At 52.2% G+C, this 108,562-nt stretch carries 100 protein-coding genes, 10 tRNA genes and 1 pseudogene; 73 read left to right on the top strand and 38 right to left on the bottom strand.

Going from position 1 to position 108,562, the window contains the following annotated elements:
* Positions 1-89 precede the first annotated feature (89 nt).
* Genes sdhB through sdhC form a run of 4 tightly spaced genes read right to left on the bottom strand, consistent with a single transcriptional unit; the run spans position 90 to position 3,333 of the window.
* Positions 90-806 carry a succinate dehydrogenase iron-sulfur subunit SdhB gene (sdhB, locus tag FDX11_RS18670; RefSeq protein WP_038638888.1) on the bottom strand — a complete coding sequence of 239 codons (717 nt, stop codon included), beginning with the start codon at positions 804-806 and terminating at the stop codon, positions 90-92.
* A 15-nt stretch (positions 807-821) separates the two neighbouring features.
* Entirely contained in the window at positions 822-2,588 is a 1,767-nt protein-coding gene (sdhA, locus tag FDX11_RS18665) for a succinate dehydrogenase flavoprotein subunit (RefSeq protein WP_038638885.1), read from the bottom strand.
* Positions 2,588-2,935, bottom strand: coding sequence for a succinate dehydrogenase membrane anchor subunit (gene sdhD / locus FDX11_RS18660; RefSeq protein ID WP_005122550.1), 348 nt, complete (start codon positions 2,933-2,935; stop codon positions 2,588-2,590). The genes sdhA and sdhD overlap by 1 nt, the downstream gene beginning before the upstream one ends.
* Complete coding sequence (sdhC, locus tag FDX11_RS18655) at positions 2,929-3,333, bottom strand: succinate dehydrogenase cytochrome b556 subunit (RefSeq protein ID WP_042309715.1); 405 nt, start codon at positions 3,331-3,333, stop codon at positions 2,929-2,931. The genes sdhD and sdhC overlap by 7 nt, the downstream gene beginning before the upstream one ends.
* A gap of 383 nt (positions 3,334-3,716) precedes the next feature.
* Here sdhC and FDX11_RS25280 point away from each other — a divergent pair.
* The 3 genes and pseudogenes from FDX11_RS25280 to FDX11_RS18645 all read left to right on the top strand — a co-directional run bounded on the left by FDX11_RS25280 (position 3,717) and on the right by FDX11_RS18645 (position 6,538).
* Positions 3,717-3,827, top strand: a pseudogene (locus FDX11_RS25280) (hypothetical protein).
* 203 nt (positions 3,828-4,030) lie between these two features.
* Positions 4,031-5,314, top strand: a complete 1,284-nt coding sequence (locus tag FDX11_RS18650; protein WP_006685463.1) for a citrate synthase — start codon at positions 4,031-4,033, stop codon at positions 5,312-5,314.
* Between the two features lie 174 nt (positions 5,315-5,488).
* On the top strand, positions 5,489-6,538 hold the full coding sequence (locus tag FDX11_RS18645) for an AbrB family transcriptional regulator (RefSeq protein WP_061381684.1): 1,050 nt from the start codon (positions 5,489-5,491) through the stop codon (positions 6,536-6,538).
* A gap of 7 nt (positions 6,539-6,545) precedes the next feature.
* Here FDX11_RS18645 and FDX11_RS18640 read toward each other — a convergent pair whose 3' ends face one another.
* The 4 genes from FDX11_RS18640 to FDX11_RS18625 form a co-directional block, all read right to left on the bottom strand.
* Positions 6,546-7,334, bottom strand: coding sequence for an oligogalacturonate-specific porin KdgM family protein (locus tag FDX11_RS18640; protein ID WP_042309719.1), 789 nt, complete (start codon positions 7,332-7,334; stop codon positions 6,546-6,548).
* 80 nt (positions 7,335-7,414) lie between these two features.
* The gene (locus FDX11_RS18635; RefSeq protein ID WP_061381682.1) at positions 7,415-8,605 is read right to left on the bottom strand and encodes a glycoside hydrolase family 88 protein; all 1,191 of its coding nucleotides are present in this window, start codon (positions 8,603-8,605) and stop codon (positions 7,415-7,417) included.
* Positions 8,606-8,626: 21 nt separating this feature from the next.
* Positions 8,627-9,892 (bottom strand): oligosaccharide MFS transporter, encoded by a 1,266-nt coding sequence (locus FDX11_RS18630; protein WP_137398358.1) that lies wholly within the window; start codon positions 9,890-9,892, stop codon positions 8,627-8,629.
* A gap of 24 nt (positions 9,893-9,916) precedes the next feature.
* Complete coding sequence (locus FDX11_RS18625; RefSeq protein ID WP_170975618.1) at positions 9,917-11,698, bottom strand: DUF2264 domain-containing protein; 1,782 nt, start codon at positions 11,696-11,698, stop codon at positions 9,917-9,919.
* Between the two features lie 191 nt (positions 11,699-11,889).
* Between FDX11_RS18625 and FDX11_RS18620 the strand changes: the two genes are divergently transcribed.
* Positions 11,890-12,738, top strand: coding sequence for an AraC family transcriptional regulator (locus FDX11_RS18620; RefSeq protein WP_137398356.1), 849 nt, complete (start codon positions 11,890-11,892; stop codon positions 12,736-12,738).
* 2 nt (positions 12,739-12,740) lie between these two features.
* On the opposite strand, the gene nei is transcribed toward FDX11_RS18620, so the two are convergent.
* From nei to ybgI, 8 genes are read right to left on the bottom strand one after another with little or no spacing between them, the layout of a single operon-like run.
* On the bottom strand, positions 12,741-13,532 hold the full coding sequence (gene nei, locus FDX11_RS18615) for an endonuclease VIII (protein ID WP_079224986.1): 792 nt from the start codon (positions 13,530-13,532) through the stop codon (positions 12,741-12,743).
* Positions 13,533-13,546: 14 nt separating this feature from the next.
* Positions 13,547-14,191 (bottom strand): pyroglutamyl-peptidase I, encoded by a 645-nt coding sequence (pcp, locus tag FDX11_RS18610; RefSeq protein WP_042309730.1) that lies wholly within the window; start codon positions 14,189-14,191, stop codon positions 13,547-13,549.
* A 9-nt stretch (positions 14,192-14,200) separates the two neighbouring features.
* Positions 14,201-15,196 (bottom strand): DUF979 domain-containing protein, encoded by a 996-nt coding sequence (locus FDX11_RS18605; RefSeq protein WP_137398355.1) that lies wholly within the window; start codon positions 15,194-15,196, stop codon positions 14,201-14,203.
* Positions 15,193-15,915 carry a DUF969 domain-containing protein gene (locus tag FDX11_RS18600; protein ID WP_061381677.1) on the bottom strand — a complete coding sequence of 241 codons (723 nt, stop codon included), beginning with the start codon at positions 15,913-15,915 and terminating at the stop codon, positions 15,193-15,195. The genes FDX11_RS18605 and FDX11_RS18600 overlap by 4 nt, the downstream gene beginning before the upstream one ends.
* 53 nt (positions 15,916-15,968) lie before the next feature.
* Positions 15,969-16,703: a 5-oxoprolinase subunit PxpA gene (gene pxpA / locus FDX11_RS18595; protein ID WP_079224988.1), complete on the bottom strand. Its 735-nt coding sequence runs from the start codon at positions 16,701-16,703 to the stop codon at positions 15,969-15,971.
* Positions 16,693-17,625: a 5-oxoprolinase subunit PxpC gene (gene pxpC / locus FDX11_RS18590; RefSeq protein ID WP_038638865.1), complete on the bottom strand. Its 933-nt coding sequence runs from the start codon at positions 17,623-17,625 to the stop codon at positions 16,693-16,695. Before pxpC ends, pxpA begins: the two co-directional genes overlap by 11 nt.
* Positions 17,619-18,275, bottom strand: coding sequence for a 5-oxoprolinase subunit PxpB (gene pxpB, locus FDX11_RS18585; RefSeq protein ID WP_061381675.1), 657 nt, complete (start codon positions 18,273-18,275; stop codon positions 17,619-17,621). Before pxpB ends, pxpC begins: the two co-directional genes overlap by 7 nt.
* Positions 18,276-18,294: 19 nt before the next feature.
* Positions 18,295-19,038, bottom strand: coding sequence for a radiation resistance protein YbgI (gene ybgI / locus FDX11_RS18580; RefSeq protein WP_016152273.1), 744 nt, complete (start codon positions 19,036-19,038; stop codon positions 18,295-18,297).
* 289 nt (positions 19,039-19,327) lie between these two features.
* Between ybgI and dtpD the strand changes: the two genes are divergently transcribed.
* Positions 19,328-20,809, top strand: a complete 1,482-nt coding sequence (gene dtpD, locus FDX11_RS18575; RefSeq protein WP_137398354.1) for a dipeptide permease DtpD — start codon at positions 19,328-19,330, stop codon at positions 20,807-20,809.
* A gap of 50 nt (positions 20,810-20,859) precedes the next feature.
* On the opposite strand, the gene FDX11_RS18570 is transcribed toward dtpD, so the two are convergent.
* The 4 genes from FDX11_RS18570 to FDX11_RS18555 form a co-directional block, all read right to left on the bottom strand.
* Complete coding sequence (locus tag FDX11_RS18570; RefSeq protein ID WP_137398353.1) at positions 20,860-21,762, bottom strand: Rpn family recombination-promoting nuclease/putative transposase; 903 nt, start codon at positions 21,760-21,762, stop codon at positions 20,860-20,862.
* Positions 21,763-21,922: 160 nt separating this feature from the next.
* Positions 21,923-23,341 (bottom strand): deoxyribodipyrimidine photo-lyase, encoded by a 1,419-nt coding sequence (gene phrB / locus FDX11_RS18565; RefSeq protein ID WP_137398352.1) that lies wholly within the window; start codon positions 23,339-23,341, stop codon positions 21,923-21,925.
* A 20-nt stretch (positions 23,342-23,361) separates the two neighbouring features.
* Entirely contained in the window at positions 23,362-24,315 is a 954-nt protein-coding gene (locus FDX11_RS18560; RefSeq protein WP_137398351.1) for a 2-thiouracil desulfurase family protein, read from the bottom strand.
* An 89-nt stretch (positions 24,316-24,404) separates the two neighbouring features.
* The gene (locus FDX11_RS18555; RefSeq protein ID WP_003022870.1) at positions 24,405-24,611 is read right to left on the bottom strand and encodes a YbfA family protein; all 207 of its coding nucleotides are present in this window, start codon (positions 24,609-24,611) and stop codon (positions 24,405-24,407) included.
* A gap of 308 nt (positions 24,612-24,919) precedes the next feature.
* On the opposite strand from FDX11_RS18555, the gene kdpF reads away from it, so the two are divergent.
* The 6 genes from kdpF to kdpE are packed head-to-tail and all read left to right on the top strand — an operon-like array spanning position 24,920 to position 32,701.
* Positions 24,920-25,009 carry a K(+)-transporting ATPase subunit F gene (kdpF, locus tag FDX11_RS18550; protein WP_077949339.1) on the top strand — a complete coding sequence of 30 codons (90 nt, stop codon included), beginning with the start codon at positions 24,920-24,922 and terminating at the stop codon, positions 25,007-25,009.
* Positions 25,009-26,688: a potassium-transporting ATPase subunit KdpA gene (gene kdpA / locus FDX11_RS18545; protein ID WP_079224993.1), complete on the top strand. Its 1,680-nt coding sequence runs from the start codon at positions 25,009-25,011 to the stop codon at positions 26,686-26,688. Before kdpF ends, kdpA begins: the two co-directional genes overlap by 1 nt.
* A gap of 20 nt (positions 26,689-26,708) precedes the next feature.
* A complete protein-coding gene (gene kdpB / locus FDX11_RS18540; RefSeq protein ID WP_042309752.1) occupies positions 26,709-28,757 on the top strand; it encodes a potassium-transporting ATPase subunit KdpB in 2,049 nt (682 codons plus the stop codon).
* An 8-nt stretch (positions 28,758-28,765) separates the two neighbouring features.
* Entirely contained in the window at positions 28,766-29,332 is a 567-nt protein-coding gene (gene kdpC / locus FDX11_RS18535) for a potassium-transporting ATPase subunit KdpC (RefSeq protein WP_137398350.1), read from the top strand.
* 10 nt (positions 29,333-29,342) lie between these two features.
* Positions 29,343-32,027 carry a two-component system sensor histidine kinase KdpD gene (kdpD, locus tag FDX11_RS18530; RefSeq protein ID WP_137398349.1) on the top strand — a complete coding sequence of 895 codons (2,685 nt, stop codon included), beginning with the start codon at positions 29,343-29,345 and terminating at the stop codon, positions 32,025-32,027.
* Entirely contained in the window at positions 32,024-32,701 is a 678-nt protein-coding gene (gene kdpE / locus FDX11_RS18525; RefSeq protein ID WP_042309758.1) for a two-component system response regulator KdpE, read from the top strand. The genes kdpD and kdpE overlap by 4 nt, the downstream gene beginning before the upstream one ends.
* A 179-nt stretch (positions 32,702-32,880) precedes the next feature.
* Here kdpE and tssF read toward each other — a convergent pair whose 3' ends face one another.
* Positions 32,881-34,713, bottom strand: a complete 1,833-nt coding sequence (tssF, locus tag FDX11_RS18520) for a type VI secretion system baseplate subunit TssF (protein WP_137398348.1) — start codon at positions 34,711-34,713, stop codon at positions 32,881-32,883.
* 631 nt (positions 34,714-35,344) lie between these two features.
* Between tssF and FDX11_RS18510 the strand changes: the two genes are divergently transcribed.
* The 4 genes from FDX11_RS18510 to FDX11_RS18495 all read left to right on the top strand — a co-directional run bounded on the left by FDX11_RS18510 (position 35,345) and on the right by FDX11_RS18495 (position 39,731).
* Entirely contained in the window at positions 35,345-37,651 is a 2,307-nt protein-coding gene (locus FDX11_RS18510) for a type VI secretion system Vgr family protein (RefSeq protein ID WP_079226183.1), read from the top strand.
* Positions 37,648-38,385, top strand: a complete 738-nt coding sequence (locus FDX11_RS18505; RefSeq protein ID WP_079225005.1) for a hypothetical protein — start codon at positions 37,648-37,650, stop codon at positions 38,383-38,385. Before FDX11_RS18510 ends, FDX11_RS18505 begins: the two co-directional genes overlap by 4 nt.
* Before the next feature lie 66 nt (positions 38,386-38,451).
* Entirely contained in the window at positions 38,452-39,330 is an 879-nt protein-coding gene (locus FDX11_RS18500) for a hypothetical protein (RefSeq protein WP_137398346.1), read from the top strand.
* Positions 39,331-39,446: 116 nt separating this feature from the next.
* A complete protein-coding gene (locus FDX11_RS18495) occupies positions 39,447-39,731 on the top strand; it encodes a type VI secretion system PAAR protein (protein WP_137348934.1) in 285 nt (94 codons plus the stop codon).
* A 458-nt stretch (positions 39,732-40,189) separates the two neighbouring features.
* On the opposite strand, the gene pgm is transcribed toward FDX11_RS18495, so the two are convergent.
* Together pgm and seqA are read right to left on the bottom strand one after the other, a co-directional pair.
* Complete coding sequence (gene pgm / locus FDX11_RS18490) at positions 40,190-41,830, bottom strand: phosphoglucomutase (alpha-D-glucose-1,6-bisphosphate-dependent) (protein ID WP_016152262.1); 1,641 nt, start codon at positions 41,828-41,830, stop codon at positions 40,190-40,192.
* Between the two features lie 24 nt (positions 41,831-41,854).
* The gene (gene seqA / locus FDX11_RS18485; protein WP_137398345.1) at positions 41,855-42,397 is read right to left on the bottom strand and encodes a replication initiation negative regulator SeqA; all 543 of its coding nucleotides are present in this window, start codon (positions 42,395-42,397) and stop codon (positions 41,855-41,857) included.
* 193 nt (positions 42,398-42,590) lie between these two features.
* Between seqA and ybfF the strand changes: the two genes are divergently transcribed.
* From ybfF to FDX11_RS18440, 9 genes are all read left to right on the top strand, one after another.
* Positions 42,591-43,364 carry an esterase gene (ybfF, locus tag FDX11_RS18480; RefSeq protein ID WP_061381665.1) on the top strand — a complete coding sequence of 258 codons (774 nt, stop codon included), beginning with the start codon at positions 42,591-42,593 and terminating at the stop codon, positions 43,362-43,364.
* Positions 43,365-43,492: 128 nt separating this feature from the next.
* Entirely contained in the window at positions 43,493-43,780 is a 288-nt protein-coding gene (gene ybfE / locus FDX11_RS18475) for a LexA regulated protein (RefSeq protein WP_137398344.1), read from the top strand.
* A gap of 155 nt (positions 43,781-43,935) precedes the next feature.
* A complete protein-coding gene (gene fldA / locus FDX11_RS18470; protein ID WP_003022839.1) occupies positions 43,936-44,466 on the top strand; it encodes a flavodoxin FldA in 531 nt (176 codons plus the stop codon).
* Positions 44,467-44,676: 210 nt separating this feature from the next.
* Complete coding sequence (locus FDX11_RS25775) at positions 44,677-44,763, top strand: ryhB-regulated fur leader peptide (RefSeq protein ID WP_137349021.1); 87 nt, start codon at positions 44,677-44,679, stop codon at positions 44,761-44,763.
* Positions 44,756-45,202: a ferric iron uptake transcriptional regulator gene (fur, locus tag FDX11_RS18460; protein WP_003022836.1), complete on the top strand. Its 447-nt coding sequence runs from the start codon at positions 44,756-44,758 to the stop codon at positions 45,200-45,202. The genes FDX11_RS25775 and fur overlap by 8 nt, the downstream gene beginning before the upstream one ends.
* Before the next feature lie 128 nt (positions 45,203-45,330).
* Positions 45,331-46,257: a tricarballylate utilization LysR family transcriptional regulator TcuR gene (tcuR, locus tag FDX11_RS18455; RefSeq protein ID WP_137398343.1), complete on the top strand. Its 927-nt coding sequence runs from the start codon at positions 45,331-45,333 to the stop codon at positions 46,255-46,257.
* 97 nt (positions 46,258-46,354) lie between these two features.
* Positions 46,355-47,758, top strand: a complete 1,404-nt coding sequence (gene tcuA / locus FDX11_RS18450; protein ID WP_042309774.1) for an FAD-dependent tricarballylate dehydrogenase TcuA — start codon at positions 46,355-46,357, stop codon at positions 47,756-47,758.
* Entirely contained in the window at positions 47,745-48,884 is a 1,140-nt protein-coding gene (tcuB, locus tag FDX11_RS18445) for a tricarballylate utilization 4Fe-4S protein TcuB (RefSeq protein ID WP_137398342.1), read from the top strand. Before tcuA ends, tcuB begins: the two co-directional genes overlap by 14 nt.
* 53 nt (positions 48,885-48,937) lie before the next feature.
* A complete protein-coding gene (locus FDX11_RS18440) occupies positions 48,938-50,233 on the top strand; it encodes an MFS transporter (RefSeq protein ID WP_137398341.1) in 1,296 nt (431 codons plus the stop codon).
* Between the two features lie 51 nt (positions 50,234-50,284).
* Here the strand turns inward: FDX11_RS18440 and chiQ are convergent, their stop codons facing one another.
* From chiQ to nagE, 4 genes are all read right to left on the bottom strand, one after another.
* Positions 50,285-50,617, bottom strand: coding sequence for a ChiQ/YbfN family lipoprotein (chiQ, locus tag FDX11_RS18435; protein WP_038638809.1), 333 nt, complete (start codon positions 50,615-50,617; stop codon positions 50,285-50,287).
* 49 nt (positions 50,618-50,666) lie between these two features.
* Entirely contained in the window at positions 50,667-52,073 is a 1,407-nt protein-coding gene (gene chiP / locus FDX11_RS18430; protein WP_038638807.1) for a chitoporin, read from the bottom strand.
* A 434-nt stretch (positions 52,074-52,507) separates the two neighbouring features.
* Positions 52,508-54,175: a glutamine--tRNA ligase gene (glnS, locus tag FDX11_RS18420; RefSeq protein WP_061381662.1), complete on the bottom strand. Its 1,668-nt coding sequence runs from the start codon at positions 54,173-54,175 to the stop codon at positions 52,508-52,510.
* Positions 54,176-54,362: 187 nt separating this feature from the next.
* Positions 54,363-56,312 (bottom strand): PTS N-acetyl glucosamine transporter subunit IIABC, encoded by a 1,950-nt coding sequence (nagE, locus tag FDX11_RS18415; protein WP_137398340.1) that lies wholly within the window; start codon positions 56,310-56,312, stop codon positions 54,363-54,365.
* Positions 56,313-56,654: 342 nt separating this feature from the next.
* Between nagE and nagB the strand changes: the two genes are divergently transcribed.
* The 15 genes from nagB to FDX11_RS18340 all read left to right on the top strand — a co-directional run bounded on the left by nagB (position 56,655) and on the right by FDX11_RS18340 (position 63,876).
* A complete protein-coding gene (gene nagB, locus FDX11_RS18410) occupies positions 56,655-57,455 on the top strand; it encodes a glucosamine-6-phosphate deaminase (RefSeq protein WP_003022803.1) in 801 nt (266 codons plus the stop codon).
* A 60-nt stretch (positions 57,456-57,515) separates the two neighbouring features.
* A complete protein-coding gene (gene nagA, locus FDX11_RS18405; RefSeq protein ID WP_137398339.1) occupies positions 57,516-58,664 on the top strand; it encodes an N-acetylglucosamine-6-phosphate deacetylase in 1,149 nt (382 codons plus the stop codon).
* An 8-nt stretch (positions 58,665-58,672) separates the two neighbouring features.
* On the top strand, positions 58,673-59,893 hold the full coding sequence (locus FDX11_RS18400; protein ID WP_042309787.1) for an N-acetylglucosamine repressor: 1,221 nt from the start codon (positions 58,673-58,675) through the stop codon (positions 59,891-59,893).
* A 57-nt stretch (positions 59,894-59,950) separates the two neighbouring features.
* Positions 59,951-60,703, top strand: coding sequence for a ribonucleotide monophosphatase NagD (gene nagD / locus FDX11_RS18395; protein ID WP_038638796.1), 753 nt, complete (start codon positions 59,951-59,953; stop codon positions 60,701-60,703).
* A gap of 251 nt (positions 60,704-60,954) precedes the next feature.
* Positions 60,955-62,619 (top strand): asparagine synthase B, encoded by a 1,665-nt coding sequence (gene asnB / locus FDX11_RS18390; RefSeq protein WP_003835552.1) that lies wholly within the window; start codon positions 60,955-60,957, stop codon positions 62,617-62,619.
* A gap of 223 nt (positions 62,620-62,842) precedes the next feature.
* A tRNA-Met gene (locus tag FDX11_RS18385) sits at positions 62,843-62,919 on the top strand.
* An 8-nt stretch (positions 62,920-62,927) separates the two neighbouring features.
* Positions 62,928-63,012: transfer RNA gene (locus FDX11_RS18380), tRNA-Leu, on the top strand.
* A gap of 23 nt (positions 63,013-63,035) precedes the next feature.
* A tRNA-Gln gene (locus tag FDX11_RS18375) sits at positions 63,036-63,110 on the top strand.
* 38 nt (positions 63,111-63,148) lie between these two features.
* Positions 63,149-63,223, top strand: a tRNA-Gln gene (locus tag FDX11_RS18370).
* Positions 63,224-63,243: 20 nt separating this feature from the next.
* Positions 63,244-63,320 (top strand) — tRNA-Met (locus FDX11_RS18365).
* 43 nt (positions 63,321-63,363) lie between these two features.
* Positions 63,364-63,438, top strand: a tRNA-Gln gene (locus FDX11_RS18360).
* Between the two features lie 38 nt (positions 63,439-63,476).
* A tRNA-Gln gene (locus tag FDX11_RS18355) sits at positions 63,477-63,551 on the top strand.
* A gap of 20 nt (positions 63,552-63,571) precedes the next feature.
* Positions 63,572-63,648: transfer RNA gene (locus FDX11_RS18350), tRNA-Met, on the top strand.
* A 43-nt stretch (positions 63,649-63,691) separates the two neighbouring features.
* A tRNA-Gln gene (locus FDX11_RS18345) sits at positions 63,692-63,766 on the top strand.
* A 35-nt stretch (positions 63,767-63,801) separates the two neighbouring features.
* Positions 63,802-63,876 (top strand) — tRNA-Gln (locus tag FDX11_RS18340).
* 104 nt (positions 63,877-63,980) lie between these two features.
* Here FDX11_RS18340 and ubiF read toward each other — a convergent pair.
* Positions 63,981-65,156, bottom strand: coding sequence for a 3-demethoxyubiquinol 3-hydroxylase (gene ubiF, locus FDX11_RS18335; protein ID WP_137398338.1), 1,176 nt, complete (start codon positions 65,154-65,156; stop codon positions 63,981-63,983).
* Between the two features lie 147 nt (positions 65,157-65,303).
* Here ubiF and miaB point away from each other — a divergent pair, with 147 nt between their 5' ends.
* From miaB to rihA, 10 genes are all read left to right on the top strand, one after another.
* On the top strand, positions 65,304-66,734 hold the full coding sequence (miaB, locus tag FDX11_RS18330) for a tRNA (N6-isopentenyl adenosine(37)-C2)-methylthiotransferase MiaB (protein WP_042309792.1): 1,431 nt from the start codon (positions 65,304-65,306) through the stop codon (positions 66,732-66,734).
* A gap of 153 nt (positions 66,735-66,887) precedes the next feature.
* Positions 66,888-67,934 carry a PhoH family protein gene (locus FDX11_RS18325; protein WP_042309794.1) on the top strand — a complete coding sequence of 349 codons (1,047 nt, stop codon included), beginning with the start codon at positions 66,888-66,890 and terminating at the stop codon, positions 67,932-67,934.
* Positions 67,931-68,398, top strand: a complete 468-nt coding sequence (gene ybeY / locus FDX11_RS18320) for an rRNA maturation RNase YbeY (RefSeq protein ID WP_042309797.1) — start codon at positions 67,931-67,933, stop codon at positions 68,396-68,398. Before FDX11_RS18325 ends, ybeY begins: the two co-directional genes overlap by 4 nt.
* Before the next feature lie 96 nt (positions 68,399-68,494).
* Positions 68,495-69,373, top strand: coding sequence for a CNNM family magnesium/cobalt transport protein CorC (gene corC, locus FDX11_RS18315; RefSeq protein ID WP_038638785.1), 879 nt, complete (start codon positions 68,495-68,497; stop codon positions 69,371-69,373).
* Between the two features lie 24 nt (positions 69,374-69,397).
* On the top strand, positions 69,398-70,936 hold the full coding sequence (lnt, locus tag FDX11_RS18310; protein ID WP_061381657.1) for an apolipoprotein N-acyltransferase: 1,539 nt from the start codon (positions 69,398-69,400) through the stop codon (positions 70,934-70,936).
* Between the two features lie 357 nt (positions 70,937-71,293).
* Complete coding sequence (gene gltI / locus FDX11_RS18305; protein ID WP_003022762.1) at positions 71,294-72,202, top strand: glutamate/aspartate ABC transporter substrate-binding protein GltI; 909 nt, start codon at positions 71,294-71,296, stop codon at positions 72,200-72,202.
* A gap of 159 nt (positions 72,203-72,361) precedes the next feature.
* Positions 72,362-73,102: a glutamate/aspartate ABC transporter permease GltJ gene (gltJ, locus tag FDX11_RS18300; RefSeq protein ID WP_038638776.1), complete on the top strand. Its 741-nt coding sequence runs from the start codon at positions 72,362-72,364 to the stop codon at positions 73,100-73,102.
* Positions 73,102-73,776: a glutamate/aspartate ABC transporter permease GltK gene (gene gltK / locus FDX11_RS18295; protein WP_003022757.1), complete on the top strand. Its 675-nt coding sequence runs from the start codon at positions 73,102-73,104 to the stop codon at positions 73,774-73,776. The genes gltJ and gltK overlap by 1 nt, the downstream gene beginning before the upstream one ends.
* A complete protein-coding gene (gene gltL / locus FDX11_RS18290; RefSeq protein WP_042309800.1) occupies positions 73,776-74,501 on the top strand; it encodes a glutamate/aspartate ABC transporter ATP-binding protein GltL in 726 nt (241 codons plus the stop codon). Before gltK ends, gltL begins: the two co-directional genes overlap by 1 nt.
* Positions 74,502-74,617: 116 nt before the next feature.
* Positions 74,618-75,553: a pyrimidine-specific ribonucleoside hydrolase RihA gene (rihA, locus tag FDX11_RS18285; protein WP_137398337.1), complete on the top strand. Its 936-nt coding sequence runs from the start codon at positions 74,618-74,620 to the stop codon at positions 75,551-75,553.
* 106 nt (positions 75,554-75,659) lie between these two features.
* Here rihA and FDX11_RS18280 read toward each other — a convergent pair whose 3' ends face one another.
* Positions 75,660-76,142, bottom strand: a complete 483-nt coding sequence (locus FDX11_RS18280) for a zinc ribbon-containing protein (protein ID WP_006685521.1) — start codon at positions 76,140-76,142, stop codon at positions 75,660-75,662.
* Between the two features lie 235 nt (positions 76,143-76,377).
* Here FDX11_RS18280 and leuS point away from each other — a divergent pair, with 235 nt between their 5' ends.
* From leuS to nadD, 4 genes are read left to right on the top strand one after another with little or no spacing between them, the layout of a single operon-like run.
* The gene (gene leuS / locus FDX11_RS18275; RefSeq protein WP_094301018.1) at positions 76,378-78,960 is read left to right on the top strand and encodes a leucine--tRNA ligase; all 2,583 of its coding nucleotides are present in this window, start codon (positions 76,378-76,380) and stop codon (positions 78,958-78,960) included.
* A gap of 14 nt (positions 78,961-78,974) precedes the next feature.
* Positions 78,975-79,568 carry an LPS assembly lipoprotein LptE gene (gene lptE / locus FDX11_RS18270; protein WP_042309805.1) on the top strand — a complete coding sequence of 198 codons (594 nt, stop codon included), beginning with the start codon at positions 78,975-78,977 and terminating at the stop codon, positions 79,566-79,568.
* The gene (gene holA, locus FDX11_RS18265; protein ID WP_038638754.1) at positions 79,568-80,599 is read left to right on the top strand and encodes a DNA polymerase III subunit delta; all 1,032 of its coding nucleotides are present in this window, start codon (positions 79,568-79,570) and stop codon (positions 80,597-80,599) included. The genes lptE and holA overlap by 1 nt, the downstream gene beginning before the upstream one ends.
* A gap of 1 nt (position 80,600) precedes the next feature.
* Positions 80,601-81,242 (top strand): nicotinate-nucleotide adenylyltransferase, encoded by a 642-nt coding sequence (gene nadD, locus FDX11_RS18260; RefSeq protein WP_137366175.1) that lies wholly within the window; start codon positions 80,601-80,603, stop codon positions 81,240-81,242.
* On the opposite strand, the gene cobD is transcribed toward nadD, so the two are convergent.
* Positions 81,217-82,311, bottom strand: coding sequence for a threonine-phosphate decarboxylase CobD (cobD, locus tag FDX11_RS18255; RefSeq protein ID WP_137398336.1), 1,095 nt, complete (start codon positions 82,309-82,311; stop codon positions 81,217-81,219). The genes nadD and cobD overlap by 26 nt on opposite strands.
* A 96-nt stretch (positions 82,312-82,407) precedes the next feature.
* Here cobD and FDX11_RS18250 point away from each other — a divergent pair, with 96 nt between their 5' ends.
* The 10 genes from FDX11_RS18250 to lipA all read left to right on the top strand — a co-directional run bounded on the left by FDX11_RS18250 (position 82,408) and on the right by lipA (position 91,846).
* On the top strand, positions 82,408-83,019 hold the full coding sequence (locus FDX11_RS18250) for an adenosylcobalamin/alpha-ribazole phosphatase (protein WP_042309809.1): 612 nt from the start codon (positions 82,408-82,410) through the stop codon (positions 83,017-83,019).
* Between the two features lie 254 nt (positions 83,020-83,273).
* Positions 83,274-83,591, top strand: coding sequence for a ribosome silencing factor (gene rsfS / locus FDX11_RS18245; RefSeq protein WP_003022728.1), 318 nt, complete (start codon positions 83,274-83,276; stop codon positions 83,589-83,591).
* Between the two features lie 3 nt (positions 83,592-83,594).
* Complete coding sequence (gene rlmH / locus FDX11_RS18240) at positions 83,595-84,062, top strand: 23S rRNA (pseudouridine(1915)-N(3))-methyltransferase RlmH (protein WP_003022725.1); 468 nt, start codon at positions 83,595-83,597, stop codon at positions 84,060-84,062.
* A 30-nt stretch (positions 84,063-84,092) separates the two neighbouring features.
* Entirely contained in the window at positions 84,093-85,994 is a 1,902-nt protein-coding gene (gene mrdA / locus FDX11_RS18235) for a peptidoglycan DD-transpeptidase MrdA (protein ID WP_042309811.1), read from the top strand.
* A gap of 2 nt (positions 85,995-85,996) precedes the next feature.
* On the top strand, positions 85,997-87,109 hold the full coding sequence (mrdB, locus tag FDX11_RS18230) for a peptidoglycan glycosyltransferase MrdB (RefSeq protein ID WP_006685529.1): 1,113 nt from the start codon (positions 85,997-85,999) through the stop codon (positions 87,107-87,109).
* A 10-nt stretch (positions 87,110-87,119) separates the two neighbouring features.
* On the top strand, positions 87,120-88,196 hold the full coding sequence (gene rlpA, locus FDX11_RS18225) for an endolytic peptidoglycan transglycosylase RlpA (protein WP_137398335.1): 1,077 nt from the start codon (positions 87,120-87,122) through the stop codon (positions 88,194-88,196).
* Between the two features lie 142 nt (positions 88,197-88,338).
* Positions 88,339-89,550, top strand: a complete 1,212-nt coding sequence (gene dacA, locus FDX11_RS18220; protein WP_038638745.1) for a D-alanyl-D-alanine carboxypeptidase DacA — start codon at positions 88,339-88,341, stop codon at positions 89,548-89,550.
* 106 nt (positions 89,551-89,656) lie between these two features.
* Positions 89,657-89,920: a DUF493 family protein YbeD gene (gene ybeD / locus FDX11_RS18215; RefSeq protein ID WP_003022706.1), complete on the top strand. Its 264-nt coding sequence runs from the start codon at positions 89,657-89,659 to the stop codon at positions 89,918-89,920.
* 112 nt (positions 89,921-90,032) lie between these two features.
* Complete coding sequence (lipB, locus tag FDX11_RS18210) at positions 90,033-90,674, top strand: lipoyl(octanoyl) transferase LipB (RefSeq protein WP_042309816.1); 642 nt, start codon at positions 90,033-90,035, stop codon at positions 90,672-90,674.
* 206 nt (positions 90,675-90,880) lie between these two features.
* A complete protein-coding gene (gene lipA / locus FDX11_RS18205; protein WP_042309819.1) occupies positions 90,881-91,846 on the top strand; it encodes a lipoyl synthase in 966 nt (321 codons plus the stop codon).
* A gap of 97 nt (positions 91,847-91,943) precedes the next feature.
* Here the strand turns inward: lipA and tatE are convergent, their stop codons facing one another.
* Positions 91,944-92,147 carry a twin-arginine translocase subunit TatE gene (tatE, locus tag FDX11_RS18200; RefSeq protein ID WP_042309820.1) on the bottom strand — a complete coding sequence of 68 codons (204 nt, stop codon included), beginning with the start codon at positions 92,145-92,147 and terminating at the stop codon, positions 91,944-91,946.
* A gap of 128 nt (positions 92,148-92,275) precedes the next feature.
* On the bottom strand, positions 92,276-93,064 hold the full coding sequence (locus FDX11_RS18195; protein WP_061381654.1) for a deaminated glutathione amidase: 789 nt from the start codon (positions 93,062-93,064) through the stop codon (positions 92,276-92,278).
* 90 nt (positions 93,065-93,154) lie between these two features.
* On the opposite strand from FDX11_RS18195, the gene crcB reads away from it, so the two are divergent.
* A complete protein-coding gene (gene crcB, locus FDX11_RS18190; protein ID WP_003831281.1) occupies positions 93,155-93,538 on the top strand; it encodes a fluoride efflux transporter CrcB in 384 nt (127 codons plus the stop codon).
* A gap of 51 nt (positions 93,539-93,589) precedes the next feature.
* Here the strand turns inward: crcB and cspE are convergent, their stop codons facing one another.
* Complete coding sequence (cspE, locus tag FDX11_RS18185; RefSeq protein WP_000034825.1) at positions 93,590-93,799, bottom strand: transcription antiterminator/RNA stability regulator CspE; 210 nt, start codon at positions 93,797-93,799, stop codon at positions 93,590-93,592.
* A gap of 187 nt (positions 93,800-93,986) precedes the next feature.
* Positions 93,987-94,550 carry a lipid IV(A) palmitoyltransferase PagP gene (pagP, locus tag FDX11_RS18180; RefSeq protein ID WP_038638726.1) on the bottom strand — a complete coding sequence of 188 codons (564 nt, stop codon included), beginning with the start codon at positions 94,548-94,550 and terminating at the stop codon, positions 93,987-93,989.
* Between the two features lie 449 nt (positions 94,551-94,999).
* Between pagP and dcuC the strand changes: the two genes are divergently transcribed.
* Positions 95,000-96,385, top strand: coding sequence for an anaerobic C4-dicarboxylate transporter DcuC (gene dcuC / locus FDX11_RS18175; protein ID WP_137348942.1), 1,386 nt, complete (start codon positions 95,000-95,002; stop codon positions 96,383-96,385).
* A 113-nt stretch (positions 96,386-96,498) separates the two neighbouring features.
* Here the strand turns inward: dcuC and dpiA are convergent, their stop codons facing one another.
* Together dpiA and dpiB are read right to left on the bottom strand one after the other, a co-directional pair.
* Positions 96,499-97,179 (bottom strand): two-component response regulator DpiA, encoded by a 681-nt coding sequence (dpiA, locus tag FDX11_RS18170; protein ID WP_003831279.1) that lies wholly within the window; start codon positions 97,177-97,179, stop codon positions 96,499-96,501.
* Positions 97,148-98,809: a sensor histidine kinase DpiB gene (dpiB, locus tag FDX11_RS18165; RefSeq protein ID WP_042309825.1), complete on the bottom strand. Its 1,662-nt coding sequence runs from the start codon at positions 98,807-98,809 to the stop codon at positions 97,148-97,150. Before dpiB ends, dpiA begins: the two co-directional genes overlap by 32 nt.
* Positions 98,810-99,198: 389 nt before the next feature.
* Between dpiB and citC the strand changes: the two genes are divergently transcribed.
* The 8 genes from citC (at position 99,199) to rna (ending at position 106,853) form a co-directional block, all read left to right on the top strand.
* Positions 99,199-100,275: a [citrate (pro-3S)-lyase] ligase gene (gene citC, locus FDX11_RS18160; RefSeq protein WP_038638718.1), complete on the top strand. Its 1,077-nt coding sequence runs from the start codon at positions 99,199-99,201 to the stop codon at positions 100,273-100,275.
* Positions 100,272-100,568 carry a citrate lyase acyl carrier protein gene (gene citD / locus FDX11_RS18155; RefSeq protein ID WP_003831276.1) on the top strand — a complete coding sequence of 99 codons (297 nt, stop codon included), beginning with the start codon at positions 100,272-100,274 and terminating at the stop codon, positions 100,566-100,568. The genes citC and citD overlap by 4 nt, the downstream gene beginning before the upstream one ends.
* Positions 100,565-101,473: an aldolase/citrate lyase family protein gene (locus FDX11_RS18150; RefSeq protein ID WP_042309827.1), complete on the top strand. Its 909-nt coding sequence runs from the start codon at positions 100,565-100,567 to the stop codon at positions 101,471-101,473. The genes citD and FDX11_RS18150 overlap by 4 nt, the downstream gene beginning before the upstream one ends.
* A 9-nt stretch (positions 101,474-101,482) precedes the next feature.
* Positions 101,483-103,015, top strand: a complete 1,533-nt coding sequence (gene citF, locus FDX11_RS18145) for a citrate lyase subunit alpha (protein ID WP_042309829.1) — start codon at positions 101,483-101,485, stop codon at positions 103,013-103,015.
* Positions 103,016-103,018: 3 nt separating this feature from the next.
* Positions 103,019-103,573, top strand: coding sequence for a citrate lyase holo-[acyl-carrier protein] synthase (gene citX, locus FDX11_RS18140; RefSeq protein ID WP_137398334.1), 555 nt, complete (start codon positions 103,019-103,021; stop codon positions 103,571-103,573).
* On the top strand, positions 103,542-104,447 hold the full coding sequence (citG, locus tag FDX11_RS18135) for a triphosphoribosyl-dephospho-CoA synthase CitG (RefSeq protein ID WP_042309834.1): 906 nt from the start codon (positions 103,542-103,544) through the stop codon (positions 104,445-104,447). The genes citX and citG overlap by 32 nt, the downstream gene beginning before the upstream one ends.
* 25 nt (positions 104,448-104,472) lie before the next feature.
* Positions 104,473-105,936 carry a citrate/succinate antiporter CitT gene (gene citT / locus FDX11_RS18130; protein WP_038638704.1) on the top strand — a complete coding sequence of 488 codons (1,464 nt, stop codon included), beginning with the start codon at positions 104,473-104,475 and terminating at the stop codon, positions 105,934-105,936.
* A gap of 110 nt (positions 105,937-106,046) precedes the next feature.
* Positions 106,047-106,853: a ribonuclease I gene (rna, locus tag FDX11_RS18125; RefSeq protein ID WP_137398333.1), complete on the top strand. Its 807-nt coding sequence runs from the start codon at positions 106,047-106,049 to the stop codon at positions 106,851-106,853.
* A gap of 41 nt (positions 106,854-106,894) precedes the next feature.
* Here the strand turns inward: rna and FDX11_RS18120 are convergent, their stop codons facing one another.
* Together FDX11_RS18120 and FDX11_RS18115 are read right to left on the bottom strand one after the other, a co-directional pair.
* Positions 106,895-107,518 (bottom strand): flavin reductase family protein, encoded by a 624-nt coding sequence (locus FDX11_RS18120; RefSeq protein WP_042309838.1) that lies wholly within the window; start codon positions 107,516-107,518, stop codon positions 106,895-106,897.
* Between the two features lie 96 nt (positions 107,519-107,614).
* Positions 107,615-108,445, bottom strand: coding sequence for an alpha/beta fold hydrolase (locus FDX11_RS18115; RefSeq protein WP_038638697.1), 831 nt, complete (start codon positions 108,443-108,445; stop codon positions 107,615-107,617).
* Positions 108,446-108,562 lie beyond the last annotated feature (117 nt).

The raw sequence follows: 108,562 nt of genomic DNA, 5'->3' as shown, positions 1-108,562 counted from the left end.
TGATGGCGCTTCACTTATCAGGCCTACGGGATTGTACCTGTAGGCCGGATAAGACGTTTACGTCGCCATCCGGCAACCACTACAACAACTTACGCACTACGCTTGAGCAGCATCGACTTAATATGGCCGATCGCACGCGTCGGGTTCAGCCCCTTAGGACATACGCTGACGCAGTTCATGATGCTGTGACAGCGGAATACGCTGAAAGCGTCACTTAAACCTTCCAGGCGGCTGTCGGTCTCGGTATCGCGGCTGTCGATCAGGAAGCGATACGCGGCCAGCAGACCAGCCGGACCGATGAACTTGTCCGGGTTCCACCAGAATGATGGGCAGGACGTTGAGCAGCATGCACACAAAATACATTCATACAGCCCATCGAGCTTCTCACGCTGCTCTGGCATTTGTAAATGCTCGCGAGCCGGTGGATTTTTCCCATTATTCAATAAGTAAGGCTTAATCTTCTCATACTGTGCGTAGAATTGTCCCATGTCTACCACCAAATCGCGCACAACCGGTAAACCCGGCAGCGGGCGAATGACAATTTTCTTGCCCGGCTGATTCAGCGCAGAAACAGGTGTGATACAGGCCAATCCATTTTTGCCGTTCATGTTCAGACCGTCAGAGCCGCAGACCCCTTCACGGCAGGAGCGACGAAACGATAGCGACGGATCTTTTTCTTTCAGCTGCATCAATGCATCCAGCAGCATCATGTCGCGCCCTTCTTCCGCTTCCAGGGTGTAATCCTGCATGCGCGGAGCATCGTCAACGTCCGGGTTATAGCGATAAACTGAAAACTCGAGTTTCATTGTCCTGTCTCCGCATTAATAAGTACGAATCTTCGGCGGGAATGCCGGGCGCAGCTTCGGTTCCATATTGACTTGACGTCGCGTCATGGTTTCCGACTCTGGCAGGTACAGGGAATGGCACAGCCAGTTTTCATCATCACGTTCCGGGAAGTCGAAGCGGCTATGCGCGCCACGGCTTTCGGTACGGAAGTTTGCAGAGACTGCGGTGGCGTAAGCGGTTTCCATCAGGTTATCCAGCTCCAGACACTCAACGCGCTGGGTGTTAAATTCACTGGAGGTATCATCCAGACGGGCGTTTTTCAGACGCTCGCGAATCGCTTTCAGCTCTTCCAGTCCTTTCGCCATCGCATCGCCTTCGCGGAATACCGAGAAGTTATGCTGCATACATTCCTGCAGCGCTTTGCGAATGGCTACCGGATCTTCGCCGTTACGGTTGCCGTTCCAGCGATTCAGACGAGCCAGAGAAGCATCGATCTCGTCTTCCGTCGCATCCAGCAGGTCGCCCTGTTCCGCGATAGATTCCTGCAGATGCAGACCCACCGCACGACCAAAGACCACCAGATCCAGCAGCGAGTTGCCGCCCAGACGGTTGGCGCCGTGAACCGATACGCAGGCGATTTCGCCTACCGCAAACAGCCCCGGAATCACCACATCTTCGCCCTGCTCGTTCACGGTCAACGCCTGGCCGGTTACTTTGGTCGGGATACCGCCCATCATATAGTGACAGGTAGGAATTACCGGGATCGGCTCTTTCACCGGGTCAACGTGGGCAAAGGTACGAGACAGTTCGAGAATACCCGGCAGCCGGGACTCCAGCACTTCTTTACCCAGATGATCGAGTTTCAGCTTGGCGTGCGGACCCCATGGGCCGTCGCAGCCGCGGCCTTCACGGATTTCGATCATGATGGAACGCGCCACCACGTCACGACCCGCCAGGTCTTTCGCATTCGGGGCATAACGCTCCATGAAGCGCTCGCCGTGTTTGTTCAGCAGGTAGCCGCCTTCACCACGACAACCTTCTGTGACCAGCACGCCCGCGCCAGCGATACCGGTCGGGTGGAACTGCCACATTTCCATATCCTGCACCGGCACGCCAGCGCGGATAGCCATACCTACACCGTCACCGGTGTTGATGTGGGCGTTAGTGGTTGATTGATAAATACGACCTGCGCCACCCGTCGCCAGTACGGTGGCACGAGCTTTAAAGTAAACGACTTCACCGGTTTCAATACACAGTGCGGTACAACCGACAATCGCGCCATCAGCATTCTTCACCAGGTCCAGTGCATACCACTCAGAGAAGATGGTGGTGTGGTTTTTCAGGTTCTGCTGATACAGGGTGTGCAGTAGCGCGTGGCCGGTACGGTCTGCCGCTGCTGCGGTACGTGCCGCCTGCTCGCCGCCGAAGTTTTTCGACTGACCGCCAAACGGACGTTGATAAATGGTGCCATTATCTAGACGAGAGAACGGCAGGCCCATATGGTCCAGCTCCAGAATCGCTTCCGGGCCAGTTTTACACATATATTCAATTGCGTCCTGGTCACCAATGTAGTCCGACCCTTTGACGGTGTCGTACATGTGCCATTCCCAGTTATCTTCATGGGTATTACCGAGCGCCACGGTGATGCCACCCTGCGCAGATACGGTATGGGAACGGGTTGGAAACACTTTGGAGAGCAGCGCACAGGTCTGTCCGCTCTGGGAAATTTGCAGCGCCGCGCGCATACCTGCGCCACCGGCACCAATCACAACAGCATCAAATTCTCTGACTGGCAGTTTCATTACACACCCCACACCACAACAAATCCATAAATGACGTAAACCACCAGCGCAACGACGATAGCCAGTTGCAGAATCAGGCGTACAGCCAGAGGTTTAACGTAGTCGGTCAACACCTGCCACATGCCAATCCAGGCATGAATCAAGATGGAAAAAAGTGCCAGCAGAGTGAAGACTTTGGTGAATGCCGATGAGAAAAAACCGGTCCAGACTTCAAAGGTCAACTCGCCGCTGGTGGCGAAGAAGCCGACCATATAGATGATGTATAACGTCAGAACGATAGCGGTAGCACGGACCAGAATGAAGTCATGTACGCCGTTGCGTCCTAATGCGGAGGCGTTGCTTACCATACGAGGACTCCTGCGAGAAGTGAAAGCACGACAATGATAACGAAACAAATTTTGGCGGAGCGTGTCCCTGCTTCGAGGGTTTCTTCGATATAGCCAAAATCCATCAACAGATGGCGAATGCCCATTACGGCGTGATAGGCCAGCGCAATCAGGATCCCCCACATGATTAACTCCACGAAGAAGTTATTCATAATGGATGACGCCGTGAGGAAACCTTCAGGGGAGGAAAGGCTGGTACCCAATAACCACAACAGAATCCCGACCGCCACGAAGGTGATCACTCCGGATACGCGATGGAGAATGGACGCTATCGCCGTGATTGGGAACCGGATCGTTTGCAGATCCAGATTGACAGGTCTTTGTTTTTTCACATTTCTTATCATGAATAACGCCCACATGCTGTTCTTATTATTCCCTTTGGACTTCGGGCACAGAAGATGCAGACTTCTGTAGTCTGAAAGACGCCGGGATTTCCTTCCTCCGGTCTGCTTGCGGGTCAGACAGCGTCCTTACTATAACTACGCGTCATATAAAACACTGCTTCCAGTTGCTAAAACGACACGTTACAACGCTGGTTGGCTCGGGATTGCAGGGTATTCCGGAGACCTGGCGGCAGTATAGGACGTTCACAAAATCATTACAATTAACCTACATATAGTTTGTCGGGTTTTATCCCGAACAGTGACATAGGTCACGATAACAACATTATTTTAATTTTTAATCATCTGATTTGACAATCATTAAACAAAGTTGTTACAAACGACACCAGAAAAAGCATATAATGCGTAAAAGTTATGGGGTCACTCTTTCACCGGAGATTTAGTTATGTAACAGTGTGGAAGTATTGACCAATACCTTCAGGACAGTTATTAGTGATAGACAGGTTAAATAATTCGGATTGCTAAGTTGTTGATTTGTTAATATTTCACCATGAGTTAACTGATTTACCTGCAAGCGCCCATTGCTCTGTACCCTGGTTTTCGCCTCTATCGCAGAGCGGCGAGCCGAATAAAAAACTGGTAACGGTTGATTGATGTATCGAAAACAAGTCTGACTTCCGCAGTCTTAAGTAATAAGGCGCTAAGGAGACCGTAAATGGCTGATACTAAAGCAAAAATCACTCTAAATGGTGACGCTGCTATTGAACTGGATGTGCTGAAAGGTACGCTCGGTCAAGATGTTATTGATATTCGTAGCCTTGGCTCAAAGGGGATGTTTACTTTTGACCCAGGTTTCACCTCTACCGCATCCTGCGAATCCAAAATTACGTTCATCGATGGTGATGAAGGCATTTTGCTGCATCGCGGCTTCCCGATTGACCAGTTGGCGACCGAGTCCAACTATCTGGAAGTGTGTTATATCCTGCTGTACGGCGAAAAACCGACGCAGGAGGAGTACGACGAGTTCAAAACCACGGTCACTCGCCATACCATGATTCACGAGCAGATCACGCGTCTGTTCCATGGTTTCCGCCGCGACTCTCACCCGATGGCCGTTATGTGCGGTGTCACCGGGGCGCTGGCTGCGTTCTATCACGATTCTCTGGACGTAAATAATGCGCGTCACCGTGAAATCGCCGCCTTCCGTCTGCTGTCCAAAATGCCGACCATGGCTGCGATGTGCTACAAATACTCCATCGGCCAGCCGTTCGTTTACCCGCGCAATGATCTCTCCTACGCCGGTAACTTCCTGAACATGATGTTCTCCACGCCGTGCGAAAAATACGAAGTCAATCCAATCCTGGAACGCGCCATGGACCGTATCCTGATCCTGCACGCTGACCACGAACAGAACGCCTCAACCTCTACCGTGCGTACCGCAGGCTCTTCAGGTGCTAACCCGTTTGCCTGCATCGCGGCTGGTATTGCTTCCCTGTGGGGACCGGCACACGGCGGCGCCAACGAAGCTGCGCTGAAAATGCTGGAAGAAATCAGCTCGGTTAAACACATTCCGGAATTTGTTCGCCGCGCGAAAGACAAGAATGATTCTTTCCGCCTGATGGGCTTTGGTCACCGTGTTTACAAAAACTATGACCCGCGCGCCACCGTGATGCGTGAAACCTGCCATGAAGTGCTGAAAGAGCTGGGCACCAAAGATGATCTGCTGGAAGTGGCAATGGAGCTTGAGCACATTGCGCTCAACGACCCGTACTTCATCGAGAAGAAACTCTACCCGAACGTAGACTTCTACTCTGGCATCATTCTGAAAGCGATGGGCATTCCGTCCTCCATGTTCACCGTGATCTTCGCCATGGCGCGTACCGTTGGCTGGATTGCACACTGGAATGAAATGCACACTGACGGCATGAAAATCGCCCGTCCTCGTCAGCTGTATACCGGCTACGACAAGCGCGATTTTAAGTCTGATATTAAGCGTTAATTGTCTGCCGGATAGCGCTCTCGCCTGTCCGGCCTACTCCCTTGAATCTTCCAGGCCGGACAGGGTGTTAATGCCTCTGTCCGGCCTGTTTATTCTTGACCCACATTATTTTATTCTCATCACGTTTTCTCTATGATTTACTGAGATCTTCCTCATTTCACTCAGGAGCATGGGATGCCTGTTTTGCAGTGGAGCCTGCTATTTCTGCTATCACTCCTTCTTTCCCTGTTCTTTCTGTTGATCCATCTTCCAGGCGCATTGCTGCTCGGCTCGATGATTGTCGGTATCATTTTCAGTATGCGCGGGATCTCTCTGCACCCTCCCCGCTGCACATTTCTTGCCGCTCAGGCCATTCTCGGCTGCATGATTGCACAAAACCTCACAGGATCCATTTTAACGACACTTGCGGCACACTGGCCGATGGTGATTGTCATCCTGCTGACAACCCTTATTAGCAGCGCGGTAATCGGCTGGTTGCTGGTTCGCTACAGCAATCTACCGGGTAACACAGGCGCGTGGGGCTCATCACCGGGAGGGGCAGCCGCGATGGTTGCTATGGCGCAGGATTATGGCGCTGATATCCGCCTGGTAGCGTTTATGCAGTACTTGCGCGTACTGCTGGTAGTTGGCGCTGCCGCGTTAGTGACCCGACTTGTAATGGGCGATCAGGCGCAAACGGTCAATCAGCAAATCGTCTGGTTTCCGCCGCTGAGTGTTAATCTGTTGAGCACCATACTGCTGGCCGCTGTTGCCGGTACAGCCGGACGCTTACTGCGTATCCCCTCTGGCGTGATGTTGCTGCCCATGCTGGCGGGTGCATTGCTGAACGCGGGCGGCATGATGGTCATTGAACTACCGGAATGGTTACTGGCGATAGCGTATATGGCGATTGGCTGGCAAATCGGTCTTGGCTTTGACAAACAGATCTTTTTTATGGCGCTGCGCCCCCTGCCGCAAATATTGTTGTCCATTTTTTCACTGATGGCGATTTGTGCCGCTATGGCCTGGGGTCTGGCGCATTACATGCAAATCGACTTTCTCACCGCCTATCTGGCGACCAGCCCTGGCGGAGTGGATTCCGTCGCGGTAATTGCCGCAGGCAGCCACGCCGATATGGCGCTGATCATGGCGATGCAAACCCTGCGGCTGTTCAGTATTTTATTGACCGGTCCGGCGGTGGCGCGTTTTATTTCAGCGCATGCGCCAAAAAACTCATCATCGTAAGCCGGGATTAGTTTAAATTATATTTAAACCCTACCCTTATTTGATATTCATTTTTTGTATCATCGCCATCTTGATATTTATCAAGATAACCTAATTCAAAAAATGGATAAAACCGCGGCGTAGTATGAAAGTTAAAGACAAAGTTATGCTGCAGGGTATGATTCTTGCCATTGGCATATTCAAACTTGTCGCCATGCGTTTTGCTATAATACGTTGGATTATATTGAACCCAGAAGTTTGGCGTAAAATACTTGGTTAAATAAATATCGACGCGGTGTTCTGAAGAGTCATCCCAGTCACCTTGCAGTGTTTCGCTGTCATGATTTTGATGGTTATAACGGTAGCGTAATACGGCGCCCAGCGTTGGGTCAAAATGATAGCCAATGCCTATATAAGGATCGACGCGTGAGCCCGCGGACTCCCAGTGAAAGACTACGCCGGGTTCAAGCCAGAAGTCACTATCGCCCAATACAAAAGGCTTGTTAAATTCAGCTTCCTGATAGCTACTTTTCCACTGATCCATATTTTTACCAAGATCGGCATCAGTTTCAAAACTCCAGTACATACTTTTAAAAATACTGTCTGAATCCTGTACTACACCGGTTAACATCAATCGCTGTAAAAAGCCTTTGCTGGCAGTTCGATACTGCGTACGTGGCGCAAAATATACAGTAGTAAATGGCGTTGATTTTACCAGAGAGACAGGAGTTGCATTATTTTCCGCGGCCATAACGCCAGTTGCAGGCATGACCAGTGTAGCCATTAATATGGCTGTATTAATATTATTACTTTTCATTATATTTTCCTCGCCGTACAGAGATAAAATCCCCCCCTGCTAAATCAATAGCCTGATTATTTAACTGGGGGAGCAGAATATTACCAGTAACTATTCCAGCAGGATATTGCGCGGGTCATCGCCTCCATCAGGAAATAATCCCCCCACGTGCAGCACTCATCCACACCGACGTTACCTTTAAAATAATAAACAGAGTGTTTTAATAATCCTTCGCCGGCTTTATGCGACGTATTCAGATAATCATCAAGCATTCGCGCAATCATCCGTAATGCCAGCACTTCATAGCTTTCACGATCCGGGTGGGTTGCCGGTAACTGTTTTACCAGCTCCAGCAACGCGCAGGCGAGAATCGCGCTGGCGGAACTATCCCTTTTACTATTGGGATCGGTAAGCGCAAGATCCCAATAGCAGACAAGATCTTCCGGCAGACGATTAATAAAGTAGTTTGCCAGCGTCTGGCTCAGTTCCAGTAGTCGCTCATCTCCGGTATAGAGATAATTCAGCAAAAAGCCATAAACACCCCATGCCTGCCCTCGCGACCAGCAGGAGTCATCGGAAAAACCCTGATGCGTATTGCCAAACCGCGGTTCACCGGTGTGAACATCCATATAATATGTATGGAACGTCGAACCGTCCTCGCGCACAATATAACGTCGCGCCTGCTCAATATGATTTTTCGCCGCCTCTGCATAACGAGGATCGCCAGTGCTGGCGCTTGCCTGATACAACAACGGCAAATTCATATTGCAGTCTATAATCATCCTGCCCTGCTGCTCCGGATTATCCAGTTCGCCCCACGCCTGAATAATGCCGCATTTCTCGTGATAGCGCTCCATCAGCACTTCTGCCGCCTGCTGCGCGATATAAATCGCCTCGCGATTGCCGGTCAGTTTATTAGCCGCTATACAGGATAGGCTGTACAGAAAACCCAGATCGTGGTGATTGGTATGGTCCCGTCGGGCAATACGTTCACCAAAAGAACGGACATGTTGTTCAGCCAACGTGCGATACGCATCATTACGCGTCCATTCCCATGCCAGCCACAGCTGACCAGTCCAGAAACTGGTAGTCCATTCCTGATTATCAATAATTGGGTAGCGACCGTTTTCACATGCCGCATCGGGATAACGCAGGTCAAAATAATCGCGGTTACGATCGACAGCAGATAAAATTACCGGTAAAGCGCGGCGAATCTTCTGCGCAATAGCAGCGCGTTCGCCGCTTCGCAGTACAACAGGAACGATCGGTTCTTTACGGATAGTTACAGACATAATTCTCTCGTTTTCTTCATTTTAATGGGTGGCTTCTTGCCCATGGACAGGGGCTGTAATGGTTTTTTTGTGTTGATAGCAAGTAGAAAGCGTGATGGCGGAGATCCCGGTAAATACCAGAGCTATCACGCCCATAATCAGATAGGTATGCTCAAAACCAATTTTTTGGTAGGCGTAGCCGGCAGGTGGTGCCACGACAATAGAACCGACATAAATCATGGCCTGATAGCCCAGCAGGTACATCGTGGCGTTAACGCGTTTGTCGAAATGCTCGGCAATGTATTTGAAGACCGACACCAGAATCAGGGCGATTTCAATCCCATACAACGGCTTCACCAGACAGATAATCAACGGATCGTTAGTTAATCCGGAGATAATCAAACGCAGGCTAATCACAAGACCGGTCAGGATCATCCCCTGCTTAGCGCCAATGCGGTTAATAATGGCGGGTACCAGCATCATGCCGAAAAACTCTGCGGCTGACTGCGCGGTACTCATGTAGCCAAACATGGCGTTGCCTTCTTCTTTCGTGCTAAAGAAGGTGACGAAATAGCGAGAGAACTGCTGTTCGGCAATAAACATCATCCATGCCACTCCGGCGATATACAGCGCAAAGGTCCAGAATTTTTTATTGCGCAGCAGCTCGAAAACATCGCCAATGACAATCTTCTCTTTCGACAGAACGTCATTCTCTTCCAGGCCAAAGTGATCAACTTTCAGCGTCAGCAGAACCGCAAACATGCACAGCGCGGAAACGCTACTGATAACAAAGTTGATTTTGGGCGAGATATTGTAGAGATACCCAGAGAATGAAGACGCCGTTGCCCACCCCAGCGCCGCCCACATGCGGATCCGGCCAAATTCCATCGCGTACAGACGACTGAAACGGTCAACATAGGACTCTTCCGCCGCCACGCCCGCATACCAGCCAAGGCTGAAAAATAGCACACCGACGATCATCCCGCTGATAAAATGCGTTTGTAATAGCGGCAAATAACACCAGATAAAAAATGGCGCCATCAGGGCCGAAACAAGACAGACAAAATAGAGCAAATGTTTTTTCATGCCCATTTTATCCATGATGTAACCGTAAACAGGTTTGATAACTACCGCAAAAACACCGTTTACGGCAAACACCGTGCCGATCTCCACACCATCCAACCCGGCTTTATCTCCCAGCCAGATAGCGTACAGGCCAAAACTGGCCGCCCAGGTAAAGGTAAACAGGAATACGAACAGGCTCAGTTTGATGTAAGCCGAGCGCGTCGACTGAACAGGGTTAGTCATTATTTTTCTCCGCACATGCGTCAGTTATATGATTTCCAGCGTTTTCACACCCAGCGTCAGCACCTGATTTTCACGGTCGAACGCCATTGCCGCCGCAAACGGCAGCGATAAAAGCGATGTGGCGTTGACAGCGCAGGCCAGCCAGTGTGTACCCGGCGTAAGCGTGCTACGAAGACAGGGGATCTCCCCCGGTGAGGCATACAGAATGTTGCTGTTGGGTGGCGTTGTGACGACCTCCGGTTGACGCTCAGCCAACAGATCGGTTATCTGGCATATGCCGGAGCTGGCACGAAGCGTGACCCCATGCGATGCAGTTTGGGTATCGATGAGTTGATGGCGGTTAAGCGCGAATCCCCCCTCGACACAGTCAAGCAGGCGCGTGGTTTCAACGCGATGGATGCGAATATGTCCCTGTTGAAACGGGACGAGCCAGGTCGTGACGACGACGTTTGACCACGGGAGCCATCGGCTTCGGATCAACGCATCCGTCATTTCAACAGAATCGCACTCACGGCGTCCACGCCAGTAGTTATCCTGTTCGCTGAACATCAGCATCGAATCACAGGCAGCATGGTTCAGACCATAATGACCGCGCTCCAGGGTAAAACCAAAGTGGCTGGAGTAAGCAAATTTGCCGTATTTGGCATCGAAATTGACAAAGTTATTGCGGTCATACTGGCCCGACATCAGCATCCAGGCGTGTCGGTTTTCATCATCATGAACGATAAATTGTCCCGCTTCCTTTATCGGATGAATCGGCTCAAGTTCAGGCAACGGGGCCGACTCGGCCTGCCAGAACGCGCTCTGTTCCGGCAGTGCTAAAATCAGCAACGCCTTACATGCCCACCAGGGCGAACATGGACTGTTGTAATCTTCGGTCATCACCAGGTTCGGGTAGGTATATCCCAGCGTAAATAAACCATCCGGGCCAATGAAAGGCTGCGCGAACCACCAGTCGAGGTGGCGCAAAATCACGCCTTTGACGATAGGGATCGTAAAAACATCCAGTTCCGTCCAGACGACGGCGCTCCAGAACGCAACCTGAACAAAGCGATAGGTCAGACTGCGGCCAAACGGAATCGCATCGCCCTCACAGGTAAAGTAGTAGATGTAATCTTTGGCAAACTGACGCGCCCGCTGACGGTAGCGCAGGCACCGTTCAGGGTCGGCGTCCTGCATAAGATGGCTATACAGCAAACTATAAAAATGAAACCCGCTGGAGAGATAGTAATCGCGCGGTTTGCCTGCACCATCTGAGTACCAGCCATTACCCAACCAGAAAGGTTCAATCGCATTCAGATGCTTATCAATAACCATCATGTCGTAGTGGCGTCCGACACATTTAAGACCGACCTGCACCAATACCGGGAAGAAGTGCCAGTTATTGTCCGGGATTTGGATATCAGCACTTTGCCGTAACCAGCGCTCCAGATTGTCCTGCTCATCGGTTGTTAAGGCGTCCCATAACCCGGTATTCGGCAGAGCCAATGCAACGCCGAAGGCGGCCATTTCCACGCAGCGCTGATCGTTATCAACCAGATTGCCCCAATAATTTGGATGTTCGGGGTCACAGCCATGACGAATACCGCAAATAAAAGCCTCACGATACTCACTCGCATCTCCCCCACTTAACAACGGTGAAAGGATCCACAATAGACGCGCAAACCCCTCCATGCCGGCAATATCCATTGGATATTGTGCAGACGTTTCGCCCACGTCCAAACGCGTGTTATCACGGTAGAGATGAGGAATGGCTGATGCCAACCATTGCCGCGCCTTTTCTGCATACTCTTGCCTTGCTCGCATAATGAAACCTCGTTTCATTTGATGAAGTATTGGGCGCATAATAAGGATTTGGGCTGACATACAAATGTGATAATTGTCGTATTTCCACACAACGCTAGTGATGAAGAACAACATTCACCTGCATTTTGCGGAGAAAATTCGATTGCAGTGATAAAAACTTAAGTTTATTCACATTACCAGGCGAGACATAAATGCAGCGGACTGAAGACAGTAGCTATCTTGAGCACATAAGTCTCAACGACAAGTCGATTTACTTTAATCGGATGAAGGATATGCCAGCGAACTACTATCACTGGCACCAGTGCGTGGAGATATTATCGGTTTCTCAGGGAGTAGGCATCGCGCTTATGGAGCACCAACAATACACCGTCAAACCCGGGCGTATTTTTATTTTCCCGCCGGGTAAGCTGCATAAAGTGTTTGTCGAACAGGATGATCGTAATATTTATCATCGTACTACGCTGCACTTTAACGGCCCACAGATTGAGCAGTACCTGCGGGATTTTCCTCGCCAGCAGATGCTGCTGCGCCAACTGTGCGGCAGGGGAGAGAAAGCGCGAGTATTTGACGTAGGCGATGTTCAGCCAGTCATTGAAACCTTGCTGAGCCGTTTTGAAGAGCAAAGCAAAGACCAGACTTTTAGCATCAGTGACAGCGCATTTCTGGTGATGCAGCTCATTAGCCTGCTGCCACATCAGGCGCAGGCCACGGGACAAAATACATTTTCGGTCAGCATTATCCGCTGGATCGAAACTCACTTTCCCCAGCGCTGCTCGCTGGAAGATATCGCCAGCGAGATGGGATGCTCGCGGGGTCACGCCTCCCGCCGTTTTCACGAAGAGACCGGCGGTACCATTCAGGAATACCTGATGATGCGCCGTATCCGTCAGGCCTGCGAACTGCTGTTACATACCAACGGCTCGGTACGCGATATTGCCGCACAGGTTGGTTTCTCCGAATATGCCTGGTTTATTACCTGCTTTCGCAAAAACATGGGCAAAACGCCGCTGCAATATCGTAAAACATATGCTTCGGTATAGATCTACGTCTGACATCCGGGACACCAGTAAAAGGGTCTCGAGGAAAGTGTCGTTTTCTCGATGATGCCGCCACAGCGCTCACAGGCTTCGCCGTCCCGGTGAAAGACCTTAAAGCGAAACAGCGCGCCGTGGTGCTTATTGTCATCGACCTGGCCGCGAGTGTTATACGACAGGCGAGGAATATCAAGCAGCGCTTGCGCCAGCGCATCCAACTGTTCATCGCTAAGCTGCGACGCTTTATGCTGACCGGTCAACCCCACCTGCCAGAGAATTTCTACCCGCAGATAGTTACCTAATCCCGCCAAAAACGCTTGATCTAACAACAGACCGGAAAACTGGCGATTGCGAAAACGGGGTGACAGCAGACGCGTTTTTACCTCTGCGGGCGTTAAACGCAAATCCAGCACGTCCGGTCCAACCCGTTGCAGAAATGGATGGGTGGTGAGCTGCTCTGGTGTCAGCATTTCGATGTCAGACGCGCTATACAGCAGGATAGTTTTATCCTCGGTTTGCAGCCTGACGCGCAGCACCCGCGTGGTTTGCGGCATGTTGCCGGTATCGACCACTCGCCACACGCCGTAAAGCTGATTGTGGCTATACAGCGTCAGACCATTGGAAAAATGGGTCAGCAAGGCTTTACCCCGCGTTTCAAGCTGGGTAACACTCTGCCCGATGAGTTGGGATTGATACGGTTTTAACTGCTCAAAGGCAAACCAGACATCCGTCAGGGGTTTACCTTTGACTGCCGCCTCCAGGGTATCCGCCGCACGGCGGATCTCCGGGCCTTCAGGCATAATACTGTCCTTTGTTAATGTGTTGCACCGCCCGTCATGGCGATATCGCTATCCACCTGCAATGCGGTGGCAATCGCGACCTCCAGCGCCCGACGAACGGTTTCAGCCGCCATACTTGGCGCTCCGGGGTGCTGCGCGGCCTGTTGTGGCAGATAAGGAATATGAATAAAACCGCCCTTCACTGCCGGCACGTCGCGTAATTTATGCAGCAGGCCATACATCACGTGGTTACACACGAAGGTGCCCGCCGTCTGAGAAACCGAGGCCGGAATTCCCGCGTTGCGCATGGAGACAACCATCGCTTTGATCGGCAATGTGCTAAACCACGCCGCAGGGCCATCGGCCACAATCGGTACATCAATCGGCTGTTGCCCCTGATTATCCGCAATACGCGCATCGTCAACGTTGATCGCCACGCGTTCCACGGTGATATCCGATCGACCACCCGCTTGCCCTACTGCCAGCACCAGCGATGGCGACAATGCGTCAATTGCAGCATTGAGTACGGCGAGAGACTCGCCAAAGACGCACGGCAACTGGCGGGCAACGACGCGGCATCCATCGATGATAGCATTGTCGAGGCCCGAGACCACTTCCCAGGAAGGGTTAACTGACTCGCCGCCAAAGGGTTCAAATCCCGTGATGAGTACTGTTTTCATCCTTCCTCCTTACAGGAACATCAGGAAATACATCAGAAAAACGTTAACCAACAGCAGCAGTATGCCGGTTGGCACCTGTGCTTTAATCACCGCGTTTTTGTCTGGTAGCTCCAGCAGCGCCGCAGGCACAATATTGAAGTTCGCCGCCATTGGCGTCATCAACGTTCCGCAATACCCCGAGAACATACCAATCGCCGCCATCACCGCTGGGTTACCACCGTGTTGCAATACGAGGATCGGAATACCAATCCCAGCGGTCACAATCGGGAAAGCGGCAAACGCATTGCCCATCACCATCGTCAACAAGGCCATACCAATGGTGTACACCGCCACCGCGATAAAACGGCTATCCACCGCCAGGTATTCTTGCGTCAGCCAGGATATACCGCTGCCGACACCCGCCGCAGTGAACAACAGTCCAAGAGTAGCCAGAATCTGCGGCAGGATGAATGCCCACCCGATGGAGTCCAGCAGTCGGCGTGCTTCCTGAATCGGCTGATGCACCCGCTCATGGGTCATTTTTATCGCCATCGCCAGACCAATCAACGAGCCTGCGGTCATAGAGAAAAGCGTCACCAACGTGGCGTGATTACCCGGTCCAAACAGCGCATCCTGTAAGCCCGGAATATGGTTGAACATGAGAACACCGATAACTGTCACCACCGGGATCGCCAGCGCCGGGAAAAACAAGCGGTTACCCAACCTACTGGCGCTTTGTTCACGCTGTTGCGGCGTTCGCTGATGGTAGCTTCCCAGCTTTACGCCGCCGAAACCGGCGATCAGGGCCAGTATGACCACCGCGACGCCGACGGCAATATGCACCGCGCGTTTATCGCCAAACAGCGAGTATGTCCAGTCGCCAAGCAGAAAGAGAACGCCGTACAGGCCCCAAAACAGACCGGTGGTTAAGCGACGCGGGTTAGCTTTATCCCGCCAGGACATCAGCGCCACAATCAGTAAAACCGCACCTGCCAGCCAGTAGAGATAGCTTTGCTGAAAATTCATTTTGCTTCTCCCTGTGCTGCGGCATTCGCTTTCGCCACTTCACGCTGCAAATAGCTGTCCAGCCGCCACAGACGCGTGCCGTGGATCAGGAAGGCGCATATTGCCGTCGGGATCCCCCACAGGGCAATATGCAGCGGTTCGGTCTGGATCCCGCCAGACTCCAGCATAAAGTTGTGCATGAATATGATCGCACCGAAGGCAACAAAGATATCTTCACCGAAAAACAGCCCAACGTTATCGGTCGCGGCAGACATGGCGCGCAGACGATAACGAACCGCCCCCGGTATCTCACCGTGGTTTTTCTCGGCGGCCCCTTCTGCCATTGGCGCCAGCAGCGGACGCACCATCTGCGGATGTCCCCCCAGGCTGGTCAGCCCTAAAGCCGCGGTAGCCTCACGAATAAACAGATAGACAATAAGCAGACGGCCGCTGGTGGCACTGCGGATTTTGGCAATCCACGCCTGAGCGCGCTCTTTGAGTCCGTGACGCTCCAACAGGCCAATAACCGCCAGTGGGATCAGCAGGATAAACGGCAGGTTGCGGGTGTTGAGAAATCCCTCACCCAGCTTTTCCAGAATGGTAGCGATTGGCATATGCGCCGCCAGTCCGGTGACGATCCCGGCAATAATGACCACCAATACCGGGTTAAAACGTAAAAGAAATCCGACCACAATGACGGCGATCCCCGTCAATGGCCAGAGAGAAACAGCCTCTCCCATAATTCAGTCCCTTATGTTGTTGTGTGATATATTATTGTTTTTTATGAAAAAATTTATGCGCTAATTTGAATATTGCATGCATCGAATGCGCTGCGCAAGCGACGGGCAAAAGCGAGTGCGTGCTCGCCATCCCCATGAATGCATACCGTCTGGGCCGTCACGTTCGCCCATGTTCCGCTCTGACTTTTTACTCTACCGGATTGCACCATTTCTAGCGTTTGCGCCAGCGCCTGCTCTTCATCCTCTATCAATGCGCCAGGCTGGCTACGCGGAACCAGACTGCCGTCAGCCTGATAACCCCGATCGGCAAAAACCTCCTGACGCGTCACCAGGCCATAATGTTCCCCGGCGCGAATCAGTTCGCTTCCCGCCAGCCCCACCAGAACCAGCGAGGGATCGCAGGCATGCACCGCTTTCGCAATCGCATCCGCCAACTGTGGATCTTTTGCCGCCTGGTTATAAAGCATGCCGTGGGGTTTCACATGGCGCATCACGCCACCCTGCGCATGCGTAATGGCTGCCAGCGCGCCAATTTGATACAGCGTTTGCGCATACACCGTTTCCACTGGCAGAGTCATGGCGCTACGGCCAAAATTCTCCCGATCCGGAAAGCTCGGATGTGCACCTACCGCCACACCATTTTTTAGCGCTTCACGCACGCTTGAAAGCATGGTTTGCGCATCACCAGCATGAAACCCACAGGCGATATTAGCTGACGAAACCAGTTGCAGCAGCGCTGCATCGTTAGCACAGCCCTCGCCGAGGTCTGCGTTGAGATCAATTTTCATTGTTAAGTCGCCATGTTAACTGTTGCAGATAACGCTGCTGATCATGGCGCGCCTTAAGCGCTTCCTCCAGCGAACACTGCACAAAATGAATCGGCTGGCCGAGCGGGATCTGCGCCAGATGATACATATCCGCCTCGATGATGCAGGCGATGCGCGGATAGCCGCCCGTCGTCTGGGCATCATTCATCAGCACGATCGGTTGACCATTATGCGGAACCTGCACCACGCCGGGGAGTAAGCCATGCGACAGCAACTCGCGATCGGTCATACGCGTCAACGGCTGCCCCTGCAGGCGATACCCCATCCGGTTACTTTGCGGACTAAGTTGCCACGGCGAACGCCAGAAAGACGCCTGCGAGACCTCGTCAAATTCCTGATACTCAGGCCCGGGCAGCGCACGAATGTGGTTTCCCCACATCAGCTGTTTTACCCCCTGCGGCCCACTAAATTGCCGGGTAGATGCTCCAATCGCCAGCCGATCGCCATCGCGCAGCAGACGCCCTTCCAGCCCGCCAATGCCAACTTTAAGATCGGTGCTACGCGACCCCATCACTTCAGGCACATCAAATCCGCCCGCTACAGCCAGATAACTACGCATACCATGATGTGGACGTTTTAGCGTCAAGCGCTGTCCCGCTTTCACCGGCAGCCGCCACCCGCTCCACACAGGAGCACGATCCAGATGCGCTTCGCATCCAGCGCCGGTCAGCGCAAACCAACCATCGGCTTCAAATTCCACGACCAGTTGCCCCAGCGTGATTTCCAGCGCAGCGGCATTCGCATCATTTCCCACCAGCAGGTTAGCAACGTTCAGCGCTGGTTTATCCAGCGCACCGCAGTGGCTGATGCCGGATTGACGAAAATTGTGGCGTCCGCCGTCCTGGACCGAGGTATACATGCCCGCGCGAATGATGTTTAACATACCCCCTCCTTCTGCGGAACAAAACGCACGGTATCCCCAGCGCGTAACAGGATCGGCTCTTCTCGTTTTGGATCAAATAGCGACACCGAGGTACGCCCAATCAATTGCCATCCGCCGGGCGTGGCAAGCGGATAGACCCCCGTTTGCGATCCACCGATACCTACAGAACCTGCCGGAACAAGCAGACGCGGCTCTGCCCGTCTTGGGGTATGCAGTTGTTCAGGTAAGCTCCCGAGATAGGGGAACCCTGGCTGAAAACCAATAAACCACACCACATAGTCGACTGACGCATGAAGTTCGACGACCTGCTTGTCGCTTAATCCACTGTGCCGGGCGACCGCTGCCAGATCCGGACCAAACTCACCGCCATAAGTGACGGGGATTTCAATAAAACGCGAATCCGGTTCCAGCGCTTCGCTCTCTTCCCACCAGCGCTGCAGGCGTTCAATCGCATCCAGCGCCAGCGTTTGCGGGTCGCGCAAGATCACCGTGATATTGTTCATTCCCGGAATAGCTTCACGCACATTCGGGGCATCAGCCAAACGCTGGGCCAGACGCCAGATACGTTTCTGAGACGCCAGCGTAATGGGCGGCTCCAGTTCAAGCACTACCGCAGTCTCACCTAACAGATAACAACGCGCTCGCTGCACTTTCGTCCCTCTTTATTAATTACGCTGGGTTAGGAATATCGATAAACGTGACATCCAGATCGGTGTTTTCATTCAGCCATTCACTTAATGCGCGAATCCCGCCGCGTTCGGTTGCATGGTGACCGGCAGCATAAAAATGCAGCCCTTGTTCGCGGGCTGAGTGAATGGTTTGCTCTGAGACTTCCCCGGTAATAAAGGCATCGACGCCAAACCGGGCTGCGCTATCAATGAAGCTTTGACCGCCCCCCGTACACCACGCGACGCGTTGCACCTTTTCCGGCCCGGTATCACCGCACCATAAAGGTTTACGGCCCAGACGCGCCTCAATCCACGACGCCAGCTCCAGCCCCGGAACCGGCATAGAGAGTTCACCCCACGGCACCAGCGGCTCAATTTCCCCCATCACGGTAATACCCAACAGCGCGGCAAGCTGCGCGTTATTACCTAGTTCCGGGTGGGCATCCAGCGGCAGATGCCAGCCATACAGGTTGATATCATTTTCCAACAGCGTTTTCAGACGATGGCGCTTCATGCCGCGAATTACCGGAGATTCGCCTTTCCAGAAATAACCGTGATGAACGATGACCGCATCCGCCTGCAGGCGCACCGCCTCGTCCAGCAGCGCCTGGCTTGCGGTCACGCCAGTCACGATTTTATGCACCGTCTCTTTGCCCTCAACCTGCAAACCGTTCGGCGCATAGTCGCTAATGGCGGCGCTGTTCAGTTTGTCATTGATCAGTTGTTCCAGTTCGGTGTTTTTCATCATCGTCCTCGTTGTCATAAATTCTGCCTGCCCAATCAGCAACACAGCTTAGGTTAAAATAGCGTCCTCGCCTGCGTTCGTCGATAGTCATTTCACTGACACATTAAGAAACAATCACACCGCTGAAGAACGTAATTTGCATACCACCACGCGATCTAATTCATGTATATTTATGCAACCAGACAGCATATTGCAAAAATAATCAGATCTGTATCAAAGTTACAACTTTAAGGAAACACGCTCGCACAGCACATTCAGCCTGTTGTGAGACATTTACTTCGAGAAAACAATGAATAAACAAGCATCTCAACCGCGGGCGATTTATTACGTTGTCGCGCTACAAATTTGGGAATATTTCAGTTTTTACGGTATGCGTGCGCTGCTGATTCTGTATCTCACTAACCAGCTTAAGTACGACGATAATCACGCCTATGAACTGTTCAGCGCCTACTGCTCGCTGGTCTATGTCACCCCCATTCTCGGTGGGTATCTGGCGGATAAAGTGCTCGGCAACCGGATGGCGGTGATGATCGGCGCATTTTTGATGGCGGTGGGGCATCTGGTGTTGGGCGCCAGCGAAATGGCCCCGGCATTCCTTTATTTATCGCTGGCGATTATCGTCTGTGGCTACGGTCTGTTTAAATCCAACGTCAGTTGTCTGCTGGGTGAGCTGTATCAGCCTGAAGATCCGCGTCGCGACGGTGGGTTCTCTCTGCTCTACGCTGCCGGAAATATTGGTTCAATCATTGCCCCGATAGCCTGCGGCTACGTGCAAGAAGAGTACAGCTGGGCGATGGGCTTTGCGCTGGCCTCTATCGGCATGCTGGCGGGGCTGGTGATTTTCTTATGTGGCAATCGCCATTTCGCCCATACCACCGGCGTCAACAAGGCCGTCCTGTGTGCGAAAAAATATATGCTGCCAAACTGGGCCTGGCTGTTAGTCCTGCTGGTTGCCGCCCCACTGCTGATTACTGTCTTGTTCTGGAAAGAGTGGTCCGTGTACGCCCTGATCGTTGCCACTGTCATTGGTCTGGCGGTTCTGGCGAAGATTTATCGCCAGGCGCAAACGCAGAAACAGCGCAAAGAACTGGGGCTTATCGTCACGCTGACCTTCTTTAGCATGCTGTTCTGGGCCTTTGCTCAACAGGGCGGCAGCTCAATCAGCCTGTATATCGACCGCTTTGTTAATCGCGACATTCTGGGGTATTCCGTACCCACCGCGATGTTCCAGTCGGTTAACGCCTTTGCGGTTATGCTGTGCGGTATCGTGCTGGCCTGGGTGGTCAAAGAGAGCGTAAGCGGTAATCGCACTGTACGCATCTGGGGTAAATTCGCCCTTGGTCTCGGTTTAATGAGCGCCGGTTTTTGTATTCTGACCTTAAGCGCCCGCTGGTCCGCCGCTTACGGTCACTCTTCCATGCCGCTGATGGTATTGGGGCTGGCGGTCATGGGTTTTGCCGAACTGTTTATCGACCCGGTGGCAATGTCACAAATTACGCGCATCGAGATCCCCGGTGTAACCGGTGTATTAACCGGCATTTATATGCTGCTTTCCGGCGCAATCGCCAACTACCTGGCTGGGGTGATCGCCGACCAGACGTCGCAAGGGTCGTTTGACGCTGCCGGAGCCATCAACTATTCCATCAATGCCTACATCGACGTCTTTAGCGAAATTACCTGGGGCGCACTGGCCTGTGTGGTACTGGTGCTGCTGATTTGGCTGTACCAGTCGCTGAAATTCAGAAACCGTGCGTTAGCGGTAGAGTCCTGAGTGTACAGGCCCGATGATGTAATATGATTCGGGCCTGTTTTTTCAGGTAATTATGCATGAATTGTTGCGAGTTCCTCTTCAGTAAGACCTGTAACCAGTAGCACCATTGTGCGATCTATACCTTGTTCCAGCATGGTTTGCGCTATACGTAATGCGGCTTCTTGTTTACCCTGCTGTAACCCTTCCTGTAATCCATCTAACCGTAACCGCTCTGCAATAGTCATCAGCCTCTCCTTATGTTGGGGGATCCGTTGCGCTATCTCCTGCATAAATTCATTAAAACGAGATTCGTCGCCAGATTGTAGGATGTAATTAAACATCGCCTGTAATTGCGTGTCATTAGCGCATCCAGTAAGTAGCAGCGTGGCCAGTTGCTCTACCAGCCCCAGCAAATCCCGCTGACGGATATGTTTTTGCATTAATTCCAGCAGCGCCATTCGTCTGTGAGCCATGATCTCATCATCGGGTACCACCGTTATGTCTACCAACGGAAATGCGCTGGAATAAAGCTGTCTTGCCGCCACGGGGTCGGCAAAGGCATCCAGCCAGCACAATGAGTACGGATAGGGGCTTCGGCAGCCATGATAAAAGAGCATCGGTATCACTAGTGGCAGTTCCTTATGCCCTGCGTCCAGATGGCGCTGCATCGCCGCCATCGCATAACGCAACAGACGAAAAGCCATATGCGGCTCGGCTGAACTTTGATGCTCTATCACCACATAGACATTACCGTCACCGTTGCGTGTGTGCAAAGACCAGAGCACGTCGGAGTAGCGCGAACGTAAATCCGCTTCAATAAAGCTTTCTGACTCCAGCTTCAGCGAATTCAAATCGCAAAGCGTCCGCAGTTCAGCTGGCAGGTGAATGTCGAGAAAATCCCGCGCGGTTTCGGGATGATGTAAAAACGTTTTAAACACCGCATCATGCGGTGTGGAGGTTGTTGGCATTGTCATCAAGTTCCATCACCTGAATGAAGATGACGGAACTTTACTGTCAGATAAAAGCATCTGCATCAGGGCATTAACAACCTTGCGCGCACGCTTCAGCGCTAAAAGCCCCAGACCGCAACACTTTCATTCTGCTGGAATGCATTACGCAAAATCCACCATGCCTTTACTCTTTACGCGCCGCCTCATATGCCGCCAGCGTCGCCAGTCTTGCCTGCTTATGATCGACAATCGGGCGAGGATAGTTGAGCATCACCTGCGCTTTTTCCGCCCACGACCACGGGTCATGAATGGCTTTACCCGGCACATCGCGCAGTTCCGGCAGCCACTGGCGGATAAACTCACCGTCACGGTCAAATTTTTCGCCCTGCGTCGTGGGGTTAAATATGCGGAAATACGGTGCGGCATCGGTTCCGGTAGACGCGGCCCACTGCCAGCCGCCGTTATTGGCCGCCAGGTCGCCATCGATCAGTTGCGACATGAAATACTGCTCGCCTTTGCGCCAGTCGATCAGCAGGTCTTTCACTAAAAAACTGGCCGTAATCATGCGTAAACGATTATGCATCCAGCCCGTGGCGTTGAGCTGACGCATCGCAGCGTCTACAATCGGGTAACCCGTTTGACCCATTTGCCAGGCCTGCAAATGCGCCGGGTCATTCTGCCATTGCACGCGATCGGTCCAGCGGATAAAGGGTTGATACCGACACAGCGCCGGATGATACGTCATCAGGTGGCGATAAAACTCACGCCAGATAAGCTCGTTCAGCCAGACGCTACCTGACCCGCCCTCAAGCGCCTGCGGCTGCTCCGCGAGCAGTCGATTCAGGCATTGGCGCGGCGATAACCCGCCTGTCGCCAGACTTGCGGATAATCGACTGGTCCCGTCAATCGCTGGAAAATCACGCAGCTGTTCGTATTCTCCCGCAGCCTGCTGGCAAAACTGGCGTAATTGCGCGATGGCCAATTTTTCATCTACCACAAACCTCTGCGCATCAAAATCTTGCTGTGGATAGCTCAGCGTAATTGGTGTTAACGGTGCGTCAAGAGCGCCACTTTCTCTCACTTTCGGCGCGCTCACACATTCTGGAATACCGTCTTTAATCCGCTTCAGCCAGGCATTTTTAAACGGCGTGAACACTTTATACATCTCATGATTGCCGGTCATCACCGCCCCCGGAGGCAGGATCACGCTGTCATCAAACCCTTCGCACACCACCTGGGGTAATGATTTTTCTACGTTTGCATCACGCTGCCGTTCGTTTATTTCATATTGATAGTTATAAAATAATCGACTGACGTCATGCTGCAGACAAACACTTTTGACGATGTCCACGCTGGCCGCAAAATCATCCACTTCGTGAAACAGTAGAGGAATACCTTTTTCTGCCAGCGCCGTTTGTAACGCATTCAACTGTGCGCAGGTAAATGCCGCCTGGCGCGGGGCCATATCGTGGGCCTTCCACTGCTCGGGGGTAGCGATATATAACGCCAGTACCTGCGCGGAACGATCCCGACAAGCCGCCGCCAGTGCGAGGTTGTCGTGCAAGCGTAAATCACGCCGAAACCAGACCAAATGGGTGGTCATAACACTCCTGAAGAAAAAACTTAACGCCCGTAGCGCAAACGCAGAGCCTCTGGCCAGGGATTGAAATAGCGCTGCCCGGAGAGATAAGCATCCGGGTATTCCGCCATATAGTGTTTGAGTAATGTTATTGGCGCAAGCAGCGGTTGAGTCGCACGTCGATAACCGTCAATGAGAGAGGCCAGCTCCTGCCGCTGACGAGAATTTAATTGCGTACGGAAATAGCCCTGGACATGCATCAGCACGTTGGTATGGTTGCGACGGGAGGGAAGATGAGCCAGCAAACTCATCAGCCTTAAGCGATACTCGACAAAATAAGCCTGCAGATCTTGCCATTCGCCAATCGCCGCCACAAAACGCCCGAGGTCGCGATAGTCCGGCTGGGAATGGGCCAACAGTAATAGCTTGTAACGACTATGATAATCGATTAATGCGCCGCGCGTTAACCCTTGCTGTCGGATAGTATTGAGCTCGTGCAAAGCATAAATGCGCTCAACAAAATTTTCCCGAATCTGCGGGTCGTGTAAACGCCCGTCCTCTTCCACGGGAAGCCAGGGTAACGTCGACATCAGCACAGACGTAAAGATCCCTCGTCCGGCTTTACGGTTGTTTTTGCCTTCCGCGTCGTAGACTCGCACCCGTTCCATACCGCAACTGGGTGATTTCGCACAGACAATATAGCCGCACAAATGCGCCAGACTATCGCTTTGTCGCTGACTAAAAGCCGTCATTGCGTCTGTCAAATCCCCCTCGCGCTTATCACTAAAACGCAGGGAGACAGCCTCGCCCTCTTTGACCAGATGCAACGCAGGTCGCGGGACGGGTAACCCGATCCCCATTTCAGGGCAAACAGGTTCGAACGCGACCCACGGCGACAGTTCTTCTACAGCAAAGGCCAGCCGCTTATGCCCACCATCATAGCGAACCGCCTCCCCCAACAGACAGGCACTGATACCAACAGGGATTTTCTCGCTCATGATCGCTCCTTTTTCATTCCTGAAATAAGTGTAGCTATCATGAGCAAAAAAGCCGCTGATATCAGCGGCTTTTGGGGATTTATTAGCTATCAGTAGAAATCGCAGGTGGCTTTTTCCGCCTGCTCCATCCACACCGGCTTATCACTGGTTTTAGACCAGACGCGATGCAGATAGCTGTAAAAACGGGCGCGGTCTTTCCAGAACAGCATGACCGGCAGAGCCAGTACGCCCGCCACTACGGCAAAGGTACGGCGTAAGAAAACAATGTGTGCTGGATATTCTTTATAAAAGTCCATAATCCTCTCCCATATAACTGTTCGGTGAATCGCACCGGAAAAATAAAGTTGGTTAACTGATGAAAATAATACCGCCTTGTGTGTAATTTTACTACTCATCCGACCACTTATTTTTATCTATTTATGCCCCGTTTAGTTTAAAAACGTAATTAAGTTACATAAAAGTTAAATTAATACTAATCATTAGTTAAATAATGGTCTTTGCCATTTTTATACTTTTTTTACACCTCGCCCGCCGATTTTTGCGAAATCTTTGCAAGCAAAAACCTACGCTCTGGTTATCACATTTATGCCACTGGAGGTGCACTGTGAGTGCAGGCGTGATAACCGGCATTGGGCTGGTCTTTTTATTATTAGGTTACCTTGTGTATGCCCTGATTAATGCGGAGGCGTTCTGATGGCGGCTCAAGGATTTTTACTTATTGCCAGTTTCTTGCTGGTGCTGTTTGTCATCGCCAGACCGCTGGGGTTTGGGCTGGCCCGACTCATCAATAATACGTCTCTGCCGGGCCTTGCTGGCGTGGAAAGTGTGCTCTGGCGTGGTCTGGGTATTTCGCAGCAGGAGATGAACTGGCGGCAGTATCTGCTGGCAATCCTCGCGCTCAATGTGCTGGGCCTGCTGGTCCTGTTTTCGATGCTGATGGCGCAAAATCTGTTGCCGCTGAATCCTCAGCAGCTACCAGGACTTTCATGGCATCTGGCGCTCAACACGGCGGTGAGTTTTGTCACCAATACCAACTGGCAATCTTATGCCGGTGAAACCACTTTAAGCTACTTCAGCCAGATGGCTGGGTTGACCGTGCAGAACTTCCTGTCCGCGGCGACCGGAATTGCGGTGATTTTTGCCCTGACGCGTGCCTTTACGCGCCAGAGTATGGATACGCTGGGTAATGCCTGGGTCGATCTGGTTCGTATTACGCTGTGGATCCTCGTGCCGATCGCGCTGCTCATCGCCCTGTTTTTTATTCAACAAGGCGTGCTGCAAAACGTATTGCCCTATCAGCCCATCACGACGCTTGAAGGGGTGAAACAGTTGCTACCGATGGGACCTGTCGCTTCGCAGGAAGCGATTAAGATGCTCGGCACCAACGGAGGCGGTTTCTTTAACGCTAACTCAGCACATCCGTTTGAAAACCCAACCGCGCTGACCAACCTGGTACAGATGCTGGCTATTTTCTTAATTCCTACCGCGCTGTGTTTTGCCTTTGGCGATGTGGTAGGCGATCGTCGTCAGGGCCGGACCCTGTTATGGGCCATGTCGCTCATTTTTGTCATCTGCGTAGCCGTCGTGATGTGGGCCGAAGTTCAGGGCAACGCGCATCTGATGCAGTTAGGTGCAAACAGCAATATCAACATGGAGGGCAAAGAGAGCCGCTTTGGTGTACTGGTCAGCAGTCTGTTTGCGGTCGTCACAACGGCGGCGTCCTGTGGCGCAGTGATTGCGATGCATGACTCCTTTACCGCACTCGGCGGAATGGTGCCGATGTGGCTGATGCAAATTGGCGAAGTGGTCTTCGGCGGTGTGGGTTCAGGTCTGTACGGCATGCTGCTGTTCGTACTGCTGGCTGTGTTCATCGCAGGGCTGATGATTGGCCGAACACCGGAATACCTGGGTAAGAAAATCGACGTGCGCGAAATGAAAATGACCGCGCTGGCGATTCTGGTCACCCCTGCGCTGGTCCTGCTCGGCACAGCAATAGCAATGATGACCGATGCCGGGCGTAGCGCCATGCTCAACCCGGGTCCACATGGTTTTAGTGAAGTGCTGTATGCCGTGTCATCTGCCGCGAACAACAACGGTAGCGCCTTTGCCGGATTAAGCGCCAATAGCCCGTTCTGGAACTGCCTGCTGGCTCTGTGCATGTTCTTCGGTCGCTTCGGCGTGATCGTACCCGTGATGGCTATTGCCGGGTCGCTGGTCAGTAAAAAGATCCAGCCAGCAAGCCCGGGCACACTACCCACCCACGGCGCGCTGTTTGTCGGGTTGCTAATCGGTACGGTGTTACTGGTTGGCGCTCTCACCTTTGTTCCTGCCCTGGCCCTTGGCCCGGTCGCAGAATACCTGTCATTACACTGAGTGATGCGGAGCACATTACTATGAGTCGCAAGCAACTGGCGCTGTTCGAACCTTCTCTGGTCGCACAGGCGCTGATGGATGCCGTGAAAAAATTAAGCCCACATACCCAATGGCGTAATCCGGTGATGTTTCTCGTCTGGCTGGGTAGTCTGCTGACCACGTTGTTAACGCTGGCGATGGCAACAGGTTATATGCCAGGCAATCCGTGGTTTACCGGCGCGATAAGTCTATGGCTGTGGATCACCGTCCTGTTCGCCAACTTTGCCGAAGCGCTGGCTGAGGGGCGCAGTAAAGCACAGGCGAACAGCCTGAAAGGGGTGAAAAAAACCGCTTTTGCCCGCAAACTTCGCGAACCAAAATACGGCTCGGCCATGGATCACGTCCCTGCCGATGATTTACGTAAAGGCGATATTGTGCTGGTGGAAGCTGGCGATATTATCCCGTGTGACGGTGAGGTGATCGAAGGTGGCGCATCGGTGGACGAAAGCGCGATTACCGGTGAGTCTGCACCGGTTATTCGTGAATCCGGTGGCGATTTTGCATCGGTCACCGGCGGGACTCGCATTCTCTCCGACTGGCTGGTGATCGAATGCAGCGTAAATCCCGGTGAAACGTTCCTCGACCGGATGATCGCCATGGTCGAAGGCGCGCAGCGGCGTAAAACCCCCAACGAAATCGCCCTGACGATCCTGCTGATTGCCCTGACCATCGTTTTTCTGTTGGCGACCGCCACGCTGTGGCCATTTTCCGCCTGGGGCGGCAGCGCGGTCAGTGTCACGGTACTGGTTGCCCTGCTCGTTTGTCTGATCCCCACCACCATCGGCGGTCTGCTTTCTGCCATTGGCGTAGCCGGGATGAGCCGTATGCTGGGCGCGAACGTCATTGCCACCAGCGGACGTGCGGTCGAAGCCGCGGGTGACGTGGACGTCCTGCTGCTGGATAAAACCGGCACCATTACGCTGGGTAACCGCCAGGCTTCAGATTTTCTGCCCGCCCAGGGTGTGGATGAAAAAACGCTGGCGGACGCCGCACAGCTTTCATCGCTGGCCGATGAAACGCCAGAAGGCCGCAGCATCGTTATTCTGGCAAAACAGCGCTTTAATCTGCGTATTCGCGACGTGCAATCGCTGCACGCTACCTTTGTGCCGTTTACCGCGCAAAGTCGTATGAGCGGTATCAACATCGACAACCGTATGATCCGCAAAGGTTCGGTCGATGCCATTCGTCGTCACGTTGAAGCCAACGGCGGTCACTTCCCCGCCGATGTAGAGCAGAAGGTCGACAACGTCGCTCGCCTTGGCGCTACGCCGCTGGTGGTAGCCGAAGGCTCCCGCGTACTGGGCGTGATTGCCCTGAAAGATATTGTGAAAGGCGGGATCAAAGAACGTTTTGCCCAACTGCGCAAAATGGGGATCAAAACGGTGATGATCACCGGCGATAACCGCCTGACCGCCGCCGCGATCGCCGCTGAAGCCGGGGTGGATGATTTCTTAGCGGAGGCCACGCCGGAAGCCAAGCTGGCGCTGATTCGTCAGTATCAGGCGGAAGGCCGTCTGGTGGCGATGACCGGCGACGGAACCAACGACGCCCCGGCACTGGCGCAGGCGGATGTCGCGGTCGCCATGAACTCAGGGACCCAGGCGGCGAAGGAAGCTGGCAACATGGTGGATCTTGATTCCAACCCCACCAAACTGATTGAAGTGGTGCACATTGGTAAACAGATGCTGATGACGCGCGGCTCGCTGACCACCTTCAGTATCGCCAATGACGTGGCAAAGTATTTCGCCATCATTCCGGCCGCGTTCGCCGCCACCTATCCGCAGCTCAATGCACTTAACGTAATGGGACTGCATTCGCCGGACTCAGCGATCCTCAGTGCGGTTATCTTTAATGCGCTGATAATCATTTTTCTGATCCCACTGGCGCTTAAAGGCGTGAGCTACAAGCCGTTATCCGCATCTGCAATGTTGCGCCGTAATTTGTGGATCTACGGCCTGGGCGGTCTGGTGGTGCCATTTATTGGCATTAAAGCGATTGATGTACTGCTGACCCTGCTGGGTCTGGTGTGAGGTTTCAGATGAGTGGATTACGTCCTGCATTATCAACATTGATTTTCCTGATGCTTATAACCGGCGGGGCTTACCCGCTGCTGACCACCGTGCTGGGGCAGTGGTGGTTTCCCCACCAGGCTAACGGCTCCTTGATCCGCGAAGATCAGGTTGTTCGCGGCTCTGAACTTATTGGGCAACATTTTACCGCCGCCGGTTATTTTCAGGGGCGTCCGTCTGCGACGGCGGAAATGCCCTATAATCCCATGGCTTCTGGCGGCAGTAATCTGGCCGTCAGCAACCCGGAACTGGATAAACAGTTGCAAAGCCGGATTGCCGCGCTGCGTGCTGCCAATCCACAGGCTAGTCCTGCCGTTCCGCTAGAGCTGGTAACCGCGTCGGCCAGCGGGCTGGATAACAACCTGACGCCCGACGCGGTGGCCTGGCAAATTCCCCGCGTGGCGCAGGCCCGCAACCTCAGCGTTGAAGAGGTGTCGCGCCTGGTTGCACAATACACGCAAAAGCCGTTGGTCAGTTTTATCGGTCAGCCGGTGGTGAACCTGGTGGAACTTAATTTAGCGCTGGATAAGCACTGAGAAAAAGGACATGCATAGCGAACCCTTACGTCCCGACCCCGATCGTCTGCTGGAGCAGACCACTGCCCCGCACCGCGGAAAACTAAAAATATTCTTCGGTGCCTGCGCGGGCGTCGGCAAAACCTGGGCCATGCTAACGGAAGCCCAGCGGCTGCGGGCGCAGGGGTTAGATGTGCTGATTGGCGTGGTGGAAACCCACGGACGCAAAGAGACCGCCGCGCTGCTGGACGGTCTCAGCATCCTGCCGCTAAAGCGACACGCGCGTCATGGTCGTCACATCAGCGAATTCGATCTCGATGCCGCCCTGGCCCGCCGTCCGGCGCTCATTTTAATGGATGAACTGGCGCACAGTAATGCGCCAGGTTCACGCCATCCTAAGCGCTGGCAAGATATTGAAGAGCTGCTGGAAGCCGGTATCGACGTCTTTACCACCGTTAACGTACAGCATCTGGAAAGTCTCAATGATGTGGTCAGCGGCGTCACCGGTATTCAGGTTCGCGAAACCGTCCCCGATCCTTTTTTCGATGCCGCTGACGATGTGGTGCTGGTCGATCTTCCCCCCGATGATTTGCGGCAGCGCCTGAATGAAGGCAAGGTCTATATCGCCGGTCAGGCGGAAAGAGCCATCGAGCATTTCTTTCGCAAAGGTAATTTGATCGCGCTGCGCGAGCTGGCCCTGCGCCGCACGGCCGATCGGGTGGACGATCAAATGCGCGCCTGGCGCGGACGTCCAGGGGAAGAGAAAGTATGGCATACCCGCGACGCCGTTTTGCTGTGCATTGGGCACAACACCGGCAGCGAAAAACTGGTACGCGCCGCCGCGCGACTGGCGGCGCGTCTCGGCAGCGTCTGGCACGCAGTGTATGTCGAAACTCCAGCGCTGCACCGACTCCCCGAAAAACAGCGCCGCGCGATCTTAAGCGCCCTGCGATTAGCCCAGGAGCTGGGCGCGGAAACCGCCACACTTTCCGATCCCGCTGAAGATAAAGCGGTAATCCGCTATGCCCGCGAGCATAATCTGGGAAAAATTGTGCTCGGGCGTCCGACAACGCGTCGCTGGTGGCGCAGCGATTCCTTTGCCGACAAACTGGCCCATCGCGCACCGGATCTCGATCTGATGATTGTCGCGCTGGACGAACCGCCTTCACGCCCGACGCTACCCACTACGGATAGCCGCACCTTTAAAGATAAATGGCGGGTACAAATTCAGGGTTGTGTGGTTGCCGTCGCGCTGTGTGCCATCATTACGCTGATCGCGATGCAGTGGCTGATGGCCTTTGATGCCGCTAACCTGGTAATGCTCTATTTGCTGGGTGTGGTGGTTATCGCCCTGTTCTACGGACGCTGGCCATCCGTGCTGGCAACCTTTATTAACGTCGCCAGCTTCGATCTCTTCTTTATTGCCCCGCGTGGGACGCTGGCCGTTTCCGACGTCCAGTACCTACTCACTTTTACCGTGATGCTAACGGTAGGGCTGGTTATCGGTAATCTCACCGCCGGAGTCCGGTATCAGGCGCGGGTGGCGCGCTATCGGGAACAACGTACGCGCCATCTGTATGAGATGTCGAAAGCGTTAGCCGTTGGACGGAGTCAGCAGGATATCGCCGCTACCAGCGAACAGTTTATCGCCTCAACGTTTCAGGCCCGTAGTCAGGTTTTATTACCTGATGAACACGGTAAGCTGGCGCCCCTCACCCATCAACAGGGCATGACGCCATGGGACGATGCCATTGCCCAATGGAGTTTTGACAAAGGGCAGCCAGCTGGCGCGGGTACGGATACCTTACCGGGCGTACCGTACCAAATCTTACCGCTAAAAAGCGCCGATAAAACGCATGGGCTACTGGTAGTGGAACCGGGAAATCTGCGTCAGTTGATGATCCCTGAGCAGCAGCGCCTGCTGGAAACCTTTACCCTGTTGGTCGCCAGTGCGCTGGAACGTCTGACGCTGACCGCCAGCGAAGAGCAGGCCCGGTTTGCCAGTGAGCGTGAAAGTATTCGCAATGCGCTGCTTGCCGCCCTGTCCCACGATTTGCGCACGCCGCTGACGGTACTGTTCGGTCAGGCTGAAATTTTAACGCTGGATCTGGCCAGTGAAGGTTCGCCGCATGCGCGCCAGGCCAGTGAGATTCGCCAGCACGTGCTGAATACCACCCGACTGGTTAATAATCTGTTGGATATGGCGCGAATTCAGTCTGGCGGCTTTAATCTTAAGAAGGAGTGGTTAACGCTGGAAGAGGTAGTGGGCAGCGCCCTGCAGATGCTGGAGCCGGGACTCTCAGCCCCGATTAATCTGTCGTTACCCGAACCGTTGACGCTGATCCATGTCGATGGCCCGCTTTTTGAACGAGTGTTGATTAATCTGCTGGAGAACGCCGTTAAGTACGCGGGTCCGCAGGCACAAATCGGCATTGATGCCAGCGTCAACGGTGAGCACCTGCAACTGGACGTCTGGGATAATGGACCGGGTATTCCGTCGGGTATGGAACAGCGTGTTTTTGACAAATTTTCCAGAGGAAACAAAGAGTCATCGGTACCCGGCGTGGGATTGGGGCTGGCCATGTGTCAGGCGATTGTGGACGTGCACGGCGGTACCATTTCCGCCCATAATCGTGCCCAGGGAGGAGCCTGTTTCCGTGTTACACTGCCCCAGGAAATCCCCCCTGAACTTGAAGATTTTCATGAGGATATGTGACAAACGTTCTGATTGTTGAAGATGAACAGGCCATTCGCCGCTTTCTGCGCACCGCGCTGGAAGCCGATGGCCTGCGTGTATATGAAGCGGAAACGCTGCAACGTGGTCTGCTGGAAGCCGCCACGCGAAAACCCGATCTCATCATTCTCGATCTCGGCCTGCCAGACGGCGACGGCATTGATTTTATTCGCGACCTGCGACAGTGGAGCGCAATTCCAGTAATCGTGCTTTCAGCCCGTAGCGAAGAGAGCGATAAAATCGCCGCGCTGGATGCCGGTGCCGATGACTATCTCAGTAAACCCTTTGGTATTGGCGAGCTACAGGCGCGATTGCGCGTGGCATTGCGGCGCCACGCCAGCGGCGCGTCCCCCGAACCGGTGGTGCATTTTTCCAACGTAAAAGTGGATCTCGCCGCCCGCCTCGTACACCGTGACGACGAGGAAATCCATCTGACGCCAATTGAGTTTCGCCTGTTAGCGGTACTGCTGAATAATGCCGGGAAGGTACTGACGCAACGCCAGTTGTTAAATCAGGTTTGGGGGCCAAACGCCGTTGAGCACAGTCACTATCTGCGAATCTATATGGGACACCTGCGCCAGAAACTGGAGCTGGACCCGGCTCGTCCACGTCATTTTCTGACCGAAACCGGGATTGGCTATCGGTTTATGCCGTGAATTCAGAATTAACGAGTCCTGATATAAGTTGAAAGTTATCCGTCTATCGAATGCTTGCTGAGTATGATCGGTCGTTTTGTATTTCTGGGCCAGATCTGGACGCTCATAGTTATAGATTGTCACGGATTCTGTTAGCAGCCATAACCATCGCTCATTGGGGACCTAAAAAGCCATCCCTGTTACATCAGGGGGTGCTGACCGCTGTTCTGCCACCACCACGATTTATGATTTTCCGTATTGATAATTTTCAGGTGGTGATATGAACCGGTACTGGCATACAGCGCAAAAAACTGTGACAGCGCGGCCCCCAGCAGATATATCTCCCCCTCACTGACAAACGGAGCCGGGTTGATCCACAGTGTGGTGGCAAGCCCTCTCCTCGGAACGCCCTTAAACAACCAGTCTATCGGTTTCGTTTCCATTCGTTCTATCGCATCCAGTTTCTCACGTGAAAGCCGGGCCAGTTGGGGATGATGAATACCGGGCAGGTCAAAAGTGCACAGGATCTCAATCAGCGCCTCCCGCTCCAGCAGGGAAAGATAATTCAGGTTCATACAGGAAATCAGCAACCAGAGCCTGTCATCGTCGGTCACCGGATTGAGTGAACATGTCGGACATGTAACGTTACTGAAAGAAGCCACTGCCGGATTTTTGCCCACGGCGACGCAGACATCGCCGGGATGCAGTTGTTCAGGTAACATCCGGTTGGTACAGACCAGCTCAGCCGTAACGACTTCATTTTCCGTCAGGGAAGGGTCCGGCTGGCTGCCATCGGCATGTATGAAAGCGACGGTGTGCTCAGTGCCGCGATGGAGTAGCGAGGTTTTTGTCCGGTGCTGCCAGTACACGACTTTCCTCTGGCCACTGAATTCTGTCTGATGGTCAAAACTTTCAAACTCAGGCCACATCTGTCTGTTTTTACCTTTCCCGGCCCCCCCCTCTGGGGCCTGAGTGTGACAGCTCACCGACGCCACCCGGAAAATATCATACGCGTCCGGGCGTCGGCGGCTGGCAAGCAACGGATATTGCAACACACGACCATCGGGTCGGATCGGCTCAGCAGTGTGCATAAACAGGTTAACAGCAGGTGTGCAGTAAAGCCGCAGCGAACGGTTGTCCAGTTTGACATCACCCGGCAGCGGATCGCAAAAATGCAGCCTCAGCGTAAAATGACTGAGCGGAAAATCATCCGGCAATGACACCGCCCCACGAAGGTGGAAGAAGAAAAAACTTTCCGGAAAGCAAAAATATTCATGGAGAACCCGGTAGCCATTGTGGACCCTTTCAGGCCAGGGCAGCAGTGCGTCCTCACGCTCAAACCCAGCCGGATCCAGCCATACATCCGGCAGCGGTACCTGGCACTCCCCGGCAACCAGCTCGGCGTCCATCAGGCACTCACTGAACCACAGATACAACTGATACCGGGTATAGTCGTCGTCATTACCCAGCCAGAAGCTGAGTTTATTCAGATCCAGAGCATTCGGGGACACTCCGCTGTCCGCAAAAAAATCAATCTCAATACAGCCCTTTTTAAGGGTACTGTTGTTGCGTATATCCCGAATATGCAGGGGCTGTAACCAGAGATCCCTGGCCAGCGTAAAATGGCAGACCGGAGGGCGCGTTGACTGGCTGTCAGACAGCGGTCCCCGGTTCAGGGATAATGACCCCGTTGTTGTACGGGATCTGATTAACGCATCGCGGCAAACCTGTACCGGCTTTTTCAGCCGGTTTTTAGGCCGGTATTCAATGACCGTCATGGCAGGAACCGGACGCAGATAATTAGGCCACAGCATCCTGATGATCCCGTGAGTGAATTCAGGAAACCCGTCTTCCAGTTTTTGCCACAGTCCACCGGAAAGAAGTGCAAAAGCCTCCATCAGGCGCTCAACATCCGGATCACCATCCTTCTCCGCCAGGAAACGGGCCAGCCAGGGCTTTTCCTTTGCCAGCAATTTCCCCATCTGACGAAGATAGTCCAGCTCTTCCTGGTAATAACGTTCTTCAAAAACCATAGTATTAACTCCTGCAATGATTAAGAGATCCTGGGTGAATACTGCCGTCTTTGTTATTACCGGCAATAACATTTCTTCAGGTTATATTTGCAAGCAATAACAGAACATATCCGGAATGGCCACCGCAGCAACCATTCACTGGAATGGAAATAATACAGATTCAGTTATGACAACAATAATACGTCCGCAGGAACATTTTTAAATCGATTTTTCAAAATAACGTATGAATTTTCTGCGCTGTGATATACAACGCAAAATAACGAAAAATGACATGGTAATAATATATGCATTACACAGATAACAAGGTAATTATTCATTACGGTAATATATAATATTAATTAGCTCTCGAATAGCGAATATTAAATAACATCATGAGAAGTATACAAATATAATATATTTGTATGTTTTTTAGTTATTACAGAGAGAGGAAACCGATATTCACAAACATGGAATATACTACTAAAAATATGCATAAAAAAGCTAAAACCATTCGAAGAATATCGCATCACGTTTTTATTCACGGGAGATGGCAGATGCCGGAAACTTCGGCGGTAGCGTGCCTGAATATAAATATCGCTCTCAGCTACTGCCGCAGTATTCATTTTCCTGTCACGCATCAGAGAGGCATTTTATGTCACTGAAAGGACTTCGTTTCACGCTGGAAGTTGACGGGCAGAGTTCCACTACCTTCGCGGTGGTCAGTTTCCGTCTGGTCCAGAAATATTCACTCCCCTTTATGCTGGAGGTGGATGTCGCCAGCGACTCCTTCCGCCAGCGTGCTGAAGAACTGCTTGAAAAAAATGCCACCCTGACCCTCTGGCAGGGCGCACAAACACTGCGCCGTATCAGCGGCGTGATTTCCACCTTTGGCATGAAAGAGCACGACGGCTGGCAGATGCAGTACCACTTCAGAATTCAGCCCCCTCTCTGGCGCTGCGCCCTGCGGCAGAACTTCCGCATTTTCCAGCAGCAGGATATTCAGGCTATCTCTGACACCCTGCTGCGTGAAAACGGCATCACCACCTGGACGCCCTGTTTTTACGAGGACCACCCTGCACGGGAATTCTGCGTCCAGTACGGCGAGTCAGACCTTGCGTTCCTGACACGACTGTGGTCCGAGGAAGGGATTTTCTTTTTTGACCGGTTCTCCCCGGAGGGAGCCGACCAGAAAATGACGCTCTGCGATAACGTCGCCGGACTGTCCCGGCTTCCGGCCTCCATAGCGTTCAATCCGAACACAACCACGGAAGTCACCACGGAGTGCATCAGCCAGTTCCGTTACGAGGCCACCGTCAGCCCCTCTTCCGTGACGAGCCAGGACTACACGTTTAAAGTCCCCGACTGGCCCGGATATTATGAGCAGGAAGCGGATAACCTGAATGGTCAGTGGGCACAGTATGAGATTTTTGATTATCCGGGCCGTTTCAAGGACGAACAGCACGGGGAGGATTTCACCCGCTACAAAATAGAAGGCTGGCGCAGTGGGGCTGAAACGGCACTCTGTGTCAGTAATTCCCCCAAATTATGGCCCGGCATCCGCTTTACCCTGTCAGACCACCCGATACCTGCGCTTAACCGCAACTGGCAGGTGGTGAGCAGCACGCTGGTAGGCGTGCAGCCTCAGGCCCGCCACAGCAGCGCCGGACAGGGGACTCTGCTCACCAACCAGTTTTCCGTTATCCCGGCAGAACAGACATGGCGTCCCCGCCCCCTGCCAAAGCCCAGAGTGGACGGTCCGCAAAGCGCGGTGGTTACCGGCCCGGCAGGGGAAGAGATTTTCTGTGATGAGTATGGCCGGGTGCGGCTGAAGTTCCTGTGGGACCGCTATCATGGCGGCACGGAGGACAGCTCCTGCTGGATACGGGTGTCACAGGCATGGGCCGGGGCCGGATTTGGTCACCTCGCCATTCCCCGCGTGGGGCAGGAAGTGATTGTGGATTTCCTCAACGGTGACCCGGATCAGCCTGTCGTGACGGGACGGGCCTATCACGAAGATAATCCCTCGCCGGGTGACCTGCCGGCCACCCGGACAAAAATGACCATCCGCTCCAAAACCTATCAGGGCGACGGATTTAACGAGCTGACCTTTGACGATGCCACAGACCAGGAGCAGGTCTATATCCATGCGCAGAAGAACATGGATACCGAGGTGCTGAACAATCGCACCACCGATGTGAAGGTGGATCACAGCGAAACCATCGGCAACAACCAGAACATTACCGTGGGTCTGGGCCAGACGGTGACGGTGGGTAAGGAGAATGCTGGCGGCCACGATCAGAAAACCACCGTGGCGCATGACCGGCATGTCACGGTCGGGAACGATCAGCGCATCACGGTGCAGCACGATCATACGCAGGAAGTCACAAACGATCGCACCGTGCGCATTGGTCATGACACGTCGCTGAGCGTTGTGCGCAACAGAAGCGTGAGCGTTGAAGGGAAGCAGGAGCACCGCACCACAAAAGACCATATCAGCCTGGTCGGGGGTAAGCACAGCCTGGAAGTGAAAGGCGATATGGCGCAGAAGGTAGCCGGAGCGCAGGGGATCCGCGTTGAGGGCGATATTGTCCTCCAGAGTGACAGTAAGATCAGTCTGAAGGTGGGCGGCTCATTTGTGGTGATACACGCAGGAGGTGTGGATATCGGGGGATCGAAAATTAATCTTAACAGTGGGGGGAGTCCGGGTGATGCCATTCGGCCATTACAACTGACGAATCAGGATTCTGAAAAATATCATCTTCAATTTCATTTTTTTGATAAAAAACAAGAACCATATTCAAACATACGTTATATCGCATATTTTGTAGATGGAACTCAAATATATGGAGAGACAGATCAGAATGGGTATACCGAAATATTTACCCAAGATAACGATGAAGAAATTGCAATAAAACTTATCAATCCTGATTTTGATACATGTTGGGGAGAAGAAGAATGAGTGATAAAACACACGGTAAACCGTCAAAAGAAATGATAGTTTTTAAACAATGTAAAATAAATGATTTTGATGCAATGATAACAGAAACATTAGAGGCTCTGGATAAGGTATTAAATCAAAGAGAGAAAGATCTTAAAACTTGGGAAGACAAAGAAAAGAACGAATTCCAAACGATATTTGGTATATGGGGTGATGAATTTGTTCATATAAATATGCCTGTAAGAGGAGAGCAACATCTTGTTAAAATAAGCGCAAAGGGTGTGATGGAAGATTGTATTAGGCGAATTAGGTATGTGAAAAGTACAATGACCATTAAAAGTTTTATTAACAAAATTAATGAACCACGTGAAGTTAGTGCTAAAGTACCAGGGGAGCCACAGAAGGACTATAAGGTTGAAATTGGTATAAATTTTGTGGGACGGAGAAAAAAAGACAGTAATGAAAAGAAACGCATATGCTCAAAACTTACCGGCCATGACTCTCGGGTGTCTACACTTTGCCACGAATTAAGCCATATACCCAAATTTTTTACAGACCCTAATGGTGGAGGAATGGGGACATCAGATTATGACTCTGAAGGAAATAAGCAATCGCCCTATCAAGAAGATAATGATGACTACAATGGGCATGTGAAAGGAGCTAATAAATTAATTACTGAAAATAAATTCGATCTTGTTTTTGACAATGCTTACAATATTGAAAGATACTTTGAAATAGAAATTAAAAACGAGTGAGGAATTATTTTTCATTATCCTTCGCAGATTAACTCTTTAAATCAAAAATATAAGAGCCTTAATAAAATGAAGCGTTTCATTTATTTAAATAAACTTAACTTCAAAAAAATATTATTAATGATATTAGTTATACCAAACTGGTTATCAGCAAATGAATTATCCATTATCAAATACGGATATGGAATGAGAGGGTGGAATGGATATGAATATGAAAAAGCTCAACTACATCCCAAGCAATGGTACTTACCAAATTATCCTATAGTGCGTTTTAAATCATTTGAAGTTGCTAACACTAATGAGCAAGCGTTAAACGGTTTATATCTCTCATTATCGGTAAATAATAATAACAATAATATACTTGCAACACTTTCCTTTAAGAATGAAAAATCTCACCCATATTTTATTCGGACAACATCTCTACCTTATATACCAACAGAAAATAAAGAAATCGCATCTGATATAAAACTATGTAGGATGCTTTTCTTTATATCCACGGCTAATATTTCATTAGATTATTTAGGAAGCATTTGCGATTATCGTAGTTCTTTTGAAAAAGATGACTGGTATAAACTTTCTCCGCATAGTGAAGTACATTTTCAAATAAAGCTTAACGAATATTATTATTTTATGCCTAATATTAAAATCTACAGCATCAGAACTACTGATTTCACCTTCGTAAAACAAGAATGGTTTATTGAACAAAATATAAATGAAAAAATTTTATCTTTGATTGGGGATGGAAATAACCCACATCAATATCATATACCACCACATTTACCACCGATAAAAAATAATTATATCTCGGAAAGTAACCAGTTAATAAAATTTATGGATAGATTTAATTTTAAGGGAATCAATAGTAATAATATCCTCATGATTAAGTCCAATCAAGTTCATATAAAGATAGATGGAAAAAAAGTTAAATCATTATATTATAAGGATTAAATAAAGATATTTTTTACAGCAATGAGAACACCTCATGATTTCTATCAAATCTGTCGACATCTACAAATAAAGCATTTGTTTTTTTATGACGATTATATTACAACCTGGAGAAAAACATGCCCACTGCAGCCAAGCTCAGCGATAAAGGTACTCAGCATGACGGTTATTACGAAACTGTCATCATCGCAGGTTCATCAACTGTATTTATTGACGGCTTACCAGCAGCTCGCCAGGGGGATCCGCTAACACCACACGCTAAACCCAAACACCCACCTCACCCCCGAAAAATAGCAGGCGGATCAGAAAGTGTCTTTATCGATGGTTTGCCTGCCGCCAGAACGGGGGATGCGGTTGACTGTGGTGGTGTAATAATCGGTAACAGTTCAGTCAATATTGGCTGACATATATATAAATATACTCATAACAGCCCACGAAAATTAAGAACCAAGGATAACGCCTAATTGGTTCGCACGCTAAAAGTGTTCTTCGAATTCATTGATTTTTTCGCTCAATTATCTGCGGACTCGTTGTCCAAGCCGCTAACAGTTTCCTCTATACCAACCCAGGAGGTCCGATAGTCCAGTCAAGCCTCCATTTTTGCGCAGCAAATAATAAATGGTGTGGCGTCCCTGATGCCATATCACTGCTGGGCCTGTTTATTATTCTACCTGCTTAGCGACAGCTATTTTCAATGATAATGATGATCTTGTTAGGTGTGTTTGAATTCAATCATCACGTTATCCGGATTTAAGCCTGGGACGGGTCAACTGAATAAAAAAAGCCGGATCAGCTTATGCGCGATCCGGCTTTTCATCATTCATACCGGATCACGACGCTTACGTCTTATCCGGCCAGGGGTTTACGCGTTTTTCAACACTTCACTGACGATCTCAACAGCTTCTTTTTCGATCTGCTTGCGGTGTTCCTCACCCAGGAAGCTCTCGCAGTAGATTTTATAAGCGTCTTCCGTACCTGACGGACGCGCGGCAAACCAGCCGTTGTCAGTCATCACTTTCAGACCGCCAATGGAAGCCCCATTGCCAGGTGCCGCGGTCAGACGTGCGGTGATCGGGTCGCCCGCCAGCGTGCTGGCGCTTACCATTTCCGGAGACAGCTTAGACAGCGCCGCTTTCTGTGCGGAGGTCGCGCTCGCCTGCAAACGGTTGTAGCTCGGCGCGCCGAAGCGAGCAGCCAGTTCGTTGTAGTGTTCTTGCGGATTCTTACCGGTCACAGCGGTAATTTCTGCCGCCAGCAGGCACATGATGATGCCATCTTTGTCGGTCGACCACGGTGTACCGTCGAAACGCAGGAAAGATGCGCCCGCACTCTCTTCACCACCAAAGCCAAAGCTGCCGTCGAACAGACCGTCAACAAACCATTTAAAACCGACCGGCACTTCCACCAGCTTACGGCCCAGATCGTTGACCACGCGGTCAATCATCGCCGAGGAAACCAGCGTCTTACCGACGGCAACATCTTTTCCCCATTGCGGACGATGCTGGAACAGATAGTTGATCGCCACCGCCAGGTAGTGGTTCGGGTTCATCAGCCCCGCCGGAGTGACGATACCGTGACGGTCATAGTCCGGATCGTTGGCAAAGGCCAGATCGAACTTGTCACGCAGCGCCAGCAGACCCGCCATCGCGCATTCGGAGGAGCAGTCCATACGGATTGCGCCGTCTTTATCGAGATGCATAAAGCGGAAAGTCTGATCAACGTGGTCGTTAACGATAGTCAGGTTCAGGTTGTAGTGCTTCGCAATACGCTTCCAGTATTCGATACCGGAACCGCCCAACGGATCGACACCCAGCGTCAGACCCGCTTTCTGGATCGCCGCCATGTCGACGATATCTGCCAGCCCTTCAACAAACGGCTGAACCAGGTCCTGCTCTTTCACATGACCCGATGCCAGCGCGGCGTCCAGCGACATACGCTTCACGCCTTGCAGACCGTCAGCCAACAGGGCGTTGGCCCTGTCTTCCACCACTTTGGTGACGTTGGTATCTGCCGGACCACCGTTTGGCGGGTTGTATTTAATGCCGCCGTCTTCCGGCGGGTTGTGGGACGGCGTGATCACAATGCCGTCAGCCAGCGGGCCGCCTTTTTTGTTGTGGACCAGGATGGCATTCGACACGGCAGGGGTTGGCGTAAAGCCGTTGTTTTCCTGCACGATGACGTCAACACCATTCGCCGCCAGCACTTCCAGCACAGAGATAAAAGCCGGTTCAGACAGCGCGTGGGTATCCTTGCCCACATAGCACGGGCCAGTAATCCCGTTTTTCGCACGTTCTTCAGCTATCGCCTGGGCGATAGCCAGAATATGCGGCTCGTTAAAACTATGACGACCTGCGCTGCCGCGATGCCCGGACGTACCGAACTTGACGGCGTGCTCAGCGTTCCCTGCCGTTGGTTTCAGTACATAGTACTGTGCCGTCAGTTGGGCGACGTTAATCAAATCACTCTGTTGCGCAGGTTGACCTGCACGGTTGTGGATTGCCATTGCCTGGTCCTTCTAATGCAAGGATTAAATTGTTCCGCAAACCTTTTCAATCAATTCCGCAGGGAATTGCATTGACTGCATGATGTGCTCCACCATGCTGCATTTACGGCCGGTGTTGGTATTGGTGATCACCCAGTACGGCGTGCCTGGCACGTGTTTCGGTTTGGTTTGATTACCATTTTTCAGCAGCGTCTGTTCATCTGCTGCAAAATAAACGCGCGTACGGCCATGCAACGAATCCGTTGCTTCGGCGAACGCGTTTTGATCCAGAGAATAGAGTGTAGACAGCACCAGCATAAAGCGATTTACTGCTTTCTTCTGTTCCGCATATTCATCGGACAACAGCAGTTCACGCATCGCGCGCACTTTATCTTTTACGGGGTTAACCGGCCTGGCTTCCACGACAGGTTGCACAGCGCGGACTTCTTTTACTACCGGAGTAACAGGCTGTGATGCGGCGGAAAATTTCAACATACGCCGTAAAATGTCGGATGCGCTCTCGCCGATATGCTTGGTGTGGCTGGCAATATAGCTATAGAGTTCATCATCAACTTCAATCGTTTTCATCTTAATCCAGTGCAGTGTTTAGCTGAATACAAGTTGTTGGGTTAACACGCGTAGTGTAAAGGCAAATCCCAACAGCGGATAGCGTCAAGCCTGGTGGCTGATAAAACTCGGAGTAACCGTAGTTGTTGCAGCCCTGTGGCAGAATGGTCAACATGATACCCTAACCCGTGAGTGTGAAAAAAAGAACTTTGCCATGAAATTGAATATCCGAGCGCAATCTGCGCAAAACCTGCACAATAATTCTCCCATCGTCCTGGTTCACGGCCTGTTTGGTAGTCTGGATAACCTGGGGATCCTGGCGCGCGATCTGGTGGCCGATCACGATATCATCCAGGTTGATATGCGAAATCATGGCCTCTCGCCCCGATCGCCTGAGATGAATTATGCGGCCATGGCGCAAGACCTGGTGGATACGCTGGACGATCAACAGATCGAAAAAGCGATCTTTATTGGTCACTCGATGGGGGGGAAAGCCGTCATGGCGTTAAGCGCGTTGGCCCCTGACCGTATCGATCGACTGGTGGCTATTGATATTGCGCCAGTTGACTATCATGTGCGCCGTCACGATGAGATTTTTGCGGCAATCAATGCCGTAACCGATGCACAAGCGTCCTCACGCCAGCAGGCGGCAAGCGTCATGCGCCAGTATCTGCAAGAGGAAGGTGTTATCCAGTTTCTGCTGAAATCCTTTGTTGACGGCGAGTGGCGCTTTAACGTTCCCGTATTGTGGGATCAATATCCCCATATCGTTGGTTGGGAAACCGTCCCGGCGTGGGAGCACCCGGCATTGTTTATCCCTGGCGGTAACTCCCCTTATGTCACCGAAGCGTATCGCGGGCAGCTGCTGGCACAATTCCCGCAGGCTCGGGCGCACGTAATTGCGGGCGCGGGGCATTGGGTACATGCGGAAAAACCTGAAGCAGTGCTGCGGGCCATTCGTCGTTATCTGAACGAGCAGGCTAACTGATTAAAAACTCAGCGTCCGTGCGCGATTACGCGCGTGGGCGTTGGCGTGCCTCCCCTGCTGATGTATTATGGCGCGCTATCCATCCGGGCAGACGCCTGGCTGATTGTTTCCCCGAAGTCACCAAGATCATGGCCAAAGAACAAACGGACCGTACGACATTAGATCTGTTCGCGCAGGAGCGTCGCCCGGGACGACCCAAAACTAATCCGCTCTCGCGTGATGAACAGTTACGTATAAATAAACGTAATCAGCTTAAACGTGACAAAGTTCGCGGGCTTAAGCGTGTCGAACTGAAACTGAACGCTGATGCCGTTGACGCGTTAAACGAGCTGGCCGAGGCGCGTAACATGAGTCGCAGTGAACTCATCGAACAGATGCTGATGACCCAACTCACCGCATTGCGCGGTCAGGCATAGTCTGAATTTCTGCTCTAAATCATAAATCGTGTAGCACAGAGTGCAGTCCCGCGTGTTTGCTGTTTCCGCATGCCTGACTGTTCTGCTATGATTGCCCTTATCCGTGGGCAATGCGCCACCACCATTTCAATAAGTTTCAAGAGGTTATTTTACTCATGGCAATCACTGGCATCTTTTTCGGCAGCGACACCGGTAATACCGAAAACATCGCAAAAATGATTCAAAAACAGCTTGGTAAAGACGTTGCCGATGTACATGACATTGCAAAAAGCAGCAAAGAAGACCTGGAAGGGTATGACATTCTGCTGCTCGGCATTCCAACCTGGTACTACGGTGAAGCGCAGTGTGACTGGGACGATTTCTTCCCTACCCTCGAAGACATTGATTTTAACGGCAAACTGGTCGCACTGTTTGGCTGTGGCGACCAGGAAGATTACGCAGAATACTTCTGCGATGCGTTAGGCACCATTCGCGACATCATTGAGCCACGCGGCGCCACCATCGTCGGTCACTGGCCAACGGCGGGTTATCACTTTGAAGCGTCCAAAGGTCTGGCTGATGACGACCACTTTGTTGGTCTGGCTATTGATGAGGATCGCCAGCCGGAGCTGACCGCAGAACGCGTAGAAAAATGGGTTAAGCAGATCTCAGAAGAACTGCACCTCGACGAAATCATCAATGCCTGATTTCACGCGGCGTAGATCATCATCTGCGCCGCATCAATAGTTAAAACCAATCAAAATAATTGCTACAAATTTGTAACTTTTTCGTCTGACCCTGTACAATGGCTGGATGCCAATCGGGTGTTGCACAGTGTGTTTGTCGGCGATACCACGTTTTGATTAACAATATATGCCAGAGACTTGCAGTTTTCATTTAACCATGGCAGTTCTATAATGATATGCAATTTCTCAAGTGCAATTTCTGTCACTTCTGTTAATGAAGTGAATCGTTTAGCTACAGGACAGATTCCGCATGACTGACAACAATACCGCATTAAAGAAGGCTGGCCTGAAAGTAACGCTTCCTCGTTTAAAAATTCTGGAAGTTCTTCAGGAACCGGATAACCATCACGTCAGTGCGGAAGACTTATACAAGCGCCTGATCGATATGGGTGAAGAAATTGGTCTGGCGACCGTGTATCGTGTGCTGAACCAGTTTGATGATGCCGGTATCGTGACCCGCCATAATTTTGAAGGTGGTAAATCCGTCTTCGAACTGACTCAACAGCATCACCACGATCACCTCATTTGCCTCGACTGCGGCAAAGTGGTCGAGTTCAGCGATGATTCCATTGAAGCGCGCCAGCGTGAGATTGCGGCTAAACATGGTATTCGCTTAACCAACCATAGCCTCTATCTTTACGGCCACTGCGCCGAAGGCGATTGCCGCGAAGATGAGCATGCGCACGACGGCAAATAATGTGACGCTTTCTGAAAAGCCAACCTTCCGGTTGGCTTTTTTTATGGGCTGAATTTGACCAGCCCCCTCTTCCTTCTCCGTCAATGTTGCTTTAATGTAAAAATCAATTGCCCTTCCGGAGAGTTGAAATGGAACTTCGCCAGCTACGCTATTTTGTTCGCATTGTAGAAACCGGCAGCATGGGTAGCGCAGCGCTCGATCTTAATATCGGCGTTTCGGCGCTCAGTCAGCAAATGACGCGGCTCGAAAACGAACTTGCTATTCGCCTGCTACAACGCACCTCGCGAGGTGTGACACCCACCAGCGCCGGACTGGCTTTTTACTCCCAGGCGCAGCTGGCGCTCCGGCATGCAGACGATGCAATCCTCGCCGCTCGCGAGGCCCGACTTTCCGGGCATGTCAGCGTCGGTATGGCTCCCAGTACCGCTTCCGTTCTCGGCATGCCTTTTATTCACGCCATGCGGGAAAGCTATGCTGATGTTCGCCTGCACGTGGTGGAAAGTCTCTCTGGCAACCTGGAACGAATGATTAATACCCGCCAGATTGATCTGGCTGTGGTGTTTCAAAAAGAAAAGATCCTGCGCTGGAGCGCCAGACCGATTCTCGAAGAACGGCTGTTTTTAATTGGGACCCATGCCCTACTGGCTGATATTGCCGATGACAATATTGCGCCTGCCCAACTGGCAAATATTCCATTGATCATGCCAAGCCCGGGACACGGTCTGCGCGGCAGGCTGGATGCCATCAGTCAGGAACACGCGCTGAACATTGAGATCGCTACTGAAATTGATGGTCTGGCGTTACTGATGCGCGCCGTGCGCAGTGGCATTGGTGCCACTATTCAGCCAGGTGCGGCGATCTCCCATCTCGATAAAGACACTCTAAGAGTGATCGGCGTCCATAATCCGATACTTAGCCGCCCTAACTTTCTGGTCAGCCTCTCTGACGATGAACTTACCCCGGCAGGCCTCGCCGCCCGTGTGGTGCTGACAAAAGTTATGCATCAGCTGGTGGAAGCCGGAAGCTGGCCTGGCGCTACGCTTTACAATAACTAAAGCACTGTTTAGCGTCACGTCATAGCGCCCATACAGCCTGTACGTATACATTTCAATTACAAATTTAACAAATAGTTAAATGGTAATGGAGTATACGATGGTTGATGTTCTGGTGATTGGCGGTGGCAATGCCGCGTTGTGTGCTGCCTTGACCGCCCGCGAGCAAGGAGCTTCGGTACTCCTGCTCGAAGCGGCTCCCCGTGAATGGCGCGGAGGAAACTCCCAACACACACGTAATTTACGTTGTATGCATGACGCGCCGCAGGATGTGCTGGTGGAAAGCTATCCTGAAGAAGAATTCTGGCAGGATCTGTGGCGCGTCACGGAAGGGAATACCAACGAAGCGCTGGCGCGTCTGGTGATCCGTACCTCTTCACAATGCCGTGACTGGATGCGTCAGCACGGCGTTAACTTTCAACCTCCTCTCTCCGGCGCTTTACACGTGGCGCGAACCAATGCCTTTTTTATGGGCGGTGGAAAGGCCCTGGTAAATGCCTATTATCGCAGCGCAGAAAAGCTGGGCGTTCAAATTCGCTATAACACCCCCGTTCAGGCGCTTGAACTGCGTAATGGCGAGTTCGTGGCGGCGTTAGCAGGCGAAGAGCGCATCACCGCTAAGTCCTGCGTGCTTGCCGCTGGCGGGTTTGAGTCAAACCGCGAATGGCTGCGAGAAGCGTGGGGAGAGAACGAGCGCGGCGAATGGCCTGCGGATAACTTCCTGATTCGCGGCACGCGCTTTAACCAGGGCGTACTGCTCAAATTTATGATGGATGCCGGAGCCGACATTATCGGCGATCCCTCCCAGTCACACTGCGTGGCTATTGATGCCAGAGCACCATTATATGATGGCGGAATTTGCACCCGCGTGGACTGCGTCTCGCTCGGCATAATGGTAAACCGTGACGCAGATCGTTTTTATGATGAAGGCGAAGATTTCTGGCCGAAACGCTACGCCATCTGGGGACGTCTGGTCGCTCAACAGCCAGGGCAGATTGGTTACTCCATCATCGACAGTAAAGCTATCGGCCACTTTATGCCTCCGGTCTTTCCCGGCGCGCAGGCCAATACGTTGGCAGAACTGGCCCTTCAGTTAGGACTGGATGCCGAACGCTTTACCCACACCGTGACGGAGTACAACAACGCCTGCCAGCCCGGCCAGTTCGACCATACCGTTCTGGATAACTGCACCACCAAAGATTTGCTACCCGCGAAAACGCACTGGGCGCGACCGCTGGACCAGCCGCCATACTACGGCTATGCCCTGCGGCCAGGGATCACCTTCACTTATCTTGGGTTAAAAGTGAACGAACGCGCCGCGGTGCATTTTGCCGGGCTTCCAAGCCGTAATCTGTTTGTCGCCGGAGAGATGATGGCGGGCAACGTGCTGGGTAAGGGCTACACCGCAGGCGTGGGGATGTCGATCGGCACGACCTTTGGCCGCATTGCCGGAAAAGAAGCCGCGCTGGCCGCACGTAAGGAGACTCGTCATGAAGCAGCTTGAGAAACTGATCATCGAAGCGCAAATTATCACCGAACCGGAAGCGGAAGTTGAACGTGTGATGCAAGTGTGCAATGCCTGTCGCTATTGTGAAGGCTTTTGCGCCGTATTCCCGGCCATGACGCAGCGTCTGGAATTCGGTAAAGCGGATATCAATTACCTGGCAAACTTGTGTCATAACTGCGGCGCTTGCCTGCACGCATGTCAGTATGCCCCGCCTCATGAATTTGCCATCAACGTACCGAAGGCGATGGCGGAAGTCCGGCTCGAAACCTATCAGCATTACGCGCAACCCGCCGCCTTTGGCGCGCTTTATCGTCGCGCAGGCGTCACCGTGACGCTGGCGCTGGTTTTCGGTCTGATCCTGTTTTTACTCCTCGCTATAGGTTTGAAAGGCTCACTATTCCATCCTCCGCTGGCCGGGGATTTCTATCAAATTTTCCCGCATAACCTGCTGGCCTGGATGTTTGGTTCGGTGTTTATTCTGGCGATCGGTTTGTTGATGGCCGGCGTGATCCGCTTCTGGCGCGAGATCTCTCCGGGTATGCCGCGTTCCGCCGAGATTGCTGAAGCCTCACACGATGCGCTGACGCTGAAATATCTCGATGGTGGCCACGGCAAAGGTTGTAACGAAGCGGATGATGCTTTCACCCTGATGCGCCGCCGTTTCCACCACTTTACCTTCTACGGTTTTATGCTCTGCTTTGCCGCCACCGTGGTGGCAACGGGCTATCACTACTTTGCAGGTATAGAAGCGCCCTACCCGTTCTTCAGCGTGCCGGTGATGCTGGGCACGTTGGGCGGCATTGGTCTGGTTGTCGGCCCGGCGGGCTTGCTATGGCTGAATCTTAAGCGTTCACCGCTGCATGGCGACGCCCGGCAAAAACCGATGGATCGCGGTTTTATTTTGCTGCTGCTGCTGACCAGTTTGACTGGTCTGGCGCTGCTGGCGGGAAGGGACACTTCATGGATGGCTATTTTACTGGCCATTCATCTCGGCGTGGTCATGGCGCTTTTTCTGACCATTCCTTACGGAAAATTTGCCCACGGATTTTACCGCTGCGCAGCCTTACTCAAGTGGGCGATTGAGAAACGGCGCTGCAAACAAGCGGGGGTCACAGGCGACTAACCCGCAAACTCTTACCTCTATAAATATTATGATAAGACAGTGGAGCAAACCCAATGACACAACAACCATCGCGCGCCGGAACTTTCGGCGCAATACTGCGGGTAACCAGCGGTAATTTTCTCGAACAGTTCGACTTTTTTCTGTTCGGGTTTTACGCCACCTATATCGCAAAGACGTTCTTCCCCGCGGAGAGTGAATTTGCCGGGCTCATGTTGACCTTTGCGGTTTTCGGTTCGGGTTTTTTAATGCGGCCCGTTGGCGCAATCGTGCTAGGTGCTTACATCGACAGAATTGGTCGCCGTAAAGGACTGATGGTGACGCTGGCGATCATGGGCTGCGGTACCCTGCTGATTGCCCTGGTTCCCGGTTATCAAAGCATTGGTCTGCTGGCTCCTGTGCTGGTGTTAGTCGGTCGATTATTGCAGGGATTCTCTGCGGGCGTGGAGCTGGGAGGCGTTTCGGTTTATCTTTCTGAAATCGCCACGCCTGGCAATAAAGGTTTCTACACCAGTTGGCAGTCCGCCAGCCAACAGGTCGCCATTGTGGTAGCGGCGCTGATTGGCTACGCTCTGAATGCCACGCTAGGGCACGATGAGATCTCTGAATGGGGCTGGCGCATTCCGTTCTTTATTGGTTGCATGATTATTCCGTTGATCTTCGTCCTGCGCCGTTCGCTTCAGGAGACAGACGCATTTTTACAACGTACGCACCGTCCCGACACCAGGGAAATTTTCACCACTATCATCAAAAACTGGCGTCTGATCGCTGCGGGTACGCTGCTGGTAGCGATGACCACCACCACGTTTTACTTTATTACCGTCTATACCCCAACCTACGGCAGGGCTGTACTCCACCTGAGCGCGCGCGATAGTCTGATAGTCACCATGCTGGTCGGTATTTCTAACTTTATTTGGCTGCCGATTGGCGGGGCGATTTCTGACCGAATTGGTCGTCGTCCGGTATTGATGGGGATTACTGTACTCGCACTACTTACCACCTGGCCGGTAATGCACTGGCTCACCGCCGCGCCAGACTTCACGCGCATGACGCTGGTCCTGCTTTGGTTCTCGTTTTTTTTTGGCATGTACAACGGGGCAATGGTCGCGGCACTCACCGAGGTGATGCCTGTCTATGTCCGTACGGTGGGCTTTTCACTGGCCTTTAGTCTTGCCACGGCGATTTTTGGCGGCCTTACACCAGTCATATCCACGGCGCTGGTCCAGCTAACCGGGGATAAAAGCTCACCGGGATGGTGGCTGATGTGCGCAGCGCTTTGTGGACTCGCCGCCACGGCAATGCTGTTTGTCCGACTGAGTCGGGGCTATCAACCAGTGGAACATAAGCTCTGAAAAGCAAACGGGCGGAAAACTCTCCGCCCGTTGTCATTTTCTTTTCTCGAATTACTGCGCAGCATTCTTGCTACGTATTTCCTGCCAGACCTTGTCGCAATCAGCATTAACGGACTGATCGTTACCCGTGCGCGTGGCCTGGATACACTGCTGATAATCCAGTACGCGTACGCTTTCTTCATTAGCAAACTGCTGGTGCTGCTTTTCTTTCTTCAACACATTCAGCACGCTTTGGCAGGCTTCAATTTTCTCCGGCGATCCTTGCGCGGTGTTAATACACGCGCTGTAGGCTTCTTTCAGGCGACTGTCTTCTTTCGGCGAAGGGGATTGCGCACAAGCCACCAGCCCTGATGCCATAATGGCGATGAGTATCAGTTTTTTCATAGCACTTTCCTCAACGGAGCGGCAGACGTCTGGTCTGCCGCTGTTGGCATTAGAAGATGGTGAACGGAGCAATAACGATGAACTTCACGTCGCGTTCATCCTGGAAGATGTTGCCGTAACCACCGCCCCAGCTCGGAATGTCTGAATGGTTGTCGTACTGGGTGAAGTGCAGTTTAAACATGGTGCCCTTTGCACGACCATCCTGCAGGGTATAGACCGCATCCAGGCTGTAAGAAGACTCTTCGATAGTCCGGTTTTTGTCGTAGTACGCATCCGGATTGAGCTGCCAGGTAGATGGCTTGGCATCCCAGGCGTAAACGTAGGACGCACCGACTGCCCAACCCGGCAGGTTCCAGTTCTTCAGGTCATACATTGCACCGAAGAAGACGGCCTTTTCGCCGTTGGCGTTGAAGTCAGAACGGTTGTCCCACCAGATATCCAGACGACCGTTTGATGAGGCGTAGGTCGGGGTCATACGCTGCAGGAAGTAACCCTGCTGCCCGTCTGCTTTAACCCAGGTCCCTTCCAGGCGCAGGTCAACCACTTCCGCCACTTTGTAGCCGAAGGTTAACGCCTGCAACCAGGCCGTGCCATCATAAATATCGTTTACTGTGCGATCATCAACTTTGTCGCGCGCGCCATAGAACTGATAGCTGGTGGTAAACGGGTTACCGCCTAAATCGAATTTGTAGCTGGCTTTCGCGAAGTATTGATCGACGTAGCCTTCGGACTGACCAAATGCCGCTTCCAGCAACAGGTTATTTTTGAAGTCATATTTCGCGCCGATTGAGTGCAGGTAATCTACGCTGGTCTTTTTATCGGCCTGATAAAATTTATCGACTTCGGTGTGCCACGGCGCTTTATATTCGTTGGCCCACATATAGGAGAAGCTCAGTGCGCCAGCATCACCATAGTCGAAGTTGGCACCAGCTTCGGCACCCTGATAGGTACCAGGCATAAAGCTCCAGTGCGGAGCCAATAGCGTCTGTCCGGTTGGTTGAATGTAACCGGCGCGCGCCCAGGTTGGGCCGTATTTAAATTTGGCCGCTGCTTTATAAAGGCTAATTCCGCTCTTGTCGCCGGAGTAATCTTCGTCATAGCCTTTATTTTTTGAAGAGAATGCGATTTCGTTTGGATGGCCGCTTTCGCTACTTTCGTTCATTTCAATCGCGGTGAATGCTGCGATATCAATACCAAACATATCGGCCGCATAACCGGACTGGAAGTCGAGGTTAGCGTTCCAGGTCGAGTGAGAAAGGTTGGTTTTGTATTTGTCATGATCGGTGACATCTTTACGGTCACGTTCACGCTGCCAGTAATAGATGCCGCCGGTTAAAGTGGAGTCATCAATGAAACCTTCGGCGTGAGCCTGGGGAGCGACAACGAAACCCGACATTGCTGTGATACCGGCGATAGCCAGCGCCAGCGTACTACGTTTGCCACTAAACGTACGCATATGTTAATCCTCTTTGACATAAAAATGCTGCCGATAAAAGCGGTCAGCGAAAAAACAAAAATTAAAAAAGTAGCGCCAAGAAAACCTCAGTGACTACAATGAATAGACTATTTTTCGCGACGCGAATTATCAATCTCTTTCTGTAACGAGTATGTAATAGTATGAGCAACCGCACATATTTCATTGCTTTCTGTTACATTTTCATCGAGAGATAAAAAAGCGTTGAAAAAATGAAAAAATCGCTTGTTTTCCATGAAGATGAAATCGGTTTCAGCCCATCTCATATTGAGGTAAGTTATTTAAACGTAAAAACATTCAGCCGTTTTATTATTACAGGCATGTAATTAATTCGCTCCGCAAACGGAGCCTGGCACACGTTTTTTGGCATAAAAAAACGCCGCATGATGCGGCGTTTAGACAAGATGTGTTGCGGCTTATTCGCCCGCTTTAGCCCACGTATCACGCAGACCAACGGTGCGGTTAAACACCAGCTTATCAGCCGTAGCGTAACGGCTGTCGAGGCAGAAATAGCCTTCGCGTTCAAACTGGAACGCTTTGCCTGCAACCGCGGCCTGCAGTGATGGCTCGCCGTAGCCGTGTTTAATCACCAGTGATTCCGGGTTAATCACGGACAGGAAGTCCTCTGCCGCACCAGGGTTCGGTACGCTAAACAGACGATCGTACAGGCGGATTTCAATCGGCAGCGCATGAGCCGCGCTGACCCAGTGAATAACACCTTTGACTTTACGACCATCGGCCGGATCTTTGCTCAGAGTGTCGGCATCGTAGGTGCAGAAAATGGTGGTGATATTCCCTTGCGCATCTTTCTCTACACGCTCGGCCTTGATCACGTAAGCATTACGCAGACGTACTTCTTTACCCATCACCAGACGCTTGTACTGCTTGTTCGCTTCTTCGCGGAAATCAGCGCGATCGATCCAGATTTCAGCGCTAAACGGCACTTCACGGCTGCCCATTTCCGGTTTATTCGGATGATTAGGCATGGTCACCATTTCGCTCTCGCCCTGTGGGTAGTTTTCGATAACCAGCTTCACCGGATCGATAACCGCCATCGCGCGCGGCGCGTTTTCGTTCAGATCTTCACGAATGCAGGATTCCAGCGAGGCGATCTCAATGGTGTTGTCCTGCTTGGTCACGCCAATGCGTTTGCAGAACTCACGGATCGCGGCAGCGGTGTAACCACGACGACGCAGACCAGAAATCGTCGGCATACGCGGATCGTCCCAGCCCTCTACGTGCTTGTCGGTAACCAGCAGGTTCAGCTTGCGCTTGGACATCACGGTATATTCCAGATTCAGGCGCGAGAATTCGTACTGACGCGGATGAACCGGAATGGTGATGTTGTCCAGCACCCAGTCGTACAGACGACGGTTATCCTGGAATTCCAGCGTACACAGTGAATGCGTAATGCCTTCCAGCGCATCGCTGATGCAGTGGGTAAAGTCGTACATCGGGTAGATGCACCACTTGTTGCCGGTCTGGTGGTGTTCAGCGAACTTAATACGGTACAGCACCGGATCGCGCATCACGATAAACGGCGACGCCATGTCGATCTTCGCACGCAGGCAGGCTTTACCTTCTTCAAAGCCACCAGTACGCATTTTTTCGAACAGCGCGAGGTTCTCTTCGACGCTACGATCGCGGAACGGGCTGTTTTTACCCGGCTGAGTCAGCGTGCCACGGTATTCGCGGATTTCGTCTGCTGACAGTTCGTCAACGTACGCCAGACCTTTATTGATAAGTTCTACCGCATAGGCGTGAAGCTGATCGAAGTAGTCCGACGAGTAGCGAATGTCACCAGTCCAGTGGAAACCTAACCATTCAACGTCGTTTTTAATCGACTCAACGTACTCGATATCTTCTTTAACCGGGTTCGTATCATCAAAACGCAGGTTGCACTGGCCCTGGTAATCTTGCGCAATGCCAAAGTTCAGACAAATGGATTTCGCGTGGCCAATGTGCAGATAGCCATTTGGCTCCGGCGGAAAACGGGTATGGATCGTGGTGTGCTTACCACTGGCCAGATCTTCATCGATGATCTGACGAATAAAGTTACTCGGGCGGGCTTCAGCCTCACTCATCGTGGATTCCTCAAAGCGTAAACAACGTATAACGGAACATGATCTTATAAGCGACGTCAGGAGACAACTATTAGTTGCACAAAAAAGGTGTTTCAACAGGATATATGAGGGTATTTGCTGCAAAAAAAAGCGGCGGAGGAATATCCCCCGCCGCTTAAGGCATTTAACTCACTTTACTCAGGAGCAGTTACTTACCTTTAATCTCATACAGTGGTGTCTGACCGGCAACCACATGACCTTCGGCTTTAATGACCAGAGCGCCGAAATCATCGCTGTTGCTGCACACAACCGGACTAATCATGGAACGTGCACTGGCGTTCAGGAAATCCAGATCCATTTCCAGAATCGGTTGGCCCGCAGTCACTTCCGCACCTTCTTCAACCAGGCGCTTAAAGCCTTTACCTTCCAGCGCTACGGTATCGATACCCATATGGACGACGATTTCCGCGCCTTTAACGGTTTCCAGACAGAACGCATGGTTGGTGTTGAAGATTTTCACGATGGTGCCCGCAGCCGGAGCAACCACGATTTTATCCGTTGGTTTCACTGCCACACCGTCGCCTACTGCTTTGCTGGCGAAGGCTTCATCAGGAACCTGCTCCAGCGCAACAACGTCACCGGTAATCGGAGAAACCAGCGCTTCAACGGTGACTGCGTTCGCGACAGCCTGCGGTTTTGCAACCGGGGCCGCTGCTGCTGACGCACTTTCAGCAGACGCTGCCGCAACCGGGCCACGCGCCACAACTTTCTTCATTTCGTCGCCAATGGATTCCGCTTTCGCACCTACGATGACCTGGATGGTTTGCTTATTCAGCTTAACGACACCAGATGCACCTAAACGTTTACACATCGCATCGTTTACGCGACCAGAGTCGGCCACGGTCAGACGCAGACGGGTGATACAGGCGTCAATCGCTTTCAGGTTATCGGTACCGCCAACCGCAGCAATGTAGTTGGTTGCCAGTTGAGCCAGACCTTCTTCAGTGTTGCTGTTCGCTTCTTCTGTAACGATATCGTCTTCTTTATCTTCGCGGCCCGGCGTTTTCAGGTTAAACATACGAATAACCGCGCTGAACAACACAAAGTAGATAACGAAGAAGACCAGACCCATCGCAACCAGCATCCAGACGTTCTTACTTGCTGCCGGCAGGTTGTACATCAACACGTAGTCGATAGCACCTGCGGAGAAGGAGAAGCCCGCGTGGATCCCCAGCAGCGTCGCAACGAACAGGCTGATGCCGGTTAACAGTGCGTGCAGGAGATACAGCAGTGGTGCCAGGAACATGAACAGGAATTCCAGCGGCTCAGTAACACCGGTCAGGAACGCGGTGATCGCAACGGACAGCAGCATGCCGCCAACCATCGGACGACGCGCTTTCGGAGCCGCGAAGTACATCGCCAGCGCCGCACCCGGCAGACCAAACATCATGATCGGGAAGAAACCAGACATGAACATACCCGCAGTGCCGTCACCCGCGTAGAAGCGGTTGATATCACCGTGGAATACGGTACCTGCAGCGTTAGTAAATTCGCCAATCTGGAACCAGGCAATGGTGTTCAGAACCTGATGCAGACCGGTTGGGATCAGCAGACGGTTGATGAAACCAAAGATACCGGAACCCAGCGCGCCAGCGCCTACGATCCACTCACCACCCGCATGGATGGCGTTCTGCACCGGCGGCCACACGTAGCCGAAGATAGCAGCCAGCACCAGACAGAAGAAGCCAGTGGCGATCGGCACGAAGCGTTTGCCGCCAAAGAAGCTCAGGAAGTCAGGTAGTTTGATACCAGACCAACGGTTATAAACCGCACCACCGACCAGACCGGTGATGATACCCGCCAGCACACCCATGTTGATGGCAGGGTTAATGGTAACCATTGCTTTGGTCAATATGAAATAACCAACCGCACCCGCCAGCGCTGCCGCACCCGCGCTGTCTTTTGACCAGCTGGAAGCCACACCGATAGCGAAAATCAGCGCCAGGTTATCAAAGATAGCCCCGCCCGCTTGCGCGATGAAAGGTACGTTTAGTAAATCTGGTTGGCCGAATCGCAGCAACAGTGCCGCGACTGGCAGCACAGCGATGGGGAGCTGTAACGCCCTACCCAGCCGCTGGAAAAAACCTAAAATATTCATTTTATTCCCCCTACGAGACCCCGATTAGGCTTCTTTGAAGCCATATTTTTATTGTGCGACCATTCCTGACAGCAAGATTCTGGATCAACGATATTAACCATTCATCTACATTCAGAGTGTGTGAAAATTTAATTCGTATCGCAAATTAAACGCGTGTTTTTTGTGATTCCAGTCACCAAATATCGTTATTAACCCTCCCTTCCACTGGCTAACTACGAAAACTTATTTTATCATTCAAAAAATCGAAACGGATTGATCCTTACCGATGCAAAACCAGGTTACGCTTAATACTGCACAGAGACTCAATCCGCCAATTGCTTACATTTACTTTTGAGGTGAAGAATGAGACTGATCCCCCTGAATACCGCTGAACAAGTCGGCAAATGGGCTGCTCGCCATATCGTTAACCGTATTAACGCGTTCAAACCAACGGCAGATCGTCCGTTCGTTCTGGGCCTGCCGACGGGCGGTACCCCGCTGACAGCTTATAAAGCATTGGTTGAAATGCACAAAGCGGGCCAGGTGAGCTTCAAGCATGTTGTTACTTTCAATATGGACGAATATGTTGGCCTGCCGAAAGAACATCCGGAAAGCTATCACAGCTTCATGCATCGTAACTTCTTTGATCACGTTGATATTCCAGCAGAAAACATCAACCTCCTCAATGGTAACGCGCCGGATATTGATGCAGAATGCCGTCAGTATGAAGAAAAAATCCGTTCTTACGGTAAAATCCACCTGTTTATGGGCGGTGTAGGCAACGATGGTCACATCGCGTTCAACGAACCAGCCTCCTCTTTGGCTTCCCGTACCCGCATCAAAACGCTGACTCACGACACACGTGTTGCTAACTCACGCTTCTTTGACGGCGACGTAAGCCAGGTGCCTAAATATGCCCTGACCGTGGGCGTGGGCACCCTGTTGGATGCCGAAGAGGTGATGATCCTGGTACTGGGTCACCAGAAGGCGCAGGCGCTGCAAGCCGCTGTTGAAGGCAACGTTAACCACATGTGGACCATCAGCTGTCTGCAGCTGCATCCAAAAGCCGTTGTGGTATGCGATGAGCCTTCCACCATGGAACTGAAAGTGAAAACGCTGAAATACTTTAACGAGTTAGAAGCGGAAAATATTAAAGGTCTGTAATTGATGTCTCCGCCCTGTCGATAAGTTGCAGGGCGGCATTTTTTGAAATCGGGGGTCGGAATGTATGCTTTAACCCAGGGCCGGATTTTTACCGGTCACGAAATTCTTGATGACCATGCGATTGTTGTCGCCAATGGCCTGATTGACAGCGTTTGCCCACTGGCTGAGTTACCGTCAGGAATTGAACAGCGCTCACTGAATGGGGCCATTATTTCCCCCGGTTTTATCGATGTACAGCTAAACGGCTGCGGCGGCGTACAGTTTAACGATACGGCAGAAGCCGTGACCGTTGAAACACTGGAAATCATGCAGAAAGCCAATGAAAAATCAGGCTGCACCAACTATCTGCCTACGCTTATCACCACCAGCGACGACCTGATGAAACAAGGCGTTCGCGTCATGCGTGAATACCTGGCGAAGCACCCGAATCAGGCATTAGGGCTTCATCTGGAAGGTCCGTGGCTGAATCTGGTGAAAAAAGGCACCCATAATCCGGGATTTGTCCGTCAACCGGACGCTGCGTTGGTTGATTTCCTGTGCGATAATGCTGACGTGATAACCAAAGTCACGCTGGCACCAGAAATGGTCCCTGTAGAGGTCATCACCAAACTGGTAAATGCAGGTATTGTGGTTTCCGCCGGTCACTCAAATGCGACGGTAAAAGAGGCCAAAATCGGCTTCCGCGCAGGGATTAGCTTCGCAACGCATCTGTTTAACGCCATGCCTTATATAACGGGCCGTGAACCTGGCCTGGCGGGCGCTATTCTTGATGAAGCCGATATTTATTGCGGTATCATCGCTGATGGTCTGCATGTTGACTACGTCAATATCCGTAATGCCAAGCGCCTGAAAGGCGACAAGCTGTGCCTGGTTACCGACGCGACCGCGCCTGCAGGTGCAAATATTGAACAGTTCATTTTCGCTGGTAAAACAATATACTACCGGAATGGATTGTGCGTTGATGAGAACGGGACATTGAGCGGTTCATCATTAACCATGATTGAAGGCGTACGCAATCTGGTCGAACATGCGAATATCGCTCTCGACGAAGTGTTACGCATGGCAACGCTCTACCCTGCTCGCGCCATTGGCGTCGACAAACGACTCGGCAGCATCGCGCCAGGCAAAGTAGCCAACCTGACTGCGTTCACGCGCGACTTTAAAATCATCAAGACCATCGTTAATGGCAACGAGGTCGTTACTGAGTAAGAGAAAGAATGACACCAGGCGGACAAGCTCAAATAGGTAATGTTGATCTCGTAAAACAGCTTAACAGCGCGGCGGTTTATCGCCTGATTGACCAACATGGGCCAATCTCGCGCATTCAGATTGCCGAGCAAAGCCAGCTTGCCCCCGCCAGCGTAACCAAAATTACGCGTCAGTTGATCGAACGCGGGCTGATCAAAGAAGTCGATCAGCAGGCCTCCACCGGGGGCCGCCGCGCTATCTCTATCGTCACCGAAACCCGCAACTTCCACGCCATTGGCGTACGTCTGGGCCGTCACGACACAACGCTCACGCTCTATGATATGAGCAGTAAAGTGGTCGCCGAAGAGCATTACCCTCTCCCGGAGCGCACCCAGGAAACGCTGGAGTATGCGCTACTCAACACCATTGCCACTTTTATTGACAGCTGCCAGCGGAAAATCCGCGAGCTGATTGCGATTTCCGTCATCCTGCCCGGTCTGGTTGATCCTGAAAGCGGCGTCATTCGCTATATGCCACACATTCAGGTCGAAAACTGGGGGCTGGTCGAAGCGCTCGAAAAACGCTTCAAGGTTACCTGCTTTGTCGGTCACGATATCCGCAGCCTGGCGCTGGCTGAGCACTATTTTGGGGCAAGCCAGGATTGCGAAGACTCCATTTTAGTGCGTGTTCATCGCGGAACCGGGGCAGGAATTATTTCCAATGGCCGAATTTTTATCGGTCGCAATGGCAACGTGGGCGAGATTGGTCACATTCAGGTAGAGCCACTGGGTGAGCGCTGTCACTGCGGTAACTTCGGCTGTCTGGAAACCATTGCCGCCAATGCGTCTATCGAACACCGCGTGCAAAACTTACTGAAACAGGGTTATCCCAGCCGACTCACGCTGGATGATTGCAGCATTAAAGCTATCTGTAAGGCGGCGAATAAGGGCGATAACCTGGCGGCAGAAGTTATTGAACATGTTGGTCGCCACTTGGGTAAAACCATTGCCATCGCCATCAACCTGTTTAACCCACAAAAAATCGTCATTGCAGGCGAAATTACTGAGGCGGATAAAGTGCTGTTGCCTGCAATAGAAAGCTGTATCAACACACAGGCGTTGAAAGCGTTTCGCCATAATTTACCGGTGGTTCGTTCCACACTGGATCACCGTTCCGCCATTGGCGCCTTTGCGCTGGTGAAGCGTGCGATGCTCAACGGTACACTGCTGCAACGTTTGCTGGAAAACTAATGCTCTCATATAGTAGTGGATTACTATAAGACTCATAACTAATTCCCTGGGTTGTTCATGACCATCAAGAATGTAATTTGTGATATCGACGGCGTGCTGATGCACGACAATGTTGCCGTACCGGGTGCGGCAGAATTTCTGACCGGGATCCTGGAAAAAGGCCTGCCGTTAGTTCTGCTGACTAACTATCCTTCACAGACCGGGCAAGATCTGGCAAACCGCTTCGCCACCGCGGGTGTGAATGTCCCCGATAGCGTTTTTTATACTTCCGCCATGGCTACCGCTGATTTTCTTCGTCGCCAGGAAGGGAAAAAGGCCTACGTGGTAGGTGAAGGCGCATTAATTCATGAGCTATATAAAGCCGGATTTACCATTACCGACGTGAACCCCGATTTTGTAATTGTTGGCGAGACGCGCTCCTACAACTGGGACATGATGCATAAAGCAGCATATTTTGTCGCTAACGGCGCGCGTTTCATCGCCACAAACCCGGATACTCACGGCCGCGGCTTTTATCCAGCCTGCGGGGCGCTCTGCGCCGGTATAGAGAAAATCTCTGGTCGTAAGCCGTTTTATGTCGGCAAACCCAGCCCGTGGATTATTCGCGCGGCGCTCAACAAAATGCAGGCGCACTCAGAAGAGACCGTTATCGTTGGCGATAACCTGCGTACCGATATTCTGGCAGGATTCCAGGCCGGTCTGGAAACCATTCTGGTATTGTCTGGCGTCTCAACGCTTGACGACATCGACAGCATGCCGTTCAGACCGAGCTGGATTTACCCGTCCGTTGCTGAAATAGACGTCATTTAATCTCTTTAGCCGGATAACAACATCTGCAAGTTATCCGGCCTGAAAAATACATCCATTCAATAAAATCACGACTTCACTGTTGATTCATTAATAATAGTGCTCATTACATAATCTTTTTTCATCAATCAGCAATGACCATTGCGTTTTTTATTTTCCGCACCGTAATTCGCTTGCGCCCTCTCCCGCTTTGCGGCATTTTCTTTATCAAGCAAACATAAAAAGCATTACGCAACAGGTTAACGGAGAAGGTTATGTGTTCTATTTTTGGCGTATTCGATATTAAAACTGACGCAGTTGAACTGCGTAAAAAAGCCCTGGAATTGTCTCGTCTGATGCGCCATCGCGGCCCGGATTGGTCAGGTATTTACGCCAGTGATAACGCCATTCTGGCGCACGAACGTCTGTCCATCGTCGACGTCAATGCCGGCGCTCAGCCGCTGTATAACGTGAAAAAAACGCATATCCTGGCTGTTAACGGTGAAATTTATAACCATCAGGCGCTGCGAGCGGAATATGGCGATCGCTATCAGTTCCAGACGGGTTCAGACTGCGAAGTTATCCTCGCGCTGTATCAGGAAAAAGGCCCAGAGTTCCTGGATGACCTGCAAGGCATGTTTGCTTTTGCCCTGTACGACAGCGAACAGGACGCTTACCTGATTGGTCGCGATCATATCGGGATCATCCCACTGTATATGGGTTACGACGAACACGGTAACTTCTACGTCGCGTCTGAAATGAAAGCCCTGGTTCCGGTATGCCGCACGATCAAAGAATTCCCGGCCGGTAGCTATTTGTGGAGTAAGGACGGCGAAATTCGTCAGTACTATCAGCGCGACTGGTTTGAATACGATGCGGTCAAAGACAACGTGACCGATAAAAACGAGCTGCGTCAGGCGCTGGAAGATGCAGTGAAAAGCCACCTGATGTCAGATGTTCCTTATGGTGTGCTGCTGTCCGGTGGTCTGGATTCATCCGTCATTTCCGCGATTACGAAAAAATACGCGGCGCGCCGTGTTGAAGATCAGGAACGTAGCGAAGCCTGGTGGCCACAGTTACACTCCTTCGCCGTCGGACTGGAAGGCGCACCGGATCTGAAAGCCGCGCAAGAGGTAGCGAACCATCTGGGGACCGTGCACCATGAGATCCACTTCACCGTGCAGGAAGGTCTGGATGCTATCCGTGACGTGATTTATCACATCGAAACTTACGATGTCACAACGATCCGCGCATCGACGCCAATGTACTTAATGTCGCGTAAAATTAAAGCGATGGGCATTAAAATGGTGCTGTCGGGTGAAGGCTCTGACGAAGTATTCGGCGGCTATCTCTATTTCCACAAAGCGCCAGACGCGAAAGAGCTGCATGAAGAAACCGTGCGTAAGCTGCAGGCGCTGCATATGTTCGACTGCGCCCGCGCCAACAAAGCGATGTCTGCCTGGGGTGTGGAAGCTCGCGTGCCCTTCCTGGATAAGAAATTCCTTGATGTGGCGATGCGCATCAACCCGCAGGATAAAATGTGCGGCAACGGCAAAATGGAAAAACATGTGCTGCGCGAATGTTTTGAATCTTACCTGCCTGCCAGCGTCGCATGGCGTCAGAAAGAGCAGTTCTCTGATGGTGTCGGTTACAGCTGGATTGATACCTTGAAAGAGGTGGCTGCTGAGCAAGTTTCTGACCAGCAACTGGAAACCGCCAGCTTCCGTTTCCCTTACAACACGCCATCATCTAAAGAAGCGTATTTGTACCGTGAGATTTTTGAAGAATTGTTCCCGGTTGCCAGCGCGGCGGAATGTGTGCCTGGCGGGCCATCAGTAGCCTGTTCTTCTGCCAAAGCGATTGAATGGGATGAAGCGTTTAAAACCATGAACGATCCCTCTGGCCGTGCAGTTGGCGTACATCAGTCCGCTTATAAATAAGTTAATCCTTAGAAAAGGGCCCTGCGGGGCTCTTTTTTTATGTCTGTTTTCTGTGCAAAAAAACAATTAATAACTAATAATTGCCGAATATTGCGCCATGCTGTTCGCAACCTAACCAAACAGTCACATTCCAGCTATTTTCAATGAAAAAGGGGTTGACGCTTCAAGGCTCAATACGCATAATGCGCCCCGCAACGCCGATAAGGTTACGCGAAAAAAAGATGGCTACGTAGCTCAGCTGGTTAGAGCACATCACTCATAATGATGGGGTCACAGGTTCGAATCCCGTCGTAGCCACCATCTTTTTTGCGGGAGTGGCGAAATTGGTAGACGCACCAGATTTAGGTTCTGGCGCCGCAAGGTGTGCGAGTTCAAGTCTCGCCTCCCGCACCATTCACCCGTAAGCGTTGCACGGATGGGGTATCGCCAAGCGGTAAGGCACCGGTTTTTGATACCGGCATTCCCTGGTTCGAATCCAGGTACCCCAGCCATTTTTTTCTTCGATATAGCGGTTCACCGCAACGGTCATTGGGGTATCGCCAAGCGGTAAGGCACCGGTTTTTGATACCGGCATTCCCTGGTTCGAATCCAGGTACCCCAGCCATCGAAGAATAAGTAATATATGGCTACGTAGCTCAGCTGGTTAGAGCACATCACTCATAATGATGGGGTCACAGGTTCGAATCCCGTCGTAGCCACCATATTAAGAACGTATCGACTCGTTCGGTAACGCCAAAATATTGTTGGGGTATCGCCAAGCGGTAAGGCACCGGTTTTTGATACCGGCATTCCCTGGTTCGAATCCAGGTACCCCAGCCATTTTTTTCTTCGATATAGCGGTTCACCGCAACGGTCATTGGGGTATCGCCAAGCGGTAAGGCACCGGTTTTTGATACCGGCATTCCCTGGTTCGAATCCAGGTACCCCAGCCATCGAAGAATAAGTAATATATGGCTACGTAGCTCAGCTGGTTAGAGCACATCACTCATAATGATGGGGTCACAGGTTCGAATCCCGTCGTAGCCACCATATTAAGAACGTATCGACTCGTTCGGTAACGCCAAAATATTGTTGGGGTATCGCCAAGCGGTAAGGCACCGGATTCTGATTCCGGCATTCCGAGGTTCGAATCCTCGTACCCCAGCCAATTTCAAAAGTCGTCCACATTGTGGATGCGCCCGTTGGGGTATCGCCAAGCGGTAAGGCTCTGGTTTCTGATACCAGCATTCCGAGGTTCGAATCCTCGTACCCCAGCCATATTAAAAAAGCTCGCTTCTGCGAGCTTTTTGCTTTTCTGCATTTATCGCCTGATGGCGCTCCGCTTATCAGGCCTACGTATTTTCCCCGTAGGCCTGCCTGAATTACAATCCTAACGCATACTTCAACGCCTGACGCTTCAGTACGCCTGCGCGCTCTGCGGCCATTAATCCGAGATTACGCATGATACGCAGTGGCTGTAGATTGTTGCTGAATCCGGCGTAGAACAGATCCATCCCGCTCTGCATAATGAAATTATCAGTCATACGACGGTTCTGATAGCGCTTCAGCACCGGCTGGCTGGCCCAGGATTCACCGTAGCTGCGCGCATTAACCAGCACGTCAATCAGCGCATCCACATCACGGAACCCGAGATTTACGCCCTGCCCTGCCAGCGGATGAATGGTATGCGCGGCATCCCCCACCAACGCCAGCCCTGGCTGGACATATTGCAGCGCGTGACGACGCGTAAGCGGGAATGCCCCCGCCGCCACAGGCGTAACGTTGCCGAGTCGTGACGGGAAGTGTTTGGCGATCTCCGCCTGCAGTTGCGACAAATTCAGACCTTGCAACTGGCGGATACGCGCTGGTGAGTCATACCACACCAGCGAGGCCCAGTTATCAAACAGCGGCAAAAACGCGCGTGGACCGTCAGGCGTGAATTGTTGCCAGGTGCTATCGCCGGGCGCGTTATCGCATTGTACGGTGATCAACATGCAGGACTGCGCGTACTGCCAGGCATGAATACCAATCCCGGCCATTTTCCGCACCTGAGAATTTGCGCCATCCGCGCCGATCACCAGCTTCGCGCTGATTTTCTCACCACCAGTCAGTTCAAGCTCATGCCGATCGTTATGTTGATGCAGAGAGATCAATGACGCCGGTACGCGCAGCGTGACTTTCGGGTGAGCTTCCAGCGCCTGCCAGAGTGCCTGTTGCAGAACCGTGTTTTCCACCATATAACCCAGTAAAGGTAACTTAAGCTCAGCGGCATCAAACATTACATGGGCATTTTCCCATTCCCACGTTTCCAGACGACGGTAAGGATGACTGCGCATACCCTGAACCGTATCCCAGACCCCCAGTCCTTTCAGCAACGACACCGAGGCAGAGCTAATGGCGGAGATTCTGACATCGGGCTGTCCATCAGCCACAAACGGCGCGGGAACGGCGTGTTCAATGACCGTTACCGTAAATCCATGCTGCGCCAGTCCAAGCGCCAGCGCGCCGCCGACCATCCCCCCGCCGACAATGGCAATTTCCGTTGGTTGATTTGTCATGTGGTCAATCATCCTGTTACATGTATTGTGTAAGTTTACAGGATTTTTTACCCCTTGAGGCTGACATCCGTCATACTGGTCACAACCGCGCCAAAGCAGTACACTATGCGCCCTGCATTTCAGCCACAATTTCGCAAGAGCAAGTCGATGACCAAAAAACTCCATATTAAAACCTGGGGCTGTCAGATGAACGAATACGATTCATCGAAGATGGCCGATCTGCTGGATGCCACTCATGGGTATCAACTGACCGACGTGGCGGAAGAAGCGGATGTGCTGCTGCTGAATACCTGCTCAATCCGTGAGAAGGCTCAGGAAAAAGTTTTCCATCAGTTGGGCCGCTGGAAGCTGTTAAAAGAGAAAAACCCCAATCTGATCATCGGTGTCGGTGGCTGTGTCGCGTCACAAGAAGGCGATCATATTCGCCAGCGCGCCCACTACGTCGATATTATTTTTGGGCCGCAGACTCTGCATCGCCTGCCGGAAATGATCAACAAAGTACGTGGAAGCACTAGCCGTAGCCCGGTAGTTGATATCAGTTTCCCGGAGATCGAAAAGTTTGACCGCCTGCCGGAACCGCGTGCTGAAGGTCCAAGCGCGTTTGTGTCCATCATGGAAGGCTGTAATAAATATTGTACCTACTGCGTGGTGCCCTACACTCGCGGTGAGGAAGTCAGCCGCCCGGCGGATGACATCCTGTTCGAAATCGCTCAGCTTGCGGCGCAAGGCGTGCGTGAAGTGAACCTGCTGGGGCAAAACGTCAACGCCTGGCGCGGTGAGAACTATGACGGCACAACAGGATCCTTTGCTGACCTGCTGCGTCTGGTGGCGGCGATCGACGGCATTGACCGCATCCGCTTCACCACCAGCCATCCGATCGAATTCACCGATGATATCGTTGAAGTTTATCGCGACACGCCGGAGCTGGTGAGCTTCCTGCATCTGCCGGTACAGAGCGGTTCAGATCGCGTACTGAATCTGATGGGGCGCACCCATACCGCGCTGGAATACAAAGCGATTATCCGCAAACTGCGCGCAGCGCGTCCGGACATTCAGATTAGCTCGGATTTCATCGTTGGCTTCCCAGGCGAAACCACACAGGATTTCGAGCAGACCATGAAGCTGATTGCAGACGTGAATTTTGACATGAGCTACAGCTTTATCTTCTCTGCGCGTCCTGGCACCCCGGCCGCCGATATGGTTGACGACGTACCGGAAGAAGAGAAAAAACAGCGTCTGTATATCCTGCAGGAGCGTATCAACCAGCAGGCCATGGCCTGGAGCCGTCGTATGGTCGGCACAATCCAGCGCATTTTGGTTGAAGGTACGTCGCGCAAAAGCATTATGGAGCTGTCAGGCCGTACCGAAAACAACCGTGTCGTGAACTTTGAAGGCACACCGGAAATGGTCGGTAAGTTTGTGGATGTTGAAATTACCGATGTCTGGACAAACTCCCTGCGCGGTAAAGTGGTTCGCACCGAGGACGAAATGGGTCTGCGCATCGCAGAATCCCCTGAGTCGGTCATTGCGCGTACCCGCAAAGAAAACGATCTGGGTGTAGGTATTTACCAGCCTTAATCTTCTGGCCCGTCAGCTCTGGCGGGCCTTGTATTTCCTCCCGCAATCCCCATATTTATTGCAATGCTTGCGCCTTTTCCCTATGGCGTGAATAATTTCCTTAGATGCCGGTAAATGTTCAGCGTCCGGCGAGACATGCTAAAGAGGAACAGTTTGAACATAGACACTCGCGAAATCACCCTTGAACCCGCAGACAACGCCCGCCTGTTGAGCCTTTGCGGTCCATTTGATGACAACATCAAACAGTTGGAACGTCGTCTCGGCATCGAAATTAACCGTCGGGATAACCACTTTAAGCTGACCGGTCGCCCAATTTGCGTCACCGCTGCGGCTGATATTTTACGCAGCCTGTATGTCGATACCGCCCCAATGCGCGGTCAGACCCAGGACATTGAACCTGAGCAAATTCATCTGGCGATTAAAGAAGCGCGAGTGCTTGAGCAAAGCGCGGACAGCGTGCCGGAATTTGGCAAAGCGGTGAATATCAAAACCAAACGCGGAGTGATTAAACCGCGTACGCCAAACCAGGCGCAGTACATCGCCAACATCCTCGATCACGACATCACCTTCGGCGTTGGCCCTGCGGGTACGGGTAAAACGTATCTTGCGGTTGCCGCCGCGGTCGATGCACTTGAGCGCCAGGAGGTCCGTCGAATTCTGCTGACCCGTCCGGCAGTGGAAGCGGGTGAAAAACTGGGCTTCCTGCCGGGAGATCTCAGCCAGAAAGTCGATCCGTATTTACGTCCGCTGTATGACGCGCTATTCGAAATGCTCGGTTTTGAGAAGGTCGAAAAACTGATCGAGCGTAACGTCATTGAGGTGGCGCCGTTGGCCTATATGCGCGGTCGTACCTTGAACGATGCGTTCATCATTCTTGATGAAAGCCAGAACACCACCATCGAACAGATGAAAATGTTCCTGACCCGTATCGGCTTTAACTCCAAAGCGGTCATCACCGGCGATATCACTCAGATTGATCTGCCGCGTAGCACCAAGTCAGGTCTGCGTCATGCCATTGAGGTGCTGGCCGAAGTTGACGAGATTAGTTTTAATTTCTTCCATAGCGAAGACGTGGTTCGCCACCCGGTGGTTGCCCGTATCGTCACGGCGTATGAAGCCTGGGAAGAAGCAGAACAGAAACGTAAAGCCGAGCTGGCAGCGGAACGCAAGCGCGAAGCTCAGGAGCAGGAGCAAAAATGAGTCAGGTTATTCTCGATTTACAGCTGGCATGTGAAGACGAAACCGGTTTACCCACAGAAAGTCAGTTTCAGGGCTGGCTGGATGCGGTAATCCCGCAGTTTCAGGAAGAGTCTGAAGTGACGATTCGCCTGGTCGATGACGCGGAAAGCCACGAGCTGAACCTGACCTATCGCGGAAAAGATAAATCAACCAACGTGCTCTCTTTCCCGTTTGAAGCTCCGCCGGGCATTGAGATGCCGCTGCTGGGCGATCTGATCATCTGCCGTCAGGTGGTTGAGAAAGAAGCTCAGGAGCAAGGTAAGCCGCTTGAAGCCCACTGGGCGCACATGGTGGTGCACGGTAGCCTGCATTTACTCGGCTACGACCATATCGAAGATGATGAAGCGGAAGAAATGGAATCCCTCGAAACAGAGATTATGCTTGCTCTGGGCTATGAGGATCCGTACATTGCCGAGAAGGAATAAGCCGTCGGGCATCTGCCCGGGCTTCCCATGAAGCCATGCGCTGAGTTTACGCGCATTGAGCGACCTATTAACTAACATGAGAACCCATACGACGCCATGAGCGACGACAATTCACACAGTAGTGACACCTTAACCAGCAAAAAGGGATTTTTTTCCCTGTTACTGAGCCAACTTTTCCACGGTGAACCGAAAAACCGCGACGAACTGTTGGAGCTGATCCGTGATTCCGGGCAAAACGACCTTATCGATGAAGATACGCGCGATATGCTCGAAGGGGTGATGGACATTGCGGACCAACGCGTGCGCGACATCATGATCCCTCGCTCGCAAATGATTACCCTGAAACGCAACCAAACCCTGGATGAATGCCTCGATGTCATTATCGAGTCAGCCCACTCGCGTTTCCCGGTAATCAGCGAAGACAAAGATCACATTGAAGGGATTCTGATGGCCAAAGATCTGCTGCCGTTTATGCGCAGCGATGCCGAAGCTTTCAGCATGGAGAAAGTGTTACGCCAGGCGGTTGTCGTCCCTGAAAGCAAGCGGGTTGACCGCATGCTGAAAGAGTTCCGCTCCCAGCGTTATCATATGGCTATCGTCATCGACGAATTCGGTGGTGTCTCTGGTCTGGTGACCATTGAGGACATCCTTGAACTGATCGTTGGTGAAATCGAAGATGAGTACGACGAAGAAGATGATATCGACTTCCGTCAGCTCAGTCGCCACACCTGGACCATTCGTGCGCTGGCGCCAATTGAGGACTTCAACGAAGCCTTTGGCACCCACTTTAGCGACGAAGAAGTCGATACCATTGGCGGTCTGGTCATGCAGGCCTTTGGTCATCTGCCCGCTCGTGGGGAGACTATCGACATTGATGGTTACCAGTTCAAAGTGGCAATGGCCGACAGCCGTCGTATTATTCAGGTTCATGTCAGAATTCCGGACGACTCACCCCAGCCCAAACTGGACGAATAAACCCGAAACTGGATCTTAGACTACATGGCATTTGCCTCACTAATTGAACGCCAGCGCATTCGCCTGCTGCTGGCGTTATTATTCGGTGCCTGCGGGACGCTGGCTTTCTCTCCGTATGACATCTGGCCTGCGGCGATCGTATCGCTGATGGGCCTGCAGGCTCTCACCCTCAACCGCCGTCCACTTCAGTCCGCCGCTATCGGCTACTTCTGGGGCCTGGGGTTGTTTGGTTCCGGCATTAACTGGGTCTACGTCAGCATCGCGCAGTTTGGCGGTATGCCAGGTCCGGTTAACGTTTTCCTTGTGGTACTGCTTGCCGCCTACCTTTCACTCTATACCGGTCTGTTTGCTGGCGTGTTGTCACGCCTGTGGCCGAAAACAACCTGGCTACGCGTCGCCATTGCCGCGCCGGTTGTCTGGCAGATAACCGAGTTCCTGCGGGGCTGGGTGCTGACCGGCTTTCCGTGGCTGCAGTTCGGCTACAGCCAGATTGACGGCCCGCTAAAAGGGCTGGCGCCGGTGATGGGCGTTGAAGCGATTAACTTCCTGCTGATGATGGTCAGCGGCCTGCTGGCGCTGGCTATCGTACAGCGTAACTGGAAACCGCTGGTTGCAGGCGTGGTGCTTTTCGCTCTGCCCTTCCCGCTGCGCTACATCCAGTGGTATACGCTTGAGCCGGAAAAAACGACTCAGGTTTCGATGGTACAAGGTGACATTCCACAGTCACTCAAATGGGATGAAGGTCAGCTACTTAATACGCTGAAAATTTATCTCGACGCCACCCAGCCTGAAATGGGCAAATCACAGCTGATCATCTGGCCGGAGTCCGCTATCCCGGACCTGGAAATTAACCAGCAGCGTTTTTTGAGCATGATGGATGACCTGCTGAAATCGAAAAACAGCACGTTGATTACCGGTATCGTAGACGCGCGGCTGAATAAGCAGAACCGTTACGACACCTACAACACCATTATCACGTTGGGTAAAGACAGTCCGTACAACTACGACTCCAGCAACCGCTACAACAAAAACCATCTGGTACCGTTTGGCGAGTTTGTTCCGCTGGAATCGATCCTGCGCCCGTTAGCGCCGTTCTTTGACCTGCCTATGTCGTCGTTCAGCCGCGGACCGTATGTGCAGCCACAGCTGCATGCGCATGGCTTTAAGCTGACCGCAGCTATCTGCTACGAAATCATTCTTGGCGAACAGGTTCGTGATAACTTCCGCCCGGATACGGACTATCTGCTCACCATCTCTAACGATGCGTGGTTTGGTAAGTCTATCGGCCCGTGGCAGCACTTCCAGATGGCGCGTATGCGTTCCCTGGAACTGGCGCGCCCGCTGCTGCGTAGCACCAACAACGGTATTACGGCGGTGATTGGTCCACAGGGTGAGATTCAGGCGATGATCCCGCAGTTTACCCGCCAGGTTCTGACCACCAGCGTGACGCCAACCACGGGCTTAACCCCGTATGCCCGGACCGGTAACTGGCCGCTATGGCTGCTTACCGCGCTGTTTGGCTTTGGCGCGCTGGTAATGAGCCTGCGCCAGCGTCGTAAATAACCTTCCTTCCCCAGGCCGGATAACGATTTGTTTATCCGGCCGAAAAACTTCCTACCCTGCCCATTATGGCACGCCTATTGCTTTGTTATACAAGGCAAACGCCGTTTTGGCTGAATGTGCAACCTGGTCGCACCAAAGTTGAGCTTTGGTAGCACCTGAAAAGTGCAACAAGATATTTTTGCCCCCAAATGGTGCGGCGCACTTCGCAAAAATAAACAATAACACAGCAAATTCTTTACATTCATCCAAACTAAATGTTAACAAACATATACAAGACTGCACGTTTAAGTAGCAAACAATAACAACATCACAATGGGTATCAATGCGTCCCTGGCGCAGACGATAAAGGAGTTGGATATGCAATTACGTAAGCTCGCCACTGCCATGCTGGTCATGGGAATGTCCGCCGGTCTGGCGCACGCAGAAGACGCAGCACCAGCGGCAGGCAGCACGCTGGACAAGATCGCCAAAAATGGCGTTATCGTTGTCGGCCACCGTGAATCATCGGTACCGTTTTCTTACTACGATAATCAGCAAAAAGTGGTCGGTTATTCACAGGATTACTCCAACGCCATCGTTGAAGCCGTGAAGAAAAAACTCAACAAGCCTGACCTACAGGTAAAACTGATCCCGATCACCTCACAGAACCGTATCCCGCTGCTGCAAAACGGTACCTTCGACTTTGAATGTGGCTCCACCACCAATAACGTCGAGCGTCAAAAACAAGCGGCATTCTCTGACACTATTTTCGTTGTTGGCACCCGTCTGCTGGCGAAAAAAGGCGGTGATGTTAAAGATTTCGCTGACCTGAAAGGCAAGGCCGTGGTCGTGACTTCGGGTACCACCTCGGAAGTGCTGCTGCACAAGCTGAACGAAGAACAAAAAATGGATATGCGCATCATCAGCGCGAAGGACCATGGTGACTCTTTCCGTACTCTGGAAAGCGGCCGCGCCGTTGCCTTTATGATGGATGACGCCCTGCTGGCTGGCGAACGCGCGAAGGCGAAGAAACCAGACAACTGGGAGATCGTCGGCAAGCCACAGTCTCAGGAAGCCTACGGCTGCATGCTGCGCAAAGATGACCCTGAGTTCAAAAAGCTGATGGACGACACTATCGCCAAGGCGCAGACCTCAGGCGAAGCGGAAAAATGGTTTGATAAGTGGTTTAAAAACCCAATTCCACCGAAGAACCTGAACATGAATTTCGAACTGTCAGACGAGATGAAAGCCCTGTTCAAAGAACCGAATGATAAAGCGCTTAACTAACTAAAATAAATGGGAGGCTTCCCCTCCCTCTCGATTGTTACCCGGCACGGACAGACTATAAGCCTGATGGTCGTTCCCCATCAGGCCTGAAAACCGCAAAACGCCGAATAACAATCTTCGAGGGTAGCGCTGCTACCCTTTTTTTTCTGGAGTAGATTTATGTCTATAGACTGGAACTGGGGCATTTTTTTACAACAAGCCCCGTTCGGCAACACCACCTATCTCGGCTGGCTCTGGAGTGGTTTCCAGGTCACGGTCGCGTTATCCATTACGGCCTGGATTATCGCTTTCCTCATCGGTTCTTTATTCGGCATTTTACGCACAGTCCCCAACCGCTTCCTCGCCGGGATCGGCACCCTGTACGTTGAGCTGTTTCGTAACGTTCCGCTCATTGTCCAATTTTTCACCTGGTATCTGGTCATTCCTGAACTGTTACCGGAAAACATAGGTATGTGGTTTAAGTCGGAACTGGATCCCAATATTCAGTTCTTCCTTTCATCCATGCTTTGTCTGGGGCTGTTTACCGCCGCGCGCGTCTGCGAGCAGGTTCGCGCTGCTATTCAGTCTCTGCCTCGTGGGCAGAAAAACGCAGCTCTGGCAATGGGGCTGACGTTGCCTCAGGCTTATCGTTATGTTCTGCTGCCAAACGCTTACCGCGTGATTGTTCCGCCAATGACCTCAGAGATGATGAACCTGGTGAAGAACTCCGCGATCGCCTCCACCATCGGCCTGGTCGATATGGCTGCTCAGGCAGGTAAGCTGCTGGATTACTCCGCCCACGCTTGGGAATCGTTTACGGCTATTACCCTGGCCTACGTGCTGATTAACGCAGTCATCATGCTGGTGATGAATCTCGTCGAACGCAAGATCCGCCTGCCGGGCAATATGGGAGGCAAATAATGTACGAATTTGACTGGAGTTCTATTGTCCCTTCCCTGCCGTACCTGCTGGACGGGCTGATCATCACGCTGAAAATCACTGTCACGGCGGTCGTCATTGGTATCGTATGGGGAACTATCCTGGCCGTCATGCGTCTGTCCAGCTTCGCGCCGATAGCCTGGTTTGCGAAAGGCTACGTCAACGTATTCCGTTCTATTCCACTGGTGATGGTACTGCTGTGGTTCTACCTGATTGTGCCTGGCTTTCTGCAAAACGTATTGGGTCTGTCGCCAAAAACCGATATTCGCCTGATCTCGGCGATGGTCGCGTTTTCGATGTTTGAAGCCGCGTACTACTCAGAGATTATCCGGGCTGGGATCCAGAGTATTTCTCGTGGGCAGTCCAGCGCCGCGCTGGCGCTGGGGATGACCCACTGGCAGTCGATGAAGCTCATTATTCTGCCGCAGGCCTTCCGCGCGATGGTGCCGCTGCTGCTTACCCAGGGTATCGTACTCTTCCAGGATACCTCGCTGGTCTATGTATTAAGTCTGGCAGACTTCTTCCGTACCGCCTCCACCATTGGCGAGCGTGACGGCACGCAGGTTGAAATGATCCTGTTTGCTGGCGCCGTTTATTTTGTATTCAGTCTGAGCGCATCGTTGTTGGTCAGCTATTTGAAGAAAAGGACAGTTTAATGATTACCCTGAAAAATGTTTCTAAATGGTATGGTCACTTTCAGGTGCTGACCGACTGCTCTACGGAAGTGAAAAAAGGTGAAGTGGTCGTGGTCTGCGGCCCTTCAGGTTCAGGTAAATCCACGCTTATCAAAACGGTAAACGGTCTGGAGCCGGTACAACAGGGCATCATCACGGTTGATGGTACCGTGGTGAACGACAAAAAAACCGATCTGGCCAAACTGCGTTCCCGTGTGGGCATGGTGTTCCAGCACTTTGAACTATTTCCACATCTGTCGATCATTGAAAACCTGACTCTGGCCCAGGTCAAAGTGCTGAAACGCGATAAAGCGCCTGCCCGCGCAAAAGCGCAGAAGCTGCTGGAGCGTGTCGGTCTGGCGGCCCATGCCGAGAAGTTTCCGGCTCAGCTCTCCGGGGGACAGCAACAGCGTGTCGCCATCGCCCGGGCACTGTGCATGGATCCTATCGCCATGCTGTTTGACGAACCGACATCTGCGCTTGATCCTGAAATGATCAACGAAGTACTGGACGTCATGGTTGAACTGGCCAATGAAGGAATGACCATGATGGTGGTGACCCACGAAATGGGCTTTGCGCGGAAAGTGGCGAACCGGGTGATCTTCATGGATGAAGGGAAAATTGTTGAAGACTCACCGAAAGAAGAGTTCTTCGCCAATCCGAAATCGGACCGCGCCAAAGACTTCCTCGCGAAAATCCTGCACTAATCTTGCTGGCGCGCACCGCTATGTGCGCGCCACCTCACGCTTTATCTCTTCACTTCTCGAAACAGGTACAGCCCAGCGTTACCCTTGTCACAAAGTCCCACTTACAAGGAGCAACAATGGCACTTCCTATTCTGTTTGATTGCGATCCAGGTCATGACGACGCTATCGCAATTGTTCTCGCCCTCGCCTCACCTGAACTGAATGTGAAAGCAATCACCTCTTCTGCCGGCAACCAGACGCCCGACAAAACGCTGCGTAACGTATTACGCATGTTAACGTTACTCAACCGTACGGATATCCCCGTAGCCGGCGGAGCCGTAAAACCGCTGATGCGCGATCTGATTATTGCCGATAACGTCCACGGTGAGAGTGGGCTGGATGGCCCGGCATTGCCGGAACCCGCTTTCGCTCCTCTGGACTGTACCGCCGTGGAACTGATGGCAAAAACCCTGCGGGACAGCCCGGAACCGGTGACCATTGTCTCCACCGGGCCGCAAACTAACGTCGCATTGCTTTTGAACAGCCACCCGGAATTGCACGCCAAAATCGCCCGTATCGTGATTATGGGTGGTGCGATGGGCCTCGGGAACTGGACGCCCGCGGCGGAATTCAATATCTATGTTGATCCTGAAGCCGCTGAGATCGTATTCCAGTCAGGTATCCCAGTGGTAATGGCCGGGCTGGACGTCACGCATAAAGCGCAAATACATCGTGAAGATACCGAGCGATTCCGCGCTATCGGCAACCCTGTTTCGACGATCGTGGCAGAACTACTCGACTTTTTCTTTGAATATCATAAAGACGAAAAATGGGGATTCATCGGCGCGCCGTTGCACGCCCCATGTACCATTGCCTGGCTGCTGAAACCTGAACTTTTTACCACCGTCGAGCGCTGGGTCGGCGTGGAAACCCAGGGCAAATACACCCAGGGGATGACTGTGGTGGATTATTACTTCCTGAGCGGCAATAAGCCAAACGCCACCGTGATGGTGGACGTGGATCGCCAGGGATTTGTCGATCTGCTGGCAGAACGTTTAAGATATTACGCGTAAAAATGTAGGCCGGATAAGGCGCTTGCGCCACCATCCGGCATATTGCCTGATGGCGATGCTGACACATCTTATCAGGCCTACAAATGACGTTTGGCACGTCTAATCATTAAGGCTCAAACGGCCTGCGCTGGAACTGATCGTGCCCGCATTTCGGGCACAGCGGCAGCACATCCGGGGTGTATACCGCTAAATGGAAGTGGCACTTCTCGCAGACCAGATTGCCCAGGCCGACCACCTCGCCGCTGTGATAAACCCCATGATGGCTGAGATCCTGAAAGACTTCGCGCCATTCGAGCTGCGTTTTATCGGTAATATCAGCCAGTTCTTGCCAGATACTCTCTTTGATAACCCGCATAAAGACGCTGTCAGTCTCCTCATCGAGACTCTCTTCATAACTCAACGCAAACTCTTCCAGGTCACGTCTGACGGCCCGGGTGACCTCTTCCACCTCGGTTCGCGTTAACTCCCCGGTCTGCATAACTCGCTGACGCGCCTGCTCCACCAGCGCATCAATATCGCGTTCGCCGTTACGCAGGCGTTCGCTCAGTGAAGCCACCAGTTCGCGGTAATATTGAGCAACCTTGTTCATCACTTCACCTCCTGGGTCGTTAACTGTCTATAATAATAGACGTTATTTACGCTACGCTTTGCAAGACTGTCCACAGAGTGTGTAAATTCGTGCAAGAATTATCCTTGCGGGAATTCAACGCTGAATGCGCGAAAGGCTGTTTTGGCGCGGGCGTTTGGGCTATGCTATGCGGATCTGAAACACCACATCTAGAGCTACGTTTGTAGCTGTATTGAAAACAGGACCACTGGCTGCCATGCAAGAGCAATACCGCCCGGAAGAGATAGAATCCAAAGTACAGCTTCACTGGGATGAGAAGCGCACATTTGAAGTGACCGAAGACGAGAGCAAAGAGAAGTATTACTGCCTGTCTATGCTTCCCTATCCTTCTGGTCGACTACACATGGGCCACGTACGTAACTACACCATCGGTGACGTGATCGCCCGCTACCAGCGTATGCTGGGCAAAAACGTACTGCAGCCTATTGGCTGGGATGCGTTCGGTCTGCCTGCGGAAGGCGCTGCGGTTAAAAACAACACCGCACCGGCACCGTGGACGTACGACAACATCGCCTACATGAAAAACCAACTCAAAATGCTGGGCTTTGGTTATGACTGGAGCCGCGAGCTGGCGACCTGCACCCCGGAATACTACCGTTGGGAACAGAAATTCTTCACCGAGCTGTACAAAAAAGGCCTGGTGTACAAGAAAACCTCTGCGGTCAACTGGTGCCCGAACGATCAGACCGTTCTCGCCAACGAGCAGGTTATCGACGGCTGCTGCTGGCGTTGCGATACCAAAGTTGAGCGCAAAGAGATCCCGCAGTGGTTCATTAAAATCACCGCTTACGCTGACGAACTGCTGCGCGATCTGGATAACCTGGATCACTGGCCGGACACCGTTAAGACCATGCAGCGCAACTGGATCGGTCGTTCGGAAGGTGTGGAAATCACCTTCGACGTGAACGGTTACGACAACACGCTGACCGTCTATACCACCCGCCCGGATACCTTTATGGGTGCGACCTACCTGGCCGTTGCCGCTGGTCACCCGCTGGCGCAGAAAGCCGCCGCGAACAACCCTGAACTGGCCGCCTTCATTGACGAATGCCGCAACACCAAGGTTGCTGAAGCCGAAATGGCGACCATGGAGAAGAAAGGCGTCGACACTGGCTTTAAAGCGGTTCACCCGCTGACTGGCGAAGAGATCCCGGTTTGGGCGGCAAACTTTGTCCTGATGGAATATGGTACAGGCGCAGTGATGGCCGTTCCGGGTCACGATCAGCGCGACTACGAATTTGCCACCAAATATGGCCTGACCATCAAGCCGGTCATTCTGACCGCCGAAGGTGCAGAGCCGGATCTGTCGGAACAGGCACTGACTGAAAAAGGCGTACTGTTTAACTCCGGTGAGTTTGACGGCCTCGACTTCGAAGCTGCCTTCAACGCCATTGCTGACAAGCTGGTCGCTAAAGGCGTGGGTGAGCGTAAAGTTAACTATCGTCTGCGCGACTGGGGCGTTTCCCGTCAGCGTTACTGGGGCGCGCCGATTCCGATGGTGACGCTGGAAGACGGTACCGTGCTGCCAACACCAGAAGATCAACTGCCGGTTATTCTGCCGGAAGACGTGGTCATGGACGGCATCACCAGCCCGATCAAAGCCGATCCTGAGTGGGCGAAAACCACCATTAACGGCATGCCTGCGCTGCGTGAGACCGACACCTTCGATACCTTTATGGAATCCTCCTGGTACTACGCGCGTTATACCTGCCCGCAGTACAACGAAGGCATGCTGGATCCAGAAGCCGCTAACTACTGGCTGCCGGTGGATATCTACATTGGCGGTATCGAACACGCCATCATGCACCTGCTCTACTTCCGCTTCTTCCACAAACTGATGCGCGACGCGGGCATGGTCAACTCTGACGAGCCGGCTAAACAGCTGCTGTGTCAGGGCATGGTGCTGGCAGATGCGTTCTACTACGTCGGCGCCAACGGCGAGCGTAACTGGGTTTCTCCGGTTGATGCCATCGTTGAACGCGACGAAAAAGGTCGTATTGTGAAGGCGAAGGACGCCGAAGGTCATGAACTGGTGTATACCGGCATGAGCAAGATGTCCAAGTCCAAAAACAACGGCATCGACCCGCAGGTGATGGTTGAGCGTTACGGCGCAGACACCGTGCGTTTGTTTATGATGTTCGCCTCTCCGGCTGACATGACCCTGGAATGGCAGGAATCCGGCGTTGAAGGGGCTAACCGCTTCCTGAAACGTGTCTGGAAACTGGTTTACGAACATACTTCCAAAGGGGATGTCGCTGCCCTGAACGTTGATGCTCTGAGCGAAGATCAAAAAGCGCTGCGTCGCGACGTGCACAAAACTATCGCTAAAGTCACCGATGATATCGGTCGTCGTCAGACCTTTAACACCGCAATTGCGGCGATTATGGAGCTGATGAACAAGCTGGCGAAAGCGCCACAGGAAGACGAGCAGGACCGCGCCCTGATGCAGGAAGCGTTGCTGGCCGTTGTGCGTATGCTTAACCCGTTCACCCCACACGTTTGCTTCACCCTGTGGCAAGCGCTGAAAGGCGAAGGCGATATCGATAACGCACCGTGGCCAGTAGCTGACGAAAGCGCTATGGTTGAAGACTCAACGCTGGTTGTCGTTCAGGTTAACGGTAAAGTACGTGGCAAAATCACCGTTCCGGTAAACGCCACCGAAGAACAGGTTCGTGAACGTGCTGGCCAGGAACACCTGGTGGCAAAATATCTTGATGGCGTTACCGTACGTAAAGTGATTTATGTACCGGGTAAACTCCTCAATCTGGTCGTTGGCTAAGCGCGGGAGGAAGCGTGCGACTTCTGACAACATTGTTGTTATCTCTGGCGGTGCTGGTCACCGCCGGGTGCGGTTGGCATCTGCGTAGTACTACGCAGGTTCCACCCTCAATGAAAACCATGATCCTGAACTCTGGCGATCCGAACGGCCCGTTAAGCCGCGCGGTTCGTAATCAGTTGCGTCTGAACGGCGTTACGCTGCTTGAAGACGGTTCAATGCGTAAAGATGTGACGTCTTTACGACTGGGAGCAGTGAGTATCTCAAAGGATACCGCGTCGGTATTCCAGAACGGTCAAACGGCTGAGTACCAGATGGTGATGTCCGTAAGTGCTACCGTGCTGATTCCAGGACACGATATCTACCCCATCAGCACCAAAGTTTATCGTTCGTTCTTTGATAACTCTCAGGCTGCGCTGGCGAAGGATAACGAGCAGGACATGATCATCAAAGAGATGTACGACAAAGCGGCAGAACAGTTGATTCGTAAGCTGCCAAGCGTACATCTGGCCGACACTCGGTCCTCCAGTGCGGATGCCGAGCCAGCAGCGACGCCAGCCGCAGCGCCTGCGTCATCTCCAGCACGTGTTTCCACCACGCTGGGTAACTGATGCTCAAGTTGTACCCTGAACAACTCCGCGCACAGCTCAATGAAGGGCTGCGCGCGGCGTATTTACTACTGGGCAACGATCCCCTCTTATTGCAGGAAAGCCAGGATGCCATCCGTCTGGCTGCCGCAACGCAAGGATTCGAAGAACACCACGCTTTTACTCTGGACACCAGCACCGACTGGGGAGAAATATTTTCACTCTGCCAGGCGATGAGCCTGTTTGCCAGTCGTCAAACGCTGCTTTTGCAGTTGCCTGAAAATGGCCCCAATGCCGCCATTAACGAACAACTCGCGTCGCTGGTCACTCTGCTTCATGACGATCTGCTGCTGATTGTTCGCGGCAACAAACTGACTAAGGCACAGGAAAACGGCGCATGGTATACCGGGCTGGCGAATAACGCGGTTCAGGTTAGCTGCCAGACACCGGAGCAAGCACAACTACCGCGCTGGGTTGCCGCGAGAGCGAAACTTAACAACCTGCAACTGGATGACGCTGCCAATCAGCTATTGTGCTATTGCTATGAAGGTAACCTGTTAGCTCTGGCGCAAGCACTTGAGCGGTTAGCATTACTGTGGCCTGATGGCAAACTCACGCTGCCTCGCGTGGAGAAAGCCGTTAACGATGCCGCGCACTTTACGCCATTCCACTGGGTGGATGCTCTGCTGATGGGCAAAAGCAAGCGCGCGCTGCACATCCTGCAACAGTTACGCCTTGAAGGCAGCGAACCGGTTATTTTACTGCGTACGATACAGCGCGAATTGCTGCTGCTGGTCAACCTGAAACGGCAGTCGGCCCATACGCCCTTACGCACGTTGTTTGATAAACATCGTGTGTGGCAAAATCGCCGTGGCATGATGGGAGATGCGCTTAACCGGCTAAATCCGGCACAGCTGCGTCAGGCGGTGACGCTGTTAACACGTACGGAAATTACGCTTAAACAAGACTATGGTCAGTCAGTGTGGGCAGAACTTGAGGGACTTTCCCTTTTGCTCTGCCATAAATCGCTGGCCGATGTTTTTATTGATGGTTGATATGAAATCATTGCAGGCTCTGTTCGGCGGCACCTTTGATCCGGTGCATTATGGTCATCTTAAACCGGTTGAAATTCTGGCGAATCTGATTGGCCTTTCCCGGGTCATCATCATGCCCAATAACGTGCCGCCACATCGCGCGCAACCCGAAGCGTCCGGCGAACAACGTAAGCGTATGGTTGAACTGGCCATTGCTGATAAGCCGCTGTTTTCTCTGGATGAACGCGAACTGAAACGCGATACCGCCTCCTACACCGCGCAAACGCTACAAGAGTGGCGCGAAGAGCAAGGTCCGGACGTGCCGTTAGCGTTTATTATTGGTCAGGACTCGCTGCTAACCTTTCCTTCCTGGCATGACTACCACACGATTTTGGGTAACACACATCTTATTGTGTGCCGACGTCCGGGCTATCCACTCGAAATGGCGCAGGAAAAGCACCAGCATTGGCTGGAGGATCATCTGACCCATTCGCCGGAAGACCTGCACAACCTGCCCTGCGGGAAAATTTACCTGGCCGAAACGCCGTGGTTTAATATCTCCGCCACGCTGATCCGCGAACGCCTGGAAAAAGGCGAGCCGTGCGACGACTTACTGCCAGGCGCTGTGCTTGACTATATCAATCAACAAGGGCTGTACCGCTAAGCGCCTTGCGTAATGCCGCCAGCAGTCGGTTATTCTCTTCCATGCTGCGAACGGCCACCCGATAATAACGCGTATCCAGTCCTGGATAGTTGGCGCAACTGCGGATCAAAACATGTTGTTCGAGCATGGCGCGTTGCAGATCAACATCCGCCCGATCGCAGCGTAATAAACGATAATTTGCCCGGCCGGGATACACCGTCAGGCCGGACAGTGCTTGCAACTGTTGATCAAACCGCGCCCCCTCTTGCTCCAGCCATTTCCACGTCGCCTGCTGATAGGCGCTATCGGGTAAAATAATCTCGCCTGCAAGGGCAGCAAACGCATTAATTGACCACGGCATTTGTTGGCTACGCATCTGTGCAACGGCGTGTTCGTTACTGTTGACCAGATACCCCAGACGCAATCCCGGTATCGCATAGAATTTAGTCAGCGAGCGCAGAACCCAAATATGTGGATTCCCGTGCAGCAGCGGGATAAACCCCGGCTCACCGGCAATAAAATCAATAAATGCTTCATCAAGGATCAGAGTGATCCCAAGCAGCTCACAACGGGTAGCAATCTCGTGTAGCAGGCGGTTATCGGGCAGTAATCCGGTGGGATTGTTGGGTGTACAGAGAAACAGGCAGTCCAGTTCTGGGGTTAACGCATCGAGGATGGCCTCGGTAAGCCGCCAACCATCCTCTTCACGCAGCGCAAATTCATGAATCGTACAACCCCCCCATTGCAACGCCCGACGATATTCCGCAAACCCGGGCGTGATAATCATCGCATGGCCTGGCTTGAGGCCATGCACCAGGGTAAAAATAGACTCGGTCTCACCGTTTCCGGCCAGGATCCACGAGGCCGGAATCTGATGATGATCCGCCAGTGCCGTATGCAGTTGAGCGTAATCGACATCCGGGTAACGCTCCGCGCTGTCCAGATTGTCGATAATCGCGCGTTTTAAACTTGCTGGCATACCCAGCGGGTTAATATTCGCGCTAAAATCCAGCAATTGTTCAGGCGAGATACCCAACAATTCGGCGGCTTCTCGGGTATTACCACCATGCGCGCTCTTCAATAAAGACATCGTGCCGCTCCACGTAAAAAAGGGTATTTTAGTGAAAAAACTCTGCGCAATCAGGGCAAACATCATATTTTGTGCGAATAGCTTCACGAGGAAAACATGAGACTCTGGTTAGTACGGCATGGCGAAACCGACGCCAATGTCGCCGGATTATACAGCGGCCACGCTCCCACTGCGCTAACGGAGCGGGGGATCGCACAGGCGCAAACAGTGGGCAAGCTGTTACATAATCTTCCCGTTGACAACGTGCTTTGCAGCGAACTCGAACGCGCCCGCCATACAACCCGGTTGATCTTAGGCGATCGCGACCTCCCGGTACGTATTATGCCTGAGCTGAATGAGATGTTTTTTGGTGACTGGGAAATGCGCCACCATCGCGATTTAGCACGTGAAGACGCTGAAAATTACGCCTTATGGTGTAACGACTGGCAGAACGCAACGCCAACAAATGGCGAAGGCTTTCAGGCATTTTCTCAGCGGGTTGAACGCTTCATTGCCCAGCTTGCCGATTATAAAGCGAGTCAAAATCTGCTGGTGGTGAGTCATCAGGGCGTGCTGAGCGTTTTGATTGCGCGCCTGCTGTCCATGCCGGCTGCGGCAATGTGGCATTTCCGCGTCGAACAAGGCTGCTGGAGCGCGATAGATTTATGTGACGATTTCGCGGTACTGAAAGTGCTTAACAGCCGAGCCGTATGGCATGACGGGGAGTGAATGCGCGGTTTTTTCTGCCGAAGGCCCTCTCTCCCATTGACACCCCCTGACAGGCTGTTATCCTCCGCAACCTGACTTTTCCCGCCTTTCAGAGCTTTGCAGAAATTGTTTTACAAAAATGGCGATGCATTCTGTGGCGTGGGGTGGGATGATAGCGCACTTCAAAAGCGCTTTCGGAGACATTTGTCCCGATATCGCCTCTGGTTCAGGTATACTAACAGACGTTTTTAACTCTTTTCACCCAGGGGGAACACTTGCAGGGTAAAGCACTCCAGGATTTTGTAATCGACAAAATTGATGACCTGAAAGGTCAAGACATCATCGCCTTAGACGTTCAGGGCAAATCCAGCATCACTGATTGCATGATTATCTGCACTGGCACGTCCAGCCGTCACGTTATGTCCATCGCAGATCACGTTGTTCAGGAGTCCCGCACTGCCGGCCTGCTGCCGCTCGGCGTGGAGGGCGAGAACGTCGCTGACTGGATCGTCGTTGACCTCGGCGATGTGATTGTCCACGTGATGCAGGAAGAAAGCCGTCGCCTGTATGAACTGGAAAAACTCTGGAGTTAATGCGTGAAGCTGCAACTTGTCGCTGTGGGTACGAAAATGCCTGACTGGGTACAAACAGGATTTACCGAGTATCTGCGTCGGTTTCCGAAAGATATGCCCTTTGAGCTGATCGAAATCCCGGCAGGAAAACGCGGCAAGAACGCGGACATTAAACGCATTCTCGACAAAGAGGGTGAGCAGATGCTGGCCGCCGCAGGCAAGAACCGCATCGTCACCCTTGATATTCCGGGCAAACCCTGGGACACGCCGCAGCTGGCGACCGAACTGGAGCGCTGGAAACTGGACGGCCGCGACGTCAGTCTGCTGATCGGCGGGCCGGAAGGTCTGTCTCCCGCTTGTAAAGCAGCGGCGGAACAAAGCTGGTCACTCTCTGCGTTAACCCTTCCTCACCCTCTTGTTCGGGTTCTGGTAGCGGAGAGTCTGTACAGGGCGTGGAGCATTACCACCAACCATCCTTATCACCGTGAGTGATCATTGATTCTTGAGTAGATTAAGCAGCGGATGAAACTACAGAATTCTTTTCGCGACTATTCGGCTGAGTCCGCGCTGTTTGTGCGCCGGGCGCTGGTCGCTTTTTTGGGGATTTTGCTGCTGACCGGCGTGCTGATCGCCAACCTGTATAATCTGCAAATCGTTCGTTTTACTGATTATCAGACACGTTCGAACGAGAACCGCATTAAACTGGTACCTATTCCTCCCAGTCGCGGCATTATTTATGACCGCAACGGAATTCCGCTTGCCCTTAACCGCACCATTTATCAGATTGAAATGATGCCGGAGAAGGTAGACAACATTCAGGATACGCTCGACGCGCTGCGCAACGTCGTAGATCTGACGGACGACGATATTGCCGCGTTTAAAAAAGAACGCGCCCGTTCACACCGCTTCACCTCTATTCCGGTAAAAACCAACCTGACGGAAGTTCAGGTCGCACGGTTTGCCGTTAATCAATATCGCTTTCCTGGCGTTGAAGTCAAAGGCTATAAACGCCGCTACTACCCTTACGGTTCCGCCCTGACCCACGTGATTGGCTACGTATCGAAGATCAACGATAAAGACGTGGACCGCCTGGACAAAGACGGCAAACTGGCTAACTACGCGGCGACGCACGATATCGGTAAGCTCGGTATTGAACGCTATTATGAAGACGTGCTGCATGGACAGACCGGCTATGAAGAAGTTGAAGTCAACAACCGCGGTCGTGTCATTCGTCAGCTTAAAGAGGTCGCGCCGCAGGCCGGGCATGATATTTATCTCACGCTGGATTTGAAGCTCCAGCAGTATATTGAAACGCTGTTGGCGGGGAGCCGCGCCGCCGTGGTGGTCACCGACCCGCGTACCGGTGGCGTTCTGGCGCTGGTCTCCATGCCAAGCTACGACCCCAACCTGTTTGTGGATGGCATCTCCAGTAAAGATTACTCCGGGTTGCTCAATGACCCGAATACCCCATTGGTTAACCGCGCCACGCAAGGCGTTTATCCTCCAGCGTCGACGGTTAAGCCTTACGTTGCGGTTTCTGCGTTAAGCGCAGGCGTCATCACTCGCAATACCGGTCTGTTCGATCCGGGCTGGTGGCAGTTACCCGGCTCTGAGAAACGTTACCGCGACTGGAAAAAGTGGGGTCACGGCCACCTGAACATCACCCGCTCTCTGGAAGAGTCCGCGGATACGTTTTTCTATCAAATCGCCTATGATATGGGGATAGACCGGCTTTCCGAGTGGATGAGCAAGTTTGGCTACGGTCAATATACGGGCATCGATCTTGCCGAAGAACGTTCCGGAAACATGCCAACCCGTGAATGGAAGCAAAAACGGTTTAAAAAGCCATGGTACCAGGGTGATACCATTCCGGTCGGCATCGGTCAGGGTTACTGGACGGCAACCCCTATCCAGATGAGTAAAGCGCTGATGATCCTTATCAACGACGGTTTGGTAAAAGTCCCGCATCTACTGATGAGCACGGCAGAAAACGGCAAGCAAGTCCCATGGGTTCAGCCGCACGAACCGCCCGTTGGCGATATTCATTCCGGTTACTGGGAAATCGCCAAAGACGGTATGTACGGCGTCGCTAACCGCCCTAACGGGACTGCACATAAATATTTCGCTGGCGCGCCATACAAAATTGCGGCGAAATCCGGTACCGCACAGGTCTTTGGCCTGAAAGCTAATGAAACCTATAACGCGCATAAAATCGCCGAACGTTTACGTGACCACAAGTTAATGACGGCCTTCGCACCTTACGATAACCCCCAGGTCGCTGTCGCCATGATCCTTGAAAACGGCGGTGCGGGTCCGGCTGTAGGGACGATTATGCGCCAGATCCTTGACCACATTATGTTGGGCGACAACAACACCAATCTGCCTGCGGAAAACCCAGCGGTTGCAGCAGCTGAGGACCAATAATCGTGACGGATAATCCGAACAAAAAAACATTTTGGGACAAAATCCACATCGATCCCACAATGTTGCTTATTTTGCTGGCTCTGCTGGTCTACAGCTCGCTGGTCATCTGGAGCGCCAGCGGCCAGGATATTGGCATGATGGAGCGTAAGGTCGGCCAGATCGCGATGGGCCTGGTCATCATGGTGGTGATGGCGCAAATTCCGCCCAGGGTTTATGAAGGTTGGGCGCCCTATCTTTATATCTTCTGCATCATTCTGTTGGTGGCGGTTGACGCCTTCGGCGCTATTTCCAAAGGCGCCCAGCGCTGGCTGGATTTGGGTATCGTGCGCTTTCAGCCTTCTGAAATCGCCAAGATTGCCGTGCCGCTGATGGTCGCACGCTTCATCAACCGCGACGTCTGCCCGCCATCGCTAAAAAATACCGCGATTGCGCTGGTGCTGATTTTTATGCCCACGCTGCTGGTTGCCGCTCAGCCTGACCTCGGCACCTCAATTCTGGTTGCCCTTTCTGGCCTGTTTGTCCTGTTCCTTTCTGGTTTGAGCTGGCGCTTAATCGGTGTGGCAGTCGTTTTGGTCGCCGCGTTTATTCCGATACTGTGGTTCTTCCTGATGCATGACTACCAGCGTCAACGCGTCATGATGTTACTCGACCCTGAAACCGATCCGCTGGGCGCGGGCTATCACATTATTCAGTCTAAAATTGCTATTGGTTCCGGCGGATTACGCGGTAAAGGCTGGCTGCACGGTACGCAGTCGCAGCTTGAGTTTTTACCCGAACGCCACACTGACTTTATCTTCGCCGTCTTAGCGGAAGAACTGGGTCTGGTGGGAATCTTGATTTTGCTGACGCTGTACATTTTGCTGATTATGCGCGGGTTGTGGATCGCGGCTCGCGCACAAACCACCTTTGGTCGCGTCATGGCGGGTGGTTTAATGTTGATATTATTCGTTTATGTCTTCGTAAATATTGGTATGGTGAGCGGTATTCTCCCTGTGGTTGGGGTTCCACTCCCACTGGTCAGTTACGGAGGCTCAGCACTGATCGTGCTGATGGCCGGGTTCGGGATTGTTATGTCGATCCACACCCATAGAAAAATGTTGTCGAAAAGCGTGTAAGGGGTACGCAATGCGTAAGCAGTGGCTTGGTATCTGCATCGCAGCAGGAATGCTCGCGGCGTGTTCGAATGATGATGGTCAGCAACAGGTTGCTGTCGCGCCGCAGCCTGCGGTGTGTAATGGTCCGATTGTTGAAATCAGCGGGGCCGATCCGCGCTTTGAACCCCTGAACCCAACGGCGAATCAGGACTACCAGCGTGATGGTAAGAGCTACAAAATAGTCCAGGATCCCTCCCGCTTTAGTCAGGCCGGGCTTGCCGCTATTTATGATGCGGAGCCTGGAAGCAATTTAACCGCGTCTGGTGAAGCGTTTGACCCAATGCAGTTGACCGCTGCGCACCCGACGCTGCCGATCCCAAGCTATGCCAGAATCACCAACCTGGCAAACGGCAGGATGATCGTCGTGCGCATTAACGATCGCGGCCCTTATGGCAACGATCGTGTAATTTCACTTTCACGTGCCGCCGCCGATCGACTGAACACGTCTAACAACACCAAAGTGCGTATCGACCCGATCATCGTCGCTCAGGATGGTTCATTATCCGGACCGGGTATGGCCTGTACGACCGTGGCGAAACAAACCTATGCCCTGCCCGCTCGCCCTGATTTAAGCGGTGGTGGCACTATGTCTTCCGCACCGGATGCGGGCCAGCCGCAAAATGACATCCGCCCTATCAGCAATTCCACGCTGAAAAGCGAGGATGCCAGCGGTGCGCCAGTCAACAGCAGTGGTTTCCTCGGCGCGCCGACAACGCTTGCAGCTGGTGTGCTTGAAGGCAGTGAACCCACGCCTGCGCCACAGCCTGTAACCACCACTCCCGCGGCATCAACTGCCCCGGTAACCGCGCCAGCCGCTGCGAATAACGGACGCTATGTCGTTCAGGTCGGTGCCGTTAGCGATCAAACCCGAGCGCAGCAGTATCAAAAGCGCTTAAGTCAGCAGTTTGGCGTCCCAGGACGGGTAGTGCAAAACGGCGCGGTATGGCGTATTCAGATGGGGCCATTCACCAGCAAAACTGAAGCCTCCTCATTGCAGCAGCGTCTTCAATCCGAGGCGCAATTACAGTCCTTCATCACCGGCATGTAATAACGTAAACCGGGTATCTGAATTGTCAATTTCCGTAAATGACATTAACAAAGTCACGCGGAAAGTCAGATGCCTGCCCGTTATGCATTTGCTATAGTAGGGCACTTTTTTTAATTTCATCACGGACGTCGTAGTTCAGACCATGAAGACCACTTTTTCCGCTCGTTTCGTGCAGCGTATGGCGCTCACCGCGGCTCTCTGCGCAGCTACTCTCTCTGCTGCACATGCCGATGACCTGAATATTAAAACCATGATCCCCGGCGTTCCGCAGATCGATGCGGAGTCGTATATCCTGATTGATTACAATTCAGGTAAAGTTCTGGCAGAACAGAATGCTGACACTCGCCGCGACCCCGCCAGCCTGACCAAAATGATGACCAGCTACGTCATCGGCCAGGCGATGAAAGCCGGGAAGTTCAAAGAAACCGATCTGGTCACCGTCGGCAATGACGCATGGGCTACGGGTAACCCGGTCTTTAAAGGTTCATCGCTGATGTTCCTCAAGCCAGGCATGCAGGTTCCTGTCTCTCAGTTGATCCGTGGTATTAACCTGCAGTCCGGGAACGACGCATGTGTGGCGATGGCTGACTTCGCTGCCGGTAGCCAGGATGCTTTCGTCGGCCTGATGAACAGCTATGTGAACGCGCTGGGTCTGAAAAACACCCACTTCCAGACCGTTCATGGTCTTGATGCTGACGGTCAGTACAGTTCAGCCCGCGATATGGCGATGATTGGTCAGGCGCTGATTCGCGATGTGCCTAATGAATACTCTATCTATAAAGAAAAAGAGTTCACCTTTAACGGCATTCGTCAGTTAAACCGTAACGGTCTGCTGTGGGATAACAGCCTGAATGTCGACGGTATCAAAACCGGTCACACCGATAAAGCTGGCTATAACCTTGTTGCATCCGCAACCGAAGGCCAGATGCGTCTGATCTCCGCCGTAATGGGTGGTCGCACCTATAAAGGTCGCGAAACCGAAAGCAAAAAACTGCTGACCTGGGGCTTCCGTTTCTTCGAAACCGTCAACCCGCTGAAAGTGGGTAAAGAATTTGCCTCAGAACCCGCCTGGTTTGGTAACACCGATCGCGCATCGTTAGGTGTCGATAAGGATGTCTACCTGACCATTCCGCGCGGCCGTATGAAAGATCTGAAAGCAAGTTATGTGCTGAACACCACTGAACTGCACGCGCCGCTGCAGAAAAATCAGGTTGTCGGTACCATCAACTTCCAGCTTGATGGCAAAACCATCGAGCAGCGCCCACTGGTCGTGCTGCAGGAAATCCCGGAAGGCAACTTCTTTGGGAAAATCATTGATTACATTAAATTAATGTTCCACCACTGGTTTGGCTAAAAATCGAACACTTGAAAGTGTGATTTACGTCCCCATATACTAGGTATCCAGATAACTCCCACGCGCTGTGGGAGTTATTATTTTTTGATGTAACGCCGGAGCTGACATGAAAACCAAACTTAACGAACTGCTTGAATTCCCTACTCCATTTACTTACAAAGTAATGGGGCAGGCGTTGCCTGAGCTGGTTGATCAGGTGGTTGAAGTGGTACAGCGCCATGCGCCAGGTGATTACTCTCCGACGGTAAAACCGAGCAGCAAAGGCAACTACCACTCGGTCTCTATCACCATCACTGCTACACACATTGAGCAGGTTGAAACGCTGTACGAAGAATTAGGTAATATCGATATCGTACGCATGGTGCTGTAAAACCTGTCGGTTACCCGCTGCATCCCCGCTCGGGTAACCTCTTCCTCCTGTGATATACTTTTCCCCTCTTTAACATTCTCTACTCTGTGTGAGTATCTACGGAGATGCCGTTTTGTATCAGGATAAAATTCTGGTCCGCCAGCTCGGTCTTCAACCTTACGAGCCAGTCTCTCTGGCCATGCACGAATTTACCGATACCCGCGATGAAAACAGTCATGATGAAATCTGGCTGGTAGAGCATTATCCTGTCTTTACTCAGGGTCAGGCAGGTAAAGCCGAGCACGTACTAATGCCGGGAGATATTCCGGTGATTCAGAGCGATCGTGGTGGTCAGGTGACCTACCACGGACCGGGCCAACAGGTCATGTATGTGCTGTTGAACCTGAAACGCCGCAAACTGGGTGTTCGCGAGCTGGTTACGCTGCTGGAGCAAACTGTCGTCAATACCCTTGCGGAAATTGGCATCGACGCCCACCCGCGAGCCGACGCGCCTGGCGTTTATGTCGGTGAGAAGAAAATCTGCTCATTAGGGTTACGTATTCGTAAGGGATGTTCATTTCACGGCTTAGCGCTCAACGTGGATATGGACCTGTCGCCTTTCCTGCGTATCAATCCTTGTGGTTATGCCGGAATGGAGATGGCAAAAGTATCGCAATGGGATAGCGCGGCCACCACTGAGAGCATTCGCCCGCGCCTGCTGGCCAACATTCTGGCGCTGTTGGGTAACCCACCGCACGAATACGTTGCGGACTAAAAATGCGGTCATACTTTGCCACGGCATATGTTGTGGCAAATGGCACAAAACAACAACTATTTTACATTTTGCCAGCCTGTCAGGCTGCTTTCTGGCCCGTTTCAATGATATACTGCGTATCACTAATTCAAAAATAGTTGATAAATGCAACATTCCCTTGAATTGAAACGCTTTCCTTCGTAATTCGCAACTGGAACACGCAAGCTATGAGTAAACCCATTGTGATGGAACGCGGTGTTAAATACCGCGATGCCGATAAGATGGCTCTTATCCCGGTTAAAAATGTGGCAACAGAGCGTGAAGCCCTGCTGCGTAAACCGGAATGGATGAAAATAAAACTGCCAGCGGACTCCACTCGCATCCAGGGCATCAAAGCGGCAATGCGCAAAAACGGCCTGCACTCTGTCTGCGAAGAAGCTTCCTGCCCTAACCTGGCTGAATGTTTCAATCACGGAACCGCAACCTTTATGATCCTCGGCGCAATCTGTACTCGCCGTTGCCCATTCTGTGACGTTGCCCATGGCCGTCCGGTTGCGCCTGATGCCAACGAGCCGTTGAAACTGGCCCAGACGATTGCGGACATGGCGCTGCGCTATGTCGTCATTACCTCCGTTGACCGTGACGATCTACGTGACGGCGGCGCTCAGCACTTTGCTGACTGCATCACCGCTATTCGCGAGAAAAGTCCGTCGATTAAGATCGAAACTCTGGTGCCTGACTTCCGTGGTCGTATGGATCGCGCGCTGGATATTCTCACGGCCACACCGCCGGACGTATTTAACCACAACCTCGAAAACGTACCGCGTATTTACCGTAACGTACGTCCGGGAGCTGACTACAACTGGTCGCTGAAGCTTCTGGCGCGTTTCAAAGAAGCGCACCCGGAGATCCCGACTAAATCGGGTCTGATGGTAGGTCTGGGTGAAACCAATGCCGAAATCATTGAAGTCATGCGCGATCTGCGCAGCCATGGCGTGACCATGCTGACGCTGGGGCAGTATTTACAGCCGAGCCGCCATCACCTGCCAGTGCAACGCTACGTCAGCCCGGATGAGTTCGACGAGATGAAAGCCGAAGCCATGGCGATGGGCTTTACCCATGCAGCCTGCGGCCCATTCGTTCGTTCTTCATACCACGCTGACATGCAGGCCAAAGGGCTGGAAGTGAAGTAATCGTGTAATACTCACTTACATTTCAGCAATAAAAAAACCGGCAAATTGCCGGTTTTTTTCATACAGAGCACACAGTAAGAGCATCATGCTCCTGACATTACTCTTTATGAGAGAGCTTTTCCGCCTGAACGCTACCATCAGCCTCTTTTCTGGCATCGGCATTATCGTCGTTCATCGCTTTCTTAAAGCCCTTAATTGCCGTTCCCAGGTCTCCACCCAGTGTACGTAACTTCTTGGTACCAAACAGCAGAACGACCAGTGCGGCAACCACCAGCAGTTTGGTAATACTAATCTCACCCATAGATACCTTCTTAACTTAAACCAGGCTGCATAAAGCGCCATATTAACCTGAGAATATTAACGGCCTTTCGACGCGCGCACACAATAGCAATCTGTAACAAGGTGAATCAAGCCTTGTTTAAAAAAACGTCATAATAATTGCGGTGGCGCAAAGCGTCGGTTACTTAATACCGGAAGTTGGGCCCTGACCTGCTTCACCCGCTCTGCTGAAACCTCGGCCATAATCAGCGCCGGCGTTTCTGCCGCTGCGGCAATGGTCACGCCAAAGGGGTCGATGACCCGGCTTTGACCAATGTTCTTATTACCACATTCTCCAGCCGCAATAACATAGCAAGTGGCATCCAGGGCTCTTGCCGCCAACAATGTTGCCCAGTGATGCTCTTTTAGTGCTCCCCGCACCCAGGCGGCAGGTAAAGCGAGGATGTCTGCCCCCTGCAGAGCGTGCGCTAACGCCAGCTCAGGGAAACGCAGGTCATAGCAGGTCATCAACCCTACCTTTAATCCGTCTACGTCCAGCAGCGGCGCTATGGCGTCTCCTGCATCGACATTCCGCGACTCCTGAATCGCGAACGCGTCGTAAAGATGCAATTTTGCATAATGGGCAACCACCCGGCCTCCTCGTAACGCCACCAACATGTTAAATGCCCGGCCTGGCACAGAAGGAACATGAATCGTCAGGATTGTCGTCATCTCATTTTGCGCGCTTTCCTGGAGTAAACGTGTCAGGAACCCACCCTCCAGCAATTGTGCTGACTTTACTGACAGGTCAGGGTCAATATCGTTACGGGCCAGCAACGCCTCCGGTAATACCAACAACGATACTCCCTCTCCTGCGGCCTGAGACATCAATAAGGCACAGGTTTCTGCATTCTTTTCCCACGAAGGTCCCACGGCAAACTGCCCTGCTGCAACGAACATATTCCCTCCAGAAAAGTTTGTCAGGCTCGCCAACAACGATTATTCAGCGTTACACTCACCCTATATACAATCAAATAGCAGGATTTAGCTGTGTTACAACTTCTTTTAGCGGTTTTTATCGGTGGTGGTACAGGTAGCGTAGCAAGATGGATGTTGAGCATGCGCTTCAACCCACTGCATCAGGCTATTCCATTCGGTACACTGGCGGCAAACTTACTTGGCGCGTTTATCATTGGTATGGGTCTGGCGTGGTTTAATCGTATGACAAACATCGATCCAATGTGGAAGGTTCTGATTACTACCGGCTTTTGCGGCGGGCTGACAACGTTCTCCACCTTCTCGGCAGAGGTCGTATTTTTACTTCAGGAAGGACGCTTTGGCTGGGCTATGGTGAATGTGCTGGTTAATCTACTGGGATCATTTGCGATGACCGCTCTGGCATTCTGGCTGGTTTCTGCCTCTCCCGCACATTAGAGCGAAAAAAACCCGCAATTAAGCGGGTTTTGAATGCTTGCTGTCGTATGCTTACAGAGCGATTACGTTTGCAGCAGAAGGGCCTTTGGCACCGTTAGTGATTTCGAACTCTACGCGCTGACCTTCAGCCAGAGTTTTAAAACCATTGGTCTGGATTGCAGAGAAGTGTACGAACACGTCTTTGCTGCCATCTTCCGGAGTAATGAAACCGAATCCTTTGGACTCATTAAACCACTTAACGTTACCTTTAATCTTAGACATCAAAATTACCTTTACATGAAAAATAGACACAAATGCTGTGTCGGGTATCAGTACAACAATTGTGGTGCGCTTTGTCCAGTCGAACTTTATCAAAAAGTGATAAATGTCGCGTTATTTTTCAGTGAGAGTTGCCATCTATCTGTTTTTTAATGATTTTTAATACCTGGCTGACACTACAGATAGCCTATCAAAACTGGAAGCGTAACCACGCAAAGTAGACGTTACCATTGTTATAGGTTCCTGGAATGTAGGTCATCTGGAACGTTGCCGGACCATAACCAATTGACGCCAGCGGTAACAGCACCGGCACGGGTATGTAGTTCCAGTTATCGCGCGCGGTAAAGCCAGCAGTAAAGCCAAGGCCGGTATGGAAGTTTTCATCAGGCAGCGGACGCCATGTTTTCTCCCAGCCGTAGCCGCCAATCGGTTCCCATTTATTGTAGGAATCCTTAAAGGCCATAATATAAAGCCCGTGCCAGTTTCCTTTATCATCCCAGCGGGATTGGCCAAATCCTGCCCCCCAAGGTCGCTCGTTGTAGCGATCCGTTTTTTCTTTATCGTAAGCAAAACGGGCATGCCAGGTAATAGCCGGTACATACAGATCATAATGTTCCGGCTGCTGCCAGGTTTCACTGACATTATCTTTAAACGTGGCAAACCAGCCTTTATCTTCAGCAGCCCCCTGGGGAATGAAAGCTAACTGAATAAAAAGAAATGAAAAAATGAGAAAATATCGTTTAGCGACAATCACAACTTAATTACCATCCTGGGAGTTATTAGCAATTGTAGCAAACTCAACCTTAATGTTAACTTAACAAAAATGCGCAAGTAAAAAATCAGAATATTCTTTGGATAATGCTTATAAGATAATTCCCCTCTATTTACTGGGCTTTATTACAGGAATAAGTTTCTCTTGATTGCTATTAAATTGTTCTTTTCAAACGTGACAAGCAAATAAAGAAACAACAATTTAACATTTTAATATCAAAATACACACAACAGCAATGCGTTTCACAGTTTTTGCCGGGGAGATTCTTTTTTAAACCACGATGTTGAAAAAACAGTCTGGCCATCGGTTGAATCCGTATTTTTATTGATTTCAATCAGCAATAGTTATCGGTTTATTAGGCACATTCTGTCACCACTTTTTACTTTTTTTAGTTTTTTTACTTTCTGGGCAGCAATGCGACAGGGGAAACAATGTTGACATTTATTGAACTCCTTATTGGGGTTGTGGTTATTGTGGGTGTGGCGCGCTACATCATCAAAGGTTATTCCGCCACCGGCGTACTGTTTGTTGGTGGTCTGGTTTTGCTGATTATCAGTGCGGTGATGGGACATAAAGTTCTGCCTTCCAGCGCAGCAACGACGGGCTATACTGCTACAGACATTGTTGAATACATTAAAATTTTGCTGATGAGCCGCGGTGGCGATCTCGGCATGATGATTATGATGCTGTGTGGTTTTGCCGCCTACATGACGCATATTGGCGCGAACGATATGGTCGTTAAGCTGGCCTCCAAACCGCTGCAATATATCAACTCACCTTATCTGTTGATGATTGCCGCCTATTTTGTCGCCTGTCTGATGTCGCTGGCAGTCTCGTCAGCTACCGGCCTGGGCGTATTGCTGATGGCAACGCTGTTCCCGATCATGGTAAACGTTGGGATCAGCCGTGGCGCCGCGGCGGCCATATGTGCCTCCCCCGCTGCAATCATTCTTTCACCGACATCCGGTGATGTAGTGCTGGCGGCAAAAGCCGCAGAAATGCCGTTGATTGATTTCGCGTTTAAAACCACGCTGCCAATTTCCATTGCCGCCATCATTGCTATGGCGATCGCACACTTTTTCTGGCAGCGCTATCTGGATAAAAAAGAGAACATTTCTCACGAAATGTTAGACGTGGCAGAAATCACCACTACCGCGCCGTCTTTTTACGCCATCCTGCCGTTTACACCGATCGTAGGCGTCCTGATTTTTGATGGTAAATGGGGTCCACAGCTGCACATCATTACGATTCTGGTACTGTGCATGCTCATCGCCGCCGTTCTGGAATTTGTTCGTGGATTCAACACTCAAAAGGTGTTTTCAGGTCTGGAAGTCGCTTACCGTGGCATGGCGGATGCCTTTGCTAACGTAGTTATGCTGCTTGTTGCAGCGGGTGTTTTTGCCCAGGGGTTGAGCACCATCGGCTTTATTCAGAGTCTGATCTCTATCGCCACCTCGTTTGGCTCAGCAAGCATTATTCTGATGATGGTGCTGGTGATCCTGACGATGCTGGCGGCAATGACTACAGGCTCCGGTAACGCCCCGTTCTATGCTTTCGTTGAGATGATCCCTAAGCTGGCACATTCTTCCGGCATTAACCCGGCTTATCTTGTTATCCCGATGCTTCAGGCTTCTAACCTTGGGCGCACAATTTCCCCGGTCTCCGGCGTGGTTGTGGCTGTCGCAGGGATGGCGAAGATTTCTCCGTTCGAAGTGGTGAAACGTACCTCGGTTCCGGTACTGGTCGGACTGCTGGTGGTGATTATCGCCACCGAAGTGATGGTACCAGGCTCTTCTTCAGCCGTTGTTGGCGGCTGACTTTCAGCGAAATGTAGGCCGGATAAGGCATTTACGCCGCATCCGGCATTTCAACCCCGTTGCCGGATGGCGATGCTAAAGCATCTTATCCGGCCTACTTAAGAAATCAGCATTTAGCCGCCGTGATAAATACGCTGCGGCCTGCCTACCTTCCCGTGAATAATCTCCGCGATAATCAAATGGCGGCTGGCACAGTACTCCAGATAGCGTCTGGAGGTCGTACGACTGATGGTGAGCGCCTGGGCGATCGTTTCCGCAGTATGATGTACCGTCGGATCGGCAAATAGCTTCAGCACCGCATTCAGCGTTAACGCATCAATCCCGGTCGGCAAATCGCCTTTCGGCTCGCCGCGCGCGTAGGCGTTAAACATTTCATCAATCTGCTTTTGACTGGCGCTGTCATTGCCTGCCAGCATGCGTCTGCGCTGTTGATACCGCGTAAGCGTCTGCCCCAATCGCTCGTAAGCGATAGGTTTGACCAGATAATCAAACGCGCCGCTGCGCACGGCCTCGGAGACCGTTTCCATATCGCTGGCCGCCGTGGTAAAGACCACACCGCCCGGATAGCGCGCCTGGGTCAACTCATGCAACAAAGTAATACCCTTACCGTCCGGTAAGTAGTTATCAAGAAGAATCAAACCGGGCTTAAAACGCTCAATCATCATTCTTGCCTGCGCAAGATTACCCGCCAGCCATATCTGGCTGAAGCCGGGTATATGGCGGATATATTCAGCATGCATTTCCGCCAGTAGCGTTTCATCCTCAACGATCAGTAGCGTTAATGGTTCCGTCATTATTTTTTTTCACTTTCGGAAGAAATAAAGAAAATAAGGTGCCGCAAGGGGAGTTATCTTCGAGCGTAATCACCCCGTTACAGCGCCTCACATAACTTGCAATCAGATACAAACCGATGCCATGTTCGCCTGGTTCATCGGTACGGGTGCTTACACCCTGTTCAAATATTTTTTCACGCAATGCTTCCGGCACACCGCATCCCTGATCGGCAACTTCGATGACCACATCATCCCCTTCGTCGCTCAAATAGAGTTCGACGACTTTGTTGCCTTGCTGGGTGCGTAAACTCGCTTCAAATGCATTATCAAGCAGATTGCCAACAATTGCTGCAAACTCTGTGCTATCCAGCCCTTCAGGTAGTTGGTGCAGTTGGCTGCCAGGAACAATGGTCATCGTAAGACCCAGTTCCCGTGCACGTTGTACCTTGCCAAATAACAGACCCGCCACCTGACGATCGGCAAAGGCGCCGCGCAGGCTGTCAATCAGTTGCTGCTGTGCCTGTGACTCTCCCTGAACCATAGCCAGCACCCGGTCATACTCTTTCATTTGCAGCAGGCCATTGATGGTCGACATCCAGTTCAGGTGCTCATGACGCAGCGTTCTCAGGCTCTCAACATACTGTTTGATTTGCGTTAATTGCGCATTAAGGGTAGCAATTTCATCTTTACTACGAAAACTGATAATAGCGCCGAGCAGTTCGTCACCGGAGCGAATCGCCTCACGGTTGGCGATAACGCTCAACCCATTAAAATTAACCATCGCATCCTGGCGTTGTTCCGCAATCTGCTGGGTGAAAAAGTCCGCTGGCTGAACGACTTCATTTACCGGTTTTCCCAGCCACTTTCTGCCCGGCGATGACAGCCCCAGCATTTTCCTCGCACTGCGGTTTATCGCAGTGATATATCCGTCAGGATCCACGGCAATCAACCCTTCATACACCGAGCTGAACAGCGCTTCCTGCTGACGCACCACCCGCGCGATTTGTTTAGGCTCCATCCCCAACATCTGCCGACGAATATGGGCAGCAAAAAACCAGGAGAGCAGCATAAGTACCAACAACAGCAGGATAAATACCCCAGCCATTGGCAGTAAGAAATCCGATCGCCAGCTGTCAATTTTACTGATCAGATAGCCAATTGAGACCACGCCAATGATTTTGCCATCGTCATCAAAGATAGGAGTTTTGGCGCGCATTGCCATCCCAATAGATCCTTTACCGGTAATAAAGTAGCTCTCACCTTTTTCCAGCGCGCCAGGCTTGGTGAACTGCATCGGGTAACCAATTTTTTCTGGGTTCGGATGATAAAGACGAATGGAGTGCGTATCTCCAATAACGACATAGTCGAAATCAGTCCCACTCTGTAGTTTGTCGGCAATAGTCGCCAGGCGCTTGTAATCACGATGCTTCACCGCCGCGATGATGCTGTCATTAGAGGCGATGATTTTCGCCTGGTTCATTGCCATATCACGGACGTGTGTCGTCAGATAATCTTCAAAACTGGCGGTAAAGTATTGTGCTAACGCTGCGATAATAAGAACAGAAACGACCAGAATGAGCAGAAAGATGCGTAACGGAAACGCCAGACTGCGAAAAAAAGGAAACCGTGTTTTATTTTTCTGCTCTGCCATAATTTTTCCTCACCGACGTTCCCGAAACTTATTTTCTATTGTAGTTGTAATAAAAATGTTTTATTTAAAAGTCACGGTATAAAAACAGGATCGTTGCAGATTCCCCACCTTAAATCAATTAAACAAATTAAAACCGCGCGCTATTTCCGAGTTAAATTAATTAAAAAACTTAAAACCATAAAACACATTAAAACCTTCTAACTTATTGTGAAATAAATCAAAAATTACCTCCAAAATACTCCTTACGATGTATGCAGCAGGAAAAAAAAGAAATACTCCGTAATAAAAAACCATTCCCTTCAATTGCAAACAAAACGTTATCAGGTTGCTAATCAGAGCAACAAAAACAGAAACCCAGTAACAAATATAGCATCGGGGCTCTATTTACTATGTTCGGTAATAATATATTCACGCAAGTTAAACGCTCAGAAAATAAAAAGATGGCGGCTATCGCGCAATTTCTGAAAGAGAACGATCTGAGCGTTGATACCACCGTCGAAGTATTTATCACCGTCACCCGTGACGATCGCCTGATTGCCTGTGGCGGTATCGCCGGAAATATCATTAAGTGCGTCGCGATTTGTGAGTCCGTGCGCGGTGAAGGCCTGGCGCTGACGCTGGCGACAGAACTCATCAACCTCGCCTATGAGCGCCACTGTACGCACCTCTTCATCTATACCAAAACCGAGTACGAATCGCTGTTTAAACAGTGTGGCTTTTCCACGCTCACCAGCGTGCCCGGCATTATGGTATTGATGGAAAACAGCACCACACGGCTGAAACGCTACGCCGAATCGCTGGCAAAACAGCGTCATGAAGGGAAAAAAATTGGCTGTATCGTCATGAACGCCAACCCCTTCACCAACGGTCATCGTTTTCTGATCCAACAGGCGGCCGCGCAATGTGACTGGCTGCATCTGTTTTTGGTGAAAGAAGATACCTCGCGTTTTCCGTATGAAGACCGACTGGATCTGGTACTCAAAGGGACAAAAGACATTCCGCGTTTAACCGTGCATCGCGGTTCGGAATACATCATTTCCCGCGCCACGTTCCCGTGCTACTTCATCAAAGAGCAGAGCGTTATTAACCACTGCTACACCGAAATAGACCTGAAAATCTTCCGCCAGTACCTGGCCCCGGCTCTCGGCGTTACGCACCGTTTCGTGGGTACCGAGCCGTATTGCACCGTCACCTCCCAGTATAACAACGATATGCGTTACTGGCTGGAGACCCCAACGCTTCCCGCCCCACCGATTGAACTGGTGGAAATTGAGCGGCTGTGCTTCCAGGAGATGCCGATTTCCGCCTCCTGGGTGCGCAAGCTGCTGGTTAAAAAAGATCTCACGGCTATCGCATCCCTGGTTCCTGACGCCACGCTGCGCTATCTGCAAAGCATGGTTGAACGAGCCTCATCGGGTGCGGCAGTCCGCCAAAATACCCCCGCATTAGCAACAGGTGAAAAATGAAAATAAACCAGGCAGCCGTCGCAGGCACACTCGAGTCCGGTGATGTGATGATCCGCATCGCCCCACTCGATTCGCAGGATATTGACCTGCAGGTTAACAGTAGCGTCGAAAAGCAGTTCGGTGATGCCATTCGGGCCACCATTCTGGACGTACTGTCCCGCTACAACGTACGCGGCGTGCAATTAAATGTTGATGATAAAGGCGCACTGGACTGCATTTTACGTGCGCGACTGGAAGCACTACTGGCCCGCGCTGGCGGTATTCCGGCACTGCCATGGGAGGATTGCCAGTGATTGCCGAATCTTTACAACAACGTAAAACCCGTACCCGCCGTAGCATGTTGTTCGTACCGGGCGCCAATGCCGCCATGGTCAGCAACTCGTTTATCTACCCGGCTGATGCGCTGATGTTCGACCTGGAAGACTCCGTCGCGCTGCGTGAAAAAGATACCGCTCGCCGCATGGTGTACCACGCGCTGCAGCATCCGCTGTATCACGACGTTGAAACCATCGTGCGCGTGAACGCCCTCGACTCCGAATGGGGCATCAACGACCTCGAAGCTGTTGTGCGCGGCGGCGCTGACATTGTGCGTTTACCGAAAACCGATACCGCACAGGATGTCATCGACATTGAAAACGAAATCCTGCGCATCGAAAACGCCTGCGGACGTGAGCCCGGCAGCACCGGCCTGTTAGCCGCCATCGAGTCGCCGTTAGGCATTACCCGCGCGGTAGAAATCGCCCACGCTTCAGAACGCCTGATCGGCATTGCACTGGGTGCAGAAGATTATGTGCGTAACCTGCGTACTGAACGTTCCCCGGAAGGCACTGAACTGCTGTTTGCCCGCTGCTCTATTTTGCAGGCTGCGCGCTCTGCCGGTATTCAGGCGTTCGATACCGTCTATTCCGATGCCAACAACGAAGCAGGTTTCCTGCACGAAGCCTCACACATCAAGCAGCTGGGTTTTGACGGCAAGTCGCTGATCAACCCTCGCCAGATTGAACTTCTGCATAACCTCTATGCCCCGACGAGCAAAGAGCTGGCTCACGCCCGTCTGGTGGTGGAAGCCGCTGAAGCTGCCGCCCGCGAAGGTCGTGGCGTGGTTTCCCTGAACGGCAAGATGGTCGACAGCCCGGTTATCGAGCGCGCCCTTCTGGTTATCTCCCGGGCAGAACTTTCCGGCATTCGCGAAGAATAAGGCAAAAAAATGACGCAGAAAATCGAACAGTCTCAACGCCAGGATCGCGTGGCGACCTGGAGCCGTCATGCAGAAAGCGAGCTTTCCGCTTATCAGAGCACCGCAAAAGCAGAATTGCAGGCGCAAAAACCGCGCGACAAAAAGCTGTGCGCTAATCTGGAAGACGCTATTCGTCGTTCAGGTTTACAGGATGGTATGACCATCTCTTTCCACCACGCATTTCGCGGCGGCGATCTGACAATTAACCTGGTGATGGACGCCATCGCCAGCATGGGCTTTAAAAATCTGACGCTGGCCTCAAGCTCCCTGAGCGACTGCCACGCGCCGCTGGTTGAGCACATCCGTCAGGGCGTGGTCAGCCGAATTTATACCTCCGGGCTGCGTGGCCCGCTGGCAGAAGAGATTTCTCGTGGTCTGCTGGCTGAGCCAGTGCAAATCCACTCCCACGGCGGTCGTGTACACCTGGTGCAAAGTGGCGAGCTCAACATTGATGTCGCATTCCTCGGCGTACCGTCCTGCGACCAGTTTGGTAACGCTAACGGTTATACCGGTAAAGCGTGCTGCGGTTCACTGGGCTATGCCCGCGTCGATGCCGAAAACGCCAGACAGGTTGTCCTGCTGACAGAACAGCTGCTGACCTATCCGCATAACCCGGCCAGCATTACCCAGGATCAAGTGGATCTGATCGTGCAGATCGACCAGGTCGGCGATGCGGACAAAATTGGTGCGGACGCGACCCGTATGACCACCAATCCGCGTGAATTGTTGATCGCCCGCAGTGCGGCAGACGTCATTGCTAACTCCGGTTACTTCAATGAAGGCTTCTCATTGCAGACAGGAACCGGCGGCGCGTCTCTGGCCGTTACCCGTTTCCTGGAAGACAAAATGCGTAGCCGTGACATCCATGCCGATTTCGCGCTGGGCGGCATCACCGCCACCATCGTTGATCTGCATGAAAAAGGCTTAATCCGCAAACTGCTGGATGTACAAAGCTTCGACAGTGCCGCCGCGAAATCTCTGGCCCGCAATCCAAATCACATTGAGATCAGCGCTAACCAGTACGCTAACTGGGGCTCGAAAGGCGCATCCGTTGACCGTCTGGACGTTGTGGTACTGAGCGCATTAGAAGTAGACACCAGCTTCAACGTTAACGTACTGACCGGCTCCGACGGCGTACTGCGTGGCGCTTCCGGTGGTCACTGCGATACGGCTGTGGCCGCAGCGCTTTCTATCATCGTCGCACCGCTGGTTCGTGGACGCATCCCGACATTGGTAGATAACGTGCTGACCTGCGTAACCCCAGGTTCCAGCGTTGACATTCTGGTTACCGACCACGGTATCGCCGTCAACCCTGCTCGCCCTGAACTGGCGGAACGCCTGCAAGAAGCTGGCATGAAAGTGGTGTCGATTGAATGGCTGCGCGAACGTGCCCAGCAGCTAACCGGTCAACCGCGCGCCATCGAATTTACCGATCGCGTAATTGCCGTTGTGCGCTACCGCGATGGTTCGGTAATTGACGTTGTGCATCAGGTGAAGGAATAAACCATGCACCTGCTCCCTGAACACGCCACTTGCCACGCGGTTTCCATCCCCGAGCTGCTCGCCAGCCGCGATGAGAGACAAGCAAGGCAGCATGCCTGGCTCACGCGTCATCACGCGCCACTGGTCTCGTTTACCGTGGTCGCGCCAGGTCCGATTAAAGACAGCGAATTAACCCGTCGCATCTTTAATCACGGCGTCACCGCCCTGCTCGCGCTGGCGGAAAAATCCGCCTGGATTGTCAGGGAGCAAACTGCGCTGGTCTCTGCCAGCGGACCGGAAGGCCTGCTGGCCATTGAGGCTCCGGCCCAGGACCTCAAGCTCGCCACTATCGAACTTGAGCATTCACACCCGCTGGGACGGTTATGGGACATCGACGTCCTGAACCCTGAAGGGGAAATTCTGTCCCGGCGTCATTTCGCGCTCCCTGCCCGCCGCTGTCTGCTGTGCGGGCAAAGCGCTGCCGAATGCGCGCGGGGTAAAACTCACGCGCTTTCCGACTTACTCACTCAGATGGAGGCACTGCTGCATGATGCCGATTCCCGCAACATCAACTCATAACGCAGTCCTTCCTCTGGATCTGCCTGACGCTTACGCCACGCTGGCGTGGCGCGCCATGCTGACGGAAGTCAACCTGTCGCCCAAACCGGGTCTGGTGGATCGTATTAATAACGGCGCGCATAAAGATATGGCGCTGGAAGATTTTTATCGCAGTGCTGAAGCGATTCAGACATGGCTACCGCGTTTTATCGAATACGGCGCATTTAGCGCACAGCAGTCGCCGGAAGATGTCCTGCAAGGACTGCGTCCTCTGGGCATGGCCTGCGAAGCCGATATGTTTCGCGCCACTGCCGGAGTGAACACCCATAAAGGCAGCATCTTCTCGCTGGGATTACTGTGCGCCGCCATTGGCCGCCTGCTCCAGCTCCGCCTGAGCGTTACCGCTGAAACCCTTTGCTGTACGGCAGCAACATTTTGCCGTGGCCTGACCGAGCGCGAACTGCGCCAGAACAACCAACAACTCACGGCCGGCCAACGTCTTTATCAGCAACTGGGATTAACCGGCGCCCGCGGCGAAGCCGAAGCAGGATATCCCCTCGTTATTCAGCATGCTCTGCCGCACTACCGTGCGCTGCTGGCTGAGGGCCGCGATCCTGAACTGGCGTTACTCGATACGTTACTGCTGCTGATGTCTATCAACGGCGACACCAACGTGGCTTCCCGTGGTGGCGCAGAAGGTTTGCGCTGGTTACAGCAGCAGGCCTCCACGTTGTTGCAACAAGGCGGGATTCGTACCCCTGCCGATCTCGAATACCTACGCCAGTTCGACCAACAGTGCATTGAACGCAACCTCAGTCCTGGAGGCTGCGCCGATCTGCTGATCGTCACATGGTTCTTAGCTCAGATTTCACAAGTTCATCATTATCACAATTAAAGATCCTTTCCGGAGAATCACACACATGTCTTTAGCAAAAGATAAAATTTGGAAGTTACTGGCCCCATTGGTAGTCATGGGCGTCATGTTTCTTATCCCCGTCCCTGATGGCATGCCCCCACAGGCATGGCACTATTTTGCCGTGTTCGTGGCCATGATTGTCGGGATGATTCTGGAGCCAATTCCGGCAACGGCAATCAGCTTTATCGCCGTGACGATCTGCGTTATCGGCAGTAACTATCTGCTGTTTGACGCTTCCGAGCTGGCCGACCCGGCATTCAAAGCGGGTAAGCAAGCGCTGAAGTGGGGTCTGGCGGGCTTCTCCAGCACCACCGTGTGGCTGGTGTTTGGCGCGTTTATTTTCGCACTGGGTTATGAAGTTACCGGCCTGGGTCGTCGTATCGCGCTGTTCATGGTGAAATTCATGGGTAAACGTACCCTGACGCTGGGCTATGCGATTGTTATTATCGACATCCTGCTGGCGCCGTTTACACCGTCCAACACCGCGCGTACCGGTGGTACCGTATTCCCGGTTATCAAAAACCTGCCGCCGCTGTTTAAATCATTCCCGAACGATCCTTCCGCGCGCCGTATCGGCGGATATCTGATGTGGATGATGGTCATCAGTACCAGCCTGAGCTCCTCTATGTTCGTGACCGGCGCGGCGCCGAACGTACTGGGTCTGGAATTCGTCAACAAAATTGCTGGCATTCAAATCAGTTGGCTGCAATGGTTCCTCAGCTTCCTGCCGGTCGGTATTATTTTGCTGATCGTTGCGCCGTGGCTGTCCTACGTTCTGTACAAACCAGAAGTCACTCACAGTGCTGAAGTTGCCGCATGGGCCGGTGAAGAACTGAAAACCATGGGTAAACTGACGCGTAAAGAACTAACCCTGATCGGTCTGGTTCTGCTCAGCCTGGGTCTGTGGGTCTTCGGGGGTAAACTGATTGATGCCACCGCGGTGGGTCTGCTGGCCGTTTCCCTGATGCTGGCGCTGCACGTTGTACCGTGGAAAGATATTACCCGCTATAACAGCGCATGGAACACCCTGGTTAACCTCGCCACACTGGTTGTTATGGCAAATGGTTTGACCCGTTCAGGCTTCATCGACTGGTTCGCTAACACCATGAGCACGCACTTGGAAGGTTTCTCGCCTAACGCGACCGTGATCGTGCTAGTGCTGGTGTTCTACTTTGCTCACTACCTGTTTGCCAGCCTTTCCGCACACACCGCCACCATGCTGCCGGTTATTCTGGCGGTCGGTAAAGGTATCCCAGGCGTTCCAATGGAACATCTGTGTATCCTGCTGGTGCTGTCCATCGGTATCATGGGCTGCCTGACTCCGTATGCAACAGGCCCTGGCGTTATCATCTACGGTTGTGGTTATGTGAAGTCCAAAGACTACTGGCGTCTGGGAGCTATCTTCGGCGTTATCTACATCGCTATGCTTCTGCTGGTCGGTTGGCCGATTCTGGCAATGTGGAGCTAATCATTCCTGCTCACGCCTGATGAAAATGATGCCAGTCAGCTAATCCTGACTGGCATTTTTTATGATTAAATAGATGATATTCAGAATTTATATAAGTATCCGAAATCATCATGACATCAACGTGGCGTTATTCTTCTTTACTGGCAGCACTTATGCTCCCAGTTTCTGCGGCTCAGGCCGATGAACTTCAGGCAAAACAGTACGCTGATTTTGACCGCTACGTGCTGGCCCTTTCCTGGCAAACCGGTTTCTGTCAAAGCCAACACGAGCGTAATCGTCAGGAGCCTGACGAATGTCGTCTGCAAAAAGAGAGCGCGGACAAAGCTGATTTCCTGACCGTTCACGGCCTGTGGCCCAGCCTGCCAAAATCGATCGCCGCTCGCGGAGTAGATAACCGCCGCTGGATGCGTTTTGGCTGCGCAACGCGTCCCATTCCTAACCTGCCTGAAGCGCGTGCCAGCCGTAAATGCACAGCACCTGAAACCGGCCTGTCACTCGAGAGTGCGGCGAAACTGAGCGCGGTGATGCCCGGGGCTGGCGGAACATCCTGCCTGGAACGCTACGAGTATGCCAAACACGGCGCCTGTTTTGGTTTTGATCCCGACGTGTACTTTGGCACGATGGTGCGGCTGAATAATGAGGTTAAGAACAGTGAAGCGGGCAAGTTCCTCGCGGATAACTACGGTAAAACCGTCAGCCGCAACGCATTTGACGCCGCCATCGCCAAAAGCTGGGGCAAAGAGAACGTCAAAGCCGTGAAGCTAAGCTGCCACGGCAATCCGGCTTATCTCACAGAGATCCAGCTATCCCTGAAAGCCGACACCATCAACCAACCGCTATCTGCGCAGTCATTCTTACCGCAGCCGCATCCGGGTAACTGCGGTAAACAGTTTATTATCGACAAGGCAGGATATTGAAAATAGCGACCGACGCCGCAGCCTGGCGTCGGTCTGCATGGTTAGCGTTTTGCTCGGGCGTCCGGGCGAACTAAATCAAAGCGATGTGTTTCACTGATCGAATAATACGCCGTTGGCCCACCAGCACGCAGTACCGGTTTCGCTTTCGCCGTCTGATAGATGCCGTCTTCCAGGAGCGTTTCGTCTATGTGAATGCCTACCACTTCCCCCAATACCAGCCAGGTATCAACCGGTGAGCCATCAGCGGTAGTCAGTTGCAGGCTTTGCGATAAGCGGCACTCAAAATTAACCGGGCTTTGCGCCACGCGCGGCACGCCGACAATCCGGCTGTCGGCTTTACTCAGCCCAGCGGCAAAAAACTCGTCCTCACCGTGCGGCAAACTGGCAGACGTTTCATTCATCGCGCCAGCCAGTTCAAGGGTGGTCAGGTTCCAGACAAACTCACCGGTTTCGACAATATTCTGCACGCTATCTTTCCAGCCGCTGCTGGCAAAACCAATAATCGGCGGATGGTAGTTAAAGCAGTTAAAGAAACTGTACGGCGCCAGATTATGTCGCCCGTTGCTATCACGCGACGCAATCCAACCAATGGGGCGCGGTCCAATGATGGCATTTAGCGGGTCGTGCGGTAAGCCGTGCCCCTGTGATGGTTGATAGAAATACATAGCCTTCTCTGGTGTCGTTAACGTCAGCTAAGCACGAATTATGCTTCGCTCATCTCCCTGGAAAAAGAGGATCAGCGTAGAACAATCCGTTAAAGATTACGACTGAATAAAGTTAAGCAGATCGCCATTGATCTGCTGTTTATGGGTGGTGCAAATGCCGTGAGAACCACCGGCATACACCTTCAACTGCGCGTCCGGCAATATTTCTGCCGCGACCTTGCCGCAGGTTTCAAACGGGACAATCTGATCGTCATCGCCGTGGATCACCAGCGTCGGGATGGTCATTTTTTCGAGGTCGCCACGCAGGTCTGTTTCTGAAAACGCATGAATGCAGTCGTACAACGCTTTGATAGACCCTTGTAAGCCCTGTTCAACAAAACTTTCCCGGACAGCTTTCGACTCTTTCGCGCCCGGACGGTTATAACCATAGAATGCCGCGGTCAGTTCATAGAAGAAGGCGGCGCGATCGTTCACTACCCCTTCCCGGATGCCATCAAACACCTCTTTCGGCACGCCATTCGGGTTAAAGTCGGTCTTGATCATGATGGGCGTCACCGCGCCAATTAACACCGCTTTTGCCACCCGCTGCGTCCCATGGCGACCAATGTAACGCGCCACTTCCCCCCCGCCGGTAGAGTGCCCAACGTGCACGGCATCTTTAAGATTGAGATGCGCGGTAAGTTCAGCCAGATCGTCAGCATACTGATCCATATTGTGGCCATCCCACGGTTGGGCCGAGCGGCCATGTCCGCGCCTGTCATGGGCGATCACACGAAATCCTTTCGACCCAAGAAACAGCATCTGATCCTCAAACGCATCTGCCGTCAGCGGCCAACCATGGCTGAACACGATGGGCTGTCCACTTCCCCAGTCTTTAAAATGCAAATAGCTGCCGTCTTTTAAGGTAAGTTTGTCGTACTGGCTCATGAGATCTCCTGTAGCGGAACACTGAGTTGTATTGACGCACCCGCAACGAGCGCTTAAAAAGCATAATGCAAATTGGAGAACGATCACGTTTTGAATCGCCACGGGTTTAACAGACAC

Origin of the sequence: Citrobacter sp. wls714 (assembly GCF_005281025.1) — a bacterium.
Taxonomy (GTDB): domain Bacteria; phylum Pseudomonadota; class Gammaproteobacteria; order Enterobacterales; family Enterobacteriaceae; genus Citrobacter; species Citrobacter werkmanii.
Note: the sequence above shows the minus strand (reverse complement) of the source record. Positions and strands in the feature narration are given on the sequence as shown.

Coding starts and splice junctions, on each gene's coding strand:
- sdhB (WP_038638888.1), bottom strand. CDS start 806: ATGAAACTCGAGTTTTCAGTTTATCGCTATAACCCGGACGTTGACGAT.
- sdhA (WP_038638885.1), bottom strand. CDS start 2,588: ATGAAACTGCCAGTCAGAGAATTTGATGCTGTTGTGATTGGTGCCGGT.
- sdhD (WP_005122550.1), bottom strand. CDS start 2,935: ATGGTAAGCAACGCCTCCGCATTAGGACGCAACGGCGTACATGACTTC.
- sdhC (WP_042309715.1), bottom strand. CDS start 3,333: ATGTGGGCGTTATTCATGATAAGAAATGTGAAAAAACAAAGACCTGTC.
- FDX11_RS18650 (WP_006685463.1), top strand. CDS start 4,031: ATGGCTGATACTAAAGCAAAAATCACTCTAAATGGTGACGCTGCTATT.
- FDX11_RS18645 (WP_061381684.1), top strand. CDS start 5,489: ATGCCTGTTTTGCAGTGGAGCCTGCTATTTCTGCTATCACTCCTTCTT.
- FDX11_RS18640 (WP_042309719.1), bottom strand. CDS start 7,334: ATGAAAAGTAATAATATTAATACAGCCATATTAATGGCTACACTGGTC.
- FDX11_RS18635 (WP_061381682.1), bottom strand. CDS start 8,605: ATGTCTGTAACTATCCGTAAAGAACCGATCGTTCCTGTTGTACTGCGA.
- FDX11_RS18630 (WP_137398358.1), bottom strand. CDS start 9,892: ATGACTAACCCTGTTCAGTCGACGCGCTCGGCTTACATCAAACTGAGC.
- FDX11_RS18625 (WP_170975618.1), bottom strand. CDS start 11,698: ATGCGAGCAAGGCAAGAGTATGCAGAAAAGGCGCGGCAATGGTTGGCA.
- FDX11_RS18620 (WP_137398356.1), top strand. CDS start 11,890: ATGCAGCGGACTGAAGACAGTAGCTATCTTGAGCACATAAGTCTCAAC.
- nei (WP_079224986.1), bottom strand. CDS start 13,532: ATGCCTGAAGGCCCGGAGATCCGCCGTGCGGCGGATACCCTGGAGGCG.
- pcp (WP_042309730.1), bottom strand. CDS start 14,191: ATGAAAACAGTACTCATCACGGGATTTGAACCCTTTGGCGGCGAGTCA.
- FDX11_RS18605 (WP_137398355.1), bottom strand. CDS start 15,196: ATGAATTTTCAGCAAAGCTATCTCTACTGGCTGGCAGGTGCGGTTTTA.
- FDX11_RS18600 (WP_061381677.1), bottom strand. CDS start 15,915: ATGGGAGAGGCTGTTTCTCTCTGGCCATTGACGGGGATCGCCGTCATT.
- pxpA (WP_079224988.1), bottom strand. CDS start 16,703: ATGAAAATTGATCTCAACGCAGACCTCGGCGAGGGCTGTGCTAACGAT.
- pxpC (WP_038638865.1), bottom strand. CDS start 17,625: ATGTTAAACATCATTCGCGCGGGCATGTATACCTCGGTCCAGGACGGC.
- ybgI (WP_016152273.1), bottom strand. CDS start 19,038: ATGAAAAACACCGAACTGGAACAACTGATCAATGACAAACTGAACAGC.
- dtpD (WP_137398354.1), top strand. CDS start 19,328: ATGAATAAACAAGCATCTCAACCGCGGGCGATTTATTACGTTGTCGCG.
- FDX11_RS18570 (WP_137398353.1), bottom strand. CDS start 21,762: ATGACAATGCCAACAACCTCCACACCGCATGATGCGGTGTTTAAAACG.
- phrB (WP_137398352.1), bottom strand. CDS start 23,341: ATGACCACCCATTTGGTCTGGTTTCGGCGTGATTTACGCTTGCACGAC.
- FDX11_RS18560 (WP_137398351.1), bottom strand. CDS start 24,315: ATGAGCGAGAAAATCCCTGTTGGTATCAGTGCCTGTCTGTTGGGGGAG.
- FDX11_RS18555 (WP_003022870.1), bottom strand. CDS start 24,611: ATGGACTTTTATAAAGAATATCCAGCACACATTGTTTTCTTACGCCGT.
- kdpA (WP_079224993.1), top strand. CDS start 25,009: ATGGCGGCTCAAGGATTTTTACTTATTGCCAGTTTCTTGCTGGTGCTG.
- kdpB (WP_042309752.1), top strand. CDS start 26,709: ATGAGTCGCAAGCAACTGGCGCTGTTCGAACCTTCTCTGGTCGCACAG.
- kdpC (WP_137398350.1), top strand. CDS start 28,766: ATGAGTGGATTACGTCCTGCATTATCAACATTGATTTTCCTGATGCTT.
- kdpD (WP_137398349.1), top strand. CDS start 29,343: ATGCATAGCGAACCCTTACGTCCCGACCCCGATCGTCTGCTGGAGCAG.
- tssF (WP_137398348.1), bottom strand. CDS start 34,713: ATGGTTTTTGAAGAACGTTATTACCAGGAAGAGCTGGACTATCTTCGT.
- FDX11_RS18510 (WP_079226183.1), top strand. CDS start 35,345: ATGTCACTGAAAGGACTTCGTTTCACGCTGGAAGTTGACGGGCAGAGT.
- FDX11_RS18505 (WP_079225005.1), top strand. CDS start 37,648: ATGAGTGATAAAACACACGGTAAACCGTCAAAAGAAATGATAGTTTTT.
- FDX11_RS18500 (WP_137398346.1), top strand. CDS start 38,452: ATGAAGCGTTTCATTTATTTAAATAAACTTAACTTCAAAAAAATATTA.
- FDX11_RS18495 (WP_137348934.1), top strand. CDS start 39,447: ATGCCCACTGCAGCCAAGCTCAGCGATAAAGGTACTCAGCATGACGGT.
- pgm (WP_016152262.1), bottom strand. CDS start 41,830: ATGGCAATCCACAACCGTGCAGGTCAACCTGCGCAACAGAGTGATTTG.
- seqA (WP_137398345.1), bottom strand. CDS start 42,397: ATGAAAACGATTGAAGTTGATGATGAACTCTATAGCTATATTGCCAGC.
- ybfF (WP_061381665.1), top strand. CDS start 42,591: ATGAAATTGAATATCCGAGCGCAATCTGCGCAAAACCTGCACAATAAT.
- ybfE (WP_137398344.1), top strand. CDS start 43,493: ATGGCCAAAGAACAAACGGACCGTACGACATTAGATCTGTTCGCGCAG.
- fldA (WP_003022839.1), top strand. CDS start 43,936: ATGGCAATCACTGGCATCTTTTTCGGCAGCGACACCGGTAATACCGAA.
- FDX11_RS25775 (WP_137349021.1), top strand. CDS start 44,677: ATGATATGCAATTTCTCAAGTGCAATTTCTGTCACTTCTGTTAATGAA.
- fur (WP_003022836.1), top strand. CDS start 44,756: ATGACTGACAACAATACCGCATTAAAGAAGGCTGGCCTGAAAGTAACG.
- tcuR (WP_137398343.1), top strand. CDS start 45,331: ATGGAACTTCGCCAGCTACGCTATTTTGTTCGCATTGTAGAAACCGGC.
- tcuA (WP_042309774.1), top strand. CDS start 46,355: ATGGTTGATGTTCTGGTGATTGGCGGTGGCAATGCCGCGTTGTGTGCT.
- tcuB (WP_137398342.1), top strand. CDS start 47,745: ATGAAGCAGCTTGAGAAACTGATCATCGAAGCGCAAATTATCACCGAA.
- FDX11_RS18440 (WP_137398341.1), top strand. CDS start 48,938: ATGACACAACAACCATCGCGCGCCGGAACTTTCGGCGCAATACTGCGG.
- chiQ (WP_038638809.1), bottom strand. CDS start 50,617: ATGAAAAAACTGATACTCATCGCCATTATGGCATCAGGGCTGGTGGCT.
- chiP (WP_038638807.1), bottom strand. CDS start 52,073: ATGCGTACGTTTAGTGGCAAACGTAGTACGCTGGCGCTGGCTATCGCC.
- glnS (WP_061381662.1), bottom strand. CDS start 54,175: ATGAGTGAGGCTGAAGCCCGCCCGAGTAACTTTATTCGTCAGATCATC.
- nagE (WP_137398340.1), bottom strand. CDS start 56,312: ATGAATATTTTAGGTTTTTTCCAGCGGCTGGGTAGGGCGTTACAGCTC.
- nagB (WP_003022803.1), top strand. CDS start 56,655: ATGAGACTGATCCCCCTGAATACCGCTGAACAAGTCGGCAAATGGGCT.
- nagA (WP_137398339.1), top strand. CDS start 57,516: ATGTATGCTTTAACCCAGGGCCGGATTTTTACCGGTCACGAAATTCTT.
- FDX11_RS18400 (WP_042309787.1), top strand. CDS start 58,673: ATGACACCAGGCGGACAAGCTCAAATAGGTAATGTTGATCTCGTAAAA.
- nagD (WP_038638796.1), top strand. CDS start 59,951: ATGACCATCAAGAATGTAATTTGTGATATCGACGGCGTGCTGATGCAC.
- asnB (WP_003835552.1), top strand. CDS start 60,955: ATGTGTTCTATTTTTGGCGTATTCGATATTAAAACTGACGCAGTTGAA.
- ubiF (WP_137398338.1), bottom strand. CDS start 65,156: ATGACAAATCAACCAACGGAAATTGCCATTGTCGGCGGGGGGATGGTC.
- miaB (WP_042309792.1), top strand. CDS start 65,304: ATGACCAAAAAACTCCATATTAAAACCTGGGGCTGTCAGATGAACGAA.
- ybeY (WP_042309797.1), top strand. CDS start 67,931: ATGAGTCAGGTTATTCTCGATTTACAGCTGGCATGTGAAGACGAAACC.
- corC (WP_038638785.1), top strand. CDS start 68,495: ATGAGCGACGACAATTCACACAGTAGTGACACCTTAACCAGCAAAAAG.
- lnt (WP_061381657.1), top strand. CDS start 69,398: ATGGCATTTGCCTCACTAATTGAACGCCAGCGCATTCGCCTGCTGCTG.
- gltI (WP_003022762.1), top strand. CDS start 71,294: ATGCAATTACGTAAGCTCGCCACTGCCATGCTGGTCATGGGAATGTCC.
- gltJ (WP_038638776.1), top strand. CDS start 72,362: ATGTCTATAGACTGGAACTGGGGCATTTTTTTACAACAAGCCCCGTTC.
- gltK (WP_003022757.1), top strand. CDS start 73,102: ATGTACGAATTTGACTGGAGTTCTATTGTCCCTTCCCTGCCGTACCTG.
- gltL (WP_042309800.1), top strand. CDS start 73,776: ATGATTACCCTGAAAAATGTTTCTAAATGGTATGGTCACTTTCAGGTG.
- rihA (WP_137398337.1), top strand. CDS start 74,618: ATGGCACTTCCTATTCTGTTTGATTGCGATCCAGGTCATGACGACGCT.
- FDX11_RS18280 (WP_006685521.1), bottom strand. CDS start 76,142: ATGAACAAGGTTGCTCAATATTACCGCGAACTGGTGGCTTCACTGAGC.
- leuS (WP_094301018.1), top strand. CDS start 76,378: ATGCAAGAGCAATACCGCCCGGAAGAGATAGAATCCAAAGTACAGCTT.
- holA (WP_038638754.1), top strand. CDS start 79,568: ATGCTCAAGTTGTACCCTGAACAACTCCGCGCACAGCTCAATGAAGGG.
- nadD (WP_137366175.1), top strand. CDS start 80,601: ATGAAATCATTGCAGGCTCTGTTCGGCGGCACCTTTGATCCGGTGCAT.
- cobD (WP_137398336.1), bottom strand. CDS start 82,311: ATGTCTTTATTGAAGAGCGCGCATGGTGGTAATACCCGAGAAGCCGCC.
- FDX11_RS18250 (WP_042309809.1), top strand. CDS start 82,408: ATGAGACTCTGGTTAGTACGGCATGGCGAAACCGACGCCAATGTCGCC.
- mrdA (WP_042309811.1), top strand. CDS start 84,093: ATGAAACTACAGAATTCTTTTCGCGACTATTCGGCTGAGTCCGCGCTG.
- rlpA (WP_137398335.1), top strand. CDS start 87,120: ATGCGTAAGCAGTGGCTTGGTATCTGCATCGCAGCAGGAATGCTCGCG.
- dacA (WP_038638745.1), top strand. CDS start 88,339: ATGAAGACCACTTTTTCCGCTCGTTTCGTGCAGCGTATGGCGCTCACC.
- ybeD (WP_003022706.1), top strand. CDS start 89,657: ATGAAAACCAAACTTAACGAACTGCTTGAATTCCCTACTCCATTTACT.
- lipA (WP_042309819.1), top strand. CDS start 90,881: ATGAGTAAACCCATTGTGATGGAACGCGGTGTTAAATACCGCGATGCC.
- tatE (WP_042309820.1), bottom strand. CDS start 92,147: ATGGGTGAGATTAGTATTACCAAACTGCTGGTGGTTGCCGCACTGGTC.
- FDX11_RS18195 (WP_061381654.1), bottom strand. CDS start 93,064: ATGTTCGTTGCAGCAGGGCAGTTTGCCGTGGGACCTTCGTGGGAAAAG.
- cspE (WP_000034825.1), bottom strand. CDS start 93,799: ATGTCTAAGATTAAAGGTAACGTTAAGTGGTTTAATGAGTCCAAAGGA.
- dcuC (WP_137348942.1), top strand. CDS start 95,000: ATGTTGACATTTATTGAACTCCTTATTGGGGTTGTGGTTATTGTGGGT.
- dpiA (WP_003831279.1), bottom strand. CDS start 97,179: ATGACGGAACCATTAACGCTACTGATCGTTGAGGATGAAACGCTACTG.
- dpiB (WP_042309825.1), bottom strand. CDS start 98,809: ATGGCAGAGCAGAAAAATAAAACACGGTTTCCTTTTTTTCGCAGTCTG.
- citC (WP_038638718.1), top strand. CDS start 99,199: ATGTTCGGTAATAATATATTCACGCAAGTTAAACGCTCAGAAAATAAA.
- citD (WP_003831276.1), top strand. CDS start 100,272: ATGAAAATAAACCAGGCAGCCGTCGCAGGCACACTCGAGTCCGGTGAT.
- citF (WP_042309829.1), top strand. CDS start 101,483: ATGACGCAGAAAATCGAACAGTCTCAACGCCAGGATCGCGTGGCGACC.
- citX (WP_137398334.1), top strand. CDS start 103,019: ATGCACCTGCTCCCTGAACACGCCACTTGCCACGCGGTTTCCATCCCC.
- citG (WP_042309834.1), top strand. CDS start 103,542: ATGATGCCGATTCCCGCAACATCAACTCATAACGCAGTCCTTCCTCTG.
- citT (WP_038638704.1), top strand. CDS start 104,473: ATGTCTTTAGCAAAAGATAAAATTTGGAAGTTACTGGCCCCATTGGTA.
- rna (WP_137398333.1), top strand. CDS start 106,047: ATGACATCAACGTGGCGTTATTCTTCTTTACTGGCAGCACTTATGCTC.
- FDX11_RS18120 (WP_042309838.1), bottom strand. CDS start 107,518: ATGTATTTCTATCAACCATCACAGGGGCACGGCTTACCGCACGACCCG.
- FDX11_RS18115 (WP_038638697.1), bottom strand. CDS start 108,445: ATGAGCCAGTACGACAAACTTACCTTAAAAGACGGCAGCTATTTGCAT.